Annotated in this window: 115 protein-coding genes, 28 tRNA genes, 2 rRNA genes, 1 pseudogene and 1 riboswitch (1 of these 147 running past the window's edge); of the genes and pseudogenes, 121 read left to right on the top strand and 25 right to left on the bottom strand. The window is 38.1% G+C overall.

Going from position 1 to position 115,343, the window contains the following annotated elements; all coding sequences use genetic code 11:
• The 39 genes from J3U69_RS00005 to J3U69_RS00195 all read left to right on the top strand — a co-directional run.
• A 23S ribosomal RNA gene (locus J3U69_RS00005) occupies positions 1-84 on the top strand; the annotation flags it as partial.
• A gap of 76 nt (positions 85-160) precedes the next feature.
• Positions 161-277 (top strand): 5S ribosomal RNA (gene rrf / locus J3U69_RS00010).
• Between the two features lie 6 nt (positions 278-283).
• Positions 284-356, top strand: a tRNA-Val gene (locus J3U69_RS00015).
• A gap of 6 nt (positions 357-362) precedes the next feature.
• Positions 363-435 (top strand) — tRNA-Lys (locus tag J3U69_RS00020).
• A gap of 12 nt (positions 436-447) precedes the next feature.
• Positions 448-529, top strand: a tRNA-Leu gene (locus tag J3U69_RS00025).
• A 34-nt stretch (positions 530-563) separates the two neighbouring features.
• A tRNA-Thr gene (locus tag J3U69_RS00030) sits at positions 564-636 on the top strand.
• 12 nt (positions 637-648) lie between these two features.
• Positions 649-720: transfer RNA gene (locus J3U69_RS00035), tRNA-Gly, on the top strand.
• 10 nt (positions 721-730) lie between these two features.
• Positions 731-816: transfer RNA gene (locus tag J3U69_RS00040), tRNA-Leu, on the top strand.
• Between the two features lie 8 nt (positions 817-824).
• Positions 825-898 (top strand) — tRNA-Arg (locus J3U69_RS00045).
• 5 nt (positions 899-903) lie between these two features.
• Positions 904-977, top strand: a tRNA-Pro gene (locus J3U69_RS00050).
• 32 nt (positions 978-1,009) lie between these two features.
• A tRNA-Met gene (locus J3U69_RS00055) sits at positions 1,010-1,083 on the top strand.
• Between the two features lie 13 nt (positions 1,084-1,096).
• Positions 1,097-1,170 (top strand) — tRNA-Ile (locus J3U69_RS00060).
• Positions 1,171-1,205: 35 nt separating this feature from the next.
• Positions 1,206-1,279: transfer RNA gene (locus J3U69_RS00065), tRNA-Met, on the top strand.
• A gap of 3 nt (positions 1,280-1,282) precedes the next feature.
• Positions 1,283-1,356: transfer RNA gene (locus tag J3U69_RS00070), tRNA-Asp, on the top strand.
• Between the two features lie 6 nt (positions 1,357-1,362).
• Positions 1,363-1,435, top strand: a tRNA-Phe gene (locus J3U69_RS00075).
• A 20-nt stretch (positions 1,436-1,455) separates the two neighbouring features.
• A tRNA-Gly gene (locus J3U69_RS00080) sits at positions 1,456-1,526 on the top strand.
• A gap of 4 nt (positions 1,527-1,530) precedes the next feature.
• Positions 1,531-1,604: transfer RNA gene (locus J3U69_RS00085), tRNA-Ile, on the top strand.
• Positions 1,605-1,609: 5 nt separating this feature from the next.
• Positions 1,610-1,699: transfer RNA gene (locus J3U69_RS00090), tRNA-Ser, on the top strand.
• A gap of 72 nt (positions 1,700-1,771) precedes the next feature.
• Positions 1,772-2,521: a hypothetical protein gene (locus J3U69_RS00095; protein ID WP_267412648.1), complete on the top strand. Its 750-nt coding sequence runs from the start codon at positions 1,772-1,774 to the stop codon at positions 2,519-2,521.
• 247 nt (positions 2,522-2,768) lie between these two features.
• A tRNA-Glu gene (locus J3U69_RS00100) sits at positions 2,769-2,840 on the top strand.
• Between the two features lie 30 nt (positions 2,841-2,870).
• Positions 2,871-2,957 (top strand) — tRNA-Ser (locus tag J3U69_RS00105).
• Between the two features lie 9 nt (positions 2,958-2,966).
• Positions 2,967-3,040: transfer RNA gene (locus tag J3U69_RS00110), tRNA-Met, on the top strand.
• A 3-nt stretch (positions 3,041-3,043) separates the two neighbouring features.
• Positions 3,044-3,117: transfer RNA gene (locus J3U69_RS00115), tRNA-Asp, on the top strand.
• A 6-nt stretch (positions 3,118-3,123) separates the two neighbouring features.
• Positions 3,124-3,196: transfer RNA gene (locus J3U69_RS00120), tRNA-Phe, on the top strand.
• 7 nt (positions 3,197-3,203) lie between these two features.
• Positions 3,204-3,285: transfer RNA gene (locus J3U69_RS00125), tRNA-Tyr, on the top strand.
• 4 nt (positions 3,286-3,289) lie between these two features.
• Positions 3,290-3,360, top strand: a tRNA-Trp gene (locus J3U69_RS00130).
• Positions 3,361-3,371: 11 nt separating this feature from the next.
• Positions 3,372-3,444: transfer RNA gene (locus J3U69_RS00135), tRNA-His, on the top strand.
• A 7-nt stretch (positions 3,445-3,451) separates the two neighbouring features.
• Positions 3,452-3,523, top strand: a tRNA-Gln gene (locus tag J3U69_RS00140).
• A 21-nt stretch (positions 3,524-3,544) separates the two neighbouring features.
• Positions 3,545-3,615 (top strand) — tRNA-Cys (locus tag J3U69_RS00145).
• Between the two features lie 33 nt (positions 3,616-3,648).
• A tRNA-Leu gene (locus tag J3U69_RS00150) sits at positions 3,649-3,733 on the top strand.
• 121 nt (positions 3,734-3,854) lie between these two features.
• Entirely contained in the window at positions 3,855-5,033 is a 1,179-nt protein-coding gene (locus tag J3U69_RS00155; RefSeq protein ID WP_220232815.1) for a glycosyltransferase family 4 protein, read from the top strand.
• Positions 5,020-6,063, top strand: a complete 1,044-nt coding sequence (locus J3U69_RS00160; protein ID WP_267412649.1) for a glycosyltransferase family 4 protein — start codon at positions 5,020-5,022, stop codon at positions 6,061-6,063. The genes J3U69_RS00155 and J3U69_RS00160 overlap by 14 nt, the downstream gene beginning before the upstream one ends.
• Positions 6,063-7,088 carry a lysylphosphatidylglycerol synthase transmembrane domain-containing protein gene (locus tag J3U69_RS00165; RefSeq protein WP_267412650.1) on the top strand — a complete coding sequence of 342 codons (1,026 nt, stop codon included), beginning with the start codon at positions 6,063-6,065 and terminating at the stop codon, positions 7,086-7,088. Before J3U69_RS00160 ends, J3U69_RS00165 begins: the two co-directional genes overlap by 1 nt.
• Before the next feature lie 69 nt (positions 7,089-7,157).
• Positions 7,158-9,221, top strand: coding sequence for an LTA synthase family protein (locus J3U69_RS00170; RefSeq protein WP_267412651.1), 2,064 nt, complete (start codon positions 7,158-7,160; stop codon positions 9,219-9,221).
• 70 nt (positions 9,222-9,291) lie between these two features.
• Positions 9,292-9,525, top strand: a complete 234-nt coding sequence (gene secG / locus J3U69_RS00175; RefSeq protein ID WP_103751948.1) for a preprotein translocase subunit SecG — start codon at positions 9,292-9,294, stop codon at positions 9,523-9,525.
• A 73-nt stretch (positions 9,526-9,598) separates the two neighbouring features.
• The gene (gene rnr / locus J3U69_RS00180) at positions 9,599-11,929 is read left to right on the top strand and encodes a ribonuclease R (RefSeq protein ID WP_267412652.1); all 2,331 of its coding nucleotides are present in this window, start codon (positions 9,599-9,601) and stop codon (positions 11,927-11,929) included.
• Between the two features lie 9 nt (positions 11,930-11,938).
• A complete protein-coding gene (smpB, locus tag J3U69_RS00185; RefSeq protein ID WP_103751950.1) occupies positions 11,939-12,397 on the top strand; it encodes an SsrA-binding protein SmpB in 459 nt (152 codons plus the stop codon).
• Positions 12,398-12,872: 475 nt separating this feature from the next.
• A complete protein-coding gene (locus J3U69_RS00190; RefSeq protein ID WP_220232819.1) occupies positions 12,873-13,529 on the top strand; it encodes a nitroreductase in 657 nt (218 codons plus the stop codon).
• A 77-nt stretch (positions 13,530-13,606) separates the two neighbouring features.
• Complete coding sequence (locus tag J3U69_RS00195) at positions 13,607-14,959, top strand: hemolysin family protein (protein WP_103751951.1); 1,353 nt, start codon at positions 13,607-13,609, stop codon at positions 14,957-14,959.
• Positions 14,960-15,000: 41 nt separating this feature from the next.
• Here J3U69_RS00195 and hpt read toward each other — a convergent pair whose 3' ends face one another.
• A complete protein-coding gene (hpt, locus tag J3U69_RS00200) occupies positions 15,001-15,570 on the bottom strand; it encodes a hypoxanthine phosphoribosyltransferase (protein ID WP_103751952.1) in 570 nt (189 codons plus the stop codon).
• 227 nt (positions 15,571-15,797) lie between these two features.
• On the opposite strand from hpt, the gene J3U69_RS00205 reads away from it, so the two are divergent.
• The 4 genes from J3U69_RS00205 (at position 15,798) to J3U69_RS00220 (ending at position 19,106) form a co-directional block, all read left to right on the top strand.
• Positions 15,798-16,880 carry a M42 family metallopeptidase gene (locus J3U69_RS00205; RefSeq protein ID WP_267412653.1) on the top strand — a complete coding sequence of 361 codons (1,083 nt, stop codon included), beginning with the start codon at positions 15,798-15,800 and terminating at the stop codon, positions 16,878-16,880.
• Positions 16,881-16,950: 70 nt separating this feature from the next.
• Positions 16,951-17,042: riboswitch (TPP riboswitch) on the top strand.
• Positions 17,043-17,086: 44 nt separating this feature from the next.
• On the top strand, positions 17,087-17,665 hold the full coding sequence (locus tag J3U69_RS00210) for an ECF transporter S component (RefSeq protein ID WP_103751954.1): 579 nt from the start codon (positions 17,087-17,089) through the stop codon (positions 17,663-17,665).
• A 163-nt stretch (positions 17,666-17,828) separates the two neighbouring features.
• Entirely contained in the window at positions 17,829-18,575 is a 747-nt protein-coding gene (locus tag J3U69_RS00215; protein ID WP_267412654.1) for a tyrosine-protein phosphatase, read from the top strand.
• Positions 18,576-18,617: 42 nt separating this feature from the next.
• Positions 18,618-19,106 (top strand): cupin domain-containing protein, encoded by a 489-nt coding sequence (locus tag J3U69_RS00220; RefSeq protein ID WP_267412656.1) that lies wholly within the window; start codon positions 18,618-18,620, stop codon positions 19,104-19,106.
• Between the two features lie 74 nt (positions 19,107-19,180).
• Here J3U69_RS00220 and udk read toward each other — a convergent pair whose 3' ends face one another.
• On the bottom strand, positions 19,181-19,822 hold the full coding sequence (gene udk / locus J3U69_RS00225; RefSeq protein ID WP_103751957.1) for a uridine kinase: 642 nt from the start codon (positions 19,820-19,822) through the stop codon (positions 19,181-19,183).
• A gap of 181 nt (positions 19,823-20,003) precedes the next feature.
• On the opposite strand from udk, the gene J3U69_RS00230 reads away from it, so the two are divergent.
• From J3U69_RS00230 to J3U69_RS00325, 20 genes are all read left to right on the top strand, one after another.
• The gene (locus J3U69_RS00230) at positions 20,004-20,879 is read left to right on the top strand and encodes a LysR family transcriptional regulator (RefSeq protein WP_267412657.1); all 876 of its coding nucleotides are present in this window, start codon (positions 20,004-20,006) and stop codon (positions 20,877-20,879) included.
• 94 nt (positions 20,880-20,973) lie between these two features.
• Positions 20,974-22,458 carry an FAD-binding protein gene (locus J3U69_RS00235; protein ID WP_267412658.1) on the top strand — a complete coding sequence of 495 codons (1,485 nt, stop codon included), beginning with the start codon at positions 20,974-20,976 and terminating at the stop codon, positions 22,456-22,458.
• Between the two features lie 13 nt (positions 22,459-22,471).
• Positions 22,472-23,206, top strand: coding sequence for an SDR family NAD(P)-dependent oxidoreductase (locus J3U69_RS00240; protein WP_220220819.1), 735 nt, complete (start codon positions 22,472-22,474; stop codon positions 23,204-23,206).
• Positions 23,207-23,219: 13 nt separating this feature from the next.
• Entirely contained in the window at positions 23,220-24,677 is a 1,458-nt protein-coding gene (locus J3U69_RS00245) for an FAD-dependent oxidoreductase (protein WP_267412659.1), read from the top strand.
• Complete coding sequence (locus J3U69_RS00250; protein ID WP_267412660.1) at positions 24,670-25,851, top strand: MFS transporter; 1,182 nt, start codon at positions 24,670-24,672, stop codon at positions 25,849-25,851. The genes J3U69_RS00245 and J3U69_RS00250 overlap by 8 nt, the downstream gene beginning before the upstream one ends.
• 178 nt (positions 25,852-26,029) lie before the next feature.
• Entirely contained in the window at positions 26,030-26,500 is a 471-nt protein-coding gene (locus tag J3U69_RS00255; RefSeq protein WP_267412662.1) for a hypothetical protein, read from the top strand.
• Between the two features lie 3 nt (positions 26,501-26,503).
• Positions 26,504-27,232 carry a GntR family transcriptional regulator gene (locus J3U69_RS00260; RefSeq protein WP_267412663.1) on the top strand — a complete coding sequence of 243 codons (729 nt, stop codon included), beginning with the start codon at positions 26,504-26,506 and terminating at the stop codon, positions 27,230-27,232.
• A 121-nt stretch (positions 27,233-27,353) separates the two neighbouring features.
• On the top strand, positions 27,354-27,776 hold the full coding sequence (locus J3U69_RS00265; RefSeq protein WP_220232828.1) for a PTS sugar transporter subunit IIA: 423 nt from the start codon (positions 27,354-27,356) through the stop codon (positions 27,774-27,776).
• An 18-nt stretch (positions 27,777-27,794) separates the two neighbouring features.
• The gene (locus J3U69_RS00270; RefSeq protein ID WP_267412664.1) at positions 27,795-28,268 is read left to right on the top strand and encodes a PTS sugar transporter subunit IIB; all 474 of its coding nucleotides are present in this window, start codon (positions 27,795-27,797) and stop codon (positions 28,266-28,268) included.
• Between the two features lie 15 nt (positions 28,269-28,283).
• Positions 28,284-29,069, top strand: a complete 786-nt coding sequence (locus tag J3U69_RS00275) for a PTS mannose/fructose/sorbose/N-acetylgalactosamine transporter subunit IIC (RefSeq protein WP_220232830.1) — start codon at positions 28,284-28,286, stop codon at positions 29,067-29,069.
• Positions 29,059-29,901, top strand: a complete 843-nt coding sequence (locus J3U69_RS00280) for a PTS system mannose/fructose/sorbose family transporter subunit IID (RefSeq protein ID WP_267412665.1) — start codon at positions 29,059-29,061, stop codon at positions 29,899-29,901. The genes J3U69_RS00275 and J3U69_RS00280 overlap by 11 nt, the downstream gene beginning before the upstream one ends.
• Positions 29,902-29,920: 19 nt before the next feature.
• The gene (locus J3U69_RS00285; protein WP_267412666.1) at positions 29,921-30,925 is read left to right on the top strand and encodes an SIS domain-containing protein; all 1,005 of its coding nucleotides are present in this window, start codon (positions 29,921-29,923) and stop codon (positions 30,923-30,925) included.
• Between the two features lie 285 nt (positions 30,926-31,210).
• Positions 31,211-31,936 (top strand): GntR family transcriptional regulator, encoded by a 726-nt coding sequence (locus J3U69_RS00290; protein WP_267412668.1) that lies wholly within the window; start codon positions 31,211-31,213, stop codon positions 31,934-31,936.
• Positions 31,936-32,625: a GntR family transcriptional regulator gene (locus J3U69_RS00295; RefSeq protein ID WP_244986842.1), complete on the top strand. Its 690-nt coding sequence runs from the start codon at positions 31,936-31,938 to the stop codon at positions 32,623-32,625. Before J3U69_RS00290 ends, J3U69_RS00295 begins: the two co-directional genes overlap by 1 nt.
• A 14-nt stretch (positions 32,626-32,639) precedes the next feature.
• A complete protein-coding gene (locus J3U69_RS00300; protein WP_103751960.1) occupies positions 32,640-33,107 on the top strand; it encodes a PTS sugar transporter subunit IIB in 468 nt (155 codons plus the stop codon).
• A 17-nt stretch (positions 33,108-33,124) separates the two neighbouring features.
• On the top strand, positions 33,125-33,952 hold the full coding sequence (locus tag J3U69_RS00305; protein ID WP_103751961.1) for a PTS mannose/fructose/sorbose/N-acetylgalactosamine transporter subunit IIC: 828 nt from the start codon (positions 33,125-33,127) through the stop codon (positions 33,950-33,952).
• Entirely contained in the window at positions 33,933-34,754 is an 822-nt protein-coding gene (locus tag J3U69_RS00310; protein WP_103751962.1) for a PTS system mannose/fructose/sorbose family transporter subunit IID, read from the top strand. The genes J3U69_RS00305 and J3U69_RS00310 overlap by 20 nt, the downstream gene beginning before the upstream one ends.
• Positions 34,755-34,775: 21 nt before the next feature.
• On the top strand, positions 34,776-35,846 hold the full coding sequence (locus J3U69_RS00315; RefSeq protein WP_267412671.1) for an SIS domain-containing protein: 1,071 nt from the start codon (positions 34,776-34,778) through the stop codon (positions 35,844-35,846).
• 31 nt (positions 35,847-35,877) lie between these two features.
• Positions 35,878-36,873 carry an SIS domain-containing protein gene (locus tag J3U69_RS00320; RefSeq protein ID WP_103751964.1) on the top strand — a complete coding sequence of 332 codons (996 nt, stop codon included), beginning with the start codon at positions 35,878-35,880 and terminating at the stop codon, positions 36,871-36,873.
• Between the two features lie 16 nt (positions 36,874-36,889).
• On the top strand, positions 36,890-37,303 hold the full coding sequence (locus tag J3U69_RS00325) for a PTS sugar transporter subunit IIA (protein WP_267412672.1): 414 nt from the start codon (positions 36,890-36,892) through the stop codon (positions 37,301-37,303).
• Positions 37,304-37,580: 277 nt separating this feature from the next.
• Here the strand turns inward: J3U69_RS00325 and J3U69_RS00330 are convergent, their stop codons facing one another.
• On the bottom strand, positions 37,581-39,485 hold the full coding sequence (locus tag J3U69_RS00330) for an alpha/beta hydrolase family protein (RefSeq protein ID WP_267412673.1): 1,905 nt from the start codon (positions 39,483-39,485) through the stop codon (positions 37,581-37,583).
• A 326-nt stretch (positions 39,486-39,811) separates the two neighbouring features.
• Between J3U69_RS00330 and J3U69_RS00335 the strand changes: the two genes are divergently transcribed.
• The 4 genes from J3U69_RS00335 to J3U69_RS00350 all read left to right on the top strand — a co-directional run bounded on the left by J3U69_RS00335 (position 39,812) and on the right by J3U69_RS00350 (position 41,242).
• Positions 39,812-40,027 (top strand): hypothetical protein, encoded by a 216-nt coding sequence (locus J3U69_RS00335; RefSeq protein ID WP_103751967.1) that lies wholly within the window; start codon positions 39,812-39,814, stop codon positions 40,025-40,027.
• A 119-nt stretch (positions 40,028-40,146) separates the two neighbouring features.
• Complete coding sequence (locus J3U69_RS00340; RefSeq protein ID WP_220220833.1) at positions 40,147-40,383, top strand: hypothetical protein; 237 nt, start codon at positions 40,147-40,149, stop codon at positions 40,381-40,383.
• Between the two features lie 149 nt (positions 40,384-40,532).
• The gene (locus J3U69_RS00345) at positions 40,533-40,868 is read left to right on the top strand and encodes a PTS sugar transporter subunit IIB (RefSeq protein WP_103751969.1); all 336 of its coding nucleotides are present in this window, start codon (positions 40,533-40,535) and stop codon (positions 40,866-40,868) included.
• Positions 40,869-40,882: 14 nt separating this feature from the next.
• A complete protein-coding gene (locus J3U69_RS00350) occupies positions 40,883-41,242 on the top strand; it encodes a PTS lactose/cellobiose transporter subunit IIA (RefSeq protein ID WP_103751970.1) in 360 nt (119 codons plus the stop codon).
• Positions 41,243-41,327: 85 nt separating this feature from the next.
• Here the strand turns inward: J3U69_RS00350 and J3U69_RS00355 are convergent, their stop codons facing one another.
• Positions 41,328-42,773, bottom strand: coding sequence for a 6-phospho-beta-glucosidase (locus J3U69_RS00355; protein ID WP_103751971.1), 1,446 nt, complete (start codon positions 42,771-42,773; stop codon positions 41,328-41,330).
• A gap of 154 nt (positions 42,774-42,927) precedes the next feature.
• Between J3U69_RS00355 and J3U69_RS00360 the strand changes: the two genes are divergently transcribed.
• The 15 genes from J3U69_RS00360 to J3U69_RS00430 all read left to right on the top strand — a co-directional run bounded on the left by J3U69_RS00360 (position 42,928) and on the right by J3U69_RS00430 (position 56,197).
• Positions 42,928-43,428, top strand: a complete 501-nt coding sequence (locus J3U69_RS00360; protein WP_103751972.1) for a PTS cellobiose transporter subunit IIA — start codon at positions 42,928-42,930, stop codon at positions 43,426-43,428.
• Between the two features lie 92 nt (positions 43,429-43,520).
• On the top strand, positions 43,521-44,876 hold the full coding sequence (gene celB, locus J3U69_RS00365; RefSeq protein WP_103751973.1) for a PTS cellobiose transporter subunit IIC: 1,356 nt from the start codon (positions 43,521-43,523) through the stop codon (positions 44,874-44,876).
• Between the two features lie 153 nt (positions 44,877-45,029).
• Entirely contained in the window at positions 45,030-45,617 is a 588-nt protein-coding gene (locus J3U69_RS00370; protein WP_267412674.1) for a hypothetical protein, read from the top strand.
• Between the two features lie 102 nt (positions 45,618-45,719).
• Positions 45,720-46,190 carry a Dps family protein gene (locus J3U69_RS00375; RefSeq protein ID WP_267412675.1) on the top strand — a complete coding sequence of 157 codons (471 nt, stop codon included), beginning with the start codon at positions 45,720-45,722 and terminating at the stop codon, positions 46,188-46,190.
• A gap of 126 nt (positions 46,191-46,316) precedes the next feature.
• Positions 46,317-47,009: a ribose-5-phosphate isomerase RpiA gene (gene rpiA / locus J3U69_RS00380; RefSeq protein WP_267412676.1), complete on the top strand. Its 693-nt coding sequence runs from the start codon at positions 46,317-46,319 to the stop codon at positions 47,007-47,009.
• Between the two features lie 145 nt (positions 47,010-47,154).
• Positions 47,155-48,075, top strand: coding sequence for a nucleoside hydrolase (locus tag J3U69_RS00385; protein ID WP_220235201.1), 921 nt, complete (start codon positions 47,155-47,157; stop codon positions 48,073-48,075).
• Between the two features lie 12 nt (positions 48,076-48,087).
• Positions 48,088-48,813, top strand: coding sequence for a GntR family transcriptional regulator (locus J3U69_RS00390; protein ID WP_220220837.1), 726 nt, complete (start codon positions 48,088-48,090; stop codon positions 48,811-48,813).
• An 81-nt stretch (positions 48,814-48,894) separates the two neighbouring features.
• Positions 48,895-50,886, top strand: coding sequence for a BglG family transcription antiterminator (locus tag J3U69_RS00395; protein WP_267412677.1), 1,992 nt, complete (start codon positions 48,895-48,897; stop codon positions 50,884-50,886).
• Entirely contained in the window at positions 50,879-51,340 is a 462-nt protein-coding gene (locus tag J3U69_RS00400) for a PTS sugar transporter subunit IIA (protein ID WP_267412678.1), read from the top strand. The genes J3U69_RS00395 and J3U69_RS00400 overlap by 8 nt, the downstream gene beginning before the upstream one ends.
• 8 nt (positions 51,341-51,348) lie before the next feature.
• Positions 51,349-51,663 (top strand): PTS fructose transporter subunit IIB, encoded by a 315-nt coding sequence (locus tag J3U69_RS00405; protein WP_267412679.1) that lies wholly within the window; start codon positions 51,349-51,351, stop codon positions 51,661-51,663.
• A 24-nt stretch (positions 51,664-51,687) separates the two neighbouring features.
• Complete coding sequence (locus tag J3U69_RS00410) at positions 51,688-52,737, top strand: PTS fructose transporter subunit IIC (protein WP_220220841.1); 1,050 nt, start codon at positions 51,688-51,690, stop codon at positions 52,735-52,737.
• A gap of 13 nt (positions 52,738-52,750) precedes the next feature.
• Positions 52,751-54,145, top strand: a complete 1,395-nt coding sequence (locus tag J3U69_RS00415) for a glycosyl hydrolase family 32 (protein ID WP_267412680.1) — start codon at positions 52,751-52,753, stop codon at positions 54,143-54,145.
• Positions 54,146-54,151: 6 nt separating this feature from the next.
• Positions 54,152-54,925 carry a Cof-type HAD-IIB family hydrolase gene (locus tag J3U69_RS00420; RefSeq protein WP_267412681.1) on the top strand — a complete coding sequence of 258 codons (774 nt, stop codon included), beginning with the start codon at positions 54,152-54,154 and terminating at the stop codon, positions 54,923-54,925.
• Between the two features lie 13 nt (positions 54,926-54,938).
• Complete coding sequence (locus tag J3U69_RS00425) at positions 54,939-55,319, top strand: VOC family protein (RefSeq protein ID WP_220220844.1); 381 nt, start codon at positions 54,939-54,941, stop codon at positions 55,317-55,319.
• A 5-nt stretch (positions 55,320-55,324) separates the two neighbouring features.
• Positions 55,325-56,197 (top strand): ROK family protein, encoded by an 873-nt coding sequence (locus J3U69_RS00430; protein ID WP_267412682.1) that lies wholly within the window; start codon positions 55,325-55,327, stop codon positions 56,195-56,197.
• Between the two features lie 224 nt (positions 56,198-56,421).
• Here J3U69_RS00430 and J3U69_RS00435 read toward each other — a convergent pair whose 3' ends face one another.
• Both J3U69_RS00435 and J3U69_RS00440 read right to left on the bottom strand, forming a co-directional pair.
• Positions 56,422-56,793 carry a bacteriocin immunity protein gene (locus J3U69_RS00435; protein ID WP_103751979.1) on the bottom strand — a complete coding sequence of 124 codons (372 nt, stop codon included), beginning with the start codon at positions 56,791-56,793 and terminating at the stop codon, positions 56,422-56,424.
• A 4-nt stretch (positions 56,794-56,797) separates the two neighbouring features.
• Positions 56,798-57,562, bottom strand: coding sequence for a DeoR/GlpR family DNA-binding transcription regulator (locus tag J3U69_RS00440; protein ID WP_220220847.1), 765 nt, complete (start codon positions 57,560-57,562; stop codon positions 56,798-56,800).
• Positions 57,563-57,850: 288 nt separating this feature from the next.
• Between J3U69_RS00440 and J3U69_RS00445 the strand changes: the two genes are divergently transcribed.
• Complete coding sequence (locus tag J3U69_RS00445; RefSeq protein ID WP_267412683.1) at positions 57,851-60,250, top strand: phosphoketolase family protein; 2,400 nt, start codon at positions 57,851-57,853, stop codon at positions 60,248-60,250.
• Between the two features lie 73 nt (positions 60,251-60,323).
• Here J3U69_RS00445 and J3U69_RS00450 read toward each other — a convergent pair whose 3' ends face one another.
• Positions 60,324-61,688, bottom strand: coding sequence for a PTS transporter subunit EIIC (locus J3U69_RS00450; RefSeq protein WP_267412684.1), 1,365 nt, complete (start codon positions 61,686-61,688; stop codon positions 60,324-60,326).
• Between the two features lie 414 nt (positions 61,689-62,102).
• Between J3U69_RS00450 and J3U69_RS00455 the strand changes: the two genes are divergently transcribed.
• From J3U69_RS00455 to J3U69_RS00465, 3 genes are all read left to right on the top strand, one after another.
• A complete protein-coding gene (locus J3U69_RS00455) occupies positions 62,103-63,296 on the top strand; it encodes a bifunctional metallophosphatase/5'-nucleotidase (RefSeq protein ID WP_267412685.1) in 1,194 nt (397 codons plus the stop codon).
• Positions 63,297-63,306: 10 nt separating this feature from the next.
• On the top strand, positions 63,307-64,479 hold the full coding sequence (locus tag J3U69_RS00460; RefSeq protein ID WP_267412686.1) for a nucleoside transporter C-terminal domain-containing protein: 1,173 nt from the start codon (positions 63,307-63,309) through the stop codon (positions 64,477-64,479).
• A gap of 179 nt (positions 64,480-64,658) precedes the next feature.
• A complete protein-coding gene (locus J3U69_RS00465; protein WP_267412687.1) occupies positions 64,659-67,328 on the top strand; it encodes a calcium-translocating P-type ATPase, PMCA-type in 2,670 nt (889 codons plus the stop codon).
• Between the two features lie 122 nt (positions 67,329-67,450).
• On the opposite strand, the gene J3U69_RS00470 is transcribed toward J3U69_RS00465, so the two are convergent.
• On the bottom strand, positions 67,451-67,900 hold the full coding sequence (locus J3U69_RS00470; protein WP_103751986.1) for a GAF domain-containing protein: 450 nt from the start codon (positions 67,898-67,900) through the stop codon (positions 67,451-67,453).
• Positions 67,901-68,218: 318 nt separating this feature from the next.
• Between J3U69_RS00470 and J3U69_RS00475 the strand changes: the two genes are divergently transcribed.
• From J3U69_RS00475 to J3U69_RS00535, 13 genes are all read left to right on the top strand, one after another.
• Positions 68,219-68,956, top strand: coding sequence for an amino acid ABC transporter ATP-binding protein (locus J3U69_RS00475; RefSeq protein ID WP_103751987.1), 738 nt, complete (start codon positions 68,219-68,221; stop codon positions 68,954-68,956).
• Positions 68,957-68,967: 11 nt separating this feature from the next.
• A complete protein-coding gene (locus J3U69_RS00480; RefSeq protein ID WP_103751988.1) occupies positions 68,968-69,783 on the top strand; it encodes a transporter substrate-binding domain-containing protein in 816 nt (271 codons plus the stop codon).
• Positions 69,780-70,418, top strand: coding sequence for an amino acid ABC transporter permease (locus tag J3U69_RS00485; protein ID WP_103751989.1), 639 nt, complete (start codon positions 69,780-69,782; stop codon positions 70,416-70,418). Before J3U69_RS00480 ends, J3U69_RS00485 begins: the two co-directional genes overlap by 4 nt.
• Positions 70,419-70,434: 16 nt before the next feature.
• On the top strand, positions 70,435-71,088 hold the full coding sequence (locus tag J3U69_RS00490) for an amino acid ABC transporter permease (protein WP_220232849.1): 654 nt from the start codon (positions 70,435-70,437) through the stop codon (positions 71,086-71,088).
• Positions 71,089-71,313: 225 nt separating this feature from the next.
• On the top strand, positions 71,314-72,291 hold the full coding sequence (locus J3U69_RS00495; protein ID WP_220232850.1) for an SIS domain-containing protein: 978 nt from the start codon (positions 71,314-71,316) through the stop codon (positions 72,289-72,291).
• 13 nt (positions 72,292-72,304) lie between these two features.
• Positions 72,305-73,120 carry a PfkB family carbohydrate kinase gene (locus tag J3U69_RS00500; RefSeq protein WP_267412688.1) on the top strand — a complete coding sequence of 272 codons (816 nt, stop codon included), beginning with the start codon at positions 72,305-72,307 and terminating at the stop codon, positions 73,118-73,120.
• A gap of 15 nt (positions 73,121-73,135) precedes the next feature.
• On the top strand, positions 73,136-74,755 hold the full coding sequence (locus J3U69_RS00505; RefSeq protein ID WP_267385761.1) for a peptide ABC transporter substrate-binding protein: 1,620 nt from the start codon (positions 73,136-73,138) through the stop codon (positions 74,753-74,755).
• A 229-nt stretch (positions 74,756-74,984) separates the two neighbouring features.
• Complete coding sequence (locus tag J3U69_RS00510) at positions 74,985-76,607, top strand: peptide ABC transporter substrate-binding protein (RefSeq protein WP_103751994.1); 1,623 nt, start codon at positions 74,985-74,987, stop codon at positions 76,605-76,607.
• Between the two features lie 83 nt (positions 76,608-76,690).
• Positions 76,691-77,623 carry an ABC transporter permease gene (locus tag J3U69_RS00515; RefSeq protein ID WP_103751995.1) on the top strand — a complete coding sequence of 311 codons (933 nt, stop codon included), beginning with the start codon at positions 76,691-76,693 and terminating at the stop codon, positions 77,621-77,623.
• A 1-nt stretch (position 77,624) separates the two neighbouring features.
• On the top strand, positions 77,625-78,533 hold the full coding sequence (locus J3U69_RS00520; protein WP_164715361.1) for an ABC transporter permease: 909 nt from the start codon (positions 77,625-77,627) through the stop codon (positions 78,531-78,533).
• A 10-nt stretch (positions 78,534-78,543) separates the two neighbouring features.
• Positions 78,544-79,623, top strand: coding sequence for an ABC transporter ATP-binding protein (locus tag J3U69_RS00525; RefSeq protein WP_267412690.1), 1,080 nt, complete (start codon positions 78,544-78,546; stop codon positions 79,621-79,623).
• Positions 79,613-80,512 (top strand): ATP-binding cassette domain-containing protein, encoded by a 900-nt coding sequence (locus J3U69_RS00530; protein WP_267412691.1) that lies wholly within the window; start codon positions 79,613-79,615, stop codon positions 80,510-80,512. Before J3U69_RS00525 ends, J3U69_RS00530 begins: the two co-directional genes overlap by 11 nt.
• Before the next feature lie 164 nt (positions 80,513-80,676).
• Positions 80,677-81,213, top strand: a complete 537-nt coding sequence (locus J3U69_RS00535) for a ClbS/DfsB family four-helix bundle protein (RefSeq protein ID WP_267412692.1) — start codon at positions 80,677-80,679, stop codon at positions 81,211-81,213.
• A 36-nt stretch (positions 81,214-81,249) separates the two neighbouring features.
• Here J3U69_RS00535 and J3U69_RS00540 read toward each other — a convergent pair whose 3' ends face one another.
• From J3U69_RS00540 to J3U69_RS00550, 3 genes are read right to left on the bottom strand one after another with little or no spacing between them, the layout of a single operon-like run.
• Positions 81,250-81,870 (bottom strand): TetR/AcrR family transcriptional regulator, encoded by a 621-nt coding sequence (locus J3U69_RS00540; protein ID WP_103752000.1) that lies wholly within the window; start codon positions 81,868-81,870, stop codon positions 81,250-81,252.
• 21 nt (positions 81,871-81,891) lie between these two features.
• Positions 81,892-83,031, bottom strand: a complete 1,140-nt coding sequence (locus J3U69_RS00545; RefSeq protein ID WP_267412693.1) for an ABC transporter permease — start codon at positions 83,029-83,031, stop codon at positions 81,892-81,894.
• The gene (locus J3U69_RS00550) at positions 83,028-83,756 is read right to left on the bottom strand and encodes an ABC transporter ATP-binding protein (protein WP_267412694.1); all 729 of its coding nucleotides are present in this window, start codon (positions 83,754-83,756) and stop codon (positions 83,028-83,030) included. The genes J3U69_RS00545 and J3U69_RS00550 overlap by 4 nt, the downstream gene beginning before the upstream one ends.
• 189 nt (positions 83,757-83,945) lie before the next feature.
• Between J3U69_RS00550 and J3U69_RS00555 the strand changes: the two genes are divergently transcribed.
• Positions 83,946-84,725 carry a GntR family transcriptional regulator gene (locus tag J3U69_RS00555; RefSeq protein WP_103752003.1) on the top strand — a complete coding sequence of 260 codons (780 nt, stop codon included), beginning with the start codon at positions 83,946-83,948 and terminating at the stop codon, positions 84,723-84,725.
• A gap of 113 nt (positions 84,726-84,838) precedes the next feature.
• Here J3U69_RS00555 and J3U69_RS00560 read toward each other — a convergent pair whose 3' ends face one another.
• Entirely contained in the window at positions 84,839-85,579 is a 741-nt protein-coding gene (locus J3U69_RS00560; protein ID WP_103752004.1) for a CPBP family intramembrane glutamic endopeptidase, read from the bottom strand.
• A gap of 219 nt (positions 85,580-85,798) precedes the next feature.
• Here J3U69_RS00560 and J3U69_RS00565 point away from each other — a divergent pair, with 219 nt between their 5' ends.
• Positions 85,799-86,647 (top strand): aldo/keto reductase, encoded by an 849-nt coding sequence (locus tag J3U69_RS00565; protein ID WP_267385347.1) that lies wholly within the window; start codon positions 85,799-85,801, stop codon positions 86,645-86,647.
• Between the two features lie 55 nt (positions 86,648-86,702).
• Here J3U69_RS00565 and J3U69_RS00570 read toward each other — a convergent pair whose 3' ends face one another.
• A complete protein-coding gene (locus J3U69_RS00570) occupies positions 86,703-87,362 on the bottom strand; it encodes a CPBP family intramembrane glutamic endopeptidase (RefSeq protein ID WP_267412695.1) in 660 nt (219 codons plus the stop codon).
• 239 nt (positions 87,363-87,601) lie between these two features.
• On the opposite strand from J3U69_RS00570, the gene J3U69_RS00575 reads away from it, so the two are divergent.
• From J3U69_RS00575 to J3U69_RS00665, 19 genes are all read left to right on the top strand, one after another.
• On the top strand, positions 87,602-88,744 hold the full coding sequence (locus tag J3U69_RS00575) for a CDP-glycerol glycerophosphotransferase family protein (protein ID WP_267412696.1): 1,143 nt from the start codon (positions 87,602-87,604) through the stop codon (positions 88,742-88,744).
• Between the two features lie 10 nt (positions 88,745-88,754).
• Positions 88,755-90,185 (top strand): oligosaccharide flippase family protein, encoded by a 1,431-nt coding sequence (locus tag J3U69_RS00580; RefSeq protein ID WP_267412697.1) that lies wholly within the window; start codon positions 88,755-88,757, stop codon positions 90,183-90,185.
• A 2-nt stretch (positions 90,186-90,187) separates the two neighbouring features.
• On the top strand, positions 90,188-90,886 hold the full coding sequence (locus tag J3U69_RS00585) for a glycosyltransferase family 32 protein (protein ID WP_220220867.1): 699 nt from the start codon (positions 90,188-90,190) through the stop codon (positions 90,884-90,886).
• Complete coding sequence (locus J3U69_RS00590) at positions 90,886-91,347, top strand: SprT family protein (RefSeq protein ID WP_220232860.1); 462 nt, start codon at positions 90,886-90,888, stop codon at positions 91,345-91,347. Before J3U69_RS00585 ends, J3U69_RS00590 begins: the two co-directional genes overlap by 1 nt.
• Before the next feature lie 113 nt (positions 91,348-91,460).
• Entirely contained in the window at positions 91,461-92,153 is a 693-nt protein-coding gene (locus J3U69_RS00595; RefSeq protein WP_267412698.1) for a MarR family winged helix-turn-helix transcriptional regulator, read from the top strand.
• A gap of 76 nt (positions 92,154-92,229) precedes the next feature.
• Positions 92,230-93,981 (top strand): ABC transporter ATP-binding protein, encoded by a 1,752-nt coding sequence (locus tag J3U69_RS00600; protein WP_267385081.1) that lies wholly within the window; start codon positions 92,230-92,232, stop codon positions 93,979-93,981.
• Between the two features lie 188 nt (positions 93,982-94,169).
• Positions 94,170-94,595 carry a hypothetical protein gene (locus tag J3U69_RS00605; protein WP_267412699.1) on the top strand — a complete coding sequence of 142 codons (426 nt, stop codon included), beginning with the start codon at positions 94,170-94,172 and terminating at the stop codon, positions 94,593-94,595.
• Entirely contained in the window at positions 94,588-95,037 is a 450-nt protein-coding gene (locus J3U69_RS00610) for a MarR family winged helix-turn-helix transcriptional regulator (RefSeq protein WP_267412701.1), read from the top strand. Before J3U69_RS00605 ends, J3U69_RS00610 begins: the two co-directional genes overlap by 8 nt.
• Before the next feature lie 179 nt (positions 95,038-95,216).
• Positions 95,217-95,303 (top strand) — tRNA-Leu (locus tag J3U69_RS00615).
• Between the two features lie 163 nt (positions 95,304-95,466).
• Positions 95,467-96,114, top strand: a complete 648-nt coding sequence (locus J3U69_RS00620; RefSeq protein WP_103752014.1) for a glycoside hydrolase family 73 protein — start codon at positions 95,467-95,469, stop codon at positions 96,112-96,114.
• A gap of 80 nt (positions 96,115-96,194) precedes the next feature.
• Positions 96,195-98,438 (top strand): DNA helicase PcrA, encoded by a 2,244-nt coding sequence (gene pcrA / locus J3U69_RS00625; protein ID WP_267412702.1) that lies wholly within the window; start codon positions 96,195-96,197, stop codon positions 98,436-98,438.
• A gap of 47 nt (positions 98,439-98,485) precedes the next feature.
• Positions 98,486-100,498, top strand: coding sequence for an NAD-dependent DNA ligase LigA (gene ligA, locus J3U69_RS00630; RefSeq protein ID WP_267412703.1), 2,013 nt, complete (start codon positions 98,486-98,488; stop codon positions 100,496-100,498).
• Between the two features lie 14 nt (positions 100,499-100,512).
• Positions 100,513-101,652, top strand: coding sequence for a CamS family sex pheromone protein (locus tag J3U69_RS00635; RefSeq protein ID WP_267412704.1), 1,140 nt, complete (start codon positions 100,513-100,515; stop codon positions 101,650-101,652).
• 12 nt (positions 101,653-101,664) lie between these two features.
• Entirely contained in the window at positions 101,665-101,967 is a 303-nt protein-coding gene (gatC, locus tag J3U69_RS00640) for an Asp-tRNA(Asn)/Glu-tRNA(Gln) amidotransferase subunit GatC (protein ID WP_103752018.1), read from the top strand.
• On the top strand, positions 101,967-103,406 hold the full coding sequence (gene gatA / locus J3U69_RS00645; protein WP_267412705.1) for an Asp-tRNA(Asn)/Glu-tRNA(Gln) amidotransferase subunit GatA: 1,440 nt from the start codon (positions 101,967-101,969) through the stop codon (positions 103,404-103,406). The genes gatC and gatA overlap by 1 nt, the downstream gene beginning before the upstream one ends.
• A gap of 3 nt (positions 103,407-103,409) precedes the next feature.
• Entirely contained in the window at positions 103,410-104,840 is a 1,431-nt protein-coding gene (gene gatB / locus J3U69_RS00650) for an Asp-tRNA(Asn)/Glu-tRNA(Gln) amidotransferase subunit GatB (RefSeq protein ID WP_103752020.1), read from the top strand.
• A gap of 31 nt (positions 104,841-104,871) precedes the next feature.
• Entirely contained in the window at positions 104,872-105,792 is a 921-nt protein-coding gene (locus tag J3U69_RS00655) for a diacylglycerol kinase family lipid kinase (protein ID WP_220232870.1), read from the top strand.
• A 284-nt stretch (positions 105,793-106,076) separates the two neighbouring features.
• Complete coding sequence (locus tag J3U69_RS00660) at positions 106,077-106,457, top strand: YbgA family protein (RefSeq protein ID WP_267412706.1); 381 nt, start codon at positions 106,077-106,079, stop codon at positions 106,455-106,457.
• A complete protein-coding gene (locus J3U69_RS00665; RefSeq protein ID WP_267412707.1) occupies positions 106,454-106,819 on the top strand; it encodes a TIGR02328 family protein in 366 nt (121 codons plus the stop codon). Before J3U69_RS00660 ends, J3U69_RS00665 begins: the two co-directional genes overlap by 4 nt.
• A 205-nt stretch (positions 106,820-107,024) precedes the next feature.
• Here J3U69_RS00665 and J3U69_RS00670 read toward each other — a convergent pair whose 3' ends face one another.
• A complete protein-coding gene (locus tag J3U69_RS00670) occupies positions 107,025-108,023 on the bottom strand; it encodes a choloylglycine hydrolase family protein (protein ID WP_220220881.1) in 999 nt (332 codons plus the stop codon).
• Between the two features lie 264 nt (positions 108,024-108,287).
• A complete protein-coding gene (locus J3U69_RS00675; protein WP_267412708.1) occupies positions 108,288-108,998 on the bottom strand; it encodes a Bax inhibitor-1 family protein in 711 nt (236 codons plus the stop codon).
• A 175-nt stretch (positions 108,999-109,173) separates the two neighbouring features.
• Here J3U69_RS00675 and rlmD point away from each other — a divergent pair, with 175 nt between their 5' ends.
• Positions 109,174-110,526, top strand: coding sequence for a 23S rRNA (uracil(1939)-C(5))-methyltransferase RlmD (gene rlmD, locus J3U69_RS00680; RefSeq protein ID WP_267412709.1), 1,353 nt, complete (start codon positions 109,174-109,176; stop codon positions 110,524-110,526).
• A 180-nt stretch (positions 110,527-110,706) separates the two neighbouring features.
• Here rlmD and J3U69_RS00685 read toward each other — a convergent pair whose 3' ends face one another.
• The 10 genes and pseudogenes from J3U69_RS00685 to J3U69_RS10425 form a co-directional block, all read right to left on the bottom strand.
• On the bottom strand, positions 110,707-111,102 hold the full coding sequence (locus J3U69_RS00685) for a DDE-type integrase/transposase/recombinase (protein ID WP_323848315.1): 396 nt from the start codon (positions 111,100-111,102) through the stop codon (positions 110,707-110,709).
• Between the two features lie 9 nt (positions 111,103-111,111).
• Positions 111,112-111,261, bottom strand: a complete 150-nt coding sequence (locus J3U69_RS00690) for a hypothetical protein (RefSeq protein WP_267412710.1) — start codon at positions 111,259-111,261, stop codon at positions 111,112-111,114.
• Positions 111,262-111,368: 107 nt separating this feature from the next.
• Positions 111,369-111,647, bottom strand: a complete 279-nt coding sequence (locus tag J3U69_RS00695) for a type II toxin-antitoxin system RelE family toxin (protein WP_267412711.1) — start codon at positions 111,645-111,647, stop codon at positions 111,369-111,371.
• Positions 111,648-111,649: 2 nt separating this feature from the next.
• The gene (relB, locus tag J3U69_RS00700; RefSeq protein WP_220269304.1) at positions 111,650-111,877 is read right to left on the bottom strand and encodes a type II toxin-antitoxin system RelB family antitoxin; all 228 of its coding nucleotides are present in this window, start codon (positions 111,875-111,877) and stop codon (positions 111,650-111,652) included.
• Between the two features lie 707 nt (positions 111,878-112,584).
• Positions 112,585-112,937: pseudogene (locus tag J3U69_RS00705) on the bottom strand (IS30 family transposase); the annotation flags it as partial.
• 289 nt (positions 112,938-113,226) lie between these two features.
• On the bottom strand, positions 113,227-113,628 hold the full coding sequence (locus tag J3U69_RS00710; protein ID WP_267412712.1) for a type II toxin-antitoxin system death-on-curing family toxin: 402 nt from the start codon (positions 113,626-113,628) through the stop codon (positions 113,227-113,229).
• A complete protein-coding gene (locus tag J3U69_RS00715; protein WP_267412713.1) occupies positions 113,625-113,870 on the bottom strand; it encodes a hypothetical protein in 246 nt (81 codons plus the stop codon). The genes J3U69_RS00710 and J3U69_RS00715 overlap by 4 nt, the downstream gene beginning before the upstream one ends.
• A gap of 76 nt (positions 113,871-113,946) precedes the next feature.
• Positions 113,947-114,168, bottom strand: coding sequence for a hypothetical protein (locus tag J3U69_RS00720; RefSeq protein WP_267412714.1), 222 nt, complete (start codon positions 114,166-114,168; stop codon positions 113,947-113,949).
• 618 nt (positions 114,169-114,786) lie between these two features.
• Positions 114,787-114,984 carry a DUF3021 family protein gene (locus tag J3U69_RS10420; protein ID WP_416381931.1) on the bottom strand — a complete coding sequence of 66 codons (198 nt, stop codon included), beginning with the start codon at positions 114,982-114,984 and terminating at the stop codon, positions 114,787-114,789.
• Positions 114,968-115,343: the 3' portion of a phage holin family protein gene (locus tag J3U69_RS10425; RefSeq protein ID WP_416381928.1), read on the bottom strand. The gene runs 14 nt beyond the window's last position; 376 of the gene's 390 nt are visible here — the last part of the coding sequence; its start codon lies off the right edge, out of view — the gene reads right to left on this strand; it ends in the stop codon at positions 114,968-114,970. The genes J3U69_RS10420 and J3U69_RS10425 overlap by 17 nt, the downstream gene beginning before the upstream one ends.

Raw genomic sequence — 115,343 nt, forward strand, 5'->3', positions numbered from 1 at the left:
AAGACTAAGAGGTAGATAGGCTAGGAGTGGAAGAGCCGTGAGGCTTGGAGCGGACTAGTACTAATCAGTCGAGGACTTGACCACATGCTCAAGCAATCTGGTAAGGTTTTTTTAGCGGATTATATTTAGTTTTGAGTGTAAGAACTCAAGCAAAGAAAAGTACGGTGGCAATAGCAAGAAGGAAACACCTGTAACCATGCCGAACACAGCAGTTAAGCTTCTTCACGCCGAGAGTAGTTGGTGGGAGACTGCCTGCGAGGGTAGGAAGCTGCCGTGCTTTGATGGAGGATTAGCTCAGCTGGGAGAGCATCTGCCTTACAAGCAGGAGGTCACAGGTTCGAGCCCTGTATCCTCCATTTACCGAGTCGTTAGCTCAGTCGGTAGAGCATCTGACTTTTAATCAGAGGGTCGACGGTTCAAGCCCGTCACGACTCATGGCCCCATTTTGCGGGTGTGGCGGAATTGGCAGACGCGCTAGATTTAGGTTCTAGTGTTTTCGGACGTGTGGGTTCAAGTCCCACCACCCGTATTCGCCATAATAATATATACCATATTTACATCTTGCCGATTTAGCTCAGTTGGTAGAGCATCTGTCTTGTAAACAGGGGGTCGTACGTTCAAATCGTATAATCGGCATTTCATATTAATGCGGAAGTAGTTCAGTGGTAGAACATCACCTTGCCATGGTGGGGGTCGCGGGTTCGAATCCCGTCTTCCGCTTTCATTACATGCCGGGGTGGCGGAATTGGCAGACGCACGGGACTTAAAATCCCGCGGTTGGTTTCAACCGTACCGGTTCGACTCCGGTCCTCGGCATTAATGATGCGCCCTTAGCGCAACTGGATAGAGTGTCTGACTACGAATCAGAAGGTTGAAGGTTCAAATCCTTCAGGGCGCATATCCCGGGAAGTGGCTCAGTTTGGTAGAGCACCTGGTTTGGGACCAGGGGGTCGCAGGTTCGAATCCTGTCTTCCCGATTGTAATTTGTTAATTAACGGTTACATTTGTTGGCGGTGTAGCTCAGCTGGCTAGAGCGTCCGGTTCATACCCGGGAGGTCGAGGGTTCGATCCCCCCCGCCGCTATTTGCTAGAGCTTGGACCTTTAGCTCAGTTGGTTAGAGCAGACGGCTCATAACCGTCCTGTCGTAGGTTCGAGTCCTACAAGGTCCATTAAACATGGGTTTTGTACTTTTATATTTTAACATCGCGGGATGGAGCAGTATGGTAGCTCGTCGGGCTCATAACCCGAAGGTCGGTGGTTCAAATCCACCTCCCGCAATATGGTCCATTGGAGCAGTGGTTTATCTCGTCTCCCTGTCACGGAGAAGATCATCAGTTCAAATCTGATATGGACCGTAGAATGGCTCGGTAGCTCAGTCGGTAGAGCAAAGGATTGAAGCTCCTTGTGTCGGCGGTTCGATTCCGTCCCGCGCCATTTTTTATTAGTTTGTTTTTGCGGGTATGGTTTAGTGGTAAAACGAAAGCCTTCCAAGCTTTAGTCGCGAGTCCGATTCTCGTTACCCGCTTTTGGGGCCTATAGCTCAGCTGGTTAGAGCGCACGCCTGATAAGCGTGAGGTCGATGGTTCAAGTCCATTTAGGCCCATTAATGGAGACTTACTCAAGTGGCTGAAGAGGCGCCCCTGCTAAGGGTGTAGATCGGGTTATTCCGGTGCGAGAGTTCAAATCTCTCAGTCTCCGTAATTAATAAGTTTGTGAGTGTTAAAGCTTGCAAGCTTTTTTTGTTGTTATGTATATTACCGGGTAAAAAAGATGAAAGTAAATGTTCTAAAGTCAATCGAAAACATTGCACAGATGTACGAGGATGGCGTTTTCGGATCTAAAGAATTGCCTGAAGATACCAATCCACATCTTGCTCAAGATTCTGAAGAAAATGCATTGTATTTTACTTTGCCAACAGCACTTAACTATCAGCGAAATTCATATTCTTTATGGGTGAGTGCAAAGAAGACGTATTTAGATGAATCGACTAACTTCCTCTTTAACCCCCAAAAAGTTGCTGAGAGCGATTTTGGCACTGTTCAGGCAGCTTTAACTAAATACCGCTTAGCTTTACAAGAAAACAAGCAGACGGCTATTTGGTGCCAAATATGCCAAACACTGAATGATAATTTCGCTGGCAGTGTATTAACCTTATGTCATGAAAATCATGATGACGTGGTTCAAATTAGAAAGTATCTGCAAATTGATAATAAAGCCGGATTTCCTTATCTTTCTGGCAAAAAGCTCTGCAATTACTGGTTATTTGTTTTGGATCATTATACAAGTCTTCAATTAAAAAACGTGTCTAAAATTTCTATTGCAGCTGATCGTCACGTGATAAAGGCTAGTAGAAAATTAGGTTTGATTACAGCTGAAGAAGAAAATAGTTCAAAAAAGCAGGATCTTGTTATAACTGCCTGGTTTGATTTACTGAAAGATACTAAGTACAGACCAGTTGATTTTCAAACGCCAATTTGGTTTTGGGGAAGAAGTGGCTGTCCAGCAATAATTGAGAAATAAGCCTAATTCTAAAGCTTTTGTACTAGGTTTTTGCGCCCTGATAAAAGCAAAAGTAATGCAATCATTACAAAAAATTCATCTTTTTGAATAAAACTCTTGCAAGATGACTAGGAATCCTGTATTATAAATAACGTTGTGATTGAGGAATCGCAATTGATACACGAATTAATAAAAATAAAAAGTTGTTGACATTTTAAATTAAATTCGGTATTATAATTAAGCGTCTTGTGACGTAAGAAGAGAATATGACCCGTTGGTCAAGTGGTTAAGACATCGCCCTTTCACGGCGGTAACATGGGTTCAAATCCCGTACGGGTCATTACCAACGTTTATTGGTATTTTTACATTTGGAGGATTACCCAAGTGGCTTAAGGGGACGGTTTTGAAAACCGTTAGACGGTCTTGCCGTGCGTGGGTTCAAATCCCACATCCTCCTTTATAACATCGCGGGATGGAGCAGTATGGTAGCTCGTCGGGCTCATAACCCGAAGGTCGGTGGTTCAAATCCACCTCCCGCAATATGGTCCATTGGAGCAGTGGTTTATCTCGTCTCCCTGTCACGGAGAAGATCATCAGTTCAAATCTGATATGGACCGTAGGATGGCTCGGTAGCTCAGTTGGTAGAGCAAAGGATTGAAGCTCCTTGTGTCGGCGGTTCGATTCCGTCCCGCGCCATCAGCCTGGAGGAGTAGCGAAGTGGCTAAACGCGGCGGTCTGTAAAACCGCTCTCTCTGAGTTCGGCGGTTCGAATCCACCCTCCTCCATAATAGGGATATAGTATAAAGGTAGTACATCGGTCTCCAAAACCGCTAGTGTGGGTTCAATTCCTACTATCCCTGTTTACCTCATGGCGGAATTGGTGAAGGGGTTAACACACCGGTTTGTGGATCCGGCATACATGGGTTCGAATCCCATATTCCGCCCTAGCATTGGGATATAGCCAAGCGGTAAGGCACTAGACTTTGACTCTATTATGCGCTGGTTCGAATCCAGCTATCCCAATCTATTAAATAAATATTCAATGGCGGTGTAGCCAAGTGGTAAGGCAGAGGTCTGCAAAACCTTAATCGTCGGTTCAAATCCGATCCCCGCCTTAATGGTTCACTCATTGAACTTCATAAAATTATGGCGGTGTGGCGGAATTGGCAGACGCGCCAGACTCAAAATCTGGTGTCCGTTTAGGACGTATCGGTTCGACCCCGATCACCGCTATTAGGTAACAGCTTCTATACATGAAGCTGTTTTTTGTTTATAAAATTATGCGCTTTTTCTATTATAAAAATTGCACAAGCAAAGCGGAATCTTTATAATACCTTTATACGGAGGTATTCAAATGAATATTGGTATTTTTACCGATACATATTTTCCACAAATCAGTGGTGTAGCAACGTCAATTAAGACTTTAAAAGACGCCCTTGAAGAGCAGGGACATAATGTATTTATTTTTACGACGACGGATCCGCACGTGAAAAAAGGTACTATTGAGGCTAACGTTTTTCGCTTCAGTAGTGTGCCATTTATTTCATTTACAGATCGCCGAGTAGCATTTAGAGGATTTTTTGAAGCAACTAAAGTAGCACGTGAAGTAAAACTGGATGTTGTTCATACGCAAACAGAGTTTGCTTTGGGAATGATTGGTAAATATGTCGCTCACCAATTAAAAATACCGGCAATTCATACTTACCATACGATGTATGAAGACTATTTACATTACGTGTTAAACGGGCATTTGTTGCGACCATATCACGTTAAGCAATTTACCAATGTTTACCTTAAGAACATGGATGGTGTTATTGCCCCTAGTAAGCGCGTTGAGGCTCTTTTGAAGCGCTATGGTGTATCTATACCTTTACGTGTAATTCCGACTGGTGTGGATGTTAAGAGCTTGAATAAGCCCGCAACCCATGATGTGCGTCATGAACTAGGAATTGCTCCCGATGTCCCCGTTTTGTTAACCTTGAGCCGAATAGCTGGGGAGAAGAAAATTAATCGGATTTTAAATGTTATGCCAGAAATTGTCGATGAATTTCCTAACGTACAGCTTGTGATAGCGGGAGATGGCCCAGACGTCGAGATCTTGCAAGAGCAAGTTGAGCGACTGACTTTAGAGGATAACGTTCAGTTTGTTGGCGATGTTCCTCACGATGATGTTGGGGCATTTTACAAGATGGCCAATTTGTTTGTTTCAGCAAGTGATACTGAAACGCAAGGTCTTACCTATATTGAGGCACTCGCTGCGGGCACAAAGTGTGTTGTTTATGATACCGAATATACGGAAAATGTCTTCGATAACCCTTGCTTTGGCAAAGTTTTCACTCGGCCTAGCGAAATGCGTGACGCAATTTTATCTTATTTAAGAGAAAATCAAACTGAAATTCCGCCAGATAAGTTGAAAGCTAAAATGAAGCAAATTTCGGCTGAGCGTTTTGCTAGCGAAGTACATCAGTTTTATGAAGAAGTAATCGAAAATTACCAGGAAGAGCGCGAAGAGGATAGCAATGATAAGAATTAATATGTTCTCACAAGCTGATTCAGTTAAGGGCCAGGGTGTTGGCTCTGCTTATAACGAACTGATCAACTTATTAAGAACCCACTTAGTTAATGAATTTTATGTAACGAATAATAAATATGGTGCCAGCGATTTAACCCACTATCACACCATAAATCCTACTTATTTTGTTAACAGTTTTTCCCCAGCGCGTGGACGTAAAATTGGTTATGTTCATTTTTTACCGGAGACTTTAGAAGGCTCGGTCAAACTGCCGAATTATGCCAAAAAGGTCTTTTATAAATATGTCATCGACTTTTATCAAAGAATGGATCAAATTGTTGTGGTTAACCCTATTTTTATTGATAAATTGGTTAATTACGGTATCAAACGGGAAAGGGTTAAGTACATTCCTAACTTTGTGGCAAAAGATGAATTCTATCCTGAACGGCAGGAAAAAAAGAATGCCTTTCGGCATCAATTAGGTATTCCTCTTGATAAATTTGTAGTCTTTGGTGATGGGCAAGTTCAGGCTCGTAAGGGAGTCGATGATTTTGCAAAACTAGCACAGGCCAACCCAGAGATGCAGTTTATTTGGGCAGGTGGTTTTTCTTTTGGCAAAATTACTGACGGCTACGATCACTTTAAAGAATTAGTGGCCAATCCGCCAAAGAACTTAACATTCACCGGTATCATTGATCGGAAACAATTAGTTGATTATTTAAACATCGCAGATCTATTTGTTTTGCCATCATTTGATGAGCTTTTTCCAATGTCTGTTTTGGAAGCATTTAGTTGTGGGACACCGGTTTTATTGCGCGATCTTGCTTTATATGACGCCATTATCAAAGGTTACTATCTAAAAGGGAAAAACTTTGATGAACTGAATGCGCAGTTGCGCCAAGTGGCGAATGATCAGGCACTTTTGCATAAATACAGTAATCTATCTAATATGGCTAGTGAAAAATATTCAGAAGATAATTTAGCCAAAATTTGGTGTGATTTTTATCACGAGCAATATGAACTTGGCAGGGAGTTAGGACAGATCCGCTAATGAATAAAAAGCACTTTTGGGGAATTGCGGTTGTTTTACTCATCAGCCTTGGCGTTTTGTATGTTGATTTAAAAGATACACCAGTATCGCAACTGCGGCAGGCAATGAATAATGTCAATGTTGGTGCACTGCTATTAGTTTTCTTGTTAATGCTGCTATCATATGTTTTTGAAGCTAGCATTTTAGCCGTTCTTGCACAACGTCCTGGTGAGCCTAAACGATCAAAGTGGTCATTTTTACGAATTCCAATTATTCAGGCACTCTTTAATGCAATTACCCCTATGTCAACTGGTGGTCAGCCGTCTCAGCTGGCTGCAATGGTACAGATGGGAATTGAAGGCGGCCGTGCTACTTCACTTTTGTTGATGAAATTTATCATTTATCAGATTGTTGTTTTCTTGGCATATGTTGTTACCATTATTACTGGTTTTCATATGGTTGCGACTAAATTTGCAGGTCTTGCCTTTTTTATTGCAATTGGTTTTTTAATTCACGTTAGCTCAATCATTTTTTTATTAGCAATTTTGTTTGCCTACAACTGGACTAAAAAAGCAGCTAATCGGTTAATGAATTGGCTAGCTAAAATAATTAATCCCCAGCGTGTAGAGGGCTGGCGGACCGCAACGATGGCAAAGATTGACACTTTTTATACCGAAAGTCAGAAGCTAAAGCGTGAAAAAAAGAAATTAGTGCTTAGCGCCGTGTTAACAGTGCTGCAGCTGCTTTGCTTTTATTCAATTCCGTTTATGATTCTGGTAACTTTATGCGTTCCGGCTGATTGGGTCAGTGTCACGCAAATGAACATTATGATTATCATGTTTATGGCAATTATTCCCATTCCAGGAGCTTCAGGCGGGGCAGAATATAGTTTTCAAACGCTCTTTGCCAGTTTCATTTCTTCTAAAGGTGCGCTTGTTTTTGGGATGTTTTTGTGGCGCTTTGTAACCTACTTTTTCGGGATGATTTTAGGTATTTTTGGCTGGATTTTCAAACCGAAAAAAGTTACTAGCTCAGCAAAAGATTAATTTTTACTAAAATCACTATGTTTAATTGAGCTTAAGGGTAAGATATTAGCATAGTGAGAGGAGAATAGAATGACACGGACCAAGTCTTTCTTGCAATGGTTAACATCAACCAAATTAGGTTTTTTTACCATTGTGTTAATAACTTTTTGGCTAAAAACGTACGTAATTTATTTGACCAAGTTTAATTTAGGTGCTGTCGGTGCGATGCAAAATTTTCTTTTGTTTATCAATCCGTTGCCAACGGCTTTGTTGCTGCTGGGAATAGGCCTATTTTTTAAGGGACGTAAATCCTATTGGATTATCATTGTTATTGATTTAGTTCTTAGCACATGGCTTTTTGCTAATATTTTGTATTACCGCGAATTTTCCAATTTTTTATCCTTATCAATCATTAAAACATCTGGTTCAACGGCTGATAATTTAGGAAAAAGTATTGTCGGGATAACGCGGGTAACTGATTTTTTAACTTTCATTGATGTTTTGGCAATTATTGCTTTAATGGTTGGCAAAGTGATTAAGTACGATTTGCGCCCATTAAAATTAAAGTTCAATCTTTTACTTGAAGGGTTGGCAGTTGTGCTAATTGGCGTTAACCTGATGATGGCGCAAAAAGATCGTTCAGGACTTTTAACCAGAACTTTCGATAACAGCTATATCGTTAAGTACTTGGGAATGAACCAATATGCTGTTTACGATAGCTTTAAAACCGCTCAAACTAGCGAGCAAATGGCTAAGGCCAATGTCTCTGATTTAAGTTCTGTCAAAAAGTACTTAAAGGCCAATTATGTTAAGCCTAATCCCGAATATACCGGCGTTGCTAAAGGAAAAAACGTCATGGTTATTCACCTTGAGAGTTTCCAGCAGTTTTTAATTGGTTATAAGTGGAAGGGCAAAGAAGTTACCCCCAACTTAAATAAACTTTACCGGTCGAAAAATACATTAAGTTTTGCTAATTTTTATAACCAAGTTGGTCAAGGTAAGACTTCTGATGCGGAAATGATGCTGGAAAATTCCTTATATGGTTTACAATCTGGCTCGGCAATGTCTAGTTATGGGACTTCCAATACTTTTGAGAGTGCCCCAGCGATTTTAAATCAACAAGGTGGCTATACTACTGCCGTAATGCACGGTGGAGCCGGCTCATTTTGGAATCGTAATAATGCTTATAAGCAATTTGGTTATCACTATTTTATGCCGTTGTCTTATTATGAAAATAAGCCTAAATATTATATCGGCTATGGTTTAAAGGATAAGATCTTTTTTGACCAATCAATTAAGTATATTGAGCGCTTGCCGCAGCCATTTTACTTAAAATTGATAACTGTTACCAATCACTATCCTTATGATTTAGATAAGAAAAATCAGTCGATTGATCCAACCGATACCGGGGATGAAACGGTTGATGGCTATGTTCAGACGGCACACTATCTAGATCAGGCAATTGGTGAATTAATGCGCTGGATGAAGAAAACTGGATTGGATAAAAATACCATGCTGGTGCTCTATGGCGATCATTATGGGATATCCGGTAATCACCATAAGGCTAGTGCAGAACTACTTAACCAAGATGAATTTACCAATTTTGATAACCTGAAGTTTCAGCGAGTACCCCTGATGTTCCATATGCCCGGATTAAAGGGTGGAATCAAAAAGACTTATGGGGGAGAAATCGATGTTTTACCGACGCTATTAAATCTTTTAGGAATTAATGATCGCAAAACAATTCAATTCGGTCATGATTTATTAAGTAGTAAAGCACCACAAATTGTCGCCCAGCGTAACGGTGATTTTATTACGCCTAAATATGCTAAGGTCGGAAGTACTTATTACGACACTAAGACCGGTGAAGAAATTGAGGATCCTGATGAGAAGCTAAAAGCAAAACTTGTGGCGATTTCGAATAAGGTCACTACCCAATTGTCTTTATCGGATCGGGTAATTGCCGGCAACTTGTTACGCTTTTACCATCCGAAATGGTTTAAAAAGGTCAATCCGCATGATTATAACTATAACGAGGAAAAGGCACTGAAAAATCTGTATTCTTCACATAACAAAACTTCGCTTTGGTATCATAATCATAAAAAATCGACGCAAAATAAATTTAAGACGGATGCGCCTGAACTTGAAAAATAAAAACTCGAAAAAAAACACATTTTGTGCTAAAATTTATCAGTAATCGTATGTGTATATTGGAGGCAGCGTATTGTATAATTTATTTATGACGCTACTAATTATTGTTTCAATTTTAATCGTTGTTGCAACAATGATGCAGCCACAAAAGCAACAAGATGCTTTGAATGCCTTATCTGGTGGTGCAGTATTTAGTGGTCAAACGAAGAAACGTGGTTTTGAAGCATTTATGGAAAAAGTGACTTCAGTTTTACTGGTTCTCTTTTTCGTTTTTGCTATTGTATTAGCTTATTTGTCTTCAAAATAGTATTGGTTCCTCCCGATCAAAACGATGGGAGGACTTTTTTTATCTTTTTAAGTAGGAAACGGAGATTAAGTGCATGGCACAAAACGAGAAAATCTTAGCTAATGTTTTAGAGATCTTTCGCCACAATCCCAAAAAGCAATATCAGGTTGAACAAATTGAGCGCATGCTCAGACGCGACCGACTTGGTAATTTTTCTGATCTCGTAAAAGCATTATCTTTTTTAGAACAAGAGAAAAAGATAATCACTGACGGCAATGGTCACTATCAACTGGCTCAAGAAAATATCGTTGTCGAGGGAATGTTTAAAGCCAATAGTAAGGGCTTTGGTTTTGTTAAAGTTGAAGATGAAGAAACCGACGATATTTTTATCGCCAAGGATTATACTGCATATGCAGTTGATGGTGATGAAGTTCGCGTTAAAATAACTGCTGGTGGAAATCCGTGGAACGGTAAGGGACCAGAAGGCCAGGTTCAGGAGATTATCTCTCGTGGAGTTAGCTCCTTAGTGGGAGAATTTCATCCACTGACTGATGAGCAAACTAAAGTTAGTCATTTTGTCGGCTATGTGTTGAGCACTAATAAAAAGTTAGCTAATTATCGGGTTTATGTTAGTGAAAATGGCTTGCGTCCGCAAAAAGGTGACATGGTCAAGGTTTCAATTAGCAATTATCCTGATAAGGATAATCCTGACTCAATGGTTGGTGTTGTTACCAAAATTATTGGTAATAAAAATCTCCCGGGCGTTGATATTATGGCAATTGTTTCTGCTCATGATGTTAAGACAGAATGGGCTCAGGATGCACTTGATCAATCCAATGCTATCCCGGATCATGTGTTGCCCGAAGAAATGGCCGATCGTGAGGACATTAGGGAGCAGCCAGCAGTCACAATTGATGGCGATGATTCAAAGGACTTTGATGATGCTGTAGTATTGTGGCAATTACCTAATGGCAATTATCATCTAGGTGTTCACATTGCTGATGTTGCTCATTATGTTAAAGAAAATTCGCCCCTTGACAAAGAGGCGTTTACTCGGGGCAACAGTACTTATTTGGTTGACCGGGTAATTCCGATGCTGCCATTTAGATTATCAAACGGTATCTGTTCTTTAAATGAGGGCGTAGACCGCTTAGTTCTTTCATGTGACATGGAAATTACGCCAGAAGGTGAGCGGGTAAATTACCGGATTCACCCCTCTGTAATGCGTTCACACGGCCGAATGACCTACAACAATGTCAATAAGGTCCTAGATCCAAATAATGAAGAGCCGCTGGAAGAAAAATATGTTAAATTAGCACCAATGCTAAAAGAAATGGCCGAGTTGCACAATGCTTTGTATCAAAAGCGCCACCAACGCGGAGCAATTGACTTTGAAGAGCCAGAAGCTAAAATTATTGTTAACGATCAGGGTAAGCCAACTGATATCGTCTTGCATAATCGGGGTACAGCCGAAAAGATGATTGAATCGTTTATGTTGATGGCTAATGAAACCGTTGCTGAAGACTTTTACAAAAAGCATGTACCATTCTTGTACCGTGTACATGAAACGCCAGATGGCGAAAGAATTAAGAGCTTCTTTGAATTTTGCAGTGCATTTGGCTTGAATATTACGGCTGATCCTAATCATGTTAAGCCGATTGACTTGCAAAAAGTCGTAGCCAAGACAACCGGAACACCTGAGGAAGCCGTTGTTCAAATGATGATGCTGCGAAGCTTAAAGCAGGCACATTATTCAGAAGAACCCCTCGGACACTTCGGCCTAGCTGCCAAGTTTTACACCCACTTTACCTCGCCAATTCGCCGTTATTCCGATTTAATGGTCCACCGCATGATCCATGCATATAGCGAGGAAGGAACTGATAAAAAAGTTCAGGATCATTTTGCTAATTCCTTACCCGAGGTGGCAGATCAGACTTCTACGCAAGAACGTGTTTCAATTGATACTGAGCGTGAGACCAACGATTTGAAGATGACTGAATACATGGCAGACCAAGTTGGTGAGCATTTTGATGCTGTGGTATCCTCAGTAACTAGTTTTGGGATGTTTATCCAGTTACCTAATACGGTTGAAGGATTAATCCATATTTCTAATTTAACAGATGATTTCTACAGCTTTAATGAAAAGAGCATGACGCTTACTGGTCGTGGTACCCATAAACAATATCATGTGGGGATGCCGATAAAGGTGACGTTGACTAATGCAAACGTTGAGCAGCATCAACTAGATTTTGAAATTTATGACCCCAATGCTCCTAAAAAGGAACATAATAACCGTGGCAATAATAACCGTCGGCGTGGAAATCGGGGATTTCGCAACGATCACGGTCACCGCGGAGCTACGAATGGCCGCAATAATTTTCATAAAAATGGCAATCACCCACATTTTAGCAAGTATAAGCATTAGGACGGGAAATTGAAGAAACAAAATAATGAGAACTTAATTGCTCAGAATAAAAAAGCACATCATGATTATTTTATTAAGGACACTTATGAAGCAGGAATTGCACTTACAGGAACCGAAATTAAATCAGTACGTGCAAGAAGAATTAATCTGCGCGATGGCTATGTTCAAATTATTAATGGTTCCGCTTATCTCGAAAATGTTCACATTAGTGAATACAAGCAGGGCAACCGCTATAACCATGAGCCCCTGCGCCAACGTCAGCTGCTATTACATAAAAAAGAAATTGCTCGTTTAGCTAAAGAGCAGGAGCAAAGGGGGATCGCCATTATTCCCCTCAAAGTTTACCTTAAACATGGCTTTGCCAAAGTATTGATTGGCGTGGGTCAAGGTAAGAAAAAATATGATAAGCGCGAAACGATTAAGAAAAGAGATCAGGAGCGTGAATTACGCCGCCAATATAAAGTATAAAATGACAGTTTGATTAGCTCGCTAATTGAACTGTTTTTTATTTATCCTAACGTTGACTAAAAGTGATTAGGCCATTTTTCATTTTAAAATAGGACTAGTAATGCTTGGGTGATTTTGGTAATATAATTATTAGGATACATGAATAGCTTTGTTTAACCAAATCAGAAAAAGTCTATGAATAAATTAAACAAAATGTGAACAAAATGTGAACAAATTCTTTGGCGGTCTTTTTCTAATGGCATTGCAATATTGTCGATTATTTATTAAGATTATTAGTATATATATAACTGGCTTTTGCAAATAGTATATTCAGATTTAAGCTTCAAAAAGTCAAACAGATGTTATAAGTTATGCATTAGTTTGTCTCAGCCATGACTTAATTCCGTTTTCGGAATACTATTTTGCCGAAAGTAAAGTATAAATAAGTAAAGTATTATTGTTATGCCAAGTTTAGTTTGTAAGGATTTGAATGGTAATGGAATTTAATGATGTCTATAATCAAGAACGAGTAACACGCAAATTTACTAATAGGAAAGTTAATGAAAAGTTATTAGCCAAAATAATTGAAAGAGCCCAGCAATCACCATCATTACTGAATTCTCAACCTTGGAAGGTTTATATCTTAGCTGGAGAAGCACTTGCTGGATTAAAAAAAGAAGTAAAAAAGCAAATTGATACTGGTGTTGATCCCCATGAAGATTTCGCAAAAATGTTATCGCTTAACTGGGAATCATTTCCGAGCCAAAATTTAGCTGCTGTCGGAGCATCGCAACCGTATTTCTTCCATAATAAAATGGATCTTTTTGAAGACTCAAATAATACGATGTTTAATGCCCAAGATGTAGTCTTCTTAACAATTCCCAAGGCATCGCCTGCCTGGTCTGTTTATGATTTGGGGATTTTTTCACAGAGTATAATGCTTCTGGCGATTAATGAAGGAATTGCTGTTATGCCGGCTCATTCAATGGTGTCATATCCAGAATTAGTCAGGAAATATGCGAAAATTCCTAATGATGAATTAGTCGGAATGGCAATCGGTTTAGGCTATAAAGATAAGTCTGCCGAAGTTAATGATCCTAAGTATATTCCTGCAAGATTGCCGTTCAAGAAAATCTATAAATTAATTAAATAAGAAAACATTTTTATCAAGATAAAGCGCTATTAATGTTAAAATATATCAAATGATTTTTACAAAAGGTGATATAAATTTTGAATACAGCTCAAATAATTACTAATTTAATAGCAACTTTAGTGATTTTTGTTTTTGCAGCCTTCTTTGTTGCTGCCGAATTTGCATTAGTCCAAACAAGATCAAGTCAGCTAGAAGATATGCTAGCAGATAATACTGGTAATAGCAGGAAGGTTAAGCGTGCTTTACATATGACGCATAACCTGAATGAGTATTTATCGACAACGCAAGTCGGCACAACTTTAGTTGGCGTTGTTTTAGGTTGGTTTTCTGCCGATACGTTTGCAGCGATTTTTGCAAATTTATTTAAACTAACTCAACTTAATCATTCTGTAGTGCGTTCCGTTAGTGCTCTTTTAGGGGTAATTTTATTGACTTACCTAGAAGTAGTTGTGACGGAGATTGTTCCGAAAAATATTGCAATTGACATGCCAGTCAAAATATTGCTGGGAATTGTTACGCCATTGCAATTATTTCATACTTTGGTTTATCCTTTTGTCTGGCTTTTAAATACCAGTTCCAATGGTTTGCTTAAAATTATGGGCTTTGAGCCAGCAGATGAGGAAAATCAGGTTTATTCGCAGTCTGAGATTATTAAATTATCCCGGAAGGCTGTTCATGGTGGGTCTCTTGATAAAAACGACCTGACATACATGCAGCGTGCTTTTGAACTCAATGATAAAGTCGCAAAGGATATTATGACGGACAGAACTAGGCTAGTCGTGATTAATTCAACAGATACGATCAAGCAAGCACTAAAAATGTATCTTGATGAAGGCTCAAGTCGTATTCCTGTGGTCCGCGATAATAATAAAGATGATATTGTAGGCTATATTTATGCTTTCGATGTGGTTCAACAAAATGAAATAGATGATCAGGTCCCTGTAACCCGCATCATTAGAACAATGATCACCGTCCCGGAATCAATGCCAATTCAGGATATTTTGCATTTAATGATAAAAAAGCACACGCCGATTGTTTTAGTCGTAGATGAATATGGTGGAACTAGCGGAATTGTGACTGATAAGGATATTTACGAAGAGCTCTTTGGTACGGTTAAAGATGAAATTGATGATGTTTCAGATGACTATATTATCAAAGATAAAAAGGGCAATATTCATGTTTCGGGTAAAACGACCTTATATGATTTTGCCAGATATTTCCGCAAAGACCTTAAGAGTTTCCAAAATAGTGATATTATCACTATTGGTGGCTATATGATGGAACATTATCCAGAATTAAAGAAGAATCAAACGGTTGAGCTCGAAAATTTTGAATTTAAACTTGAAAATATTGAGCAGGGCTTTATGCGGTGGTTTATTGTCAAACCGTTAGCACCAAAAGCTAATAAAACAACAACCGAAGAAAACTAACTGATAAATAAAAAAGGAGCTATTTGAATAGCTCCTTTTTATTATTTATTATTAGCTAGCTTGATGACTTCAGGCTTGAGAACGCCAATGTAACGCAAGTTACGGTAGAAGTTCATAAAATCCAGACCATAGCCTACAACAAACTCGTTTCCGACTTGTGAACCGTAATATTCAACCTCAACGTCAACTTTTCGATTAGCTTCCTTATTCAGTAAAACGCAGCACTTAACGCTTTTAGCACCACGCTTTTGGAGCAAATCCTTCATATATTTCAAGGTTAATCCGGTATCAACGATATCTTCAACGATTAAAACATCACGATCTTTGACATCTGTTGCCAAGTCAGAAATGATTTTTACTTCGCCAGAAGATTCAAAACTATCGCCGTAACTAGAAACGTCCATAAAATCAATTTCTTCTTTGACGTTCATTTCACGCACTAGGTCAGTTAAAAAGAAAATTGCTCCTTTTAACGCACCTATAACTAACGGCTTTTTACCAGCATAATCTTCAGTTAATTGCTTACCCAATTTGACACACATTTGGTGAATATCATCTTCGGTAAACAATTTATGATCAATAATATTATCAATATTGTCGTTTTTCGGCATTTATTTACCCTTCACTTAAAACTCAAAATTCCTAATAAAATCGATTATATCATTTTTAATATGAAAAAGTAGCTCGTTTTAAACTTTTTTAGCAGTTTTGTACCCAAATTACGGACAAAATTGTTAATTTTGCTAAAAGCAGTAGGATTATTTCAGAAATAGCTTAAATTACTGCTTTTTGCTACAATGAAACATAAGGTTTAATAAGCGAAAGGTCAATTACAACGATGGAAAAAGAACAAGAAATAAAAATGCTCAAAGCTTTTTCGGATGCTAATTCAACTTCCGGCTTTGAAGGTGAATTCGTTAAGCTTTTTACTGATACAGTAAAGGATATTGCTGATGTAAAAGTTGATGGGATGCTCAACGTTTACGCTGCTAAAAAAGAAAATCAGGCTGGCCGGCCAATCATTCAGCTTGATGCCCACTCTGATGCCGTAGGTTTTATAACTCAGGCAGTCAGACCAAACGGAATGATCAAGTTTGTTCCGCTTGGCGGCTGGGTTAAATATAATATTCCAGCTTTACGGGTAAAGATTAGAAACCGTGACGGTGAATATGTTCCTGGCGTAGTGGCAACTAAGCCACCACACTTCATGACTGAAGAAGAACGAGACAATGTACCAGAAGTAGAAGATATGTCAGTTGATGTTGGTTCTAGTTCTCGTGAAGAAACAATTAATGACTATAAAATTGATACGGGTTGTCCCATTTTTGTTGACGTCAAGTGCGAATACAATGAAAAAACTGGTCTTTTCTTCGGTAAGGATTTTGATGACCGGTTTGGTGCAGCTGCAATGGCTGATGTTTTGGCTAATCTTAACGGCGAAAAGACTGACTTTAACGTTGTAGCCGCACTTTCAAGTCAAGAAGAAGTCGGCTTACGGGGAGCGTATGTAACAGCTAGAAGTATTAAGCCAGATCTAGGGATTGTGCTTGAATCATGTCCAGCAGATGATACATTTACTCCAAAATGGCTTTCTCAAACAGGCTTAAAGCGCGGGCCAATGCTGCGTGATATGGACACTTCATTTTTGCCTAATCCAAAATTCCAACAATACGCATGTGAAATAGCGGATAAAAACAATATTCCATATACTCGTTCGGTTCGGACCGGTGGCGGACAAGATGGTGCGGCAATTTACTATGAAAATGGTGCGCCAACAATTGTTATCGGAATTCCAGTGCGTTACGAGCATTCGGCCTACTGCTTTAGCGCATATCAAGACTTTAAGGCCTCAGTTGACTTAACTTGTGCAATTATCCGTGATTTGACTAAAGAAAAGTTGGCTAGTTTTAGTCAATTTTAATTAAATTGCTAGTTAATTGAATAACTTAAAATGTCTGCTTGATATTGTGTTATAATAGGCAAAAAGATAAGAAAGTCACTAGGGGTGCCACATTTAGCTGAGAAATACCCTCCGAACCTGAACAGGACAATACCTGCGCTAGGGAAGTGTTATTAAGTATATTAGAGTACTCCTACTGACTTAGAATGTTAGTTAGGAGTATTTTTATGTTTACAAGATCATCAAAATGGAACGTTAAAGCAATTATCCTGATTGCTTTAATTGGAATTATTATGGGAGTAATCTACACTTATGGATTTAATTGGGCTTACAATTTAATTAAGTTATTACTGCTTCCGACCGGCTTTGCTCCGGTAACAGATACTGTTTTTTCTGGATTATGGCTAATGGCAGCTCCCTTAGCGATGTATTTCGTGCCAACGGTTGGTTCAGGAACAATTGGTGAAACATTGGCAGCAGTTGTTGAAATGGCTATTGGCGGCCAATGGGGCGCAGTAACAATTTTGTCTGGTGTGATTCAAGGTGCAACTAATGAAATTGGCTTTTTCCCGCAAAAAAGTCGGTATCAAGCATTTTCTTGGCAAAGCGTACTAACAGGGGCCTTTTTTGCCGGCCTTGGTAGTTTTATTCCAACATATTTTTTGTACGGCTGGAGTAAGTATAGCATCCAACTGCAAGTTATCATGTTTATTACTTGTATACTCTCTGCGCTTGTCTTTGACGGCGTTTTGGTAAAATTGATTACTAACTTATTTGATCAGGCATTAAAGCCCAAAATTGCTTAAATTAAAATTAGCACCGCAAAATATTTTTTGCGGTTTTTTTATAAAAAAGCCTAAGAAACACAAATTAGTTTGCGAAAATCATGGACGTAGAATTCAATAAAAATTATAATATTCCTTTATGAAAACCAAAAAGTTTTAATAAATAATAAGTTTAAGGAGAATTATGACTACAGAGATAACAAATTGGCGTTCATTAGGTGGCTATGTTAGTTCGGATGGAAGAAAGGTTAAAGAAGGGCTACTTTTTCGTTGTGGTCAACTATTTGATTTAACCGACGAACAAAAAGATCGTGTTCAGAACTACTACAAAATAAAGCGACTGGTTGATTTTCGCGGTGATGAGGAGAGACAAGAATATCCAGACTATCTTTGGTCAGAATTAGATTATGAAATAATTGATGTGCTAAAAGATACTGGCACAAATCAGGCTAGTGTTGATGAAATCGTTTCGGCCAACAGCCATGTTGAACAGGACATGCTGAAAACCTATGAAGAATTAGCATTGGCAGAATCTGCTAAGCAAGGCTATCACGACTTTTTGCTAACGTTAATGACTGATCCAGTTCCAGTTGCCTTTCATTGCTTTGCCGGTAAGGACCGAACAGGGGTAGCTGCAGCCTTAATTTTAAAGAGCTTGGATGTTAGTGAGGAGCAGATTTTTACTGACTACTTAAAAACAATTTCTGCTCGTAAAAAAGCTAACGACGAAATATTAGAATACTTAAAAGATAAGATGGATCCTAATAACCTTAACGATGTAGCAATTGCGTTAACTGTTGAACGCCAATACCTGGAAAGATACTTTTCAACCGTTAAAAAGCATTACGGTGATTTTGATCACTACTTTACTGACGGCTTGAAACTGCCACAAGATTTTAAAGAGCAAATGCAAAAGAATTACTTGGTTTAACTTAATGAAGTTGACTAATTGAGCGTGGAGAGAGCAAAAATTATGAACCGAGAAGATTATATTAAAAGTTTGAACCTTGAGCCTCACCAAGAAGGAGGCTGGTTCCGTCAAATATATACTAGTGATGAGCAGTTCTTTAGTCAGGATAGTCAAGCAGATAGATTTTACTACACTTCAATTTATTTCTTACTTGATGATCAGAGCTGTTCCCATTTTCACCGCTTAAACCATGATGAACTATGGTATTATCATGACGGCACGGCGATTACAATCCACTGTATTGCTCCAGATGGTCATTATTATGCAGTTAAATTAGGTAAAAGAATTGATCAAGGAGAAGTCTTGCAATTTAAGGTGCCAAAAAACACCATCTTTGCCTCAGAAGTCACGGAGCCAGATAGTTTTTGTCTGGTTAGCTGCATGGTTTCTCCCGGCTTTGACTATCATGATTTTGAAATGCCCCACAAACAAGATTTGTTAAAACAATATCCAGATTATGCTGAAGTAATTAAGCGGCTGGCAAATGATTAAAATGAATAAGAAAACGCCAAATTCTAAAGCTAGAATTTGGCGTTTTTTTGATGCTAATTTGGTTTATCAGTTTTTTATCTAATATTTTCGCTTAAAACAGAGTGTACCTTAGTGGTAAGCATGTCGATGGCAACATTATTTTCGCCGCCTTCAGGGATGATAATGTCTGCATAGCGTTTGGTTGGTTCAATAAATTGGTGATACATTGGCTTAACTGTATCTAAATATTGTTCAATGACCGAATCAATCGATCTACCCCGTTCCTTAATGTCACGCTCTAATCGTCTGATAAAACGAATATCATCATCCGTATCAACGTAAACTTTAATATCCATTAAATTACGAATCTCTTCACTTGCCAGTACTAATATTCCTTCAAGAATAATAATATCGGCAGGCTCGATATGGATAGTTTCTTTGCTTCTTGTGTGTTCTTTGAAGTCGTAAACGGGCATTTCAATTGGCTCGTATTGTAATAACCGATTTAATTGCTCCTCTAAAAGTGGAATATCAAAAGCATCAGGGTGGTCATAATTGATATTCTGTCTGATGTTCATCGGAATACCAGTATTATCTTTGTAATATGAATCTTGCGTCATAATTAAGACGTGTTCATTTTCCTGCATTTGGTCAACAATTTTGTGAGCGATGGTAGTTTTACCGCTGCCTGAACCACCGGTAATTCCTATCACAACGGGTTTTTCAAGTTTAGACATTGAGACACTCCTTTTTATCAAATAACATTTTACTTTACTTTTCCTTGAATTACCAACGGTTAAGGTAAAAAACATCTTTTTCTTCATAAAAAAACCAAAATTTATGGTTTAATCTGTCATTTTTTTCTCTATGATGAAGATGTGAAGAAAATAACTTGGTTGAATTAAATAGGTGAGCAAAATGAATTATAACTTGATGCCGGTCAAATACTTTATTGATGTGGTGCAGACTAACGGGTTTATTTCAGCGGCTAAAAGAAATTATGTTTCTGAAACTGCCGTTAGTTCAGCAATTAAAAAACTTGAAAGTGAATTAGGCCAAAAGTTGTTGAATCGGTCTGCAGGAGAATTATCGTTAACCCCGGTGGGAAAGGAATTTTACCACAGAGCGGTTGAAATTGTTGATTTGTATACAGAAATTTGGCGTCATCCCGATCCTCATCCTGACCAATTATTGCGGATTCATTTCTTTCAGGGATTAGAAAACGAAACCGCTAAGTTTGCTGCTAAATTGCCATCGTCTTATGAAATTAGTTTTGATGAAGAAAGTTTATCTACAGGGATAAAGCGATTAATCAACGGTAACTTTGATTTGCTAGTTGGCTTCCAACTGGCTTTTGTTGGTAATACTAAAATCTTAAGTTGGCCCTTTGAAAAAGTTAGCTTCGATTTATTGTTTAACAAGCAAGAATGCGAACAATTTCACGGAGAAATAAAAGATTTAGCGCAAAATTGCACGCTTTATATGCAAAATTGGAAGACAACTGGAATAATGGATATTCAAACGGCGATGTTAGATGCCTATAATCGTGATGACTGGGGGCACGGAACAGTTGCGGAAGTCAATAGCTTTGCTGCCGCTTGCTTGAAAGTAAATTTTGGTGGCGGGATGACTATGGTTCCACACTCATTTACTTTGCCGAAGTATTGCGACAATATTAATCGGATTGCACCGCGGCACTTAAAGCAGGCGTTTAACGTGGTGATTGCTCTTAGTCCAGCAATCTCTGACGATGTTAAAAAAATGGTGCAAAAGGTAACAACTTTAAGTTATTGATGATAATTTTTTGATGTTAGCGCCTTCAAATAAAAAGACTTAGAATTCAATTGTAACCAAAATCACAATTACTAGAGAAAGGGTGAAGTTACAATTGGATTCTTTTTCAACTAAAGTTGTTGTTGTCGGCTCTGGTTCATCTGGTTCATCTGGCATCTCAGCTTGCTTTGAACTTTATCAACGAAAAGTACCTTTTATTTTATTAGAAAAGGGCGATAAAGTTGGGGGTGCCGGAAAGTTTGGTGCCCATGGTGTTTTTGCCATTAATTCACAGGAGCAAAATAAGCGACACGTAAAATATGGCTATCGCGATGCCTTTAACGGTCTGACCAATTATAATCACTATTTTGTTAACGGCGAATTACTCAGTCGCTTTTTACAAAAGTCGGGGGCAAATATTGACCGTCTAAGCGAGATGGGGTTGCCAGTAACCGTTGAGCAAAGTGAGCAAAAGGCGCATCTGGATGATCCGCTTGTGTACCATAAATTTAATAATTTTAACGAAAAAATGGCCAATTGGGATAAGTTGCCCGCATTGTTCACCGCAGCTGGAAACAAGGTTTTACTTGAGACGGCAGCTGTTGATGTTGAATATGATAACGGCTTAACGGCAGTCATTGCGCAAACTAAAGACGGGCAAAAAATTACCATTAAAACTGAAAAAGTTATTTTTGCGGATGGTGGTTACTGCGGTAACCAAATGATGCTTGAGCAAAAATATTCCGATGCAGCCGAATTTCTGAATTTAGGTGAGCGCAAGTCGGACGGAACGGGAATCAGAATTGCGCAAGCACTTGGTGCAGACACGCGCCATAATCCGGTGCTGTTTGCTCATGGTTGTGCGCCTAGTCGAACAATCAATCCGATGAGACGGGAAAGTTCTGTCGAGGCATTGACCAACTTGCCTTTGTTATGGCTTGATCAGACAGCTAACCGGTTTGTAAACGAAGATGTTGTTTACGATTTTGCTATGTGGGGAAATGCTGCCCATAATGTGAATGGCAAATATTACGTTATTGTTGATCAAGCAACAATTGATACCTTTAAAAAGACTACAGTAGGACTGGAAGATACATTCGAACGCCAATTTTGTGATGTTGGTCAAACGCCAAAAACAACTGTTGGGCCTTTGCCAAATATTCAGCAAGACTTTGACAATGCTGTCAAAACGGGCGAAGTGGTGAAGGCAGGCACGTTAGAAGAGTTAGCTCAAAAACTGGGCTTGCCGCAAAAAGCGCTTGATAAGAGTATTGCAAAATATAACGACGCAGTTGAGCAAAAGCAGGATAAGACCTTTTTAAAACCAGCTGCAGAACTGTTATTCACGGTTACTCAAGGCCCGTTTTATGCTATTTGTGAGCATTGTGCCATTCTGGGAACTTTAGATGGTGTAAATGTGGACCGTAATTGTCAACCGGTGAGAGAAGATGGTTCGCCAATTAGAGACATTTACGTCGTTGGTAATAATGCGAATGGATTATATTCGGATGGTTATCCAAGTTATGAAGGAATTGCAAATGGTTTTGCATTCGTTTCGGGGTGGATTGCCGCACAAGAAGCAATCAAAAGTTTGAATTAGGAGGTTTTTTACGATGTTAGAAGGAAAAGTTGCTGTTGTTACTGGTGCTGCGCAAGGAATTGGTTTTGCGATTAGTGAAGAATTTGCTAAGCAAAAAAGCGATGTTGTGTTGACCGACTACAATCCAGAGGTAACTAAAGTTGCTGCTAAACTCAACGAACAGTACGCCGGTAAAATTAAGGGCTTGGTTTTAAATGTTATGGACACAGCTAGTATCAAACAGGGTCTGCAAGAAATTATTACCGACTACGGTAAGATTGATTATGTGATGAACAATGCCGGCGGTGGCGTGCTAAAACCATTTGCTGAATTGACAGATGAAGATTTTGACAAAACTGTGAACTTAGATTTGCGCGGAACCTTTTTATGCATGCGTGAAGAAATTAAATTGTTTTTGAAACAAGGCTATGGCTCAATTGTTAACACCAGTGCACTCGGAAGTGTTTATAACCCGGGTGGAATGGGCGCGTATAATGCTGCTAAAAACGGCATCATTGGTATGACGCAAGCAGCGGCAATTGATTATGCGGATAAGAATATTCGGGTAAACAGTGTAGCACCGGGCTTAACCAAAACACCACTAAATGAAGGTGGCTTTTTGGATAAAATTCTACCAACTGTTCCAATGAAAAGGGCAGAAACTGCTGCAGAAGTTGCCAAAGTCTTCGTTTTCGTTGCTAGTCAAGCAACCTTTATGACAGGCCAAACCATTTTAAGTGATGGCGGTGTTTCTGTCGGCTTGAAGTAAGGAGGCGTTAGTAATGTTTCCTAAAAAAACAAACTATGATTTGGTCATTGTGGGAGGCGGTCTTGCGGGACTCGCTGCTGCCGTTAGTGCCGGAGAAAGTAATTTGACAACGTTGGTGCTCGAAAAAGGGCGAACACTTGGCGGCGATGGTAATTACGTTGAAGGTGCAATGGGTATCGATAGTTATTTGCAAAAAGAGCAAAACATCGCGATTGATGCTGGTGAGTTGCTACAAGACGAATTGAATTATTCTCATTATGAGGCCAATGCCCTACATTTACGCAAATATCTTTCAGCTAGTGGCAAAATTATTGATTGGCTGCATTCTTTAGGAGTTAACTTTAGCAAGGTGGGTCCGCAGGGTAAAAGCTGGCCAACTATTCATACTTTTGCCGGCGGTGGGCACGCGGTAGTTGAAATTTTACAGCAAAAAGCCACCTCATATGGGGTCGAAATTGTTAACAGTATCAGTGCCCAGCGAGTTATACAACGCAATGGTCACGTGACCGGCTTGCTTTTAAAAAATGAGGCAACCGGGCAGTACAGAGAAGTTGCAACCTCAAACGTTATTTTAGCTACGGGTGGTTATGTTGATAATCCGGAATTAGTTAAAAAAAGGATCCCTAACACTACACGCTTGCTTTCAGTTAGTGATGGTAAATCCACTGGGGATGGACTTCGCTTGGCTTGGCAAGCTGGCGCGGATCACTATCAAATGGGTGCAATCCAGTATGGTGGTGGTGCTATTTTAGATAAAACACGTCCCGCCTATGTTCATATGCCAGCACAACTAGCTGCCGCTGCAACCCAGGAAGCCATCTTATGGGTAAATGAACAGGGGAACCGATTTATTAATGAGGATGTTAACGACAATATGTGTCACGCCGGAAGTGCCCTTTTGACCCAATCACGGACGTTTTCAATTTTAGACCAAATGGCAATTGATCATTTGACTAATGTGGGTCTTTATAAGGAAGTTGGTAATTCGCCTGTTTCTCCAGCTAAATTTGCTAACCTAACTAGTGAAATCGAACGAGACTTAGCAAATCACGAAAAGTATTTGACTAAGGCAGCCTCGATTACGGAACTAGGACAAAAGCTCAACTTACCATGTTTAGCCCAAACAATTGCCCACTATAATGAATTGACGACTCAAGGCCGCGATACGGATTTTGGCAAGGCTAAAGAGTACCTGACGCCAATTACAGCTGGGCCATTTTATGCCGTAGAACTAGGAATTGGTATGGCCTGTGCAATTGGCGGAATCCGTGTTGATAACGACAGCGCTGTCCTTAATAGTTATGGTTATCCTTTGCCCGGATTATATGCTGCAGGTAATGACGCCGCTGGCATGCTGGTGGGTGACACATATGCGGTTACGCTTCCTGGCAGCACTGCTGGTTATGCAGTCTTTTCCGGACGAAATGCGGTTATGAGCACTATTGCAAAAAGCAGGCTGACTAATGGATAAGCAAGAAAAAGTCTCCGTTTCAAAAACAAGAATTGGTGTATTAGCTGTTAGTATGATGGGGATGGCTGCCTTAGCAATTACGCCATCGTATGCCGCAATTGCGCGAACTTTTTCTCTAACTAATACTGGTGTGCAAATGCTAACTTCACTGCCGAATTTATTTATGATGTTGGCCGGAATTATCATTGGCAAATTGACTGCCAGCAGGTTTAACCTGAAAAACCTAACGCTTTTAGCGATATTATTAGTAACTATCGGCGGTTTGCTACCACTAGCATTTCATACTAACTTTGCTTTTTTGGTCTTTTGTTCTTGCTTAGTCGGATTAGGTCAAGGTGCCTGTACAAACTTAACGCAAGTCCTAATCTCACAAATTTTGCCTAAAAAAGAACGCGAGTCAACAATGGGATTATCGACCACTTTTATCAATATCGGCGGTGTTGTCTTTATTATGGGAGGTGGCCAGCTTGCCTCAATGAATAGTTGGGTCAATAATTATTGGATTTACCTATTTTCATTATTGATTCTGTTAGTTGTTTTAGTATTACTTCCGTTTAGACCTAAAGTGCTTGAGCAAAATCAAGCTGATGGGCTAAGCACCAAAATCGTGCTTAACAAATATGTTTTTTACAGTGCTTTATGGGCCTTTTTAACCATGCTGCTTAATAATGTCCTCAATAATAATATTTCATTATTTGTTGTTCATGAACATCTCGGCGCCACTACGCAAGCTGCTTTTACTTCAACCATTTCCCTGATTGGTGGCATGTTATGCGGCTTAATTGGCAAAAGGTTTAAATACTCTTCAATTGCACTTTCCTTTTTTATCTATGGGTTGGCGTATTTACTGATCGGCGTCTTTCATTCTTTGTTAATTGTCTTTGTTGGCAGCTTTTTGGTAGGAGCTGCTATGAGCATTGCAATGGGACAATTTCCCTATTTGATTTCAATCTCTGTTGCTGATAATAGTGTTTCAATGGCGTTAGGAATCTATGTGGCGATTTATTCTGTCGGAGGCGTAATCAGTCCGTTTGTAATTAATCCGTTGACAAGTTTAGTTAAAAATATGGGGTTAAATGTTTTTTCAGTTAGTGGAATTTTAGCCCTTGTTATTGGGTGTGTTTGCTTACTAGCTAAATATCAAAAAAATTTGGTTAATAATGCGCAAGCCTAAAATTAATTTTAAAAAATCTTCTGTTGCATCAAGTATTTTGTAACGGGAGATTTTTTTATTTCTAAAAAGTTAACCCTTAAAATAAGCATTGGTACTGGGGCTAAATGGTGGTAAACTGCATTTTGAATTAAATTTTTAACTGTGTAATAAGTGGTTTTTAATTGATGGGAGAAAAGAATTGGAAATAATTGATTTAAAAAAATATTTAACACCCGTTGAAAACCAGAATAAAAATAAGCAATTGGAAGTTGTGCTTTTTTCTGATCAAGTGCTAGCAGGTTCGAATTTTTATAATACAATTTTTCAGAAAAATGTTCCGCAATTGCGTAAACGAATTTTTACTGTTGCCAAAAATGAAAAAGTAATTGAAATAATTACGTCACTAATTCCCCAGACAGGAGTTTTCCCACCTCAACTTCATGATGTTGAAGCCTGGATAGACCAAAAGCAGCAGGTAGATAAAGTTGATAATGATATTATGCTAACTTGGCCTAGTAATGATGAAAAGAAACTACTTATGCATCATCATAAAGAGCCAGAACAACAAGTCTTGCTGCGAAAGGCATTTTTTAAAAGCAAAGACCAAGAAATAATTAGATATGAAGAAAATGCCATGCTACCCGGCTATTTTAAATTACAAAAGAGATAAAAGATGAGCTCATTTTTATACCAAGATGCTAAAAAACAAATTTTAAATTTAATTTCTACTGGTCAATTTAAGCCTAATGCCAAGATTTGGAATGAACGAATCTTAGCTGAAGAACTTGGCTATACCAGGGCGACGATAAAAAATGCTATTAACTCTTTAGTTGAGGATAATATTCTAGAAAAGCGCCGTGGTGACGGCACTTATTTGGTTAAGGGGGCACTTAATAACGCTTTTGAAATTGGGGACGATTCACCGAATTCATTTACCCAGATTATGAAAATAAATCAGCGTCAGGCCGTTAACCGGGTAGAGTCTTTTAAATTAATTTATGATGATCCAGAACTGGCGCAGGTATTTGCCAACCAAGACAGTGCTTTTTATGAATTATGTCGAACTAGGTCAGTTAATAGCACCGTTATTGCCGTGCAGAAATCGTATATTCCGTTTCGTCTTTTTGAAGATGCTCATCGCTATGATTTCAGTAAAATGTCCCTCTATGATTACATGGACTATCAAAATCACAAGCCAGTCAATTTTCAGACTGAAATAGAAACGCGCCCACTAGATGATAACGAATTTGTTGTCGAAAATATTCATTTAGACCAAGCCAAATATGCGTATTTGCTATTTTTGGAATACCGTGGTTTTACAGCCAAAAATGAAATGGTTGAATATACGAAGTCATGGTACAACCCAGACTTTATAAGCTATAAAATCAACGTCAAACGGTAAATGGTCGCAATATTGGTCGCAAAAAAGGAATTACTTTAGAAAGCGGTTCCTTTTTATATTGCCTAAAAAAGTTTCGGGGATTAAATTAAGTTTTGTAGACAACAGAAAGGGAGGAAAAGTTATGGAAGTAGTCTTGGCAAGTCATTCCAACTTGGCCAAAGGAATGTATGAAACAGTTTCACTCATTATGGGGAAGCAGGAAAAGCTGCATTATCTTACCGCCTATGTAAATGGTGAAGATGATTTTAGCGACCAATTTGAAAAAGTAGTTGCACCAATTGCTGAACAGCAAATAATTTTTGTAACTGATTTACTTGGGGGATCAGTTAATAGTCAATTAATGCGAAAAGCAGAAAAGAATCCTAATTACTTGCTTGTTGCAGGGATGAATTTACCTTTCGTAATTGAGCTAGTTAATTTTATTGCTAATCAAAAAGTTGAACTTGCAACAGTGCGCAAAAAATTACCCGCTTTAATTGCGGTTGGTCAAAAAGGATTGCAGGTAGTTGAATTTTCTGACACTGCGGAAGAGGACGAATTTTAATGAAAGGGAGATTGAAAAATGATAACTATGACGAGAATTGATTACCGCTTACTTCATGGTCAAGTTGCATTTGCTTGGACAAACAACTTATCAGCCAATGCCATTTTGATTGCTAATGACGAAGTAGCAAATGACGTCTTTCGGAAGAAAACATTTCAACTGGCAAAGCCCGACAATGCTAAGTTGATTTTCAAAACAATTGAAGACTCAGCCAAAGCGATAGCTAGTGGAGTAACCGATAAATACCGTGTCTTCATCGTGGTTGAAACAATTGCGGATGCCTATCGGCTAGCAATGCAGGTCCCAGAGATTAAGGTAGTTGACCTAGGCTTGGCAAATGACAAAGACGGGGCAATTAATATTGCTAAGTCTGTTTACGTTACTAAAAAAGAGATTAAGCAACTAACTGAACTCGAAGATAAGGGCGTGCAAGTGCTAGTTAAACAGGCACCAGGCGATTCGGATATTGAATTTTCATCATTAATTAAATAGTTGGAGGCAATAAGTATGGCTTTACAAATTATTGGAATATTTTTGGTCGCTTTAATTGCTAACATGCAAGATTTTTTAGGTTCATCGTTTATTGGGCGACCAATTGTAACTTGTTTATTTATTGGCCTAATTTTTAATAACGTCCAACAAGGCCTGATTATCGGCGCTACTTTAGAATTAGCGTTTCTAGGTTTGATGGGTGTTGGGGCAACGGTTCCTCCTGATGAAATTATTGGAGGCATTTTGGCAACGGCGCTAGCTTTAAAAAATGGCTATGGAGTCAGTGTGGCCTTAACCTTGGTTTTACCGATTGCTACCTTAGGCTTACTCATTAAAAACCTGCTATATGTTGTGATTTTTCCGGCAATGGCGCATAAAGCTGATGATTATGCCGACAAAGGTGAAGTTTCAAAAGCTGGTAATATGCATTTGTGGGCCTCGTTTACGCGAATTATTATGATGGCCTTAGTAACAACAATTTCTTTTGCCTTAGGTAGTAATCTGGTCGGTGCATTTGTCAAACTAATTCCCAAGTTTTTGATTGATGGGATTACCGTGGCCACTGAGATCTTACCAGCCGTGGGTTTTGCCATGTTAATTAATATGACTTTTTCTAAAAAAGTTGCACCATTTTTCTTTATTGGTTTCGTCTGTGCGGCATATTTGAAACTTGATATGATTGCCGCCTCAATTATAGGTGCGATTTTTGCTGGCATGATGTATCTAATCCTTGAAGAGATTCATCAAAATAATGGTGCGAGTGCTGCTAAGGAGACAGAGGTGCAAGAAGATGACTTTTAATAATACCAATTCAATCAAAAAGGAAGAAAAGAAACTAACTAAAAAGGACTTAAATGGTATTTTTTGGCGAAGCATGCCAATGGAGGCCTCTTTTAACTATGAGCGAATGATGAGTATGGGCTTTGCATACACAATGACTGGCATTATCAATAAGCTCTATGACAAAAAGGAAGACCGCAAAAATGCAATTAAGCGCCATCTGGAATTTTTTAATTGTACCTCGGCCACCTCGCCGTTTATTGCTGGTGTACTCGCCTCAATGGAAGAAAAAAATGCCAATGATCCCGAATTTGATCCCAGCTCAATTAATACGATGAAAACTGGCTTAATGGGACCTTTATCCGGTATTGGCGATTCGATTTTCTGGGGCAGCTTGAGAATTATCGCCAGTGGAATCGGAGTTTCACTGGCACAGAAAGGCAGTATTTTAGGACCAATATTATTTATTCTCATTTATAATCTGCCCAACTTACTGGTCCGTTATTACGGCACAATGTGGGGCTATAAATTGGGGACCAATTTTGTTGATAAAATGGCTTCAGGTTTAATGAATTCAATTACCTACGCTATTAATATCTTGGGCAATACGGTAATTGGAGCAATGGTTGCCTCAATGGTCGTAATAAATCTGCCGGTTCAATTGAGTGGTGGCAAAAATCCGGCAACAATTCAATCGCTGTTAAATTCAATCATGCCGGATTTACTACCGCTAGCGGTTACCTTTTTCATTGCTTGGCTGTTAAAGAAAAAGCATGCCAAAATGATGTGGCTATTATTAGCAATTCTAGCAATTAGTATTTTAGGAACATTTTGTGGCTTCTTAAAACCATAAAAAATGAAAGGATAAATAAATGTACTTTGATCAAACAGATTTTTTAAATAATTATCAGGCTGCAGTGGATGAGTTGGATCACGTTGATCAAATTCTATCTGAATTAAGACAGAAAAAATTTAAAAATATTTTCTTTACTGGTTGTGGGGGCTCATACACCAAGTTTGTCGATTTACGCCCAATGATGTTTAAGAAATTACCAATTCCCTTTATGATTGCTGCGCCAGACGAACTGGTAAAGATGTATGCCGCTGAAGTAACGGAAGATAGTTTAATTGTGGCTGGTACTAAAACCGGGGAAACAACAGAATTAGTTGCTGCCCTTGAGCAAATTAAAAAAGAAAAACCGCAATGTACCATTATCAGTTTTATTGGCGATGAAAATAGTCACCTGGAAAAAACCAGGGTCGTTGATTATCGGATTAAGTCAATTGATACAGATGCTAATCTTCTTGAATTAGGTTGGTTTATCAGTAATTTTACGCAAGAAGCCAGCTTGAACCAGCTAAAAATGCAAAAGTCACAGCTAGCAGAAATGGGTGCAAAAGTTGCTGCTGGGATTGCGGACCTGGTTCCTGCAACATTAAATCATGTTAACAATACTGATATCACCAAAATGCAGATGTGGGTCGGTTCTGGAACCGTTTGGGGAGAAGTGTGCTGTTTTGCCAATTATTTACTCGAAGAGATTCAACATATTAAGGCCCAAGCAATTAATTCCGGTGAGTTTTTCCATGGTCCTTTTGAATTAATTGATAATAACCAGCCTGTAAGTGTTGTAGTTAATAGCAATGCAAATCGAAAAGAAGATTTGCGGGTGGTGGACTTTGTTACTAAGTTTGCAAAAGATCCGTTAATAGTTGATGTCAAAGAGTTTGACTTAGCGGAATTTGATGAAGATCTTAGGACATATGTTGAAGCATATGCTTTAAATCACTACTTTGATACAATGTTTAAGATGTATGCGGTAAAAACAGGAAAATCGGCCAAAACTAGGCGTTACTACCGTTTATTAGATTATTAAGTTTAAAATATTTCAGTAGTTAAAGTGGCTAGTTAAAAAATTGAACAGAGCATTATTTGCGTTATCACGCGTAAATAATGCTTTTTTGTTTCCTTTTAGATAAATTAGCTAATTTTGTTTTAATAAAGTATTGACTCTATTAATGAAAGCGATTACTATTACTTTGGTACCGAAAAATGATGATTTATCATTTAATTTTAGAAAAAGGCCGGCTTTAATGCATTTTTTGACCATATTTCTTTTCAAAAAAATACATTTATTTTAAAAAGAGAACCAAAAAGCAAAATGGAATATAAAGAAAGAACTGCTGCTACACAAGCACAAGAATATTTACAGGACTTAATTCAATTTAAATTAGAAAAACCAACTTTACCGGCGCAAAGAGAGGTAGCAGACAACTTAAACGTTAGTCGCAACGCCGTTTTGCACGCGCTGGATAGACTGAAAAGTGAAGATCAGGTTGTAGTAAAGGAACGAGCTGGGGTGGTTGCTAACGCGAAGATAGACATTAACATGCTAGGAATGGAGTCAATGACTGCGGAGTTAAAAGACCAGTCTGTTGCAATCAAACATGTGGCAACGCAAATTATTGCCACACCTAGGAGATTACAGGCTTTCTTTGGCACCTCAGTTAAGCAGGTAATTAAAATTAGCCGAATAAGGCTCAAGTCTGGTATTCCGTTGACCTATGAAATTGTTTACCTTGCTGCCGAAAAGTTTGCTGACCTTGCAAAAGTTGATTTTACCAATAAGCCTTTGTATGAATTCTTACAGAAGCGTTATCAGCTCAAACCGGCATACGGAAGAGAGAATATCAGCTGCTTTTTAGCTGATGAAAATATTAGTGAAGTCTTAAAGATCGCACAAGATACGCCATTATACTGTGTCAATAGTTTTAATTATTTAGAAAGTGATGAACCACTGGAAGCAACCACCCAATATTTGATTGGTAGCAGTTTTAAATATCATTTTATTGCTAACAATATTTATGATTACCGCGAGGAAGAATAGTGCTTTTTAAAGAAATTTATACTGACTTGGATGCAAAAATTGCTGCTGGTATTTATGCTCCAGGAAGCAGTTTGCCAACCGAAGCCGAATTGCAGCAATTCTACCAAGTAAGCCGAACCACGATTAGGAAGGCTGTTGATCAGTTAGTGGCGGCCAAAAAAGTGGTTCGCAAAAAGGGTAGTGGATTATTCGTTGCACCAACCATTTCAAAGCAGAATATCTTGGAAATGACTGGTGTTATTAAACCACCATATTTAGACTCATCAGATATGATAAAATTTAAAGATAGTTATTTAAGATTAGTTGGTCCGTATTATGCCGACATTTTTAAGATTAGTTCTAATGAACTTTTATACTATATTTCATTTATTACCCTGATTAAGAATCAGTTGGCTTGGGAAAAGCTGCTACTTCCGTTAGCATTATTTCCTGATTTTGATCCCAGTTGCTTAAAAGTAACCTCAATTATTGAAGCTGTTGCTGCAGGCAAAGAGCGACCGGAAAACCTGTTTCAGGATTTTCAGTTAATTAAAGCAACCGATGAGGTCAGCAAGCAGCTGGGGATTAACAAACAAGGTCCTGTTTTTAAGACGACCAATCTTTTTTCAACTAATGATAGCAAAATTGTAGCTGTTGAGTACCGGCTGCAAGATGCTTTAACAACTAAGTACTCAATCGATTTTAATTAATGGAGGAATAGAAAATGATTAAGCTTGTAAGGGTAGATCACCGGCTGGTTCATGGTCAAGTCGCTGTTTCCTGGTTTAATAGTTTGGACGTTAATACCATTTTTGTCGTAAATGATGATGTGGCGCATGATGATTTTCGTAAATCAGCGATTAGACTGGCAAAACCGGAAAATTCAAAGTTGGTCATGAAATCAGTGGATGACAGTATTAAAGCAATTAATTCTGGTGTAACTGATAAATATAAAATGCTGATCGTAGTGGAATCAGTTGCAGATGCTTTTAAATTGATTAAAGGCACTGGAGATAAGATCACCGGCTTAAACCTTGGTGGCACCAAGCCTAGAACAGATACTAAAAATTATTCCAAAACCATCAACTTGACTTCGGAAGAAGCCGATGAGCTGACGGAATTACAAAATGATGGTGTTGAGGTTTGGATCCAGCAGGTTCCAAGCGATGATAAACAAGAATTTCATAAATAAAGTGTGGGAGCTAAGTTATGAATGTATATTTGACTGCAATTATTTTGGCATTAATTGCAATGTTGGGAAATGGTGAGTATTTCTTAGGCTCATCAATGCTATCTAGGCCACTGGTTACATGTACGTTGACCGGTTTAGTGCTGGGAAACCTGCACCAAGGAATAATAATGGGGGCTACTCTTGAGCTGGCTTTTGTTGGTTCCTTTTCTATTGGCGCTGCGATTCCACCAGAAATAATCTCCGGGAGTGTTTTAGGAACGGCATTTGCCATTGAAGCTGGTAAGAGTACGGCAGTTGCTTTGACACTGGGGATTCCAATCGCCTCATTAGTTTTAGTAATTAAGAATTTATGCTTTATCTTTATTTTGCCGTACTTCGTTCACCGTGCTGATAAATATGCCGAGCAAAGTGACGGTAGCGGAGTGAGTCGGATGAATGTCCTCGGCGGCTTTTTCTCCGTTAACTTGCCAATCGGGCTTGTTGTTGGCATTTCCTATGTGTTGGGTAGTCCAGTAATTAAAGGGATCTTAGCAGTAATACCGCAATTTATTATTAATGGGTTAGGAATTGCCACAGGTTTGCTGCCAGCATATGGTTTTGCCTTGTTAATGAAGATGATGATTAACAAGAAAAATGCCACTTTCTTTATTATTGGCTTTGCTTTAGCAGTTTACCTTAAGATTTCCGTTACTGGCGTTGCCATCTTCGGTGCTTGCTTAGCCCTTATTTTAACCGGCTATTCAGCTTTTAAGGGTGAGCCAATGGTTAATGCAGCGACAAGTTCAAATAGTGGAAAAGAAAATACTGATGATGGAGGCATTGATTATGAAGATGAAGAATTCTAAGCTGCTCACCAGAAAGGACTTAATGAAAACCTTCTGGCGCTCGTTTACGATGGAATGGGCTTGGAATTATGAGCGTCAAATGAACTTAGGTTACGCTTATTCAATGGTTCCAGCCTTGCGTAAGATTTACGGTAAAAACAAGGAAAAATTAAAGGCAGCTTATCAACGGCACCTTGAATTTTATAATGTAACACCTTGGCTCAGCACTTTTCCATTAGGAATTTCGATTGCCATGGAAGAGCAAAATGAACTTGACCCTGACTTTGATGCCGCTTCGATCAACAACATTAAAGTTGCATTGATGGGGCCATTAAGTGGAATCGGAGATTCCTTCTTTTGGGGCACATTGCGTGTTATTGCAACGGGAATCGGAACTTCGCTAGCCTTGCAAGGAAATATTCTTGGTCCAATTCTCTTTTTACTGATATTCAATATCCCCGCTTTATTAGCACGTTACTATGGCCTATTTGTTGGCTACAATGTTGGTTCATCGTTTATCGATAAGGTTCAAAAAACCGGTTTAATGGATAAACTGACCTATGGTGCTTCGGTCTTAGGCTTAGCGGTTGTCGGCGCGATGGTGGCGACAATGGTCACACTCAAAATGCCGTTAAAGATTGGTAGTGGTGCAGAGGCAACAACCGTTCAAAAGATTTGTGATGGAATTGTTCCTGGTATTCTGCCATTACTCTTTACCTTCTTTATCTTCTGGTTAGATCGTAAAGGTTGGAAATCACAGTATATTTTGCTGTTGATTGCTGCCATTGGTATTTTTGGTGCTTGGTCAGGACTATTAGGCTAAGTTGATTAGGGAGTTATTTAAGTGAAAAGTATTGAAGATTATGTGCACTTAGAACCTGCGTATTATCAAGATGTGTTAGCTAATTATCAACAACTGTTTGGTAAGTATTTTACAGCTTCAGAAATAGCACAAATTGATAGTGTCACAATCTATGCTACCGGCTCAAGCTCGAATGCGGCATATGGCGCTTTGCCTTTTATGAGTAAGGTGTTAGGAATGCCGGTGCAAATTGAGGAGCCGTCAATTGCAGAAAACTATTTGTTGAATGTTAAGCAAGGCACGCTTTGCATCGCAATTTCTCAAGGTGGGCACAGTTACTCAGTAGTTAAGCTGGTTCAGCGATTGCAAGAGTTAAACCAGCGGGTTTATACCCTTACTAGTGAAGCTGATAGCCCGGTGGCACAAGTGAGCCAAAATCTCTTAATGATGGGGATGCCGGTTGAAGAAATGCCATATGTTAGTGCCGGCTACAGTGTGGAAATTCTGGATCTAATGTTAATTTCGCTGACGATTGCTAAAAACAAAGGAAGAATTTCGGCTGATCAATTTGACCAGATTTTTACCCAGATTAACAATGTAATCCACCAGCTGCCCGAGGTTATTAAGCGTTCTTCAGCTTGGGTTGGTAAAAACTTACCTCAATTTAATAAGGCAAAGAGATTGCAATTTATTGGTTATGGCTCCGCATATGGTGTTAGTCGTGAAGGTGAAACAAAGACGACCGAAGCTGTTCGGATTAGCTCTTGGGGTAAGGAGCTAGAAGAATACATGCATGGTCCGTATTTAGGACTAATGCGTGAGGATTTTATTATCTTTCTAGAGCCTAATGGTAAATTACAGGAACGCGAAGAGCGGTTGAAAAAATTCTTACGCCAGCACGTAGACCATGTTTATACCATCTATGCCAATGAAGCGGCTAATGAACAAGAAAATGACTTGGATCTGAAAGTGAAAACGGATGAATTGCTAACGGCATTATTTATGACTGTGCCTGTTCATCTGCTAGCATATCGGCTATCACAGGAAAAGGGTAATGACTTAGAACATTCGGCTTATCCTGATTTTGATCAGATTACAGCGTCAAAAATATAAGTAAAACAACAATAATAGTGAGGAATAAAAAATGCGTAAATTTGATAAACAAAAATTAATTACTAGTATGAATGGAGCACTCGAATTAAGAGGCAAGATTAATGAAATCATTGATCCATTATTTAAAAAAGGAATTACAAACATCTGCTGGTTAGGTATTGGTGGTACTTATGCTTCAGGGATGCAAGCTAACATTCATATGAAAGAAAAAAGTGCTCTTGAAACTTTTTACCAAAATGCCGCTGAATATATCGTGACTGGCAATAAGCGCATTACCGATAAAACGCTAGTTGTTATTTCTTCAGTAACGGGTAATACTAAGGAAATGGTTGACGCAGTTAAGAAATTAAACGAGGTAGGCGCCACAATTTTAGGCTTTATGGATGATCCTAAGGCTAAATTGGCAGCAGATCTAACTTATTGCATTTCTTATCCAGAAAACGAGCAATTGAAGTTCTTTATGGTTGGGGATCGTCTAATGTACTTGAACGGTGAATTTCCGGACTATGATGAATTTTATGAAGAAATGGATAAACATTTTGCTGAGGATATTGCCGAAATTGGAGTTAAAGCAGACGACTTTGCTAAGGACTTTGCTTTAAAGCATCACGATGATGAGATTCATTACTTCGTTGGTGCGGGTAATCAATGGGGCGCAACATACTCATACGCAATGTGCTATTGGGAAGAGCAACATTGGCTTAGAACACGTGCCGTTGAAGCAGCCGAATTCTTCCATGGCATGTTCGAAATAGTTGATCGTGATACACCAGTTACCGTTTATGTTGGAGAAGATTCTCAAAGACCACTCAGTGAACGGGTTGCTAAGTTTTTACCAGAGATTTGTGGTAATTACACTATTATCGATGCTAAAGATTATGACCTCCCTGGCTTTTCAGAGAAATATCGTGGGACTCTGTCACCATTTGTTTTCCATGCAATTAATAATCGGATTGATGTCCACATTGAACACATTAACCGGCACCCAATGGACATTAGACGTTATTATCGTGCGTTAGACTATTAGGAGCGGAAAAATACTAATGGTTGGAGTTTTAATTTGTACACATGGCAGTGCTGGACAGGAATTGCTGAAATCGGCAGAAATGATTTGTGGCCAGCAAAAAAATTGCCAAACAGTCAAGTTTACAGACGGTGAGTCGCTTGATCAACTAGAGCAAGAATTGGAGCAAAAAATCACTGCTCTTTCTGGTAAAGTTATTTGCTTAACTGACTTAAAAGGTGGAACACCATTTAATACGTTAGTTCGAATACTGGAAAAAAATCCGGCAATTGAAATTGTTACCGGAGTTAATATCCCAATGCTGTTAGAATTATTGCTTAATCGTGATCAGCTGCCGCTTGATGACCTGATAAAAATGATTCTAGAAGCCGGTAAAAGCGGTATTTATCATTTTCAGCCTACACCGGCTAAGGATGAAGATGAGGAATTTTAACTAAAGAATAAGGTAGATTGATACGACCCCGAAGTTAAGGTAAATTTGGGGTCGTATTTTGATGGCAAAATTATCTAAGCAAGACATGGTTTTGGAAATTGCTACAAGGTATTGTGTTTAACCAAATTTTAGCAATTACAGGCAAATGCTGAAAAAGCGATTTTATCATCAAGTTCATTTAGTTGGCAGCAAATAATAGCAAAGAAAAATGCGTCCCTTAAGGATTATTTTTTATCCTTAGAGATGCATTTTTTATAACACTAAATATGCAAAATTTTTACTTTAGATATTTATCAAACCAGTTCAACGTTTCTTCTAATCTCTTAATCCGTCTGTTAGGAGCACCTTTCCTTGATAAGTCATGATTAGAACCTTGAAAGACCACTAATTTAGTTGGGACATTACGTAATTTCAATGCTTGGAACATTTGATAAGCATCAGGAATTGGACAGCGAAAATCATGATCTGAATGTAAGAATAACGTAGGAGTAGTCACATTATTGACATAGCGAAGAGGCGAGTGGAACCAAAGCTTATCAATATCGTCAGAATGTAAATCATCTGTGGCCATTTGATCGTTTACGAATTCAGGACCAATATCTGAGATGTACATTGCTGTCCAAGAAGCAATGCTGCGCATGCTGACGGCAGCACTAAAGCGGTGAGTATGACCAATAACCCAATTAGTCATAAACCCACCATAACTGCCGCCTGCTAATCCAAGCTTTTCTTCGTTTATCTCTGGAACTTGCTTTAAGACTTCATCGGTAAATAACATTAAATCATCATAGTCCACAGTGCCATATTTACCGCGCACGTCACCATATTCATCTCCCCAACCTTCAGAACCGATGATATTGGTAAAGAAGACAAAATAACCAGCACTAGCCAGCATTTGCATTTCATGGAAAAAGCCATCGCCATAAGTAGCGCGGGGACCACCATGAACTTCTAGAATAGCCGGATATTTGTTACCTTCTTGGTAATTCAGCGGATAAAGTACCCAGCCATAACGCCAATCGCCATTATGATCCTTATAATCAATTTGCTTTGGCTTTGCCACATATCTGTCTTTCAAAAATTCGTTAAAATGACTAAGTTGTTTGACCTGTCCATCTTTTTCCAATTGGTAGAGTTGCTGCGGACTTTGTGGACTATTTGCGATAAATTGTAAATGATCGCCTTGAAAGGCTAAGGAAGTAATTGAGCCATTCCACTTGCCAACTAGTTCTGTTTTTTCACCGTCAAACGTATAAATTTCATTATGAGTCGCAATTGTAGCAACAAAATAAAGTTTGTTATCGTGGACAAAAGTGGTTTTGCCTGGTACTACTTCCATGTCATGGATGACAATATTGGATAAGTTATGATCCCATTCTTGCACGAGCTGCATTTCATGAGTATCTTTAAGCAAATGATAAAAATTAGGGTTCTCTTCAATGCCATATTTTTTATTATCGGTGGCTGCTAGATATAATTCATCATTTAATAACGCCACTGCACTTATAGACCAAGTTTCAGGCTTAAGCAATTCTTGCAGCTTTTTTTCAGTAAAATCATATTCATAGAGACCTTTTTGAAATGGTTGATGATTTTGATATTGCGCACCGCTCAAGAACAGGTGGCCATCTTGGTACCAAAAATTGCTGACTTCAAAATCTTTTGGTACTAATGAATGCAACTCTTTGCTTTTTAAATCAAAAATAAAAAGTTGGTGTCGTTTACCATTTACATTTCCCTCAGCGTTGGTCCAATAAGGTACTTCAGTTACTTCGTGCCAGGGTAAATCACCATCAGTTTCTGTTAAAAATGTCGTACCTGATAAGAGTAATTGCTTTTCTTGTATTACTTCTTGAACTGCCAAACTTCGCTTTTCAAATTCATGAACCAAGGTCAAATCTCGGGTATCAGTGTTTAATTTAAATAATTGCGTCTTTTGCTTATCATTTACCGTTGTAAAATACACGTTCGGTTCTTGATCAAAGACAAAAGCCGGATAAGTGTCGGTAGTTAAAATAGTAGATAAGCCGTCTTTACCATTTTGCTTAACAAGTGACCACTGATATTTATCCAAATCATCAAAATTAGGATCAGCAGTTTGGAAAATACTATTATTGCCTTGTGTCTTCAAACCTCCTGCATTTGTTAAGTTTAATAAGTCTTTTGCTGTTAATCCTTGCATGTTAGACCTCCATTTTAGTTAAAAAGCAAGATTAATAATTTATTAAATTCTAATTTTTGAAGTTTGATTTGTCAATTTTATTTTTAAATAATGTTTAGTAATGTTAGCGTACTATTTCAAATTCGGTTTACTAGCAGAAAAGTTACGTTAAAGGTAATTAGGTGTAATTTTACGTATCATATTGTGAAAAACTACCATTCTTGGCTTGCCCTAAAGAAAAAGCTGATTTTTCCCAGAATTTTTTGCTATTTGTTCTATTTTGGGGAAATCGTGCTATTATATTCGCATAAGAATATTTTGTTATTTGATTTGTTTGAGGCAAAAAAATGAGTCTAATTAATCCAGTAATTGATCGTGTTGTTTGTATTGCCGTCATTGTTTTGGGTGTAATCGAATTAATTTACAGTGTTAAATACGCCAAAACAATCTTTACTAAGGGAACTAACAATGCATTTTCATTGATTGCAGTTGTATTTGCCTTTTTCTTTGGCTTTGCCCTTTTGGGAACAGGAGTGTCAGGCTTTTTTCAATTATTTTTCTGAAATAACCGCAGCTACTAAAAATTCATTTATTTTTCATTGTAATTTATGTTAAAGCTAAAAGAAAGTGCTATCATAAACGTTAGGAAGACTATAATTTTTTACGATTGTGAGGTATAAAGATGTTATTGACTGAAAATTTATCCACGCTACTTAAAGGAAATTATGTTGTGATGATAGCAGGAATTATTCTTTTGGTTTTAGGTGTCGTTGAACTTTTGTTAAGTATTAAAAATATGAGAAATCTTAAGAAACCGAAGGGGCAAGTTGGGTTTGCACCAATTTCGATGGTAGCTGCTTTATTCATCGGTGTTTTCTTAGTTCTTGTTGGACTTATGTTTTTAGTTGCCAGTTTATAAGTTTAAAGGCCAATTTGAGACGCAATTTACTTTTAAAATAAAAGACGGAAAATATTTTAAATAATCTTTAGTTTTAAATCGAAAGCGCTAACTTAAAAGTGCTATAATAGAATAAATCTTATGGATACATTTAGGAGGAACATACTATTATGGCAGAACAAACAATTATGTTAAATTGTAGCGCTGGAATGAGTACTTCATTGTTAGTAACGAAAATGCAGCAAGCAGCGAAGGACCAGGGCATTGATGCTAATATCTTTGCTTGTCCAGCTTCTGAGGCACAACAACATATTGAACAGGATCATCCAGATTGCGTTTTGCTTGGACCACAAGTTCGTTATATGGAAAGTGACTTTAAGAACAAGGTCAAGGGCCAAGGTAAAGACGGCAAGGATATTCCACTTGCTGTAATCGATATGCGTGCATATGGCATGATGGACGGTGTTCAGGTTTTGAAACAAGCTGAAGACTTAATTAACGGTTAACATAGGGGATAATAATGGCAGAAAACAAAACTACTGAACAAGAAGAACAAGCAACTTTAGAATCAGCTATGGGCTTAATTGCCAATGGTGGTAATGCTAAGAGTTTAGCTTTTGAAGCAATTCGGTTAGCTAAAAAGGGTGACATCGATGGTGCCCGGGCTAAGTTGAAAGAATCTGACGACTCATTAACTGAAGCACATAATTCGCAAACCGGAATGCTTACTAAAGAAGCTCAAGGTGAACATACTAAAGTTACTTTGTTAGTAGTTCACTCACAAGATCATTTAATGAATGCAATTACTTTTAGAGATTTAGCAGGCGAAATGGTCGATTTATATGAAAAATTATACGAAACTGGTACTTTAAAGAAATAAGCAATCAGTTACGCGATAATGATCGAAACAAAAAAACGAAGTTGTTAGTAACTTCGTTTTTTTGTTAGTTTTAATTAGCTCTAATTTAAGCTAAATCTGCACCATTTGAATTGATGACTTTCTTGTACCAGTCAAATGAGTCCTTGCGTGAACGTTTCAATGTTCCTTCACCAGCATCATTTTTATCAACATAGATAAAACCATACCGTTTATCCATTTGGCCTGTTCCAGCGGATACAAGATCAATTGGTCCCCAAGGAAGGTAGCCCATTAAATCTACGCCATCAAGTTCAACTGCTTTTTCCATTTCTGAAATGTGCTTTCTCATGTAGTCGACACGATAATCATCATGAATTGAGCCATCTTTTTCGACCTTATCATAAGCACCCAAACCATTTTCAACAATAAATAGTGGTACATGATAGCGGTCGGTCAAATGATTCAAAGAAATTCGTAAACCTTCAGGATCGATTTCCCAACCCCAATCACTGCGTTCTAGCGTCGGGTTTTTAGCAATAGCCTTGGATAAGTCATTTAATTCATCAGGCTTAACTTTTTCGGCAGAAACAGTGGTTGATTGGTAATAACTAAAACCAACGTAATCAACTGTTCCTTCTTTTAGAACTACACGATCTTCATCAGTAATATCGGGTCTGTAGCCATTACGCTCGATGTATGCCTCAACTTCTTTTGGATATTCACCAAAAACGTGAACATCTGAGAACCAATCACGTCTTTGCTCAAATTTGTCGGCCAGCAGAACATCATCTGAAGACGGGGTAAGCGGACGAACTGGTGAGTAATTGATCATACAACCGATTTGGAAGTCAGGATTAATTTTATGACCAATTTTGACTGCCAAGGCTGAAGCAACTAGTTCGTAGTGTGCAGCTTGGTACATAGCAGCTTCTTTTTCTTTATCTGTTAACCCGTTGAGAATAATGCCGGAGTTAGTGGCCATTAAGAAGTCTTCAGTGTATGCTGCTTGATTGTCGATTTCGTTAAAAGTCATCCAGTATTTGACACTGTCCTTATAGCGCTTAAAACAAACAGTCGCAAACCGGACAAAGAAGTCAATCAGTTTACGGTTAGTAAACCCATGATATTTTTTGACTAAATTAAATGGGATTTCAAAGTGCGACAAAGTAATTACTGGTTCGATGCCATAATGATGACAGGTAGCAAATAAATCATCGTAGAATTTCAAACCCGCTTCATTTGGCTGTTCGTCATCGCCGTTAGGAAAAATTCTCGTCCAGGCAATTGAGGTTCTAAATGCCTTAAAGCCCATTTCAGCCATTAATTTAATATCTTCTTTGTAGTGATGATAAAAATCAATTGCACTGTGGTTAGGATAGTTTTTCCCTTCAATGACACCGTCAGTAATTTCACGTGGTTTAGTGGCTGAACCGACAGTCATGACATCGGCAACTGACATGCCTTTTCCGTCAACATTCCAAGCTCCTTCTAACTGGTGGGCAGCAACTGCACCACCCCATAAAAAGCCGTCTGGCATTTTTGCTGAGTACATTGTTATCTCCTTTTTATTGTATTATGCTGATAGCGCTAACAGATCTATTTTATACCAAATAAGTTTAGTCAAGCAAGTTAATCTCGGCTAGCTTTAATTAAGATATTAGGGATATAATGAAATAATATATGCATAAGTGTTAGGGGAATAAAGAATGTTGAATAAATTTCAATCAAAGAGCGTTGCCGAAAAGAAAAAAGCAGACAGTATTAAATACTTGTATTTTAGTCGCTATTTAATGCTCCGTTATATCGTGATAATTTTTTTATTTACTAACCTTTTCTGGTTATTAGTTTTAACTCAATACCAGAGGTGGCTAGGAATTATTATTTCAGGAATAATGACAATCTTAGCAGCAATTGCCGCTATCGAGCAGCTAACTAAAATGCACAATCGGAAGCGGGATGTTCCTGCTACCAGGTATTATTTTTGGCTTCAAATCGGGGTCAATGCCGGTTTAGTCTGCTGTGCATTTTCACCGCTAAAAGACCAATTATTCCCTTTTTTATCTAATATGAGTTCTGTGTATTTAATTTGTGCATTTTTATTAATTGGTATTCTTTTATGCTATCTTTGCGAGCGGCGAATTCGGAATATTAGAGTAGGCAAAGATAAATATCAAAAACTAATAGCTACTTTCAAAAAAAATAATTGAAAAATTATTGCTTTTATAATGAAAATGCTTACAATAAATATATAACTAATTCAACAATATGAATTAATTATAGAAGGGAGTTTTTTAATATTATGGCTGATACTACAAAAAAGCCGTTAAAAGATAAGATTGGTGAAATAGCCGGTAAGTTTGCCGCAACACGTTTTGTTAGGGCAATCATGGATGCGGGCTACAGCGTTATTTCATTTTCAATTGTCGGAGCATTTTTCTTAATCCTGACTGTATTGTCTCAGGTTATTAAAATACCTGCTTTTATGAGTTTTTATGCAAATACAATAGGCCGCTTTTCAGTATTATTTAGTTCTGTTTATAATGCCACGATGGGAATTATCGCCCTGGTATTTTCAGGGACCTTTGCCTATTCGTACACTAAAATTTATCACGATGAGGAACACATTAATCTAATTCCAATGAACGGATTGATGATGTTCTTAATGGGCTTTTTCATTACCGTAGCTGAATTGGTCTGGAAGAATGGCCAAATGCAATTTGTTCAGGTTTTTACCAAAACCAAAATGGTTGCTAGTGGATATGAGGCCTCTGCTAGTGGTATTTACCGGATTGGTGCTGTCGGTATTTTCATTGGCTTGGTTATTGCCTGGCTGACTGTTCAAATCTATCGTTACACCATTAAGCATAACTGGCAAATAAAGATGCCGGCTTCAGTGCCATCGGGAGTATCCAATTCCTTTAGTGCCTTGATTCCGTCATTTTGTGTTGCAGTCGTAGTTGCTGCTTTAAACGGGGCATTAGTTATTGCAGGCACGGATATGTTCAACTTACTGTTCATTCCGTTCTCCTTTATCAGTGATATTGCCGACACCTGGTGGGGCTTCTTGATCATTATCTTCCTGATTCACTTTTTATGGTGGTTCGGGATCCACGGAGCAACGATTATCAGTTCTTTCTATATGCCAATTATTCTTGCCAATATGGCAGATAATGCTCAAAGAGGAGGCCATCACTTTTTTGCCGGCGATCCGACCAATGCATTTATTACGATCGGTGGTTCAGGCGCGATGCTTGGTGTGGCCATTTGGTTAGCCTTTCGGGCTCGCTCGGCACAATTAAAAGAATTGGGGAAAGTGGAAATTATTCCGGCAATCTTTAATATTAACGAACCGTTAATTTTTGGCTTACCAATTGTTTACAACGTAGATTTGTTTATTCCGTTTGTTTGTGCACCGCTTGCTTCGGGGATTATTGCATATTTAGGCATTGTTTCAAAATTGGTCCCAGTAATCAGAGTCCAACAACCTTGGCCGACACCAGTTGGTTTGAGTGGCTTCATTGCTACAACCAGTTGGCAGGGCGGCGTTCTTTCAATCGTCTGTGCAATTGTTGCTTTTCTTGTTTGGTACCCATTTATCAAACACTATGACAACACTTTATTAAAACAAGAACAAGAAACAGCAGCTGCTGAATAAACTTTAACTTAGATAAAAATTCTGTCTGAAGAGAAGTTAAACTAGTAAATGATGGTTTAACCTAAACTCTCAGGCAGTTTTTTATTTTATTTTTGGTAGCGCTTTACTATTAGCTGAAAGGTGCTAAAATAACTTTAATTTTAGCAAGAAAGTGTGAATGAAATGATTACTTTTGGCAAGAAAATGAATTTTCGCCCTTTAGTGATATCGTTAGCTTATTTTTTATTGGCTAGTTTGATTGCTTGGGATATTTTAGCAATAGTTAATTCTCAAAATAAAAATTGGGCTTGGGTAATTGGCCTTATTTTCTTCGCTTTGGTAGCCTTTGGTTACTATCCAAATGTTTTACCTATTGAGTTTAATTATTGCGAGATTTCAGCTAAAAAAATTCGCTATTATGATCATGGCAGTTACTGGAATCGCATTAAGATGATCTTTCTTGGCAAGGCAAGTCCACTGAAAGAGATTGCGACTAGTGAAGTTGTTGATGCGAAATTTTTAGGTAAAAAAAGCTTGGTTAAGATGGCACCAACAATCTTTTATCCGATGATTTTGATTTATTTTGTTGGAATTATTTCAAGTGTAAATAACTTATGTGGTTTTCAATTGAAACTTGCAGACGGGCAAGAAATCACCTTGTCACTATCACGTGATAAGATTTATGAACCAGAGAAAACCATTAACCAGTCGGAAAAGGCTCTTGAGTTAATTAATCAAGGTTATACTTTGAGCAAATCATAAAACTGCTTGTTTTTAATTTGATAATCAATATTTTAGTAATTAATGCGCTTACTGGATATAATAAAAGTGTAACAATATTATATATTTGGGAGGCATTTTTAGATGAAATATCCTAAGACAAAAGAAATATTAAACCAACTTGTTGCTGACTTAACGCAATTACATATGGTAGTTCACCAACACCACTGGTATATGCGGGGCAATCGGTTTATAAAGCTGCACCCATATTTAGATAAAGTAATGGATGAATTAGCTAATCAGCTAGATGAAGTTTCAGAGCGGCTGATTACACTGGATGGCTCACCAGTTTCTACTCTGAGTGAAATTGCCGAGAAGACCAATATTAAAGATGAAAAAGGTAATTGGGACGAGACAATTGATGAGCGCTATGCCAAGATTATTGAGGGGTACCACTATCTTGATGACTTATATCGCGAAGGCATTAAGGCCAGCGATGAAGAGGGCGATTATGCCACTAATGATTTGCTTACCGGCTTTTTAGCTGAAGTAGAGAAACGGATTTGGATGATGTCTGGTGAAATTAATAAAGCACCAGAAATTGATCCTGAATAAGCTATGAAAATACTAAAAAAGGCAGTTTAATTAAATTGCCTTTTTTTGTGTCTTCTTTTAGGTTGATCTTTGCTATAATGAGATTAAATTGTAGTGTTAGTAACGATTGTGAAGAAAGCAAGAGCAATGGATAAGAAACAGCAGGATGAACTAAAAAGTAAAGCAGCAATTAGGGCAGCAGAATTAGTAGAGCCAGGGATGAAATTAGGTGTTGGCACTGGCTCAACAATTGCCTTTTTCATTGATGCATTAGGGAAACGAAAAAAAGAAGAGGGACTTGACTTAGAAGCTATTGTTACTACATCAAGCAGAAGTAAAAAACAGCTTGAAAAGTGGGGCTTTACGGTTAATGAATTAGCAGAAGTGGATCAGTTAGACTTGACAATCGATGGGGCTGATCGAGTTGACGTTAACTTTGACGGTATTAAAGGTGGCGGTGGCGCCTTAACAATGGAAAAAAATGTCGCCGCTAATTCGGAAAAAGTGCTGTGGATTGTTGATGAGTCGAAGTTAGTCGATCGTTTAAGCGGCTTTCCGTTACCGGTAGAAATTTTACCGATTTCCTGTGAACAAAATTTTCGGCGTTTTAGAAATGATGGCTTGAATCCGTCTTGGCGAATGGATGGCAATAAACGGTTTGTCACGCATTATGGCAATTATATTGTTGATTTAAACGTTGATCCAATTCCGATTCCGCGTGGATTAGATGATTACCTAGACAAAGTGGTTGGTGTTGTTGAAACTGGCCTATTCCTTGATATGTGTGATGAAGTAATTATTGCTCGTTCAGATGGCGAAATCGAAGATCGCGAAAAATAAAAAAGTAACATGGTAAATTGATTAGTATGAATCCGTCAAACGTAATCTGTTTTGACTGATTCATATTATTTTTTCAAGGTAAAAAGACAATCGTTAAATAGATTTGGTATGATGGTCTTATATCTTTCAAGGAAGAGGAATTTCGATGACTAAAAAACCTTTGATTATCAGTACTGACCCCGGCATTGATGACGTAGTAGCAATTACTATTTCATTATTTGCAAACGATCTTGATGTTAAATTGATTGCTGCAACTTGGGGCAATGTTCCTTTGGCTAAAACATTACTCAATGCTTTAAAATTGGAAACCTTCTTGGGAACAAAAGTGCCAGTTGTTTCTGGAGCTAGTCGTCCGTTATTGCGTGAAGCAATTGATGCATCGGACGTCCACGGTAAAAGTGGTTTGGCTGGCTATGACTTCCCAAAGCCAGATAAGTCATTACTTAAACCAGGAATTGCTGCAGATGCAATCCATGAAGTTGTAACTAACAGCCCAGAAAAAGTAACTTTAATGCAAATTGGTCCAGCGACTGATTTTGCTCTTTATTTTAGACAGTACCCGGAAGATATGGCTAAGATTGAGCAGTTAGTAATTATGGGCGGTGCGATTGGTCGCGGTAATTGGGGCCCATACAGTGAATACAACGTAGCTGGTGATCCCGAAGCAGCCCAGATTGTTTTTTCTAGCGGTATTAAGATCTTGCTTGCTCCACTTGAATTGGGACATGAAGCTTATGTGACCCAAAATACCCTTCAGGAAGTCAAAAAATTGGGCAAAACCGGTGACATGCTTTATCATATTCTAACTAATTTACATGATAAGACCGCAAATGATGGTCGTGAAATTTACGATGCTTTAGCTGCGGGAATGTTAATTAACCCGGATATGTATACCTTCAAGCCGGCCCATGTTGTTGTTGATACCAAGAGCCCATATGCCTATGGTGCTTCGCTGATTGATTTTGATAATTTCTTTGACAAGCCAGTTAATGCAGAAGTAGGGGTAGAGATAAATCAGGCTACATTTGCCCATTGGTTTATTGAGGCAATCAAAAAAGCAGAATAATTGAGGAGAAAAATGGCAGATTTCGTTTATCGGACTGTGATGCACGATATAAAACAGAATATTTTAGATAATAAGTATGATGGGATGCGCCTTCCTGATGAGCGAAGTCTTGCAGAACACTACCAAGTGAGCCGCTCTTCAATGAAGCGGGCAATGGAACTTTTATCTCAGCAAGGGATAGTTTTTAAAAAGCGTGGTAGCGGGACATTTATTAACCCTCTTTATCTGAAAAACCAGTCACTATTTCGCTATGAAGGGTCAAATTTAGGTTTAACAGATAGCTTAAAAGTTCCAGGTAAAAAACAAGGAATTAAATTGTTAGACTTCAATGTAGTTAAAGCATCGGAATCGATTAGGCAGGATTTATTTTTAAATGAAGATGATTTTGTTTATGAATTTCGGCGCCTCCGCTACCTTGATGCGCAGCCGTTTTTGATAGAAACCGGCTATGTTCCTATTAAAATTGTGCCGGAATTAAAGCCGGAAAATTTACAGAAATCTTTGTTTAACTATTTGGAAGATACTCAAAATAAGGTGGTAACCAAAGCATTTCTCAATATTACGGTTGAGCCTTCGAGTAAGGAAGACCAGGAACGGATGACATTAAAGACAACCGAGCCGGTGGGTGTTATAGAAGGTATTTTCTTTCTTGATGACGGCACGCCGTTTGAGGTTTCAACAATGCGAATTCATTATCAATACATGAGATTCAACACATTTGTAAATTTGAATAAATAAAAAAGGTTAAAGGTAAGAAAAATTATTCTTACCTTTTTATTTACTCAAAATTAACTTAGGTAACACAAAAGTATACTTTTGATGTTTTACTTTGCACCGTATCTAAAGCTAATTCTTTATCTTATAATTGTAAGCGTATTCAAGAGAGAAGGTGATCGTATTAATGAAAATGAGATAAAAATTATCAAGCAAATTTTAGATGAGGGCATAACTCATTACAAAAATATTGAACATAATATTGGCATGTCAAGGAAGACTATTAATAAGTATTTAAATGAAATTGCAAGTGAAGTTAAAGCATATCAGATTAAACTTGTTAGAAAACCAAGTGTCGGTATTTATTTTTCTGGCGATACTACTCACATACGCTTATCTCTTCAGAATGGCGAATTAATTGCTAACAGACAAAGTCCGCAAGAGATAAAGCTAGCTATTTTGTCTTTTTTATTAACGTCAAAAGAACATATTACTATTCAAAATCTTTCTGATAAATATTATGTGAGCAGGACAACTATAGAAAGTTATCTAAAGCAACTTAAAGATTGGCTAAAAAAGAAGGGTGCCAAATTAGTAAGTGATGAAAAAGGTATCTGTCTAGATGCATCGGAAAATGTCAGAAGACGATTAATGACTATACTTCTTGATTTTTATTGGGGAAATAATCTCGAAATTAAAAATAATGCTGATTTAAAATTAGCGGTTAATATTCCTAAAGAATTAAAAAGCATTTTTAATCCGGAAATTTTTTATAAAGTAGTCAGAACCCTGAATCAGTTTCAGAAAAATAATTCTATCAGATTAAATGATTATCAGTTTCAATCGTTAGCGGTCCATTTAGTGATAGCAATCCAAAGAATAAAAAACAAGGAAATTATTATTGCTAATGAGGAATTGACTAATCATCCGTTATCACCTAAGACAGTCATTCTTTCTAAATTACTTGAGAAAAATCTAGAATTAACTATTCCAGTAGAAGAACAGGCATATATTAATATCCATATTCTTGCTGCTGAATCGAATTCAGGCGTTCACTTAAGTCTTAAACATGACAAAAAGTTGTTTAGAAAAAGTGAGTTAGTTCAATTTTTAAAAGTTAATCTGACTAACTATGATAAGGCATTGATTAGTAATTTGACATTGCACTTGGTACCGGCATTGCACCGCCTTAGTTTGGGATTAAGCATAAAAAATCCGTATAAAAATAGTATTAAAGGTAACTTTCCTTATGCCTATAACCAGGCTGTAGATTTAAGTATTGAAATAGGTAAGCATTTCTTGGTCAATGTGAATGATGATGAAATTGCTTATATTGCCCTACATATTGAGAGCTTTTTAGAAAGAAGGGAAGAAAAAAAGATAAAAACCGTAATTGTTTGTAGTACCGGTCTTGGGACTGCAAGACTGTTAGAACAGAGAATAAAAAAATATTTCGCAGATGAAATTGAAATTAATCGGGTGGTCTCTGTATCTGAATTAATGTCTGCTCCAATTACGGAAGATTTAATAATAAGTACTGTAGATATTGATCTTCAAAATAAAAATGTTGTGGTTGTACCACCATTTCTTGATTATCAGTCAAAGGGAAGATTACAAGCAGTAATTAATAAATTTAAGCAATTTCAAGAAAATTCTGGTGAATTTATGAAATTAGTCGAACCTGATTTGATTATCGTTGATAACAAAAGAACTACCCGCAATCAGGCAATACGTACAGTTTGTGAATTACTATGTTCAAAACAATATGCTCTTTCTGGTATAGCAGATGCTGCAATTAAAAGAGAAAAAATGGCAAGTACAGAGATGGATTTTGTTGCCATCCCTCATGCACCTATTCAATATGTGAAGAGGGCTCGTATAGCTCTTTATATCAATTCAGAAGGTGTTGATTGGGAGAAGGGAAGAGTCAATTTAGTATTTTTTATGGCAATGAATGAAAGTGTCAAGACTTCTATTGATCAAATTTATAATTACTTCAATACAATTCTTGAAGATAAAAAGTTGTTAAAGACTCTATGCAGATTAACCTCAAAAACAGAAATAATTAAGCTTTTAGGAAGTGAAGAATTTGAATAAGAAGATTGATTTTATTTCAAAGAATAATATAGTCATTGGCTTAAAGGCGTCTTCTAAAGAAGATGCTATAAATCAGTTGGCACAAATTATGGAACGAAACAAAATTGTTAATGATGCTGATAAGTTTAGTCAAGATGTTTTAAAACGCGAAAGCCAAACCACGACTGGAATCGGTAATAATATAGCAATTCCACATGGTAAAAGTTCAGCGGTAAATTTTGCGTCTTTAATTTTTGCCAAAACTACTGAGCCCTTAGAATGGAATTCTCTGGATAATAGCAAAGTATCAATCATTTTTTTAATGGCGGCTAAAGAAAAAGATACTGGTAAAGAACACTTAAAGATGTTGGCAACGATAGCTGGTAAGTTGATGGATGATAATTTTGTAAAAGAAATTAAAGCAGAAAATGATCCAAATAGATTAGTTGAAATTTTTAGAAAGATAGAAGACTAGGGAGAAAAATGAGTAAATTAGTAGCAGTAACAGCATGTATAGCAGGTGTGGCACATACTTATATGGCTGCCCAAAATTTAAAGAAATATGCTAAGAAGAATGGCGACCAAATTAAAGTTGAAACACAGGGAGCAATGGGATTTGAAAACAAGTTAAGTGCTAAAGACATTGCAGACGCTGATGCAGTGATATTCGCAGTAGATACAAATGTACGTGAAAAAGAGCGCTTTAAAGGCAAAAAGATTGTCAAAATGGGAACTTCAGAGGTTGTAAAGGATGGTAGCAAAGCAATAACAAAAGTTCATGAAGTTATTGATGGTTAATAAAAATAAAAAGGAGGCTTTTTTATGGATAGTATAAAAAAGTTTTTTAAGGAACTAGTTGATCATTTTCAAACTGGAGTTTCATACATGATTCCATTAGTTTCAGCATCAGGACTGATGGTATCAATTGCCGTTATTGGTGGGGGAAATGGCGTTTGGAACCAGACCAATAATATTTGGGGAATTTTGAGAATGATTGGGCAGCAAGGGCTTGGGTTTATTCCAGTGATGATTGCTGCTTATATCTCATACTCAATTGCAGATCGCCCCGGGTTAGCGCCAGCATTTATTGTAGGATTAGTCGCCAATAAGCTCGGTATGGGTTTTATTGGAGGAATGGTAGTTGGTGTTTTAGTCGGTTACTTAGTGTATTGGCTAAAAAAGATCCCGATGCCAATAAGTTTAATTTCACTAAAGTCCATCTTTATTATTCCATTAGCATCTGTACTAATTAGTGGCTTAATTATCTTTTATGTATTTAGTAATCCTGTTAGAGGGATGCAAAGTGGATTAACATCTTGGCTTGCCAGCATTAGTGGGTCGAACAAGGTTTTAGTTGCCGCCATTATCGGGGCAATGATGGCTACGGATATGGGTGGTCCCATTAATAAAGTGGCGTATACATTTAGTATGGCCTCCTATACTTCTGGTGGCTATGCAATAAGTACAGCTTGCTTTATTGCAATTGGAATTCCGCCATTAATTATGGCTTTAGCGAGTTTTATTGGTAAAAAATATTATAGTCAAGATGAAAAGGAAAATTCTACTACTGCTTTAATTATGGGAATCATTGCAACAACTGAAGGAGCAATCCCATTTGCTGTTTCTGATCCTTTGGCAGTGATCCCTAGTTGTATGGTCGGGTCAGGCCTAGCCAGTGCACTAAATGCTTTTTTCGGTACTACACAAAAAACGGCACTGTCTACATTTATGGCTGCACCATTTGATTCAAATATTTTACTTTATTGTGTATCAATAGTTATCGGTGTAGTCGTAGGAGCTTTAATGTGCAATCTACTTAAAAAATTAATGCATCGTGACCGTAAGATAGCGACAGAAGCAGTTACAGAATAAAAGGAGGAATTGTATGTATAAAGTTTTTTATAAGCCAACAAAAGACAAATGGATGGGGGACATTATGCCTTTTGGCAAAAACGGCAAGTTTTACTTATATCATCAACGTGATCCTAGGAAGCCTGGTCCGCTGACAGATAATGATGAACCATTTGGATGGTCACTAGCAACCACAGAAGACTTTGTAAATTATGAAGATCATGGGGATGCTATTCCTGCTGGTGATAAAAATGATCCAGCACAATGGATATATGCTGGTTCAGTTTTTGAAGCAGGAGGGAAAATCCATGCTTTTTACACTGGCTATAATAAAAAAGCTGAACAAGAAGGTAAGGCTTCGCAAGTGTTACTTCATGGCGTTAGTCATGATTATGAGCATTTTCAAAAAAACGTTGATAAGTTATTATTACCAGCGCAAAAAGGTTATGACAAAACCGACTGGCGTGATCCCTGGGTAATTTGGAACCAGGATAAAAATGAATACCTTTTAATCTTGGGAACTAGGTTAGCTGGTCCAAAATCTAAACTTACTGGTCGAATAGTGTCTTTTACTTCTAAGGATCTAAAAAACTGGTCATTTAAGGGAGACTTTTTTGCTCCTAACCTATATACAGGGCTTGAAATGCCTGATCTCTTTAAAATGGGTGATTGGTGGTATTTGCTCTATACCGAATATAGTGAACAAAGCAAAACTAGATACCGCATGAGTAAAAAGATTGATGGCCCGTGGCTAAAGCCTCGAGATGATGCATTTGACGGTCGAGCATATTATGCTGCTAGAACCGCTTTTGATGGCAAGCGAAGAGTATTATTTGGCTGGGTACCAACTAGAGAAAACGGCAAAGGTGATAAGGTAAATTGGGAATGGGGTGGTACATACGTTCCTTTCGAACTGATTCAAAGAAAGGACGGGACGCTGGCTACAAAACTACCAGACGAATTAACCGAACAATTTACTACTAAAATTAAAATTAATGACATTACAATTACTAATGAAACGGGACGAACGGAAAAAGTAATTGCACAAAATACTGGTCGACATTTTGTATTAGATATGGATGTTAGTTGTAATGAAGACATTAGTAATATTGCCCTAAGAATCTTTAAAAATGTCAAGACCGATGAGTCATATCAATATCTTCTTTCGGCTGATGACCAAAGAATTATTTTTAATAAAAGTCCAGAATGGCCATGGTTTCAAGTAATGAATAAGGGACTAGATCGTCCCCTTCCTAAAGTTAACTTTAAGAAGATGCATATTAAGTTAGTAGTTGATAAAGATATCTTTGTAATATTGGTAAATGGTATTAGTTTGGTTACACGTGTTTATCACAAATTTGGTAATGATTTAGCAATTGCTGTGGCAAATGGTAAAGCTAAATTTTCGAATATTACGTTAAGAAAATAAAGACTCATGAACAAGCAAATCAAGTCTTTAGTCTTCTTTGATTTAGATGGCACCCTTTTATCAAGTAAGTCTCGAGTATTGCCGGAAGTAAGTAAGGCTATCAAGCAGTTAAAGGCTAATGGAAATATTCCGATAATTTGTACAGGACGAGCAGCATTTGAAGTTCGATCAATCATGACAGAATGTCAGATTGATTCAGTTATTGCAACGAATGGTCAATATGTAGAATTTAACAACAATATTGAATTTAATTTCACGATTCCTAAATCTTTATGCCAAAAGGTTTTGAAATATGCCAAGAGTAGAGGGGATATTATCGGTTTTTATAATTCTAGGCAAATTGCAATATCTGAAGATCAGCCTCTTTCACGGCACTTTTATCAAAATATATCTGCACCATTACCAAAAATTGATTCTAATTTTTATCGGGCAAATTCTGTAAATCAAATGCTGGTGATTACACATCATGCAGACGATAAATATAGTGAGCAATTTTCTGAGTTAAATTTTATGATAACTGGGCCACATTCAATTGATACTGTTTTGCGTGGAAATTCAAAGGGACAGGCAATTATTAATTTGATAAATGCTGAACATCTAAGAGTACCTACATATGCTTTTGGCGATGGAAATAATGATTTAACCATGTTTGAAGTTGTGGATTATGGGATTGCAATGGCTAACGGCAATGAGGCAATTAAAGATGCGTCCTCATATGTGACTGATACAAATGATAATTTGGGTATCGTTAAAGGATTAAAAAAATTTCATTTAATTTAACAAGGAGCTGAATATGAATATTTTAAAAGGAATTTCTCACATTGGTATTCCAACAGATAATTTTGCAAAAAGTGTTCATGATTACGAAAAGATTGGTTTTAAATTAGTCAATCAAGAAGATAATCAGGGCAGTGCCACTGGCTTTTTTCAATTAGGCAATTTAGAGCTAGAAGTTTGGGAAACAAAAGTTAATTCTGTCAATGGTGCAATCAATCACTATGCAATTGATACAGATGAAATTGATCAAGCTTTTGAGTTAATAAAGGGCATGGGATTTAAGCTAATTAATCAGAAGATTATGCATCTACCGTTTTGGGATCATGGTATTAGTTACTTTAATTTTTATGGTCCAAATAATGAAATTATTGAAATTTGTCAAAGAAATAAGAAGTAATCAAGATGCTATTAGGTTCAATTGAAGCAGGTGGAACAAAGTTTATTTGTGCTGTTGGTGATGAAAATTACAGAATAAAAAAAGCAATTAAAATTGTAACTACAACACCGCAAGAGACACTTCAAAAGGTAGTTGATTTTCTGGCTAATTATCCCGTGAGAGCTATTAGTATAGCCTCTTTTGGCCCTATAGAAATTCGAAAAACATCAAGTAGTTATGGGTATATAACAAATACGCCTAAAAAGGGTTGGAAAAACACTAATTTTGTTGGTTACATAAAAAATAAGGTTAATGTTCCGATATTTATTACAACAGATGTCAATGGTTCAGCATATGGTGAGTATGTGATGTCATTACTTTCAAATGAAGATGTTGATTCATTAGTTTATTATACTATTGGTACAGGTGTAGGTGGTGGAGCCTTAATAAATGGTCATTTACTTGGCAGTCAAGGGCATCCTGAAATGGGTCATGTTTTGTTGAAACGGCATCCTAAAGATAAAGGTTTTATTGGAACATGTCCGTTTCACCATGATTGCTTAGAAGGACTCGTATCGGGACCAACATTTGAAGCCAGATTAGGAAAAGCTGGGTCAAAAGTTCCCTTAAGTAATCCGGTTTGGGAAATAATGGGCTACTATGTTGCACAAGCGGCTTTACAAGTTACGTTAATTTTACGCCCTGATAAAATCGTTTTTGGTGGAGGAGTAGTTAGTGAAAAATTTTTAGAAAAAGTTAGATTTTATTTTAGGCAGATGTTAAACAATTACATCAAAGTACCACCGCTTGAGCAATACATAACAATGCCAGCTGTAGAAAATAATGGCTCTGCAACCATTGGAAATTTAGCACTAGCTAAAAATTTATTAAAACAATAAAGCTAACAAAATGTCCGAATAATTTAAATCGATTATCTATATTCTCATTCTTATAGGAAGAAAACTGATTAGGAAAGTAACCTGAAAATTTTATTCCAATCAAAGCATGTATAAGGCGAAGAAGTTATAGTTATGACACAAAAATTTTTTGATGATAAAAAGCAAAAGAAAAACGACAAGCTTAAGCTTGCCGTTTTTTGGATACATTTTATCTAAAAAAGAAACTAACTATTTTTAAATTGGCGTAAATCCGTAATGGGCCCAGAATAGACAAAGTTCAAATTGATCTTCTTTGTATTTGTACCCAAAAGCTGCAATAAATTTTGTTGCTCACAAGTTAAATGCAAATGCTCTAAAGCAATCGTTGCTTGAATGTACATCACTAATTTTCCTGTATATGCCAGCGGGTGATCATGACAGTCGAATTTGCGCATTACCAGGCCAATTGCATCACGTATTTTGCGGTATTTACCAATATTTAGCTCATTATAGATATTGTTGAAAAAACTATTATAAAACTGTTCTAATTCTTGATAAACCTCTTTATCTAACTGTTTATTCTGAATAGCAGAATGGTTAGTAAAAAAGATTTGCATGACCTCACTTCCTTAGCACCGGAATAATTTGCGTACTCGGTGAAAAACAACTTTGCATTTCTTGTGACAAAGGTGTGTCTGTGATCAACACGTCAATTTGTTCAAGGGGAATAGACATAAAAGGAGAAGTGTTTTGACTGTTAAACTTGTATTGCTCTGCAACCACAACGACTTGCTTTGCTCTAGAGGCAGCGAGTCTGGTCAACTCAGAATCACTCATTCTATTCGAATATATGCCATCTTTTTTAACATTTGAAGTTCCAATAAAAGCGGTGTTAAAACTCATTCGTTCCAGCGTTTTTAATGAAGTCACAGAATAACTAAAGCGATGTTCTTTATCAATTTTTCCACCTAATAACCGTACAGCAGGCATTCTTGATTGCATCAGTTCTAGGGAGTTATCAATTGAATTGGTGACAATCTGGATATCGATACCATTAATGAGTTCGCATAGTTTTTTTAGGGTAGTGGAAGGACCAATAAAGTCGCATTGGTTAGGGTGAACAAAACGTTGGGCCATCTGAGCCATTTTAGTTTTAATGGGTGAATCAATTTGGTTTCTTGTTAAAAAGTTGGGCACGTTCTCCTGATTATTTGCCAGCAGGCCACCATGAACACGGATAGCTTGTCCTGTTGAGGTTAAGCGCAACACATCACGACGAGCGGTATCAAATGAAACATTAAAATAATTAGCTAAATCTCTAGTAACTAAATGGTGTTTCTGATTCAATAACTGCCTAATTTCATGAATTCGTTCTTCTTGTGTCATTGCCATTTCTCCTAAAAATAATCTAGCATTCTTTTAAATGGTAATTAATGAAATATTCAGTATATAGTTCTTATTTTAAGTACTTATCAGTATTTGAGCAACTAAATACTTAAAAGCTGCTTATTCTAAAGCCGATTAAAATTACCTTTTGACAATTTAGGAATTAAGTAAATGCGAATTTGATAATTGGAACGAACCAATTTCTAGAATGGTTGAACTTTTTGAGAAAATTGGTATAATGTTCGTATAAAGTTAATTGAAGTTAATAACAGCTATAGGAGACACAATATGGCAGTAGATTATGATTCAAAAGAATTTTTAAAGAGTGTTGATGCACACTGGCGTGCAGCCAATTATTTATCGGTAGGTCAACTTTTCTTAATGAGCAATCCATTATTAAAGCATGACTTAGAGGCAAAAGAAGTAAAACCTAAACCAATCGGTCACTGGGGTACTATTTCACCGCAAAACTTTATTTATGCGCACTTAAACCGGGTAATTAAAAAGTATAACTTGGATATGTTTTACATTGAAGGTTCAGGTCATGGTGGTCAAGTTATGGTTTCAAACTCATATCTTGATGGTTCATATAGTGAACTTTACCCGGAGATTCAGCAAAATGAAGAAGGAATGACTAAGCTATTTAAACGGTTTAGTTTTCCTGGTGGTTCTGCTTCTCACGCTGCTCCTGAAACGCCAGGATCAATGCATGAAGGTGGAGAATTAGGCTATTCGATTTCTCACGGTACTGGTGCAATTTTAGATAATCCTGATGTCATTGCAGCAGTTGAAGTTGGTGACGGTGAAGCTGAAACCGGCCCACTTGCAGCTAGTTGGTTTAGCGATAAGTTCATTAATCCAATTAAAGATGGTGCTGTTTTACCTATTTTACAAATTAATGGTTTCAAGATTTCTAACCCAACAATTGTTTCACGAATGAGCGATGAAGAGTTAACCAAGTATTTCGAAGGTATGGGTTGGCACCCGTATATTATTTCCGCCTATAATGGTGGCGAATTTGATGGTTACAAAGATCATATGCAAGTTCACGAAGAAATGGCCAAATTGATGGACACAGTTATTGAGGAAATCAAGGCTATTCAAAAGAATGCACGTGAAAATAATGATACTACTTTGCCTCATTGGCCAATGATTATTTTCCGTGTACCTAAGGGTTGGACCGGTCCTAAATTTGATGTTGATGGCAATCCAGTTGAAAACTCATTTAGAGCACACCAGATTCCAATTCCCGTAGCTCAAGACTCAATGGAACACAAGGATATGTTAATTGATTGGCTGAAGAGCTACCATCCTGAAGACTTATTTGATGAAAATGGTGCACCTACTGATTTAGTCTTGGCTGACAATGTTGACGGCGACAGTCGAATGGCAATGAATCCGATTACTAATGGTGGTAAGGATGCCAAGCGCTTAAGTCTTCCTGACTACCGGAAGTTTGCCCTTAAGTTTGACCAACCTGGTTCAGTTGAAGCAGAAGATATGACGGAATGGGCTAAATACTTAAACGCAATTGCAGAACTTAATCCAGACAACTTCCGCGGCTTTGGTCCTGACGAAACTAAGTCTAACCGGCTATTTAAGTTTATTGATGAACAAAAGCGGCAATGGGAAAGTTCTGTTCATACACCAAATGATGAAAACTTGGCTCCAAGTGGTCGGTTAATTGATTCGCAGTTGTCTGAGCACCAAGATGAAGGTTGGCTTGAAGGCTATGTTTTATCTGGACGTCATGGGTTCTTCGCTACTTACGAATCATTTGGTCGTGTCGTTGATTCAATGCTGACGCAACACATGAAGTGGTTGAGAAAGGCAAAGGAACAATATTGGCGTAAGGATTACCCTTCACTTAACTTTGTTGCTACATCAACTGTATTCCAACAAGATCACAATGGTTACACCCACCAAGATCCAGGTATTTTGACTCATATGTATGAGAAGAATCGGCCAGATTTAGTTCACGAATATCTGCCAGCAGATACTAACTCATTATTAGCCGTTTCTGCCAAAGCATTTAGTGACCGTGAATGTATCAATATTCTGGTAACTTCTAAACAAGTTCGGCCACAATGGTTCTCAGTAGAAGAGGCAGCACGGTTAGCTGATCATGGCTTATCATATATTGATTGGGCATCAACAGATGGTCACGACAAACCTGACGTTGTCTTTGCTTCAACTGAAACTGAACCAACAATTGAATCCTTGGCCGCAATTGATTTATTGCATAAGAATTTCCCAGACTTGAAGATTCGCTACATTAATGTAGTTGATGTGATGAAGTTGATGAATCCAGCAGACAATCCAAATGCAATTTCAACTGAAGAATTCGATCAATTATTCCCAAGTGATGTGCCGGTAATCTTTGCATGGCACGGTTACAAAGCAATGATGCAATCAATTTGGTTTGGTCGTGGACGTAGTAACGTTCATATTCACTGCTATGAAGAAAATGGTGATATTACTACGCCATTTGACATGCGTGTTGTTAACGAGCTTGATCGTTTCCACCTAGCAAAAGATGCCATTTTGAGCATTCCTCAGTATGCCGAAAAGAGTTCAGCTTTTGTTGATGAGATGGATCGCTTGCTTAATAAGCATCACCAATACATTCGTGATAATGGTAAAGATATGCCAGAAGTTACTGAATGGCAATGGACTGGGTTAAAGTAAATTGTTAAATTAACTAAAATAAATCGTTAAAAAAGACTAACATCGCGTTAGTCTTTTTTTGGTAAATTGATTTTTATTTTTGTTTTTGTGATTCGAATCCCCAGAAATAAGTTAGGACTGCCGCAGTAATTAAAGCAATTCCTGAACCCAGAATCATAAAGCCAATTGGTTTATACATCATCATAATAATGGAAAAGATATTATCAATAAGGAAGGACTTAACCATCACATGCAATGAAGCATTAATGGCACCGCCAATCCCACCAGCAATTGCGGTAATAATAATGAGGCGCTTGGAAGGCATAATCAAACCGTATAATATTGGTTCGGTAACTCCTGCAAAAATACCCGTAATCGTAATTGAGCCTGACAGACCCTTTAATTTTGCATCCTTGTTTTTAAATAAGCTATATAAAAATGTTCCTAAAGCTACGCCAATCTGCGCCCAAACAGCACACACACCAACTCCGCCAATTACATCACCACCGTACATTTTCAAGTTTTGCAAAGTGATTGGCACTAGTCCCCAGTGTAGACCCAGCACGGTCAGAAATGAATAAGCCGCTCCTAAAACTAACCCGGCAACTAGTCGGCTCTTACTGAATAACCACATGATAATCGTAGAAATCCAATTGCCGACAGTGTTACCAAAGGGACCAAAGATTAATACCGTTGCTGGTACCAAAATGATCAGTGAGATCATTGAGTTTAAAAATATCTGTAATTGTTGTGGAATAATTTTTTTCAACAACCGGTCTAATAGGATATATGCACCAATAATGATAAAAATGGGAAAAACAGTAGTGGAATAATCGATTGGGTCTAGTGGCATTCCAAATAAATTAAGTCCGTGTTTGCCAATTAAACCGGTAAAACTTGGCTCTAAAAGGGCTGCGCCAAGTGCTCCACCAACGAATGGATCTGCTTTAAACTCTTTGGCCAAAGTTATCCCCACGAAAATTGGTAGAAAATAAAAAATCGCATTGCCAGCCGCTGATAATACTAAATATGGCGTACTAGTAGTTGAAAGTAAATGCGTACTTGCCAAAACCGTCAGTAATGCTTTGACCATACTAGCTCCTGCCATGACTGAAAGCAGGGGCATAAATGCACCAGAAATAACCTTGGTTAGAGAAAAAGTTGAATGCTTGGAATACTTGGCGGTTTTTGGTTTAGCCGTGGTTCGCTGATTAGCTAATAATTGCTGAATAACATCGTAGTAATCGGCCACTTTGGTACCAATGACGACTTGTTCTTGTCCACCACTATTTACCACGCTGATAACGCAGGGCAAAGCCAATAATTTATCTTTTGCTACTTTTTGATTGTCTTTTAACTCGAACCGTAGTCTGGTAACGCAGTGTACCAGGCCATTGACATTATCTGGCCCGCCAACATAGTTTAAGATGGCTTGCGCATCATCGCTTATTTTACTCATATTGTCTCCTGTATAATTATAAATAAGTTTGATTAAAAGTAACTTATTTTTATCATATTTTTTTAAAAATTAAGCAACATTATAAGTTAGATAATTACCGATGTCAATGCCGCTAATTAAGAAGTACTGATACGAAAAAGCAACAAGAAAAGCTTTTTTAGATTAGCTAGGTGTTTTAACTAAAAATTAAATATGCGTTAATAGCAGTGGCTAAAGCCGTCGGAAAAACTTAACTGCTTTTTGCTGGGTAAAATTTACTACTAATGCTTTTGACTAAATTTGGTGAATGTTTGGCGAGTACTTGTCGGCTTATCTCGACCCGCTTGCGATCAAATTTATATTGCCATGGGCATTCGAGATATTATAAAATCAATTGATAGTATAAATTGCTAACTAATGAGTAAAGGAAAGAAAATGACTAAGCAAATTAATGTTTTAACTACAACGGATCTTCACGGGTTTATTGCAAATGATAAGCCGCAGCCCGCATTAGCATTACAGGGCTTAAAAGATAAATATCCCAATAGCCTGTTAATGGATAGCGGCGATTTTTTTGTTGGCAACCCGTTAACAACTTATTTTTGTGATCAATATGAAGTTTCGCCTTTGGTAAAATATGCCAATCGCGTGGGCTTTGATGTTATGGTGCCGGGCAACCATGATTTTGACCATGGCATTACCTATTTAAAAAAGCAAGTTGAAAATTTGGCTGCTGCGTATGTTTGTTGCAATGTTTTTTCCGAGCAAAATGAACTTATTTTTCCACCTTATGCCATTAAAGAGGTAGCAGGAATTAAAATCGGGGTTATTGGCCTTTTAACAAGCAGAATGTCGATGATTAGCGACTTCGATGTTACTAGTGGGGTAATCGTCAAGGATGCACTACCAGAGTTGCAAAAGCAAGTTGCAGCGTTACGGGATAAAGTAGATCTTGTTTTAGTCGGCTACCACGGCGGAATTGAGCGTGATTTAGCTACTCATAACGAAATAAACTACGCTACGGGAGAAGACGAGACCTTTAAGTTGGTTTCACAAACGCCTGGAATTGACGGCTTTAGTTGTGGCCACCAGCACCGCGTTAATCAAGGGAAAATTAAGCAGACGTTAGTCGTTCAAGGTGGTTATCAAGGTAATTATTACGGTCATTTAACTTTTAGCTTTGATGATCAAGATAAGCTTGTGTCTCGTGATGAAGAGATTATCAAAACTAGTACTCTGCGAGCACAATCTGGTGATTTTTATCCGGAAGAAGATTATCAAGCTTGGCTGCAAGAAAAGCTGGACCTCAGTCATTTAACGGAATTTCTACAAGAAAAGTTTGCCCGCAGACATTTAGGAATCTTTATGAGTTTGAAGGGACAAAGTAGAAAAGAAGTAATCGATTCTTTTACTATTCCATACGGTGTAAGAATTTACCATTTAACTCAAAGTGAGTACCAGGCTTTTACTAAGCAGGACTGGGCCATTAAAGTCGAAGATTATCCTGCTGGTGCATGCGACTTTACGGTTTTAACCAATTCATATGAGATACCAGAGTACCGGTTAACAGACCAGTTCGTTGACAATATCTTTGATGAATATTCTTACTATTTAAAGCAACACGCATAAGGAGAGCATAATGGGAGTAATTGGAATAATTTTAGTGTTGGCACTACTTTATTGGGTTAGTTTTGATCGCAAACAAATTGACTATAAATCAATTTTGTATTTGTTTATTACAGAACTTGTCTTTTTGTTTTTAATTTTAAAAACAACTATCGGCAACTGGATTATTAACGGACTATCTGGCAGTCTCAATATTATTAGTGCTTCGAGTAGCAAAGGGGTAAATTTCGTTTTTGGTGATTTGAAAAATCCACAAGCGGCTTCACAGTTCTTTCTTGATGTGCTTTTGCCGTTAATTTTTATTTGTGCTTTGATTGAGTTACTGCAATACTTGCGTATTTTGCCTTTTATTATTAAATATGTAGGTAAAGTACTGAAAAAGCTTTTTCACATCGATGAAATTAATGCATTTACAATTTTAAGCTATCCTTTTGTAAGTAATGGGGTTTTTGTTCCATTTAAAGATCAAATGAAAGACATGGCCCCGAACCAGTTATTTACTCTATCAATTTATACTTTGTCGAATACAACGGTAACAATGATTGCATCATACATGCATATTATTAAGTCCGAATTTATCATTGTTGCATTGGTACTTAACTTATTTACTTCAATTATCGTTGCCAAGATTGTTGCACCATATGATATTTCACAGGTAAATTATGAAATAACAACCAAAAGTACTAATAAGAAATCGCTGATTACGCGCCTGATTGATAGTATGAATCTCGGCTTTAAACTGGCAATCAACATTTCAATTTCGATTATTGGTTTTGTATCACTAATTACTTTTGTCAATATTATTTTTAAGTCTGCTTGTGGTAAAACCTTGACGGCCTTGATTGGTTACATTTGTGCCCCTGTTGCTTTTCTGATGGGAATAGATCCTCAATCAATGGTCAGTGCAGGTACAGTATTGGCTACAAAAGCTTTTACTAATATTTTTGTGGCAATTAACCAGATTAATATGAATACTGTTCCGCTTAAAACCCAGGCAATTGTGAGTGTCTTTTTAATTTCCTTTGCCAATTTACCTAACTTGGGAACAACTTTGGGAATTATGCATACAATGGTTGATGAAGAACACGGTGAAGCAATTGCTAGCCATGCATTGCGCTTATTCCTCGTTGCAACAGCGGTCAGCATCATTAATGGTGCGTTAGCCGGACTGTTTTATTCATTTTAAATTGCATTGACCTTGTTAAAAATGCCAATTTTATTTATAATAAAATCATCATAAGGGAGTAACAGCAATACCTGCGATAAGCCCAACAACCGAAGAGATACTTCTGGACTTATCTTAATTAGTGAGACTTGTGTGTGGAGAAGCATATAAGTCTCTTTTTTATTATTTAGGAGGTCAAAATGCCCCAGAGTTTTTATAATCAGTCAGTAGAAAGTGTTGAAAAAGAACTGTCAACAACTTGCAAACTGGGTTTGAGCCCAGAACAAGTAAAGCAATTGCAAGAAAAAGACGGTCCGAATAGTTTGGCAAGTAAGAAGAAAACGAGCCTGTTTCAACGATTCATCGCCCAGTTTAAGGACTTTATGATTATCGTTTTGATTGTAGCAGCATTACTATCTGGTTTTGTTGCACAAGAATGGACAGACGCAGCAATTATTATGATTGTTGTGATTTTGAATGCAGTCTTGGGCGTGTTCCAAGAAGCTCGTTCGGAAGAGGCCATTAATGCCTTAAAGAAAATGGCTACACCTAATGCGCATGTGCGGCGTAATGGGCAAGTAGTTGAAATCCCAAGTACGCAGCTAGTGCAAGGTGATATTGTCTTGCTTGAAGCTGGTGATGTTGTTCCAGCGGATTTACGCTTAACGGTCACTAAAAGCTTAAAGATTGAAGAGTCGGCTTTAACCGGTGAATCTGTTCCAGTTGATAAAGAAAATGGAATAATTGCTGAAGATAAGGTGGCCCTTGCTGATCTAGACAACATGGCTTTTGCCAACACCAATGTTACTTATGGTCGTGGAGAAGGAATTGTCACCCAAATTGGGATGAACACCGAAGTCGGTAAGATTGCCACAATGCTTAACAATACCGATGAAACAGATACGCCATTGAAGCGTAACCTTAATCAATTGGGTAAGACGCTGACAATCATGATTTTAATCATTTGCGCAGTTGTCTTTGTGGTCGGCTTTTTCACCAAGCAAGGAACCGAACCAACACAAAAATTAGCAATCGATATGTTCTTAGTTGCTGTTTCACTTGCGGTTGCGGCCATTCCTGAAGGCTTGCCCGCAATTGTAACCATTATTTTGGCTCTAGGAACCCAAGTAATGGCTAAACACAATTCAATTGTGCGTAAATTGCCAGCAGTTGAAACACTGGGCGCTACTGATATTATTTGTTCTGATAAAACGGGAACTTTAACTCAAAATAAAATGACAGTTGAGCAAGTTTACTATGATAATCAGGATCACAAAGCTGCCCAGCCAATTGCTGCTAATACTCCAGCATTGATGGCAATGGTCTTAGCAAATGATTCTAAATTAGATGATAATGATCGTTTGCTCGGTGATCCAACTGAAACAGCCCTTATTCAATATGCGCTAGATCAAAAGATTCCGGTTCACCAAATGTTAACCGATTATCAACGACTGCAGGAAGTTCCGTTTGATTCAGAGCGGAAGTTAATGAGTACGGTTAATCGAGACGGTGCGCAATACTTTGTTGCTGTAAAGGGTGCTCCTGATCAATTGCTCAAACGGGTAACCAAAATTGAGCAGAACGGTCAGATCACTGCAATTTCAGCGCAGCAGAAAGAAGCAATTTTAGAAGCTAACCAGAAAATGGCCAAAAATGCTTTGCGTGTCTTAGGATTAGCCTATAAAAATATTGACCAGTTATATGATGAGCCAACAACGGATAATGTTGAACAGGATCTAGTTTTTGCTGGCTTAGTTGGAATGATTGACCCTGAACGTCCGGAAGCAAAGAAGGCAATCGTTGAAGCCCACGAAGCTGGAATCAGAACGGTAATGATTACCGGTGACTTCCAAGTTACTGCTCAAGCAATTGCTGAGCGTTTAGGAATCTTGAAGCCAGGCCAAGATGAACGAGTTGTAACAGGTGCACAACTTGATGAAATCAGTGATGACTACTTGCAAGAACATGTTCCAGACTACAGTGTTTATGCCCGTGTATCACCTGAGCATAAGGTTCGTATTGTTAAAGCTTGGCAAGCTCGTGGCAAAATCGTAGCTATGACTGGCGATGGTGTTAATGATGCGCCGAGTTTAAAACAGGCTGATATTGGTATTGGCATGGGAATCACTGGAACTGAAGTTTCAAAAGGTGCTAGTGACATGATTTTGGCTGACGATAATTTTGCCACAATCGTCGAAGCCGTTAAGCAAGGTCGTAAAGTTTTCAGCAATATTCAAAAAGCAATTCTATACCTAATGAGCTGTAATGTTGGTGAGGTCTTGACCGTCTTCATGATGACAATGCTTGGTTGGGATATTCTGGCACCCGTACAGCTGCTTTGGATTAACTTAGTTACCGATACATTACCAGCGATTGCTCTTGGCCTTGAGCCAGTCGAACAAGGCATAATGAAACGGGCACCGCGTGGACGAAAATCCAACTTCTTTAGTGGCGGCGTTTCTAGTTCGATTGTTTACCAGGGAATTCTGGAAGGACTGCTAGTTTTGACAACTTACCAGTTAGGGTTAAACTTTGGCCCGCATATGGATAATGCCAATTTGCAACATGCAGATGCGTTAACGATGGCGTTTTTGACCCTGGGACTAATTCAACTGTTCCATGCCTTTAATTCAAAATATATTCACCAGTCAATCTTTTCTAAACATACTTTTAGTAATAAGTGGTTTAACTGGGCAATTGTTATTTCGGCGGTGGTAATGGCTGCTGTTGAATTGCCATTTATGACGAAATTCTTTGATGTTACGGAATTAAATGGTTTACAATGGCTCATTGTTCTTGCAGCTGGTATTTGCATGATTATCATTGTTGAAATTGTTAAATTCTGCCAGCGCCAAGCAGGGCAAAAGTAATTTTCAACGTTTAAAATAAAAAAGCTGATCAATCTGTTTTGATTTGTGTTTCCGCAATTTTATTGAAAAAATGGCGGTCACTTCAAGTAGATGATCAGCTTTTTTATTGCTTTTAATAATTGTTAATTGATGATACAAGCGCCTATTTGGGCTAAATAAGTGGCATCGGTTTTGTCGAAACGATTGAACTTTTTACTATCAAGGTCTAAAACCGCAATTAGCTTCTGGTCCTGCATAATCGGCAAGACAATTTCTGAATTGGTGGCTGAATCACAGGCAATATGTCCTGAAAATTGATGCACATCAGGAACTATTTGAATTTCATGGCTAGCAGCCGCTGTTCCGCAAACACCTTTACCTAGCGCAATATGCATACAGGCAATTGGCCCCTGGAATGGTCCTAACAACAATTCGTCATTTTGGTAACGGTAAAAACCGGCATAACTGACATCAGGTAAATTATTGTAGAGCAGGGCACTAAGATTACTCATATTGGCAATTAGGTCGTGTTCGTCTTTAAGCAAACTCTGAGCCTGCTTAAGTAACATCTGATAATTATTTGCTTTATCCATCTTTTTTCTCCTTTCATGCTAGTTTAAACTAACGCTTTTAGTTTTGAAAGTGCTAACAGAGTTTTTACATTTTTACCGGAAGTGTATAATATTGAGCAAGTCGTTTTTGATTAGCAAAAAGAATTAAGCATAAAAGCAAGCGATTATTGTCAATATAAACTATATATTCTCTTTAAGTTTAGTAAGATTTATATTACAGTTTTGTATAAATTTTCATTAAAAATAGTGCTTAACTTTTAAAAATCTTAACGGCTATAGTAAAATAGAGTCAATGACTTATATATTTTTATTGCAATGACTATGAAAGGGGCGATGACAATGTCGATGATAGAGTTCCATGACGTGCAAAAATATTATGGCCATTTTCATGCACTGCACGACATTAATTTAGAGATTGATGAAGGAGAAACGGTGGTTCTAATTGGGCCTTCTGGCTCAGGTAAGAGTACTTTAGTTCGAACCGTAAACGGCCTAGAATCAATTCAAGAAGGTAAATTGATCGTAAACGGACACGATTTATCTGATCCCAAGACTAACTTAAATATTTTACGTAGAGATGTTGGCATGGTTTTCCAGCATTTTAACTTATACAAAAATAAAGATGTTCTTGAAAATATTATGTTAGCTCCACGGATTGTCAGTCACATTCCAGAAGAAGAGAACAAAAAACAAGCAATGGAATTGCTTGAAATGGTCGGTCTGGAAAAGTGGGCACACAATATGCCATCACAAATTTCTGGTGGTCAAAAGCAACGTGTTGCAATTGCGCGAACACTAGCAATGAAGCCTAAACTTATTTTATATGATGAACCAACAAGTGCACTTGATCCTGAAATGATCGATGACGTTCTACAAGTTATTAAAAAGGTAACTAATGAGAGCGGAATGACTTCCCTGATCGTTACTCATGAGATGGGTTTTGCTAAAGAAGTTGCTAACCGGGTTATCTTTATGGATAAAGGTCAAATTGTTGAAGACGATGATACTACAAGCTTTTTCAAACAACCTAAGACGGTTCGAGCACAACAATTTTTGAGTAAAATTATCTCTCACTAAGGAGGCCAATTATGAAAAAAAAGTTTTGGCTGTTTCCTTTATTAGCGTGTATCTTGATGTTGACCGGCTGTGGCAAAAGTTTGAGCGATCAATCTGTTTTAGATAATGTCAAGCAGTCGAATACGATCACCTGGGGTGTAAAGGGTGATGTTAGATTATTTGGCTTGATTGATGTCCGCGATGGTCAACAAAAAGGCTTTGACGTTGATATGGCTAAGGCTATCACTAAGCATATTCTCGGTCCGAAGGGACGTGCTGAATTTGTTACAACCACTTCACAATCGAGAGTTCCGCTATTAAAAAATGGCAATATTGATGCGGTGATTGCGACGATGTCGATTACGCCTGAGCGGAAAAAAGTAATTTCATTTTCGAAGTCTTACTTTGATGCTGGGCAATCACTACTTGTTCCCAAGAGTTCAAAAATAAGAAGCACTAAGGATTTAAATGGTAAGACCGTTATCGGGGTAGTCGGTTCTAATTCAGTTGATAACATTAAAAAGGCTGCGCCGAAAGCGAAAGTAATCGAACTGCAAGATTATGCTCAGGCAATGAACGCATTGAAATCAGGTCAGGGTGACGCTTTGACAACTGATAATGGTATTTTGTTTGGTTTGGCAGTTCAAAACCCAGGATATGAAGTTCGAGGTGGTACGTTTACTGTTGAACCTTATGGTGTTGCAGTTGATAAGGGACAAACCGGATTCACTAAGGCTGTTGATAAGGCAGTTCTTGAAATGCAGCATAGTGGTGAATACAATCGCTTGATTAAAAAGTGGTTCGGCGACGTTCCAGGATTTAATTATAAGGAGCTGTATCGCCGATGATTAACATTTTTACAAAATTTAGTGGCCAACTGCTCGTTGGATTAGGCTGGACCGTATTTTCCAGTGTGATTGCGTTGTTTTTCAGTTTAATAATTGGAACAATTTTTGCAATTATGGAAGTAGTTCCGAGTAAAGTAGCACGCGTTATTGGACGTGCGTATGTTGAAATTTTACGTAATATTCCGCTATTAGTTATTACCATGTTCTTTTATTTGGTTATTCCAATGTACGTGGTTAAGATTAATGGTTTTACAGCGGGAACAATTGGCTTAACGCTTTACACTTCCGCATTTATTGCTGAAACTATTCGTTCAGGAATTCAATCTGTCTCTGGCGGACAGATGGAGGGTGCACGTTCTACCGGTATGACTTACTGGCAGGCAATGCGTTATATTATTTTGCCGCAAGCATTTAAAATTGTAATTCCACCATTAGGAAATCAGTTTGTTAACTTGGTTAAAAATTCGTCGGTTCTGGCATTTGTGGCTGGATTTGATTTGATGTACCAAGCAAACTCAATTGCTTCAACAACTTTTGATACTATCAACAGCTATCTAGTAGTTGGAGTTTTATATTTAATTATCACGTTGCCGCTTAGTTACTACATGCAGCATTTAGAGAAGAAATTAGCCTAAGGGGAGGGACAGTGAAATGCAAAATTGGATTAACGCCTTTTCGTGGCTAAACATGCGCTTTTTATTGATGGGCCTCTGGGTAACGATTTATATTTCAGTAATTTCGGTTATTTTGAGTTTCATCTTTGGGTCAATTCTGGGTATTATTAGATATTCGAAAATTAAGTACGTTTCAAAGATTGTCGGTTTCATTATCGATATTATCCGTAATGTACCCTTGCTTTTAATCATCTTCTTTACCTACTTTGGATTGCCCAATTTTGGCTTCAGACCGGAAACAATTCCTGCTGCCATTATTGCGATGACAGTTTTTGAATCAAGTATGCTAGCAGAAATTGTTAGGTCAGGGATTCAATCAGTCTCAAGTGGTCAAATGGAAGGTGCTAGATCGACTGGAATGTCCTTTGTTCAAGCACTCTGGCACGTTGTTTTACCACAAGCTTATAAAAACATGGTACCAACAATTATTAGTCAGTTTGTTTCACTGATTAAGGACACATCACTTGCCACAATCATTGTGGTGCCAGAAATGATGCAACATGCACAAGTTATTTATGGTCAAAATGCCAACTATATTCTACCGATGTTTGCGGCTTTAGCAGTACTTTACTTTATCGTCTGCTTTACCCTGTCAATCATTGGTAACGTAATCGGAAAGCATTTGACTTAAGCTGAAAATAAAATTAATTAACTTAAAAAGATTTCACATTTTGTGAAATCTTTTTTTGTTGTAATCCTTTTCATAACTACTAAGATGACCAATAACACCTTTAGCATCGGCATGTTTTATCATTCACTGTTATTAAAATATCTTTAAAAAATGCTTGACATCGAAACTCATTCAACTTATCTTATTATATAACATCATATAACAGCAAAAGATGAGAGGTAAAAAATGAAAAAAGAATATCAGCAAGAAATAAAAGATGCAGTTGCAGCTTGTCAAAAGGTTGCAGGCATTAATCATATTTATTTTGCCGCCTGTGGTGGTTCCATGGCTTTCATGCAACCCGCAGAATATATCATTAACAGAGAATGTGATATTCCGGCAACTATTTTACCAGCACGCGAATTTACCAGTCGCAATCCTCATGCTTTAAATGAGCATAGTATCGTTGTGACTTGTTCACATTCTGGTAGTACGCCCGAAACCAATGAAGCTGCCAAATTTGCTAAGAAAAAAGGTGCTTTAACAATTGGCATTGCCTTTACCCCTGATTCAGCTTTAGAAAAAAATTCTGATTATACTTTGCACTACAGCTGGGGCAAAGGAACGGATGCTGCGGATTTAAACACAGGCGTCTTGTATGGTTTTATTTTTAGCTTTTTAAAAGCAATCACTGGTGATGCAAAATACGCCAAAGCAATAGCTGCACTTGATGACTTAGAAAAGATGGCTGAAAGAACGCGGCAACAGTTTGGTGAAACGGCTAAGAAATGGACTAGTGAGTTGAAGCGGGAGAAGTTGATTTATGCCGTTGGTTCCGGAATTAATGCCGGAGAAACTTATTCGTTTGCTGCATGTTGGCTGCAAGAAATGCAGTGGATAAACAGTAGCTACATTAATTCTGCAGAATATTTCCACGGACCATTTGAAATTACTGACTTCGATGTTCCATTTATCATTTGTGAGGGCATGGGCGTGACAAGACAAATGGACGCGCGCGTAGTAGATTTTGCCCAAAAGCATAGTGATAAAGTTTACGTGATTGATAATGCTAAATACGACATGCATGAAGTTGATGACGAATTTAAAGAGTACTATTCACAAATCTTGTCTGGGGTTGTTTTCCGAATGTTGGCAGAAGGCTTTTCATACGAAAGAGGACATTCATTAGAATCACGTCGCTATATGTGGCATTTAGACTATTAAGGGAATTTGACCCATGAAAATAATATCGATTGGTGATAACGTTGCCGATACTTATGTTAAGCAGCGAGTTTATTTTCCCGGAGGTAATTGTGTTAATGTCGCGGTTGATGCTAAAAGAGCAGGGGCAGAAACTTCTGCGTATTTGGGCATTTTAGGTGATGATGATCGTGCTGAACACATTGAAAAAGCGCTTCAACAAGAAAAAGTTGAGCTGGTTAATTGTCGTAAGGCATACGCTCCCACAGCTCAACCACGAGTAATTCTCACTGACGAAGGCGACCGTACTTTTGTTGCAGGACCACAAAATTCAGCTCTGCACTTATTGGCTCTAAGGCTCACACAAGCCGATTTTGCCACAATTGATCAATTTGATGTTGTTCACGCTGGGATTGATTCAGGAATTGACGAATATTTACCTGAATTACATCAACGAGTTAAAGTTTCCTTTGATTTTTCTATTTCTCGGGATAAGGACTACTTTAAAAAGACCTTGCCACAAGTTGATTATGCTTTCTTTTCAGGCGAAGAGATGTCTGATAGCGAAGTCGTAGAATTCGCTCAGAAGTACTTAACTTTAGGTCCTGAGGTCATTGTGATTACCAGAGGTGCCAAGCCGGCTTTTCTGCTAACTTCACAAGAATCTTATTATCAAGAACCGCAACCAATTAAGGTTGTTGACACAATGGGAGCCGGTGACAGTTTTATCGCCGGATTCCTAGTTAGTTACTTAAATAAAAATAATTTACATGAAGCGGCAGAAGCGGCAAGCAAGAATGCAGCTGCGACCTGCCAATTATCTGGTGGTTTTGGTCATCAGAAATCTTTTTAGGAAAGAGTGATAAAGATGAAAAAAGGCGCAATTATCGCTACAGCAGCGGCGTGTTTCAGCATGCTCTTGACGGGCTGTCAAAATAAAGCTACTTCAAATGCGAATAACCAATCAAAAATTACCATTGTCCAAAATGCTCCCGTTGATTCGTTAGATCCAATCTTGGCTTACCAAAATACGTCATCGATTGTTGTTGCAAATACAACCGAAGGTCTGTACACGATTGATGCTAATGACAAGCCACGCTTGGGTTTGGCATCTAAAGTTGAAACAAGTAATCATGGTCTTACCAAGACTTTTACAATTCGTGACGATGCCAAATGGTCAAACGGCACGCCAATTACTGCCAATGACTTTGTCTTTGCATGGCGCCGTTTATCTAATCCTAAAAATGCTTCAGCTTTTAATTTTCAACCTGGTGCAGCCGGAATTAAAAATGCCGATGATATCGTAGCTGGGAAAAAGCCGGTTAGTTCGTTAGGAGTTAAGGCAAAAGGATCGAAAACATTAGTTGTCGAACTAGACCATGTTGTTCCGTATATGAATAAGTTGTTGGCTTTCAGTGACTTTGCTCCGGTTAATCAAAAGTACTTTGACCAAACCGGTAAAAAGTTTGCTCAAGATGCTAATCACCTAATTTCTTCTGGACCGTACAAGCTTAAGGATTGGAAATTGGGTGATAATACAATTCAACTGGTCAAGAATAATAAATACTGGGATGCTAAAAATGTGAAGGTCAATAACGTTAAGATTGATGTAATTGCCGATCCAGAAAAAGCAGCAATTGCCTTTGAAAACGGTAGTGCAGATTATGTTCATTTAAGTGGCCAATTGGTTGCCAAATACCGTAAGGATAAGAATTTTGTTAATGACGTTGGTAATTTTACGCAGTACCTAATGTTTAACATGAAAAAGCCAGGTCTAAATAATGAAAACTTGCGTAAAGCTATCTCTACCAGTATTAACCGTAAGGAAATTACTTCGCACATTTTAAAGGACGGTTCTATTCCAGCGCACTCCATGGTTATGAAGGACTTAGTCCAAAATCCTGCTAACGGGAAAGATTTTGCGGATGAATCGACCACTAATTTATCTGCTTATGATCCAGCTGCCGCAAAACAATATTGGAACAAGGCTAAAAGCAAGACTGATTTAAGATCGTTCACTTTACTTTATGATGATAGTGATCCTGCTTACGCCAATGTTGCTGCTTATGTAAAAGCACAAGTCGAGAAGAATTTACCAGGAATGAAAGTTAACTTGCAGCAAGTTTCTAAGAAAACTCGTCTTGATAAAATGGCCAAAGAAACCTATGACGTAACGCTTACACGGTGGGGGCCAGACTATGCTGATCCAACGGCTATTTTGAGCATGTATCAATCAAAAAACGACAGTAATTACGGCAAGTGGTCTAATTCAGAGTTTGATCAGTTATTAGCACAAGCAAATAAGACTACCGACAAGTCTAAGAGATACCAACTTTTGCTTAAGGCCAACAATATCTTAATTGACAGTGCTTCGTGTCCACCGCTGTATCAAATTGGCGCTCCTGTTTTAAAGAGAGCTAATATTAAGAACTTACCGATGCACATTGCTGGTGTACCATTCTTCTTTAAGTACGCAGTAATAAAGTAAATGAGACAGAAGTTTAGCTAAAAATAAAATATTTAATTAAGATATTTTTAACTAATATTAAATTTTATTAAGAAATTGCCTTGACATATTATAAAATTACAATTATCTTATCATATAAACCCTAAAAAGTTGGAGCCAGCTAATTTACGAAGCAAACAAATAATTACAATATGTTTAGCAATACCAAGTAAAGCTGACGTCCAAAAAATGATAAGGAAGAGTGATATTTATGAAAAAAGCAGCAGTGCTTGCTACCGCCGCCATCTCTTGTTTTGGCATGTTGCTAACAGGCTGCCAAAAGAAGTCAAATTCAACAGCTAGTAATCAGGATAAAATTACCGTTGTGCAAAATGTACCGGTCGATTCGCTTGATCCGACAATTGCTTATCAAGTCACATCATGTTTAACAGTGGCTAACACAACCGAGGGATTGTATACGATTGACGCAAATGAGAAACCGCAACTCGGATTGGCCGAAAAAGTTGAGACTAGTAATAATGGTCTAACTAAGACCTTCACAATTCGTAAGGATGCGAAGTGGTCTAACGGTGATCCGGTTAAAGCAAACGATTTTGTCTTTAGCTGGCGCAGGTTTGCTAGTCCAAAGGTAGGCTCTCCTTATAATTTTGAAATAATTGCATCAGGAATTAAAAATGCTAGTGCAGTTGTTGCTGGGAAAAAGCCACTTAGTGCACTTGGTGTTAAGGCTAAGAATGATAAGACTTTAGTAGTTGAATTGGAACATCCTGTACCATTTTTAAGCAAATTGTTGTCTTTTAGTTCCTTTGCCCCGATTAACCAAAAATACTTCGATGAAAATGGTAAAAAGTATGCACAGGATTCAGATCATTTGCTTGCTACCGGTCCGTATAAGGTAACAAATTGGAAATTGGGCGATAATACCGTTCAATTAGTGAAAAACCCTAAGTACTGGGATGCCAAAAATGTTAAGGTCAAGGAAGTTAAAATCGATGTGATTACGGATCCGGAAAAAGCAGCAATTGCCTTTGAAAATGGCAGTGCCGATTACGTTCATTTAAGCGGTCAGCTTGTTTCGAAATACCGCAAGGACAAGAACTTCCAAGAAGAAGTAAGCAACTTCATTCACTACTTAATGTTCAACCTGAAAAAGCCAGGATTTGATAATCCGGATGTGAGAAAAGCAATCTCTTATAGTATTGATCGCAAAGAAATCACAACTCATATCCTAAAGGATGGCTCTGTGCCAGTTCATTCAATGATTATGAAGGGCTTAGCAAAGGATCCAGCTACTGGTAAAGACTTTGCGGATGAATCAACCACTAATTTTTCGCAATACTCTCCTAGTGAAGCGAAAAAATACTGGAATAAGGCTAAAAGTAAGACTAAGTTACGTTCATTCACTCTGCTTTATGATGACAGTGATCCCGTTTATTCCAACCTTGCCGCTTATATCAAGGCGCAAGTTGAAAAGAATCTTCCGGGAATGAAGGTTAACTTACAGCAAGTTGCGAAGAAAACAAGATTAGATAAGATGGCTAAGTCAACTTTTGATGTTGCAATTACTCGTTGGGCTCCTGATTACGCTGATCCGACCGCCGTTTTAGGTATGTATACAACGGGCAATGCCAGCAACTATGGTAAATGGTCTGACCCAGCATTTGATAAGTTAGTTAACCAAGCAGGCGGTATGGCAAATCAAACTAAGAGATTCCAAACCTTGCTTAAGGCAAATGATCTTCTAATTGATAGTGCTGCTTGTCCGCCACTATACCAATCTGGTGCTCCAGTTCTGAAACGAGCAGATATAAAGAATATGCCAATGCATATTGCGGGTGTACCATACTTCTTTAAGTATGTATCCATTAAATAATTTGGCAAAAAATGAATTAAAAATGGGGCTGAGCATTTGTCTCGGTCCTATTTGTTTCTAACAGGAAGTAAGGAGGGATGAACTTGAAAAAATATATATTAAAAAGAATTTTGATTGCAGTTGTGACCCTGTTCTTGATTACCTTAATTTTATTTGTAATGGAAAAAGCAATGCCAGGTTCACCGTTTAATGATGAAAAGATGTCGCACGCTCAAGTAGCGGCTTTGTACCGAAAATATGGCTTGGATGGACCAATACCAATTCAGTTCTTTAATTATTTAAAAAATATGATCACCGGTGATTTTGGCGTGTCATATACCGTTCAGGTAAATACGCCTGTCACAACAATGATTTTCCAACACTTTACCATTTCATTGCAGATTGGTTTGCAAGCTACTGTTTTGGGTTCTATTTTGGGCTTTTTCATGGGTGTATTGGCAGCCATTAAGCAGGGCAGCATTTGGGATAACTTAATGACCGGGATTTCAGTGTTAGGAATAAGTTTACCTAACTTTGTTGTCGCTTTGATTGTTTCGTTATTATTCTCCTACAAGCTAATGGTATTTCCTGGAACTTACCAACAAACACAGCCTTTTGCTTCAACCATTTTGCCAACGATTGCCCTAAGTACTTTTACCATGGCAAGTATTGAACGGTATGTCCGCAATGACATGATTACAATTATGGATTCTGACTACTACCGATTGGCAGATTCAAAGGGAATTAAAAAGTACCAGTTAATTTTGCACCACGTGATTCGAAATACATTAATTTCGGTTATTACAGTTTTGGCGCCATTAATGATTGATTTGATTGCCGGTAGTATGGTTATTGAAAAGGCCTTTGCGATTCCCGGATTAGGGACTTTGTATATCAGTGCGATTCAAGCCAATGATTATAACGTTGTTTTAGGAATTACCTTCTTTTACGCAGTTTTGTTCATTGGCATAATGCTAGTAGTGGATATCCTTTACGGCCTAATTGATCCACGAATTAGATTAGATGAGGGTGAATAAAATGACTGAAATTAAAGACACCGATTTTGAATTTGCCCAAAATCCAGAAGTTGAAGATCATTATTCTGGCAAATCATATTCATATGGGCAGCTAATTTGGCATAGATTTTTACGGAATAAAGGAGCAGTAATTAGTGTTATCGTGCTGGTTATCATCGCTTTAATCGCTTTTTTAGCTCCGCATATTAGTCAATTTTCGCCAACCACGCCATATCCCAACCAATCTAATCTTGCCCCTGGGACAAATGGTCATTGGTTTGGAACAGATAATTTGGGACGAGACATTTTTGTTAGAGTAGCAGCTGGAACTTCGGTTTCGCTCCGAGTTGCCCTCGTAGCCATGGTTATTGACCTTGTGATTGGAACCAGTTATGGTCTGATTTCAGGTTATTTTGGGGGTAAAATCGATTTATTTATGCAGCGGATTACCGAAATTCTGAGTACAATTCCGATGATTATTATTGTTACTCTCCTTGTGCTGGTAATGAAGCCGGGACTAGTCAGCATTATTACCGCAATGATGATTGTTGGCTGGATTAATATGAGCCGGATTGTGCGGGCACAAGTTTTAGAATTAAAATCACGTGAATATGTTTTATCCGCCAGAACCATGGGAGAATCAAACTTTAAAATTATTTTTTCCCAGATTTTACCCAATACCTTAGGGCAAATTATCACGACATTTATGTTATCAATTCCTAACGCAATTTTCCTTGAAGCATTTTTAGCATTTATTGGATTGGGAGTTCCTGCGCCATTGGCATCGCTGGGGACTATGATCAATGATGGTTATACTCAGGCCATTGTTTATCCTTATATGGTCTTTTTCCCAGTTTTATTTCTCGCCTTAATTATGCTTAGTTTCAATATTATTGCCGATGGTTTGCGTGATGCAATTGAAGGAAGCTAGGTGAAGCGGCATGTCTGAAACAATTTTAGAAATAAAAAATTTACAAGTTGAATATCACACTGAGCATGGCGATGTCCAAGCAGTTCGTGGAATTGATTACCAGGTTAAAAAGGGTGAAACGGTAGCACTTGTTGGTGAATCTGGCTGTGGCAAATCTGCTAGCGTCAAGACCATTATGGGTGAAAAAGAAGCTAACCAAGTTATTAAGGCTGGCGAAATCAACTTTACTTACCAGTCTAAAGGACAGGAACGGACAATTGATTTACTGAAAATAAGCCCGAAAGAAATGCAAAGTCAAATTAAGGGTAAAGAAATCGCAATGGTTTTTCAGGATCCAATGACTTCCCTTGATCCTACTATGAAAATAGCTAAACAGATTGCGGAGGCAATTAAAGCATCTAATCCGCAGATGAATAAGGAGCAAATTAACAAGCGCGTTATTGAACTGATTGAAACTGTCGGTATTCAAAATGCCAAGGTTGTCATGGAACAGTATCCACACCAACTTTCCGGGGGAATGCGACAGAGAATTGTGATTGCAATTGCTTTATCTGGGAATCCCAGCTTACTTATCTGTGATGAGCCGACGACGGGACTTGATGTTACAATCCAGGCAAAAATCCTTGACTTGATCAAGTCTATTCAGAAAAGTCGCAAGCTTTCTGTTATTTTCATTACCCACAATCTGGGCGTTGTAGCTAATATTGCCACTAACGTTAACGTGATGTATGCTGGCAAAATTGTCGAAACGGGCACAAGTGAAGATATTTTCTTTGATCCGCGACATCCGTATACGTGGGGATTACTTGAGTCGGTACCAGATGTTAATGAAAATGTTAAAAAACTGCCGACGATTGCGGGGACAATTCCGGATCTGACGCAACCAATTGTTGGGGATGCTTTTGCACCGCGCAATAAATATGCGTTAAAGATTGATTTTAAAAAGCAGCCACCAATGTTTAAGGTTAATGATCATCATTATGCTGCCACCTGGCTGCTTGACAAGCGCGCACCCAAAGTTGAAGTTCCCGCAATTCTCCAAAAAAGAATTGCAAAAATGAAGAAAGAAGCTGAAGTCAATGGCGAATAATATTCTTGAAGTACACCATTTAAAACAATACTTTCCAATTGGAAAGAAAAAGATCGTTAAAGCTGTTGATGATATTTCTTTTAATATTGCCAGTGGCGAAACTTTTGGCTTAGTTGGTGAATCAGGTAGTGGTAAAACAACAATTGGTCGCTCAATTATCCGCTTATATAAACCCACCTTTGGTGAAGTACTGTTTGAGGGCGAACAAATTGGCGGCAGTATGGATAAGAAACGGACAGCTAAGCTGCGCAAGGACATGCAGATGATCTTTCAAGATCCTATGTCTTCGTTAAATCCGCGTAAGAAAGTGGGCGACATCGTCAAGTTAGGTTTAGATATTCATTATCCGGAATTAAGTAAAGACGAGAAAATGGCTCGCGTGATTAAAATGCTGAAAGTCGTTGGCCTTGATAGTTCCTTTGTTAACCGCTATCCCCAAGAGTTATCTGGTGGTCAGCGTCAAAGAGTAGGAATTGCCCGCGTAGTGATTATGAATCCTAGACTAATTATTGCTGATGAAGCAATCTCTGCTTTAGACGTTTCGGTGCAAGCCCAAGTAGTTAACCTGCTCCAAGAAGTTCAAGAAAAAACAGGTAGTGCAATGCTGTTTATTGCCCATGATTTAGCAATGGTCAAGCACATTTCCAGTCACATTGGGGTCATCCATCTCGGTCATATCGTTGAGACGGGACCAACTGAAGCAATTTTTGCTAATCCCGTTCATCCGTATACTAAGAGCTTACTAACTGCAATTCCAATTACTGATCCAATTGCCGAACAAAAAAAGCAATTGTCTGATTACCACGCTTTTCGTAATCAATATGTTAACAAGGCAATGAAAGACTTAGGTGATGGTCACCTGGTTTTAGATGATGGTTCGTGGTCATAATTTTTCTCAAGCAGCTTTTGCTGATTTAGTTTTAATAAATAACAGCTTGCAAAAAAGTTTTTTTATTGGTATCTTTAGTCTGTATTTTTAGTATTTACAGAAAGCTATGTAAAAAAGTTAATTAACTTAGGTATGCAGCTCTGTATGTTAATAGGAGAAAAATAATGGCTAGACCAACTAGTAAAGCTGATTTGATTGAGGCAAGCAATACTGCTTACGAGAAAATAGTTGACCTCATTGATTCTTTACCCGAGAAGGCACAGACTGGCAACTTTGCTTTTGAAACTGATAAATTAAAGGGTGAACATTGGAAGCGGGATCGCAATATCCGCGATGTGCTGATTCACTTATACGAGTGGCAAAAACTGCTATTGGAATGGATTGAAAATAATCAGGCAGGAAAAACACAGGACTTTTTACCAGATGGCTATAATTGGCGTAATTATGGTGAAATGAATCAGCAAATATGGCAGAAACACCAGAAAACCAGTTTAAAAGAAGCTGAAGAATTACTGGCTAAAAGTCACCAGCAGGTAATGAAATTACTTGCGACTTTTTCTAATGATCAACTATTTACCAAGAATGTTTTTTCTTGGACCGGAAATAATACTTTAGGAACCTATTTTATTTCGAATACTTCCAGCCATTATGAATGGGCATTAAAGAAGTTACGTAAGTACAAAAGGTCTTTAAAACAATAATAAAAACCGTTGGCAATCTTGCCAGCGGTTTTTAAGTTACGCAGTTAATCCGAGGTAAATTTGTTTTTTGATTAAAGCTAAATCAGCATTTTTATCTTGAGAGTTAATGCCAAATACCTTAACTTGAACTACATACGTAAAAATGGGACTAATAAAAATTCGTAAGAGTTGAATTGAAGTTAGGTCAGAATTGATTTCACCAAAACGCTTTTTTAAATCGTCAAAATAGGCGAAAACTCCATTTTTACCTGTAACCTCAGTTTTAATCAGGTCAATAATCTTATTGTCCGTTAATAATTCTTGGATAAATAATTTTAGAAAATCAAAATTAATTAGTAAAAATTGTATCCGATCCTCAACTAAAAATGAGATTAACTTTGTTAAATCATGATAATCATCCAGTTGCACAAAGAAATTATCTTTAATTTCAGTTAACATCGGGCTTAATAACTTGGCCAGTAAATCATCCTTAGATTTAAAGTATTTGTAAATTGTTCCTTCGCTGACGCCAGCTTCGTGAGCTATTTCTGCCGTTGTAGTCGCATGGAAGCCTTTTTTTGAAAATAATTTCAGCCCCGCTAATAATACTTTCTTTTTACCAGAAGGAATCTCTTGGTTTGCAATTTCTTCTTGATAACTTGCCAAAACTTTAACCATATCTTATCTCCCAAGTGGTTTTTATACTTTACGATATCTCTTTAAACCTACTACATTCAGGCATACCAATATTACCAGAAAAATGAGCAAAGCTAAAATATCACCAGTTATGCTGCTTAACCCCTTACCATAGAGCATAATTTTGGTTAGGGCATCGCCCGTGTAGGTTAATGGTAGCACTTTACCGATATATTGAACCCAATTGACCATTGTATCAAGTGGAATTATTCCGGAAAAGAATACTTGAGGAACGATAACAATTGGAATCAGCTGCATCATTTGAAATTCGGACCCGGCCAAAGTAGATAGCAAAAGACCGAAAGCCAAAGCTACGAGGGCAAGTAGGAAGCTGACTAAAATAACATTGAAAATGTTACCGACGACTTCGATTTTTAATAGCCAAATGGTTGCCAAAACAATGACGGTAGCTTGAGCTATCGAAATTATGCCGTAACCAAACATGTAACCAAAAACAATCTCGCTTCGTCTGACCGGAGTTGCCAGCAAGCGATCGAGTGTGCCACTGGTTCGTTCTTTTAATAAAGCCATTCCTGAAATGAGAAAAACAAATAGGAAAACGAAGAAGCCTAGTAAAATTGGGACCATTTTGGTAAAAAAGCCAGTATCCTTATTGCCGTATTGGTAATGATTGACAATTTTAACATTACTTGTCTTTTTATTCTTAGGTGCTCGAGGTAATGTTTTGGCAAGTAAGGGATTAGCTTTCATAAGTTTCGCTTGCATTTTTTGCGTCTTTTTAAGTTTAGAAGTCAAAATTTGAAAACTATCCTTAGTCAATGCAGCGTTTAGTGCCTGTTTAGTCAGAACTGTTTTACCAGAATCCGTATTTGCATGCGTAACGTCATATTTGTTGTCATGATAGTAGATAACGGCATCAACCTTGTGACTTTTCAGTTCTTTAGCAGCAACTTTTTGATCCTGGTACTTAACCGTATCAATGCCATCAATTTTTCTTAATTTCCGTGTGATTGACTGGTTAACATCTACCGTGGCAATTGTTGCTTCGGATTTAGAGTTAGCTGAAAACATTACGTTCATCAGCCACATTACTAAAATTGGTGCAAGAAACATTAACGCTAATGATCTTTTGTCACGGAATAATTCTATTAGAACCTTTTTGGTAATTGCTAAAGTTCTCATTCTGCTGCTTCCTCACTTTCTGCCTTTAAGAAGACGTCTTCAATTGAGTCAACCTGATACTGTTCTTCTAATTTCTTTGGTTTCGCAAAAGCAATGATTTTACCATTTAAAAGTAGGGCCACGCGATCAGTCAGCTCTGCTTCGTCCATTACGTGCGTCGTAATTAGCACGCTTCGACCTTGGTCACGGATTAACTTAAGTTCGTGCCAAATTTTGCGGCGCAACGATGGGTCAATTCCGACCGTCGGTTCATCAAGCACTAGTAATTCTGGTTGGCCTAAAAGGGCGATAGCGAGTGATAACCGCCGCTTCATACCGCCAGAATAATTGGCTACTCGTTTATTTAAATCAGCGGTTAATTCAACCACATCTGCTGTATAGGCAATTTCTTGTTCCAATTCAGTCCCCGACACGCCTTTCATCTTGCCAAAAAATTGAAGGTTTTCTTTAGCGCTTAGAGTTTCGTACAGGGCATCAGATTGTGCCATATAGCCAATTTGACTTAAAATCTGGCGGTTAGGCATTTGTGTACCTAACACAAGCGTTTCTCCACTGTCGACTTTTTCCATCCCAAGCATGGTCTTAATCGTAGTTGACTTTCCCGCTCCGGAAGGGCCGATTAGACCAACGATTTCTTTCGGCATGACATTGAGGTTAATATCATGTAAAACGGTTTGCTTACCATAGGATTTTTGTAAATGAGTTAAATTAATAAGATAAGCCATAATTTCCTCCTTTAATAAGTGAATGTTCACTCACTGATAGACAGTATTGTAGTAAGTACTTACTCACTTGTCAACTAAAAGTGATAATTTTCTTAACCAAAACTCTTAAAAATGGTGTTTAAATTAAACTTAGAGTTTGTGATTTTGTTCTTTATTTAGTAAGATTGAATAAAATAAAGGAGTATAGTAATGAGTTCTGATAAACCAATTGAAGCTGTTATGCCGCTTTATAAGAAAATCTACCTAGATATTAAACAACAAATTCAAGCAAATAAATTACAGTCTGGACAGAAGTTACCAAGTGAACAATTTTTGTGCAAAAAATATCAAGTAAGTCGAATAACTGTCCGTAAGGCTCTGAAGTTACTAACTGATGAGAGACTGATTGTGACGGTTCAAGGAAAGGGATCCTACGTCAATATTAAAAAGATGATAGGTAAATTGGATCAGATTCAAGGCTTTTCAGAATTCGCTGGGTCACGTGATCAACCAAGCAAACCCAAAATTTTAAAGCGTGAAATTTTAAAAAATGCAGCAATAGCTAAAGAGTTATTGCTGGCTGAAAAAGCAGATCTAGTATATATCAAACGCCTTTTCGAAATTGCGGATGTTCCAATTGCAATTGATGAAGCGTGGTTGCCGGCTGAGCGCTTCCCAGATTTATTAGTTAAAATTGAGGCCGATTCTTCGCTTTATGATTACCTAGAGCGCAAGTACCACGAAATTCCCACCAATTCGTACCGTGAGATTAGCACAGTTTTGCCCAATGCTAAACAAACAGAAATTTTAAAACTGAACAAAGTTGTGCCACTCTTTGATGTTAATAAAACGGTCTATAACCAATTTGAACAGCCTTTAGAGTTTTCTCATTACGTGGTTAGAGGTGATGAAATGACCTATACAGTTGATTCATCCGCTGATAGTGAATTTCATTTGAATAATAAGAATAAAGAGCAGGAAAAAAATTAACCGCACCTTGTCATGTTTACAATGAATTGTTTTATTAAGCCAAAATAAATGCTTCTCTTGATCAATCAGGAGAAGCATTTTTGCACGTTAATGTTTAATAATAAAAGAATGACCTACTTAGTTGCTAATAACAGAACTAAAAAGGCAAGCGTATCGAATAAGAAGTGAACCAGAAAACTAACCCACATATTGTGCGTTTTGATAAATGCTAGGTTTAACACGATGCGGGTAAAAGCCAGCCCCAAAATGACGTAGCCCAGATTATAGTCGTATGTAGACAAATGAAGTAGGGCAAATACAAGTGCTGAGCCAATGTTACCCCACCAGATAGGGGCAGGTAAATGCAGACTAGTTGCCAATTGCGTAAGAGCTAGCAAGGGCATGATTGCTAAAAATTCCTCGCCCATAATTTGGATAGCACTGCTAAAGCGCTGGTAAAAGAAGATTGTCCAGACATGCGGAGACTTTAGGGTTAATCCAGCAGCAGCGTTTCCTGAAACGGAACCAAAAATGTTCTGTGAAATTATTCCCGTTACTACTGAAGTTACGTAAGCAACAATAAAGAAAGCAGCAATCAATAACCATTCTTTAGCGTGAGGGAAATGAAATAGTTGCCGCCACCTGTTGTTGGTAGCGATTTGAGCACCAATAATTTGGATAGCAAGAAAAACAGTAACGACAATTAGTTGGAAAATAGCTGCCACGATACTAGGGTGGTTTTCATCAAAGGCTAAAAAGTCTGGTATTTGAATCCCGGGCATGATTAAACAACAATATGCAAGCAAGTTGGAAAAGATAATAATTAACCATTGTTTACCTGATAATTTAAATGAATTTGTAAATGATTCTTCCATTAAAGTAGCCCTCCTATATTGTTTATTGTAGAGTGGTGCCAACCAAATAACAATTTTGGGGCTCACCGGGGCAATGATTTTGCTATTGCAACCGTTATCCTATTATTGGCAAGATTATAAACTGCTGTTGCGCTAAATTGCTCTTTTAGCTAATGATATAGTATGCTTAAGTTAGCAAGATAATATTGAAAATATATTCTAATAGAAAGGAACTTAATGATGAAAACAGTGACGATTAATCAGCAAAAATTGCCGGCCTTAGGTATTGGTACATGGGAAATGGGTAATTCGGCTGCGGCAGAAAAAGAAGAGATTAAGGCAATTCAAGCTGGTCTTGATGCTGGTTTACGCGTGATTGACACGGCAGAAATGTATGGCAATGGTCGCTCGGAAAGTTTAGTTGGACAGGCTATCAAGCCATATCAAAGATCAGATTTATTTTTAATTTCTAAAGTTTTACCTCAAAATGCCTCTGCTGCTAAAATGCAACAAAGTGTTGAGAATAGTTTAAAGCGTCTGCAAACAGATTACCTTGACTTATATTTATATCATTGGCGAGGAATGGTTCCACTTGAAGAAACGGTTGAAACACTTCAAAGCTTGCAAGAAAAAGGCTATTTTCGGGCTTGGGGCGTTTCCAATTTTGATATCGCTGATATGGAAGAATTATGGCAATTGCCTAGTGGTAAAAATGTGGCTGCCAATGAGGATCTATATAACCTAGAGACACGTGGAATTGAATACAGTCTCTTGCCTTGGCAAAGAAAGCATCATCTTCCTTTAATTGCCTATAGTCCACTGGGAAGAGGACCAAAAATGGGCAGTACGATGACCCAAGATCCGGCTGTGATGGCCGTTGCACAAAATCATGGTGCTACTCCTTTTCAAATTCTACTAGCTTGGGTAATGCAACAGCCTGATGTTCTTGCTATTCCAAAAAGCAGCAGTTCCAAGCATTTGCTCTCGAATTTAAAGGCATTAGAAATCGACCTGACTCCCGATGACTTAGCAATTTTGGCAAAAGCATACCCGAAACCAACTAAAAAAGAACCATTAGCAATTTATTAACTAATGGTTCATAACTGTTTTGATGTGATTAATTTTAAGAGTGGGAATTAAGTGATTAAAGCAAGAAAACGGTTAAGATTAAATCCCAGAACATATGAAAGATGATGGGCACAAAAATATTTTTGCTTTTGATAAATAGTAGACCAAATAAAATTCCCAGAATGATTACTGTAAATTCAGCCCCAGAAGCGAAGTTGCTTAAAAAAGTTCCGGTTCGATACCAGATTGGAAAATGAATAACCAAAAATAAAATACTATCGATTAACAGAGCAACCCATGTTTTAAATTTGGGTAATAATGCATTTAAAATCCAGCCACGAAAAACTAGTTCTTCAGTAATGCCAACAATTAAAAAGCTGCCAATTAAATCTGTTGGGTGCCAACTAGGATTTATCCGGATTGTTCCACTAGTAAAATAAACGATAGCAAACAGGTAAATAAGCATAAGGATAAATAATCCTAGGTATGGCCAGAAGCGAAAATGATTTTTAAACATAGTGGAATACCCAATTGCCAGCCGATCAGAATATTTTTTGATTAAGAAATAGGCCGGAATGCTCCAAGTGGCAAATTTTACTAAAGCACTGATTGATTCTTGCAAAAGCGGGATACTAGAATATTGCCAGTTGCATATTTCTTCTACCGCCCACCATAAATAAAAAATAAGAAGGTAAATGATCAGAAGTTTGTTAGAAACAGTTTGCTTATTTGCCATTATTTTTCCTCAGGTATTCTACAATTTTAATCATAAATGAACTAAATTTAGTCTAGCAATAAGCTAATTTCTGTGCAAGCTGGCAATTATCAACAACTTTAGAATGCAATTGCGTAAACGCTGGCTACTGGCAAAAGCGGTGTAAATAGTTAAAAAACTAAAAAATAAAGTAAAAAAGCTTGAGTTTGCTCAAGCTTTTTCTGTACCCTTATACTAAGTAAGAATTGGGAAGTTAAAGAATGAAAAATTGGTTATTTCGAATTTACATGTACCTGATGAAAATTGGTGCACGATTTACGAAAATTAGGGAAAACAAAATAGTAGTTTTAAATGGGGCCGGCAGATCGGGGTCAAACGGTTATCTTTTTGCTAAATATATGAGGAAAAATCATCCTGAATATGAAATCACTGTGGTTGAGCCGTGGCCCTCGTCACACTTGCCGCTAGCGACTTGGCGCGAAATTGGAGCTGCCAAGTTTATTTTAACCACGCATCAACCATTTAAAATTCACGCTAAGCAGGTTAATATTCAATTTTGGCATGGCATTCCACTTAAGCGAATGGGAATTATGGCTAATAATACTAAACGCAAAACCGACATGCGCAATGCTAAACTTTGGCAAAAAAATGCGGATGTAGTGTGTTCGAGCTCAGATTTGTATGAAACACTTATGAGTGCTTGCTGTGCCATTGAGACTACCAAATACCAAAAAGTGGGCTTCCCGCGCTTGGACGCATTAAAGCATCCTGCATTGTCAAAGGCGCAGCTATTGACCGCTTTATTTAAGGTTCAAGATGAGCAAGCTCAAATTGCGATCTATATGCCGACATTTCGCTATGAAATGGAAGATGAACAAATCATGGCCCAGATTAAGGCCGGCAACTTTTTTGCCTTGCCGGATTTTGATGCTGAATCGTTAAATGAGGCTTTAAAAGCAAAACACCAGTACTTAATTGTTAAACTGCACCCATACGAAATGCAGCTTTTAGGAACGCAGACCAGTCACTATTCTAATATTGCTTACCTTAATAATGACTATTTATTTGCGCATGATTATGATTTATATGAGCTCTTGGGCAATACCGATATGCTTATTACTGACTATTCATCAATTTATTTTGATTATTTAACTTTAGACAAGCCAATTATTTTTGTAACTAATTACCTGAGGCAGTATGAGCAAAAACGGGGACTTTTGCTTGGTCCCTATGAAGAAGTAGTTCCTGGTATTTGTGTTAAAACACAAGCAGAATTGCTTGCTGGGCTTAGTGCACCTGACCGAAAACAACAGAAACGGCAATATTGGCTGCACCTAACTAATCAATTGCAAGATGAATCAGCGTGTGCGGCGATTTATGCCTTAATGGCAAATCAGTATTAGAGGAAAAATTGTGAAGAAAACATTTTTAAATATTTTATATAATGCGGTTTATCAAATTTTTCTCGTTTTGGTACCGTTAATTACGGTACCGTATCTGTCCCGCATCTTGGGACCAAAAACTTACGGTATCTATAGTAATGTCAACAATATTGTGCAATTCCTGATGATTTTTTGTACTTTGTCAGTTTCTTACATTGGGATGAGAACCATTTCGCAAACGCGTGCTTTCGGTAATCAGCAAGAATTAACGGATGCTTTTTGGGGATTATGGTATTTTCAAGCGTTAGCTGGTCTGGTTACGATTATTTTGGTGGTTGCTGTCACCAGTTTTTGTCATCTTAAATACGGCAATTATCTATTATTGATGGTGCCATACTTAATCTCGGCACAAGTTGATATTTCCTGGTTTTTCCAAGGATTGGCAGCCTTTGGCCGGGTGGTTTTAAAAAATACGGCAGTAAAGCTTGTTTCAGTTGTGCTAATTTTATTATGGGTTAAACAGCCAGGGGATTTATGGAAATACATGTTAATCATGTCAGTTTCCACAATGCTGGGTTCATTTGTTTTTTGGTTTGATATTCACCGCTATGTTGGTGGACCAGTTAAGCACTTTTATAAGTACCAAACAACAATTAAAGCAATTATCACCCTGCTTATTCCCCAAATTGCGACCCAAATCTATACGTCGCTTGATAAGCCAATTTTAGGGCTTTTTCAAAATTCCACCCAGGTGGCCTACTACGATAATTCACAACGTATTTCGAACATGGTGCTGGGAATTGTGACTAGTATTTCACTTGTAATTATGCCCAAAATGGCTGGTGAGGGTAAAAAGGAACAACGAGTTATTTTAAAAAAATCACTTGAAGCAACGGTGATGCTGGGAACGATGTTTGCCGTGATTATCATGGCAAATACGAAAGAATTTGTCCCGTTTTTCTTTGGTCATAAATTTATTCCAATGACACCACTGATGTTCTTTTTTGCACTAACAATTGTCATGATTCCAACCGGTGGCGTTTTTGCCAACCAATTTGCCTTAGCCAATCACCGCGACCGTGATTATGCATTACCAGTAATTATTGGTGCCTTTCTTGAAGTGATCTTGAGTTACTTTCTTGACCGCCTTTATGGTGCAACCGGGGCGATGGTGGCAATCTTAATAACCGAATTTATTGTTTTGCTTTTGCGCTTGTGGATTGTGCGTGACGGCTATGACTTTAAGTATTCCTTTAAAGAAATTCCCAAGTACCTGCTTATTTCCGTTATTGTCCTAGCAGTGGGGATGATTTTGCCACCAATAGTTTCATCAGCCTTTTTCAATATGGTAATAAAGTCAATAATCATGTTCCTTCTATATGTAGGATTAATGTTTTTGATGAAACTTGATTTTAACCAAGATATTATTATGTTACTAAAACGATTTTTTATACGAGGATAGAAATGATTCCTAAAATTATTCATTATGTTTGGGTCGGGGGTAATCCTAAACCTAAAAATATTCAGCGGTGCATGAAAACGTGGCAAAAGCACTTGCAGGACTACCAGATTATCGAATGGAACGAAGATAATTTTGATATTCATGAAAATAAGTACGTCGAACAGGCCTATAAGGCTAAAAAATGGGCGTTTGTTTCTGACTATATTCGGGCCAAAGCAGTGTACGAAATGGGCGGAATCTATTTGGATACGGATGTCTTGGTGTTAGATAACCTTGAATCCCTTCTTAATAATCGTGCCTTTGTTGGTTTTGAAAATCCGGCTAACCCGTTTACCGCCGTTTTTGGTGCTGAGAAGCATCATCCACTGCTGAAGGATATGCTGGCCTATTATGATGACCGCAACTTTTCATTTGATCATAATGATCAATTGGCGGGAGTTAATACGGTCTCAGTTTCCGATATTTTAAAAACCAAGTATCAAGCGCAGCCGAATAATAAGGAGCAAGTGTTAAGTAGTGGGATTCATGTTTATCCCGACGGTATTTTATGCAATCCATCGCCAAAGTCAAAAACGATTCACGTTTTTACCGGCACTTGGATGGAAGGCGCTAAACCACTAAAACGCAAATTAGTAACTGCTCTAAAAGTGCGCATTAAGACCCAAAAAGAAGCTGCACTTTATGCTAAGATTTTTCGCTAATGACGCAAGAAGAACTGCAAAAGCTGGTGGAAGAGGTTTCGCTGAAGTATTTTGGTAAGCCTTTTTGTCATGATGTCAAAATTAATTCCCGTATGACAACAACAGGGGGACGCTACCACTTAGCCGATCATCATCTCGAAATTAACGCTCATTTTTTAGCACCGCAGTACCGAGACGCCTTAATTGGCATCATTAAACACGAATTGGTGCATTATCATTTGCATCTTGCTAGCAAAGGCTATCGGCACCGTGATGCTGACTTTAAAGTATTATTAGCGAAGGTGGGTGGCAGTCGTTATGCCCCTGATATCGGGTTAAAACGCAGCCGCAGAGTTAACTACATTTACCGCTGCCAAAGATGCGGTCAAACCTACCACCGCGTGCGCCGGATTAATGTTCGCCGGTATGCTTGCGGCAAGTGTGGCGGAAAGCTGCGACTTGATGGGACACCGCACGAATGATATGAAAATTACTCAATTTTGTTTGACAGTTGATTAGGTACCAAACTATAATTTAAGTATAAACATTAGGTACCTAACTAAAATTAAAAAATAAATATTAAGGAGATTTAATCATGAGTCAAACAAGTGATAATTTAATGAAGCAATTACATTTCATTATGCGTGCAAGCCGTTATTTCATGTTTGAAAATAAACTGCCGATTTCGGGTCAAAAACGGGTTTTGGCGGTACTTAAGCTTGAAGATGGTCTAACACAAAACTATTTAGCAGAAATTTTAGCCTTAAAGCCTGGTTCACTAGCAGAATTGTTAAAAAAGATGGAAGCTAAGGGGATCATTAGACGTGAAACTGATGAAAAAGATAAACGAGTAAAGCGGGTCTACTTGACTGAAGAAGGTCGTGAAGAGGCTAATAAGCTAGACGCACTGAAAAAGAAGCAAGACACCACTGCCTTTTTTGCCGGATTAAGTGAAGATGAACAGACCAATTTTAGTCATTACTTGGAGAAGATCGCTGACGGCTGGGATGCTGACTTTAAACACGAAGCACAAAAGTTTGTTGATCCCGCTTTTCGGATGCAAGCTTATTCAAAGTGGCACAAGTATGCTGAAAGCCACGACTTTTCTAAAGAAGAAATGCGCCAAATGTGTCACCAGATGCATAACCGGCACCATTACCATGATGAATACTGCCGCGATTTCAAACGACCAGATTTTAAGCATAAATATTGTGATTTTGATAAAAAATGGGAATATGACCGCGACTTTTGGCGAAAATTTTGGCATAATGAAGATGAAGAAATATAATTAGAATAAAGTAAAAAAAGTTTTTCAGTTAATGAAAAACTTTTTGTTTAGACAAATTTAGAAAGCCGGTATTTTAATGGCGTTCAAGTCACGTAAAGGTAAGACTAAGCAAGTTAAGCTAAGCGATTTCTTTCATTTATTAAATCAATTGGACTTAAAGAAATCTCTGTTTGTTATGGGCTTAACTTTTAGTCTAGTTACTAGCGCGGCTAATCTAGTTTTACCACTATTAACTCGTGACCTAGTTGATACAAGTAAATGGGACAAGTTTAACTATCATAGTATGGTAATTATTATTGTTATTTTCGTTGTTCAGCTGGTGTTAGGAACTCTGGGCGGCTACATTTTACGCTACTTCGGTGAAAGTGTTGTTAAGAGTTTGAGAGAGAAGTTATGGAACCACTTATTATCATTGCCAATTTCTTATTTTGACGAAAATAAAGCTGGCGAAAGCAGTTCGCGGTTGGTTAATGATACGGGAGTCATTAAAGACTTAATTGCTTCGCAATTTCCCAACTTTATTACTGGGGCGATTCAACTCTTCTTTTCGCTGATTATCCTGTTTGTGATGGATTGGCAGATGGCTTTATTGATGTTCACGATTGTCCCAATTGTGGTACTCGTTTTATTACCTGTTGGTCGAATCATGGCCAGGCTGGGACGAAAATTGCAGAGCGCCACGGCAGAATTTAACGGTGACGTTAGTGAAAAGCTGTCTGAAGTGCGGCTAATTAAAGCCAGCAATGGTGAAAATTTTGAACAAAAGCACGGGCAGCGAATGATTCAAAAAATATTTAAGATTGGTGTAGTGGATGCCCGCGTGGAAGCTATTTTGCAACCAATCATGACTACTTTAATGATGGCTGCCTTTGCCGGTATCTTAGCTTTTGGCTTAATTCGTGTTGGCCAAGGCAGTTTATCTAGTGGATCCCTAGTTGCTTTTCTACTTTATTTATTTAATGTAATTGCTCCAGTGGCCAATTTTGCAACTTTCTTTTCTCAAATTCAAAAAGCGCTGGGATCGACTGAACGGATTCAAGCGATTTTAGCAATCAAACCAGAGAAGGACAAAACTAGTCCGAAGACGGATTTAGCTAATAAGACATTAACGGCTGAAAATTTAAGTTTCAGTTATGAACCAGGGGAGCCAGTTTTAGAATCGGTCTCATTCACCTCTAAGCCTAATTCGGTAATCGCCTTTGCTGGCCCAAGTGGTGGCGGGAAATCAACCATTTTTGCCCTAATTGAACGTTTTTACCAACCTGATAGCGGCAAAATTATGATCGATGAGCAAAATATTGCTGAGATTGATTTGGAAAATTGGCGCTCGCAGATCGGCTATGTTTCGCAAAATAGTGCCATTTTTTCTGGTACGATTCGTGACAATCTGACTTACGGCTTGCCTGGCAGTTTATCTGATGCTGAACTGTGGCGCGGATTGGCGCTTGCCTACGCGGACAAATTTGTCAAAGATTTTCCTAAACAAATGGACACTGAGATTGGTGAACGCGGAATTAAGCTTTCTGGCGGACAAAAGCAGCGCCTGGCAATTGCACGTGCCTTTTTACGCGATCCCAAAATTTTGATGCTTGATGAAGCAACGGCTAGTTTAGATTCTGAATCTGAAAGCAAAGTACAACAAGCATTAGATAAGTTAATGGTGAATCGAACCACTTTGGTCATTGCTCACCGACTCGCCACGATTGTTAACGCTGACCAAATTTACTTTATTGAGCATGGTCAAGTAACTGGTCACGGTACACATCACGAATTAATGAAAACTCATCCGCTATATGCACGATATGTTAACGAACAGATGGTAGACTAACATTACTGGCAGATAGTGGCAGTCTTGATTTAAAAATTTAACAATACTTCTAATAATCATCCATTGTTGCTTTAAACTTGGATGATTTTTATTTGCCTCAAAAATTTTTTACTAAAAAGGATATATGATTTACAGCTAAAATAATAAGTGTTAATATTATATAAGTACTTATTATAAGGAGAACAAAAATGAAATTTAGTTACGAACAAGAAACGGACTTAACCGCAGCAGGTATTTGGCAATATTATGCCAATATCGACAATTGGTTTGCTTGGGAAGGAGATTTAGAAAAGGTCACTTTAGACGGGGACTTCATTCAAGGCACTAAAGGCCAGATGAAATTAGAAGGTCAGCCAGCAATGGATTTTGTTTTAGAATCAGTCACCGAAAATGAGGAGTTTACGGATCGGACACCAATCCCGGGAATGGGAGATGTCTATTTCACTCATCAGATTGGGAAAAAAGGTGCTAAGACGACCATCACTCATTCGGTTGAATTTGTTCCGCAGAATAGAGAAACTAATTCTGCGGACTTAAAATTTGTTGCAGAAATATTTGCAGATGTACCAGAGTCCATTTTTGCCTTAGAAAAGGCGGCAAGAAAGAATGACTGAGTTTTCATCAAAGTATCGTGATGATTCAGCTGCATCTTTAGGTTTATCGTTTGCTAAAGTCTATAATAAATGGCATAAGCAAATTAAGGATGCACTTCAGGCAATTGAACTTACCCACCCGCAGTTTATTGTACTTGCATCTCTAGCATATCTTAGCCAAGATGAGGTCGAAGTTAATCAAGTTGCGCTCTCAAGACAAAGCGGGATTGATGTTATGACAGTTTCAACGATTTTAAAAAATCTCGAGAAAAACAATTTAGTCAAACGGGAAGTCTCTTTAACAGATACGCGGGCTAAGGCAATCAAGATGACTGCCACGGGTATGGAAAAAGTCAATGAGGCAACGCCAATCATTGAAAAGATTGATCAGAAATTTTTTGCTGTCCTAGGGGACAAGCAGGCTGAGTTAAATCAAATTTTGCAAAAATTAGTCAACCAATAATAGCGTAAAAAGCATTGGGCAGACATAAAGCATTAATCTGAAGATTAGGACAACTAATTGGAAGTGTTTGTTTTATGCCAGCATCTTTGCTTTTTTGTCTTAAATAGCAAGCTAAAGCAATTTATTTTTAAAAAGCTCTTGTACTAGAATTAATTTTGGGTTATAGTATTGTATGTGTTGCGGGCATGGCGGAATTGGCAGACGCGCAAGACTAAGGATCTTGTGATCGCTTTTAGATCGTGGAAGTTCGAGTCTTCTTGCCCGCACTAAAGATAAATGGAGCTTTGGCTCCATTTTTTTGTATAGTTTAATTAAGGCACCACTAACTTTAAGGTGCTTTTTTTATTTTAAAAATTAATTACATTGCATGACTTAAGCTAAGAAGAGTTTATACTTATAGATAATGATTAAGAAGTAAGGGTAAATTTCATGGCGAAAAGACGTAAGGGAAAAAAGCAGTCTAATTTTGTAATTATACTTCGCACGTTTATTATTTTGTTTGTGTTGATAATTGCATTTGTGGCATTTAGATATTATCGCCGGCAAGCAATTCAGTCAGAACAAATCAGGCAGGAACAGCTAGCACGTGAAGAGGCAAGACAAAAAATTATTCGGCAGCATAAGGCTTTTATTAAGGAAATTGGTCCGATTGCTAAAGAAGTTGACCGCGAGTTTGAGCTTCTCCCGAGTATTACAATTGCTCAAGCTTGTCTTGAAAGTGACTATGGTCAAAGCAGTCTATCGCAAAAATATAATAATTTGTTTGGTGTAAAAGGCACTAATCCTAATACTTCAGCAGTTTTAACTACGAAAGAATACGTTAAGGGCAAATGGATTGTGGTCAAGGCGCGCTTTCAAATTTATGATTCTTACGAGGCATCAATTAGGGCACATGCTAGGCTTTTTCAAAAGGGAACCACTTGGAATAAGCAACAATATAAACACGTTTTAACCGCCAAAGATTACCGCAAGCAGGCTCACGCACTTGTTCAAGATGGGTACGCCACTGATCCGAATTATGCTGATAAATTGATTAAACTAATTGAACAATATCATCTTGATCGGTTTGATAAATAAAAGGCAATCTATCCTAAAAGATGCCTTCTTTTTTGGTACAATAATATAGTTACAAAATTTGGTTTGTGAAGGGAATTAGCATGAGCGAAGAAGCAATTTTAACAGGATTAAACGAGCAACAGCAAAAAGCTGTCCAGATTACTGAGGGGCCATTATTGGTTGTTGCCGGTGCGGGATCAGGCAAGACCTCTGTTTTAACCAGACGAATCGCCTATCTCGTCGAAGAAAAGCAGGTTCTGCCGTGGAATATTTTGGCAATTACTTTTACTAATAAGGCTGCTACTGAAATGCGCGAACGGGAACAAAAATTGCTCGGGCCGCAAGCAAATGACATTTGGATGTCGACTTTTCACGCTCTTTGTGTTCGGATTTTACGGCGTGATGCTGACAAAATCGGTTATGGCAGTAATTTCTCAATTGCTGATTCATCTGAACAATTAACACTAATTAAGCACATTGAAAAAGAGCAGAATCTTAATCCTAAGGTGTATGAACCACGGCGCGTATTATCCGCTATTTCTAATGCTAAAAATGATTTATTAACTCCTGATGCCTTTGCCACTAGCAGCTCGACCCCATTTGACAAGGTTGCTGCACAAGTATATCGAGAATACCAACGGCGGTTAAAGCATGATCAGATTATGGACTTTGATGATTTGATTATGCAGACTTTAGTTTTATTTAAAACGGATCAGGCAGTTTTACACTATTATCAAAATAAATTTCGCTATTTGCTTGTAGATGAGTATCAGGATACTAATCAAGCGCAGTATGAACTCTGTCATGAATTAGCTGCCCAGTATAAAAATATTTGCGTTGTCGGTGATGCCGATCAGTCCATTTATGGCTGGCGCGGAGCAAATATGGAAAACATCATGAACTTCGAAAATGACTACAAGGATGCTGGTGTCCAAACAGTTAAGCTAGAGCAAAATTACCGCTCAACTGGTCATATTCTTTCAGCCGCTAATGCCGTGATTGAGAACAATCATAACCGAAAAGCCAAGAAATTATGGACAGACCAAGGAGACGGGGATAAGGTTACCTATTACCGTGCCCAAAGTGGTGACGATGAGGCTCATTTCATCATTTCAAAGATTCAAGAAGAGGTTAATGAGCATAATCGCTCTTACCACGATTTTGCTGTTTTGTACCGGACAAATGCTCAATCGCGAACAGTCGAAGAAGCCTTTGTTAAGTCTAATGTTCCTTACCAAATTGTCGGCGGCCATAAATTCTACGATCGCAAAGAAATTATGGATATTATGGCATATCTTAAATTAGTGGCTAATCCGAGTGATTCGATGAGTTTTAACCGGATTATTAATACACCAAAAAGGGGCATCGGCAATGTCAGTGTGGAAAAGTTTACGACTTTTGCTCGTGACAATAATTTGTCACTTCTTGATGCATTTAGCCACTTGACAATGACCGGCTTAACCGCTAGAGCAGCCAATAAATTAAGTGATTTTGGTGCAAAACTGCGTGATGCCATTGAGTATGCTAAAGATCACAGCGTGACCGGGTTAACGGAAAAGATTTTGCAGGATTTTGGTTATACCGATGCGCTAAAGGCTGAAAAAACGATTGAAGCCGAAACAAGACTTGAAAACTTGGATGAATTTCTTTCTGTAACTAAGCGTTTCGATGATCAATATGAGCCAGAAGATGATGAGTCAAGCGCACTGAGTGATTTTTTGGCTGAAGTTTCGCTGTTAAGCGATCAGGATGACCTGGCTAACAATGATGATCAAGTGGCATTAATGACACTTCATGCGGCTAAGGGACTGGAATTTCCTGTTGTCTTCTTGGTAGGAATGGAAGACGGACTGTTCCCACTTTCACGTGCACTTTTAGAAGATGATCAGCTAGAAGAAGAACGCAGACTGGCTTATGTCGGCATTACCCGTGCTAAGCGGAAACTATATCTAACTAATGCTTACTCTAGAATGATGTATGGCAGAATGCAGAACAATCCACCATCAAGATTTTTGGATGAGATCGACCTAGCTGATTTAGAAACAGAAAATGCGGCTGCTCCAAGTATGGCTGATAGCAATTTTCAAGTTCAAACTGCTCCGTTTGCAAATATTGATGAGCGTGCCCGTGCGCAAGTTTATACCCCAAAGGTTAAGCCTGCAGGTGCTGTGGGGGCTGAGAAAAAAGGTTGGAATGTTGGCGATCAAGTTGAACATAAGGCTTGGGGACGCGGAGTCGTTGCCAAGGTTAATGGTACTGGTGAAGACATGGAGCTTGATATTGCATTTCCAAATATTGGAATCAAGCGCCTTCTAGCAGCATTTGCCCCAATTAAAAAGGTATAATGAAATCGGTAAGATCAAAATAATATTTTTTAATCAGGAGGAACAAAATGGCAGATTTAACTCTTGATGAAGCCAGAAAAGAAGTTGCTTCGCTTAGAGATAAGCTCGATCAGTGGGCTGATGCATACTATTCAAAAGATGCGCCAGAAGTTGAAGATAATGTTTATGACCAAAACTATCAGCGGTTAGTTGAATTGGAACAACAATTTCCGCAACTGGTTACGCAAGATTCAATTACGCAACGTGTTGGTGGTCAACTTGACAGTGAATTAACGAAGGTTACCCACCAGGTGCCAATGCTTTCAATGGGGGATGTATTTTCCAAAGAGGAGCTGCGTGCCTTTGATGAGCGGGTGCAAAAGCAAATCGGTCACGAAGTTGCCTATAACGTCGAACTAAAAATTGACGGCTTATCAATTAATTTGGAATATACGGATGGCAAGCTTACACGGGCGTCAACGCGTGGAAATGGTTTAGTCGGTGAAGACGTAACGCCGAATGCCCGCTTTATTTCAGATATTCCACAAACCTTGCCGGAAAAATTGACCATGGAGGTACGTGGCGAGTGTTATATGGGTAAGGAAGCTTTTGCCAAGTTAAATAGTGAACGTGATGAAAATGGTGAGACCGTTTTTGCTAATCCGCGAAATGCTGCTGCCGGATCATTGCGCCAGCTAGATGCTAGTATTACCAAGCACCGTAATTTAAGTACCTTCATTTATACTTGGGTTAATCCTCCTGAGGAAATCAAGAGTCAGCATCAAGCAATTGAGAAGATGACAAGTTTAGGTTTCCACACTAATCAAACAGGTAAACGACTGGCTAAGATGGATGAAATCTTTGCGTTTATTGATGAATACACCGCTAAACGTGATTCACTGCAATACGGCATTGATGGCATTGTACTTAAGGTCGATGACTTGAATTTGCAAAATGAACTGGGCAATACGGTTAAAATTCCGCGGTGGGAAATCGCCTATAAGTTTCCACCAGAAGAGCAAGCAACAGTTGTTCACGAGATTAAATGGACGGTTGGCCGTACCGGTGTTGTAACGCCAACCGCAATCATGGATCCGGTACAGCTGGCTGGGACAACCGTCTCACACGCTGTTTTGCATAACGCCGATTTGCTCAAGCAAAAAGACGTCCGGATTGGTGATACCGTGATGCTGCATAAAGCTGGCGATATTATTCCAGAAATTTCAGAAGTGGTCATGGCTAAACGTCCTAAGGATAGTGAACCTTATCCGATTCCAACAGAATGTCCTTCATGTGGTGAAAAATTAATTCACTTAAAAGATGAAGTTGCATTGCGGTGTGTTAATCCTTCATGTCCTGCTCAGATTGAAGAGGGCATTACCCACTTTGCTTCGCGGCCAGCAATGAATATCGATGGCCTAGGGCCGAAAATTGTTCGACAATTAATTACAAACGATTTAGTTCACAACGTAGCTGACTTATACCATTTACAAGCCAGCGATTTAGCTAAGCTTGATCATTTTAAGGATAAGTCAATTAATAATTTATTGACTGCAATTAACAATTCGAAGAGAAATTCGGTTGAATTACTGTTAACTGGTCTTGGAATTGATCATGTTGGTGCTAAAGCTGCGCGTTTAATTTCCCAAAAGTTTAAAAATATGACAAAGATTATGGAAGCAGACGTGCAAGAAGTAGCTGCAATCGATACAATAGGCATGACAATTGCAGAAGCATTGACGACTTATTTTGCGCAAGATGAAGTGGTCGAACTAGTCAAAAAACTGCAGGCTAGTGGTCTTAATATGGATTACTTGGGCGAAACCGAGGAACAAGTAGAAGAAATTCCTGATAATTATTTCAAAAATAAGACGGTAGTTTTAACCGGAACGCTTTCCCACTTTACTCGTAGTGAATTTACCCAAAAGTTGCAAGCCCTGGGTGCCAAGGTAACTGGGTCTGTTTCTGGTAAAACTGACTATGTCATTTATGGTAAAGATGCTGGTTCAAAATACACTAAGGCGCAAAAGCTTGGTGTGCCGTTATTGACTGAGGAAGAAGCAATTGCTCAGGTTAAATAAAGGAAACAAGTAAAGTGAAAAAATATCTGCAGATAATCGCAATTTTAGGAGCAGCAGTTAGCTTAACAGCTTGTGGTAATTTAAAAAATTCCAATCTGGCTAATAATGCTAAAACGTCATCTAGTTCAAGGACTAAAACTTATCAGACTACAGAAACCGGTAATAACGGTTATACGGTTTTATTAAAAAATGGTCACTATGTTACTAGTCCGATCGCTGGTTTAACAGCAACCGATAATGATAATTCAGTTGACACGCGTGAACTTGAACGTGGGCTTATTCAAATTTCTAAAGAGGCATTTTCAACTAACTCATTTGTTTTTCAAGAAGGGCAATACATTACATCAACGGTTGCCAATGACTGGTTAGGTCGAAAATCAAAATCTAATCCTTTAGGACTTAATCCCGAATTAGGAACGAAGAAAAAGTACAATCCGTATTATTTGGAAGAAATCATGGAGCAGGACTTTTTAACTGGCTCGGGGTCAAATTATCGCATAGGCGGGATGAGTATTGGCTTAGCCATTAATTCGATTGATTATTATCAAAAGAAAAAGGGTGGGCCAGAATATCAAATGACAATTCCGCGTTCTGCCCAAAAAAAATATGGCCAGCAGACTGCTGAACAAATAGTGGCGCGATTACGGAAGAAAAAAACGTTAAAGAATATTCCGATTACGGTTGGCCTTTTTGCTAAAGAAAGTAAAGATTCGTTAGTTAGCGGAAGTTACTTTTTGAGCGGGACAGCGGCTGCTAATAGTAGTAAAATAACTAAATGGAAAACTATTAACACCCAAACAGAGGTATTGCCAACTATTGGTAATAAAAAAGCAATCAACAGTAGTAACGCTTCAAGCTTCAACAGTTTTAAGGAATCAATTCAAAATTATTTCCCTAATATTAGTGGCGTTACTGCTACGCTGCGCTATGAAAATGGCAAACTAGCACAAGAAAATATCTCGATTACAACACAGTTTTACGGCTATGAGCAAATTCAAAGCTTTACTAGGCTTGTTTTGTCAACTGCGAAGAAATATTTGGCTAGTGATGTGCCGATTGAAATAAAAATTGGTTCGGTAAACGATATTCAAGCGTTGGTTGCTAAGGAAACAGGAGATAGTAGTTATCAAGTCCATATTTATGGCGGTGAATAAGGAGGTATATGCGTGGAAATCACAGAAGAAACAATTAAGCACGTTGCGACTTTGTCGCGGCTTGAGATTAATGATAAAGATATTGAAAAAGTGACTGAGCAAATGAGCTCAATCATCAATATGGCTGATCAGTTATCAGAAGTTGACACTGATGGTGTTGACGAAACGGTACAAGTAGTTGACCGTGATACTGTATTTAGAGAAGACAAACCTGAACACTGGCAAGACCGTGATGAATTAATGAAAAATGTTCCTGAACAAGCTAATGGCTTTATCAAGGTTCCTGTAATTATTAATAAGGATGAGGACGAGTAATGAATTATTTAAATGAAGATATTGACTCATTAAACGAAAAGCTTGCCCAAGGAACATTGTCCGCAGACAAATTGGCGCAAGATACAGTCGCAAACATTAAAAAGACGGATGACAAGCTAAACGCGTGGATTACGGTTCAAGAAGATGCTAAGCCAGCAGAAAACTTGGATTTTGCTAAGAATAAATTAGCTGGTATCCCAATTGCTATTAAAGACAACATCATTACTAAAGATGTTAAGACAACAGCCGCTAGCCATATTTTGGACAATTATATTCCAGTTTATGATGCAACGGTAATTGAGCGCTTAAAGAAGGCACAAGCAACTTTTGTCGGTAAAACTAATATGGATGAATTTGCGATGGGGTCATCAACTGAGCACTCATACTTTGGCGCAACCCATAATCCGTGGAATTTGGATAAGGTACCTGGTGGTTCATCTGGTGGTTCTGCTGCAGCTGTTGCCTCTGGTCAAGTAGTTGCAGCTTTGGGTTCCGACACCGGTGGTTCGATTCGTCAACCGTCTGCTTTTAACGGTATTTTTGGTATTAAACCAACTTATGGTCGTGTATCTCGTTGGGGCTTAATTGCTTTTGCTTCCTCACTTGATGAAATCGGGGTAATGAGTAAGCGTGCTAAAACTTCGGCACAAGTGCTTAACGTTATTGCCGGTGCTGATGACCATGATTCTACTCTTTCAACTAGAGAAGTGCCTGATTTCACTAAGTACATCGGTAAAGATGTTAAGGGAGTGCGGGTAGCAGTTGTTAAGGAATACATGGATGCCGTTGATGGCGAAGTGCATGATATCATTCAACAACAAATTGATACTTTAAAGGATGCTGGCGCAATTATTAATGAAGTATCGCTTCCATTAACTAAGTATGCCGTTCCTGATTACTACATCATCGCATCAAGTGAAGCATCATCTAACTTACAAAGATTTGATGGTATTCGTTATGGTTACCGCTCAAAAGATGCTAAAAACTTACTTGATGTTTACGTTAAATCACGTTCAGAAGGCTTTGGTGAAGAAGTACAGCGTCGAATCTTGCTTGGTTCATTTGCTTTGTCTGCTGGCTCATATGATCGTTTCTTTAGACAAGCTTCCAAAGTAAGAACGTTGATTTGCCAAGACTTTGACCAAATTTTTGCTGAAAATGATGTTATTGTTGGACCGACAACCACAACACCAGCATTTGGAATTGGCAGTGAAATTTCTGATCCAATTAAAATGTATAATAACGATATTTTAACGATTTCTGCTAATTTGGCTGGAATTCCTTCTGCTAGTGTACCTGCTGGCTTGGTTGAGGGAATGCCAGTTGGCTTCCAAATTATGGCTAAGCGCTTTGACGAAGGCAGTATTTTCCAAGTTGCCGACTTTATTGAACGTAGTAATCATTTTTATGAAAAAACACCAGCTGGAATGGAGGATTAATTGATGAATTTTAAATCAACGATTGGGTTCGAGGTTCACTTCGAACTAAAAACTAAGAGTAAGATTTTCTCACCTTCACCAGTTAGCTATGGTGCAAAGCCAAACACGGAAACAAATGTCATTGACTGGGGAATGCCTGGTGTCTTACCTTACGTTAACAAGGATGTTTACCGTTTGGGAATTATGGTTGCGCTAGCAACACACTCACATATTTTGCCAACCACCCACTTTGACCGGAAGAACTACTACTACCCAGACAGTCCTAAGGCTTATCAGATTACGCAATTCTTCCAACCGCTTGCTCGTGATGGTTATGTTGAAATTGAATCTCATGGTAAAAAGAAGCGGATTGGTATTCATGAAATGCATATCGAAGAAGATGCCGGTAAGAACACGCACGGAACTAACGGCTTTTCTTACGTTGACTTGAACCGTCAAGGTGTTCCGTTACTGGAAGTTGTTTCTGAACCAGAAATTGCCGATCCAGATGAAGGTTATGCATACCTTGAAAAACTACGGAAGATTGTTCAATTTACCGGTGCTTCCGATGTTAAGATGGAAGAGGGTTCAATGCGTGTTGATACTAACATTTCAATTCGTCCTGCAGGCCAAAAAGAACTTGGCACTAAGGTTGAAATGAAGAACTTGAACTCGTTTGAACATGTTCGTAAGTCATTAGCTTATGAAGAAAAGCGGCAAGCACAAGTTTTGCTTTCAGGTGGCCGGGTTCAGCTGTCAACTCGTCGTTTTGATGAAGCAACGGGTAAGACAGTTCTTGAACGGGTTAAGGAAGGCGATGCTGATTACCGTTACTTCCCAGAACCTGACATTGCGCCAGATCACATTAGCCAAAAATGGATTGATGAAATTGAATCCACCTTGCCGCGTTCAGCTGAAGAGCGGTACAATCAATATGTAGGCGAGTTTGGCTTAAAAGATTATGATGCACAAGTTCTTTTGCAAACGAAAGAAAGTTCAGACTTCTTTGATAAGACAGTGGCAGCTGGTGCTGATCCACAACTTGCAGCTAACTGGATGAATACACAAGTTAATGGTTACTTAAATGATAACCGGGTTGAACTAACAGATATTAAGTTGACACCTGAACATTTAGCTGCAATGATTAAGCTAATTAAAGACGGAACAATTTCTTCTAAGATTGCCAAGAAAGTTTTTGCTGAAACAATTGCTAACGGCACTGATCCGAAGAAATACGTTGAAGATAAGGGCATGGTGCAATTATCTGATACTAGTGTATTAGAGCCAATGGTTAAAGAAGTGGTTGACAATAACCCACAATCAGTTGAAGACTTTAAGAACGGTAAAGACCGTGCGATTGGATACTTAGTTGGTCAAATCATGAAACAAACTCGTGGTAAGGCTAACCCGAAGGTAATCAACCAACTTCTAAACCAAGAATTACAAAAGCGGTAAAAGTAAATTTTAAGTAATAAGGTAGTTAACTATGACTAAAAAAGCAAGATTGATTTATAATCCTGTATCTGGTCACGAACAGATGCCTAAGAATGTCGCAGACATTTTAGACGTCTTAGAGCGAGCTGGTTATGAAGCCAGTGCTTTTAGGACTACGCCAGAAAAGCAGAGTGCGCAAAAAGAGGCTACTCGTGCTGCCAACGATGGTTTTGATCTCATTGTCGCAGCTGGTGGCGATGGCACAATCAATGAAGTAGTCAATGGAATAGCATTTTTAGAGCAAAGACCAAAGATGGCGATTATTCCAGCGGGAACGACTAACGATTATGCCCGTGCTCTGCATATCCCCCGTGATAGTATTAAGGCAGCCAGTAAGGTAATTCTTAATAATAAGACCCGCAAGATGGATATTGGCCAAGCAACCTTTGCCAAGGATACGCAATACTTTGTTAATATTGCGGCTTGTGGCTCTTTAACTGAGTTAACCTATGGCGTTCCTTCAGAAGTAAAATCTGCGTTAGGTTATGCTGCTTATCTCATTAAGGGGGCAGAAATGTTGCCGCACTTGACTGAAAATGAGATGCGCTTAACCTATGATGCAGGCGTTTACGAAGGAAAGCTATCGATGCTTCTACTGGGAATGACAAACTCGATTGGTGGCTTTGAACAGATTATGCCTGATGCCCAACTTAGCGATGGCTTATTCCAATTAATTATCGTTAAGCCGGCGGATCCAGTTAAGTTATTGAAGCTGATGGCTTTGGCCCTAAATGGTAAGCACGTGGATGACCCAGACATTATTTACACTAAGACTCATAGTTTAAAGATTGAACTGATGGGAAAGAGTGTTGGCCGCAAATTACCAGTTAATCTTGATGGGGAAATCGGTGATTACTGCCCTGTTACTTTTAAAAACTTACAGCAACGCATTGAATTTTTTGTTGGTGAATAATAAAAATTATAAAAAGGAGCAATTACTTTTACGAGTAATTACTCCTTTTTTGCTAGTCGCTATTATAATTGTTTTTTCTGACCGGTGGTCTCCAGCAAGCATTACTCATGAGACTTACTGCAACAATGTTTTGGGAAGCAAGAATATGGACTTTTGGACCAATTTTTTCTTGGGCAAAATTGGCTAGGTTAAGGTAAATTATTTGTTTGAAAATGGTACTTAGTAATAAAATGCAATTAAAGTTAGTTTCTTACTAAAAAATATCAAAAGCCGAGGCAAGAAAAATGGATAAATGGCAAGAAAAATGGGCTTATAACAAGTACTGGGTAATGGCTCATTCGCAAGCATATTACGAGCGGATTAGATTGCTAGCCAAAAATAACGATTGGTCAGATGCAAAAAATGCTGAATTTGAGCACTTACTGGCAAAAGCGGCCAGTGAGCAGCCAACAGTTAAAACGTTAACTAATGCTTACCAGCATGTTTGGGGTTACTTTAAGAAAATTGCGACGACTGAAGAAAAACAAACTTATTTACGGCTACTGCAAGAATTATCACCGCAAACTGATAAATTAGGACCGTTTTTAAGCCGCTTAACTGAAAAGTATCAAGTTGCTTATTTACTAAACTCGCGTTTAATGCAGGAGTGGAATGAGGAATCATGAGATTATGGCACCAAGATTTAATTTGGCAATTACCGCGCCAACAATTATTAGGACAGCATCGTGAAATTGCCGCTTTACGTGGACGCGGCTGGGGCAAATCTCATGCCACCGTTAATTATGTTTTTCAATATTCGCCGTATAAATTGTATCAATTTCATTTACTGGTGCTAGCCGAAATGGAACGCCGCCATTATCACCCAAATAATAACTGGTTCGACCCATACTACCGCGGGCAATATTGTTCTAAGTATGAAAACTTGCCGGCTGTCCCTTGGACTGATCCAATTTATCCTGAGCACGATGATGCCTATTTACAGAGTTGCTTGGAAAATTTAGCCCATAAGGGAATTGAGTTAAATTAAGGTAGGGTTTATTAAAATGCGGATATAGCTATGCAGTCTTATGGGCAGGTTTTAAAATAAATAGCCAAACAAAAAAGATGAGCACTTAAAAATAAATGCTCATCTTTTTATTTATCAATAAATTCAGTCATCACGCTTGGTGGTAAAAGCAACTGCCCGATAGCTGAACATGATTGTAATCAGCCATACCTTTATGCGACTCAAATTAGTTTAGTCGTTCAATATCTTCTTTAGGATTTACCTTAAATTCACGGTAATCTGTTTCAGCTTCGAGTTCTGGGGTTAATTGAACACACCTAATCCGTTGGTTGCCGTAAGTAGAATAATAATAGGTCTTTGATTCTGCACAAATATAAGCAGCATAGCAGGTAAAATCAAATGTTTGGTCAGGAGTTACTACAATGCCGCGCGGGATGCTGACAGATTCGAGAATGTGATGAGCCAAAGTCACTGCACCAATTTCATCTTTTGGCTGCTCAACATTATTTTTCATAAAGGCTGTTCGAACAAAGCGTGAAGTTGGCGTAAAGTCGCCGGGCAAGCCAAATGTACCTGATCCTTGGCTAAATGGCTTCAAGGTTTTGCCCAAGAATGCAACGTCATCATGTTGCTTAGGTGTGACCGCTAAATAGTTGCGCAAATTAGTCTCATGCCAGTGATAGTCAGGACTGTTAGTCATCACGCCAATCGAGTCTTCAATAAGGTGAATGCCATCTTGTTGGGGTTCCACAATTAAGCTTGCACCTGAAGTGTCGGAGAAAATGTAGTGAAGAGGGGGGACAACTTTTAAAGTTGGATTCCCCTCGTCAACAATGGTAATCTGCTTTTTAAATAGGTCTTTAACTTCTGCCAAAGAAGCTGCTTGCGCTAAAATTACCGAAATGATTTTGTCAGGAGAAACTGCCCAGGTACCAGGAGCCGCTTGTTCTTGATATGAAGCATACCCGGGGAAATAAAGGACGGCGCCAGTAACACCAGCATCATTAACCCCGTCACAAGTAATCGGACCATCATCAAGGCTGCCCATACCGATAAAAGCGTGTTTACTAGTAATCTCTTGTCTAGCTTCGTAAGAAACAGCGAAAGTCTTTTGTTTTGGTACAAAAACCACTTGTTCTGCCATTTCCATCATAAAATCCATTGTTCGCGATAAAAAGTGCTTCTTATCCTTAGTTTCCATTGTGAAACTGCTGCAGCCAATCATATTGCTACCTCCATATGTATAATAATGTCATTAATTTTTTTAATATGAAGAAAAGTATAAGAGTAATAGTAATATAATTCAAGCTATTTCTAATAAAAATATTAAAGAATAGCTACTAGTTAAAATGGATTTATAGTTAGCCACAATTGTTGCAGCCTAAATGCTAAAGAGCCCATATATTGAAGCAAAGAAAAACCCTCTCCAGAAAAGAACAATACATTCTAATCCGGAGGGGGTAACTTCATTATAACTAACTGCAGCTAATTAGTTGTTATTGCTGCCTGTTCCGCCAAAGATTTCAAGTAAAAACATGAAAATATTGACAAAGTCGAGGTACAACTGCAGGGCACCAAGGACAGCTAAGCCAGTTTCTGCGACCTGATCACCATAATTGTTATAAATGATTTTCATTTTATTAGCATCACTAGCGGTTAGACCGGTAAAAATAATAACACCAATGAATGAAAAGATATAAGTAATGGCTGGATTATGCAAAAACATGTTGACAATCCAAGCTACTAAAAAGCCAATGAGTGCAGCACTTAGATAAGAATTCCAGTTAGATAAATCTTTTTTGGTAATAGTGCCAAACACGGCCATTGCAATAAAAACCGCTGCTGATGAAATAAAGGCAGTGGTAATTTGCGTACCGGTGTAAAAACCAGCAATTAGTGCAAACTCGAAACCATAAATTACCGCTAAAACGCCTAACATTACCAGACTAGCTACCGGGTTGCGGTCGGCCTTAAAGCTGATTCCCATTGACAGAGCAAAGGGAACCAGTAGGATTAGCCACATAATTGATACTGGCATGTTCATGACGGCAGTTCGAAAAACGGTCATGGTTAAGTAAGCAGCTAAGGCGGAAATTAACACAGCTCCAGCCATAAAACCATACATTTTGGTTAAAAAGCCGTTCGTCTCGCTTATAGTGTGGATTTGGCGCCGATCTGAATTTGTTTCAAAATTATTCATAAAAACGTCCTTTCTAGTTGAAATGATTAGTAATAAAACTAACACATTTTTAGATGTGAGTGAAGAGCTATTAGTTAAATTAAATCAAAGTTAAGAATGACCTGGAATGTTACTTTTTCCGCTTTTTCTAGTAAAATAGAGAAGTTAACTAATTGTTTGTAAAAAAGGACAAAAAATGGAAAAAAATCAAATTATTGAATTAGAAATTACTGACTTATCATACGAGGCCATGGGTGTGGCGCATTACGAAGGGATGACCGTTTTTGTCACTAACGCTTTACCAGGTGAAACGGTCAATGCCAAAATCTTAAAGGTCAAAAAGAACTTTGCCTTTGCCAAAATCGAAAAAATTATTAAGGAAAGTCCCGACCGTGTGAACATTAAGCTTAATCAATGGGTACAAACTGGTCTAGCTTCGCTTGCTCATATCAACTATGACAAGCAACTAGAATTCAAACGGAATCAAGTGGTTAATTTATTGCAAAAAGCGCACTTAGACAATGTGGAAGTCGGTCAAACGCTGCCGAGCCCTGAAGAAACAGGTTACCGTAATAAGGCGCAAGTACCCGTGCGTGAAGTTGGCGGTCAACTTGAAATTGGCTTTTTCCGGCGTCATTCACACGATCTGGTGCCGCTAACCAATTTCTTTACAACTGATCCAGAAATTGACCGCGTCTTAGTTGCTGTTCGCGATGTTTTACGTCAGTACCGCGTTCCGGCATATGACGAAATTCATAATGAAGGTGAAGTAAGGTACCTCGATGTTCGTCGCAGTAAAGCTACTGGCGAGATTATGGTCATCTTGGTTTGTTTACATAAGGATTTCCCACAATTGCCAAAAGTTGCGGAAGCGATTAAGGAAATCGAAGGCGTGACCAGCCTTGTGTTAAATTACAATCCGAAGAAAACTAATGTAATTTTGGGCAAAGTCGACTACTTGATTTTTGGTAAGCCGCAAATTACTGATCAAATCGGCGACGTGAAGTTCAGAATTTCACCGGAAAGTTTCTTCCAAATCAACTCACTGCAAACGCCGCGATTGTATGACTTGGCAATTAAAAAGGCCGAGCTTACGCCAGATGATGTTGTCGTTGATGCCTATTCAGGTATTGGGACAATTGGGTTGACGGTCGCCAAGCACGTTAAATCCGTTCGCGGAATCGAAAGCGTGCGTGATGCGGTCAAGGATGCTAATAACAATGCTGAAATAAACGATCTGCACAATGCCAAATATGTGACCGGTAAAGCCGAAGAGGTAATGCCGAAGTGGGCAGCTAAAGGGATGAAGACTGATGTCATTTTTGTTGATCCGCCAAGAAGGGGCTTGACGCCGGAATTTATCGATGCGGCTGTTAAAACCGGTCCCAAGAAGATTGTTTATATTTCCTGTAATCCAGCTACCATGGTGCGTGATTTACAAGAATTCCAAAAATTGGGTTATGATTTTAACCGCATTGACCCAGTTGATATGTTCCCACAAACGCCACATGTTGAGGCGGTAACGGTGCTGGAACGGACTAAAAAATAGGCGATAAATCGCGGACTGGTTGCATTTATCGGTAATTAAAAGTGTACTTTTTCCTCTTTGCACGAGTGGAATTAGTACACTTTTTGCTTTTGACGGTTGAGTATACAATTGGTCTAGTTTTTGAAAAAGGTCGCTCTGTATTGTTCAACCTTCATGATGTGAAAGAGACTCTCGCAGGCCCTATTGTCTGTCGTGGCAGGCCACCCGCCGCGACACGCTTTGAAAAACGTGGTGCTGCTTTAGGGTCTGGCAATATGCTTTGGACTGGTATTGGATACCCTGGTCGCTGTGAATCGTCATGCGGTAAGGTAGTTTAGGCCGGATGGCCAAAACCTGCTTGAGTCCTTCCAGAACATACTTGATTTGCGGCCGCTGACTAATGATGTAGCTGATGATTTCACCACTGTAAAGATCTTTAAAAGGTGAAAAGTATAGCCGTTCGCTCATGCTCTTTTTGCCATAGCGAAACTCGCTGATATCAGTGACTAGCTCTTGATAGGTCTTGTCATGTTCTTTTCTCCAGTTTAAGACTTGGAGCTTGAATTGAGCACGATAATTTTGCAGTGTGTGCCGAATTTCTAAGCCCTACACCCCAAAATGCCGGTATTGCGGATCCCAAGTATCAATTGTTTGATGTGATCCAGCGCCAATTATTTGCTCCAGGGAGCAGCTGTTGCAAACTTCTTTAAGCAAATTAAGAGCTTGTAATTTTTGCTCAACCGTAAATTTAACCATAGTAAAACCCTCCAGATAGATTTTGGTCCAATCTAGAGGGTTAACTTCCAAGCCTATGCTCTTCTTATATTTTATTTTTAAGGCCTATAGGGCGGATAAAAGTTAGCTTACCTTTTTCGTTTGTAGACGTCATTTCTTTTACCTGCCTTTACGACAATAACGGTAAAAACTTCGTCTTGAATATCAGCAATGATGCGATAACTACCAACCCGGTAACGCCATAAAGTACCAAGTTCACCTTCTAGGGGCTTACCCCAAATGCGTGGATTATCTGACCCTTCAACATGTTTGTCGAGCCAATTAATAATTCGCCGCTGAACAGGCTTATCAAGACTTTTCTTGAAATCTTTCAGCGCTTTTTGATTGAATGACCACGTGTATCGCATAATCAAAGACCTAATTGCTTCTTAACATCATCACGAGATACAGTTTGGCCGTGAGATTCGCGGATGTTTTTGACTGCATCTTGGTAGTCAAGACTATCCGCGAGCTTTTCTAGAACAGCATTACGCATAAATTCGGTAGAAGTTTGGCCATCAAGATTTGCTTGTCTATGAATCAGGTTTAAAACGTCTTCATCAAAACGAATGGTAGTAGATTTAGTAGCATTTGCCATGTTTAGACCTCCTCAGATATGTTAATGATATTATACCATAATAGAATGCAGATGCGTTCTACTATGCTTTTTAAAGCATCAATATTCCTCGACCTTCATAAATGAGGTACTTGCCATTTATCCCTAAAACGGGCCAATATTTGAAATTGTGAAATCAAGTTAACAAATACAATGCTTTATATTGAGCAAAAGTAATTGTCCAACTTAGTTAGCGGCACGTGGAGGCGGAAACGGTGCTGGAACGGACTGAAAAATAGGTGGTAAATTGCGGTCTGGCTGCATTTAACAATGATTAAAAGTGTACCTTTTCCGATTTTGATGATGGGAAAGGGTACATTTTTGGCATTTTATAACTTGAAAGTTGTGCTTTGTGGAAAGCTGAAATTGATAATTATGAATATTTATTTATTCACTTAATATGTGCATACCAAAAGTGGCATCACTGATTTCATAAGCTATTTTTTCATATATAATCGAACTAATTTTAAAATTCTTGTAACATCTGGTTTAGTGACTGTTTATATCTTTTCTGAAAATGTCGATAGCAAGCGATTAAAGCAAAATAATGGGTGTGATCATATAGCATGTTCTCTTCTTTAGATAATCTAATAAGCATAAAAAGTTCTCCAATGAAGAGAGCTATAAAAATATTACTAATTTACTTGTTAAAAATAAAAATCGAAAATTGCAATTTTAAGTAGAACACCTTATTTGATTTGGTAAATGTAATCTAATCTTCTTTCATATAATTCATCGGGGGTGTGGTAGGCTAAAATCTTGCCCGGCAGGTTATTGCACCATTCTTCAATGTCATAGATTTGCATTAAGTCATAATCCTTGACATATTTGCCTTTGGGGATAAAGCCTCTAATTAACCGGTTATGTCGCTCAATCCCGCCTTTATCACAAGAAGAGTGTGAGAGTGCGCATAGTAAACCAGTGTCTGTGTTATTTGTTCTAACTGGGCTAGATTCGCAAATTCAAAACCATTATCGGTGGTAATGGCTTTGAAGACCTCGTTTCCGTGTTCTTGATATTGGCTGCGCAAGGTTTTAAAGGCTGGTCTAAAATAGCTAGGTCGTGATGTTTAATGAGGGCAAGCAAATACATAATGTTAGCAGGATTAATGCCATAACGTCAACCCAATCCTTTAGGCCCAAGTTGATAATTCCGCCCAAAATTGAAGATTTCAATTTTATCTTGCTTAGATAATTTAGCCATAATAAAAACCTCGAAGTTGTCCTAAGTTCGGGGTTCATATCATAGACTATGCATTTTTTGTTTGGCTGCTTATACTTCTCGTAAAAATCAAGTGCAAAATAAAAACACCAAATATATAAAATGTGGTGCTAATTATTAGTTTTAGTACTGTGCAATTTAAGGACCTCAGATATTTTCATCATTTCGTCTTCAGAATCATTAGCAAGCGTAACTTGCATTATTAGTGCTTCGCCTTCGTCAGCTGTTAAGTGTGTTTCATAGCCGTTCTTTTTGAGAAATAATAGTGTTGCCAAAAAAGCTGTTCGTTTATTACCGTCAACAAAAATATGTTTTTTAGTAATTTTTTGCATAATGTAAGCTGCCTTTAACCAAATAGTTGGGTAAAGTGTATGCCCAAAAACAACCATTTGCGGTTGTTCAATGACTAAAGAAAGGCCTTCAGGGTATTGGATGCCTTGGTAACTTTGACCAACTCCTTCAAGAACATATTTATTAATAGCAATAATTTCCGCTGTGGTTAAGTAAATCATTCTTCTTTCAGGCGCTCCATTAATTCTTTATTTTCATTAAATAATTGTTTAATCATATTCTGAGTGTTGGAGCTTACTGTTTGTTTCTTACGGAAGGTAATTGTCTGTCCGTCTGGTGAAATTGTTTTTTCAAATTCATCACCAGGCTTAGCCTGCAGAATTTCTTGATCACTTTTTGTTAACCTAAGACCAAATGAATTACCTGCTTTAAAAAATTTAGAGTTTCCTGTTAGTTTTAACATCATATCACCTCGTAACTACATATTAGCATATGGTGATTACGACAGCTACTAATGATTCTTAATTTAAAAAATTTGATCAGTCGGCTGCTGCAATTATCTGCTTTTTCTTATAAATTTTTAGCATAAGAGCCAAGGTAACGGCGAAGGCCGTTAAAATTACATATAAGGAATGGTTAACCTTTGTGGCACTAGTAATACTTAAAAAATAGCCGAAGTCGGGCGAGCCGTCAATTACTAAAATGGCATTTAAAATACCCATTGATGAGACTAAAACATTTCGGACGACTGCTAAAATCAAGTTTCAGCTACTATTGTCGGTAACAAGCAGCAAAAAGGCAATCATGTAAAGGACAAAGATCAAGACCAAAATTATCTGGTCAAAGTTAAAGCGGGTATGCAGAATTTCTACTTGCTGGGGATGCCCGAATATGGCAAAGAGGTAGAAAAAGAGCTGGAAAAGTATCAATGACTTACAGTCGGCACTTGCCGAGTTTAAGCAAACAACAAAAAAGTTGAACATCCGACGAAGGAAGTTCAACTTCTTTGTTTTATAAGAGGAGGCGTTGATTTCATTAATCCAATTATCAAAGTTGATTAGGATGCCGTTTGCCTCAGTTTTACTGTTCTCAGACTACTTTAGCCTTTGGTGAAAAAATTGCTTATCCTAGCCTCATTATTAGTGGATGATAATCAAAGCCATTTTCGAGTTTATCTAACAGTGGATTATAAATAAATTCAGTAGTAGTTTTACTAGCTAAGTTGGCCTGCTCGTAAATCAGATTAAGTAGATTTTTATTGAAACGAATCGTAATAGATTTAGTAGGTACCTTAATGTAAGTTTCTTAATCTTATTAAAACTGTTTTAGCATGCCAGAACCCATGAGCAATCTACTAGGGCAATCATATTTCTTAATAATTACTGCTTTTTGATTTTTTGATTAATGCGCTTTATTTCTCGGGCAGCTTTCCAGTAATAAAAAGTCCAAATTATCAAAAAGATCACAATGAACTCAGTTGTGAAAATAATCATGTCTATCCAATTTAACGGAAACCAACCTGCCCAAGCCATTTGACCAGTATAGAAGAATACCGCTCTATCATAAAAAAAATATATAGAGCAGGTATTTTAATTTGTTACTTAGTCGATTTACTATAGGTAATCCTAGACAATTTATATTGTTGAGCAAAGAAAAAAACTGTTGAGTTGAATAAATTTGCAAAATAAAAGATCGTAAAAAAATATTCGACTTAATAATATAAGTTTCTAAAAGATGCACAGATCCAACTATGATTAAAATTGATATCTTACGAAAAATAGCAGATAAATTAATTGCCTCGATCGGCTTAGCTTTAATAATCACGCAGAAAACATTTACTAAGTAGTCTAGAAGTATGTATGTAATTAAAACATATAATTGATTATTGATATCCCCTAGAAACCAATATAACAATTTTGTTATAAAAGTAATAAAT

Source organism: Lactobacillus sp. B4026 (assembly GCF_026535825.1).
GTDB classification, from domain to species: domain Bacteria; phylum Bacillota; class Bacilli; order Lactobacillales; family Lactobacillaceae; genus Lactobacillus; species Lactobacillus panisapium.

Bases quoted from the DNA above. Each gene is read 5' to 3' on its own strand.
- J3U69_RS00290 (WP_267412668.1), top strand. From the start codon at position 31,211: ATGGAATATAAAGAAAGAACTGCTGCTACACAAGCACAAGAATATTTA.
- J3U69_RS00160 (WP_267412649.1), top strand. From the start codon at position 5,020: ATGATAAGAATTAATATGTTCTCACAAGCTGATTCAGTTAAGGGCCAG.
- J3U69_RS00320 (WP_103751964.1), top strand. From the start codon at position 35,878: ATGCGTAAATTTGATAAACAAAAATTAATTACTAGTATGAATGGAGCA.
- J3U69_RS00300 (WP_103751960.1), top strand. From the start codon at position 32,640: ATGATTAAGCTTGTAAGGGTAGATCACCGGCTGGTTCATGGTCAAGTC.
- J3U69_RS00555 (WP_103752003.1), top strand. From the start codon at position 83,946: ATGAGTTCTGATAAACCAATTGAAGCTGTTATGCCGCTTTATAAGAAA.
- gatA (WP_267412705.1), top strand. From the start codon at position 101,967: ATGAATTATTTAAATGAAGATATTGACTCATTAAACGAAAAGCTTGCC.
- J3U69_RS00420 (WP_267412681.1), top strand. From the start codon at position 54,152: ATGAACAAGCAAATCAAGTCTTTAGTCTTCTTTGATTTAGATGGCACC.
- J3U69_RS00095 (WP_267412648.1), top strand. From the start codon at position 1,772: ATGAAAGTAAATGTTCTAAAGTCAATCGAAAACATTGCACAGATGTAC.
- J3U69_RS00360 (WP_103751972.1), top strand. From the start codon at position 42,928: ATGTTGAATAAATTTCAATCAAAGAGCGTTGCCGAAAAGAAAAAAGCA.
- udk (WP_103751957.1), bottom strand. From the start codon at position 19,822: ATGTCTAAACTTGAAAAACCCGTTGTGATAGGAATTACCGGTGGTTCA.
- J3U69_RS00230 (WP_267412657.1), top strand. From the start codon at position 20,004: ATGAATTATAACTTGATGCCGGTCAAATACTTTATTGATGTGGTGCAG.
- J3U69_RS00210 (WP_103751954.1), top strand. From the start codon at position 17,087: ATGTTTACAAGATCATCAAAATGGAACGTTAAAGCAATTATCCTGATT.
- J3U69_RS00275 (WP_220232830.1), top strand. From the start codon at position 28,284: ATGGCTTTACAAATTATTGGAATATTTTTGGTCGCTTTAATTGCTAAC.
- J3U69_RS00345 (WP_103751969.1), top strand. From the start codon at position 40,533: ATGGCAGAACAAACAATTATGTTAAATTGTAGCGCTGGAATGAGTACT.
- relB (WP_220269304.1), bottom strand. From the start codon at position 111,877: ATGGCAAATGCTACTAAATCTACTACCATTCGTTTTGATGAAGACGTT.
- J3U69_RS00590 (WP_220232860.1), top strand. From the start codon at position 90,886: ATGACGCAAGAAGAACTGCAAAAGCTGGTGGAAGAGGTTTCGCTGAAG.
- J3U69_RS00660 (WP_267412706.1), top strand. From the start codon at position 106,077: ATGGATAAATGGCAAGAAAAATGGGCTTATAACAAGTACTGGGTAATG.
- J3U69_RS00465 (WP_267412687.1), top strand. From the start codon at position 64,659: ATGCCCCAGAGTTTTTATAATCAGTCAGTAGAAAGTGTTGAAAAAGAA.
- J3U69_RS00485 (WP_103751989.1), top strand. From the start codon at position 69,780: ATGATTAACATTTTTACAAAATTTAGTGGCCAACTGCTCGTTGGATTA.
- J3U69_RS00350 (WP_103751970.1), top strand. From the start codon at position 40,883: ATGGCAGAAAACAAAACTACTGAACAAGAAGAACAAGCAACTTTAGAA.
- J3U69_RS00220 (WP_267412656.1), top strand. From the start codon at position 18,618: ATGAACCGAGAAGATTATATTAAAAGTTTGAACCTTGAGCCTCACCAA.
- J3U69_RS00285 (WP_267412666.1), top strand. From the start codon at position 29,921: ATGTACTTTGATCAAACAGATTTTTTAAATAATTATCAGGCTGCAGTG.
- J3U69_RS00570 (WP_267412695.1), bottom strand. From the start codon at position 87,362: ATGGCAAATAAGCAAACTGTTTCTAACAAACTTCTGATCATTTACCTT.
- J3U69_RS00520 (WP_164715361.1), top strand. From the start codon at position 77,625: ATGACTGAAATTAAAGACACCGATTTTGAATTTGCCCAAAATCCAGAA.
- J3U69_RS00170 (WP_267412651.1), top strand. From the start codon at position 7,158: ATGACACGGACCAAGTCTTTCTTGCAATGGTTAACATCAACCAAATTA.
- J3U69_RS00425 (WP_220220844.1), top strand. From the start codon at position 54,939: ATGAATATTTTAAAAGGAATTTCTCACATTGGTATTCCAACAGATAAT.
- J3U69_RS00415 (WP_267412680.1), top strand. From the start codon at position 52,751: ATGTATAAAGTTTTTTATAAGCCAACAAAAGACAAATGGATGGGGGAC.
- J3U69_RS00325 (WP_267412672.1), top strand. From the start codon at position 36,890: ATGGTTGGAGTTTTAATTTGTACACATGGCAGTGCTGGACAGGAATTG.
- J3U69_RS00540 (WP_103752000.1), bottom strand. From the start codon at position 81,870: ATGGTTAAAGTTTTGGCAAGTTATCAAGAAGAAATTGCAAACCAAGAG.
- J3U69_RS00675 (WP_267412708.1), bottom strand. From the start codon at position 108,998: ATGAATAATTTTGAAACAAATTCAGATCGGCGCCAAATCCACACTATA.
- J3U69_RS00340 (WP_220220833.1), top strand. From the start codon at position 40,147: ATGTTATTGACTGAAAATTTATCCACGCTACTTAAAGGAAATTATGTT.
- J3U69_RS00585 (WP_220220867.1), top strand. From the start codon at position 90,188: ATGATTCCTAAAATTATTCATTATGTTTGGGTCGGGGGTAATCCTAAA.
- J3U69_RS00265 (WP_220232828.1), top strand. From the start codon at position 27,354: ATGGAAGTAGTCTTGGCAAGTCATTCCAACTTGGCCAAAGGAATGTAT.
- J3U69_RS00440 (WP_220220847.1), bottom strand. From the start codon at position 57,562: ATGACACAAGAAGAACGAATTCATGAAATTAGGCAGTTATTGAATCAG.
- J3U69_RS00605 (WP_267412699.1), top strand. From the start codon at position 94,170: ATGAAATTTAGTTACGAACAAGAAACGGACTTAACCGCAGCAGGTATT.
- J3U69_RS00455 (WP_267412685.1), top strand. From the start codon at position 62,103: ATGACTAAGCAAATTAATGTTTTAACTACAACGGATCTTCACGGGTTT.
- J3U69_RS00525 (WP_267412690.1), top strand. From the start codon at position 78,544: ATGTCTGAAACAATTTTAGAAATAAAAAATTTACAAGTTGAATATCAC.
- J3U69_RS00575 (WP_267412696.1), top strand. From the start codon at position 87,602: ATGAAAAATTGGTTATTTCGAATTTACATGTACCTGATGAAAATTGGT.
- J3U69_RS00280 (WP_267412665.1), top strand. From the start codon at position 29,059: ATGACTTTTAATAATACCAATTCAATCAAAAAGGAAGAAAAGAAACTA.
- J3U69_RS00310 (WP_103751962.1), top strand. From the start codon at position 33,933: ATGAAGATGAAGAATTCTAAGCTGCTCACCAGAAAGGACTTAATGAAA.
- J3U69_RS00710 (WP_267412712.1), bottom strand. From the start codon at position 113,628: ATGATTTACTTAACCACAGCGGAAATTATTGCTATTAATAAATATGTT.
- J3U69_RS00215 (WP_267412654.1), top strand. From the start codon at position 17,829: ATGACTACAGAGATAACAAATTGGCGTTCATTAGGTGGCTATGTTAGT.
- J3U69_RS00550 (WP_267412694.1), bottom strand. From the start codon at position 83,756: ATGGCTTATCTTATTAATTTAACTCATTTACAAAAATCCTATGGTAAG.
- J3U69_RS00260 (WP_267412663.1), top strand. From the start codon at position 26,504: ATGAGCTCATTTTTATACCAAGATGCTAAAAAACAAATTTTAAATTTA.
- J3U69_RS00510 (WP_103751994.1), top strand. From the start codon at position 74,985: ATGAAAAAAGCAGCAGTGCTTGCTACCGCCGCCATCTCTTGTTTTGGC.
- J3U69_RS00495 (WP_220232850.1), top strand. From the start codon at position 71,314: ATGAAAAAAGAATATCAGCAAGAAATAAAAGATGCAGTTGCAGCTTGT.
- J3U69_RS00695 (WP_267412711.1), bottom strand. From the start codon at position 111,647: ATGCGATACACGTGGTCATTCAATCAAAAAGCGCTGAAAGATTTCAAG.
- J3U69_RS00165 (WP_267412650.1), top strand. From the start codon at position 6,063: ATGAATAAAAAGCACTTTTGGGGAATTGCGGTTGTTTTACTCATCAGC.
- J3U69_RS00305 (WP_103751961.1), top strand. From the start codon at position 33,125: ATGAATGTATATTTGACTGCAATTATTTTGGCATTAATTGCAATGTTG.
- J3U69_RS00670 (WP_220220881.1), bottom strand. From the start codon at position 108,023: ATGATTGGCTGCAGCAGTTTCACAATGGAAACTAAGGATAAGAAGCAC.
- hpt (WP_103751952.1), bottom strand. From the start codon at position 15,570: ATGCCGAAAAACGACAATATTGATAATATTATTGATCATAAATTGTTT.
- J3U69_RS00595 (WP_267412698.1), top strand. From the start codon at position 91,461: ATGAGTCAAACAAGTGATAATTTAATGAAGCAATTACATTTCATTATG.
- J3U69_RS00665 (WP_267412707.1), top strand. From the start codon at position 106,454: ATGAGATTATGGCACCAAGATTTAATTTGGCAATTACCGCGCCAACAA.
- J3U69_RS00405 (WP_267412679.1), top strand. From the start codon at position 51,349: ATGAGTAAATTAGTAGCAGTAACAGCATGTATAGCAGGTGTGGCACAT.
- ligA (WP_267412703.1), top strand. From the start codon at position 98,486: ATGGCAGATTTAACTCTTGATGAAGCCAGAAAAGAAGTTGCTTCGCTT.
- J3U69_RS00375 (WP_267412675.1), top strand. From the start codon at position 45,720: ATGAAATATCCTAAGACAAAAGAAATATTAAACCAACTTGTTGCTGAC.
- pcrA (WP_267412702.1), top strand. From the start codon at position 96,195: ATGAGCGAAGAAGCAATTTTAACAGGATTAAACGAGCAACAGCAAAAA.
- J3U69_RS00475 (WP_103751987.1), top strand. From the start codon at position 68,219: ATGTCGATGATAGAGTTCCATGACGTGCAAAAATATTATGGCCATTTT.
- J3U69_RS00490 (WP_220232849.1), top strand. From the start codon at position 70,435: ATGCAAAATTGGATTAACGCCTTTTCGTGGCTAAACATGCGCTTTTTA.
- J3U69_RS00335 (WP_103751967.1), top strand. From the start codon at position 39,812: ATGAGTCTAATTAATCCAGTAATTGATCGTGTTGTTTGTATTGCCGTC.
- J3U69_RS00500 (WP_267412688.1), top strand. From the start codon at position 72,305: ATGAAAATAATATCGATTGGTGATAACGTTGCCGATACTTATGTTAAG.
- J3U69_RS00330 (WP_267412673.1), bottom strand. From the start codon at position 39,485: ATGCAAGGATTAACAGCAAAAGACTTATTAAACTTAACAAATGCAGGA.
- J3U69_RS00460 (WP_267412686.1), top strand. From the start codon at position 63,307: ATGGGAGTAATTGGAATAATTTTAGTGTTGGCACTACTTTATTGGGTT.
- J3U69_RS00715 (WP_267412713.1), bottom strand. From the start codon at position 113,870: ATGTTAAAACTAACAGGAAACTCTAAATTTTTTAAAGCAGGTAATTCA.
- J3U69_RS00395 (WP_267412677.1), top strand. From the start codon at position 48,895: ATGTTTTACTTTGCACCGTATCTAAAGCTAATTCTTTATCTTATAATT.
- rnr (WP_267412652.1), top strand. From the start codon at position 9,599: ATGGCACAAAACGAGAAAATCTTAGCTAATGTTTTAGAGATCTTTCGC.
- J3U69_RS00505 (WP_267385761.1), top strand. From the start codon at position 73,136: ATGAAAAAAGGCGCAATTATCGCTACAGCAGCGGCGTGTTTCAGCATG.
- J3U69_RS00250 (WP_267412660.1), top strand. From the start codon at position 24,670: ATGGATAAGCAAGAAAAAGTCTCCGTTTCAAAAACAAGAATTGGTGTA.
- J3U69_RS00205 (WP_267412653.1), top strand. From the start codon at position 15,798: ATGGAAAAAGAACAAGAAATAAAAATGCTCAAAGCTTTTTCGGATGCT.
- J3U69_RS00690 (WP_267412710.1), bottom strand. From the start codon at position 111,261: ATGGTTAAATTTACGGTTGAGCAAAAATTACAAGCTCTTAATTTGCTT.
- J3U69_RS00410 (WP_220220841.1), top strand. From the start codon at position 51,688: ATGGATAGTATAAAAAAGTTTTTTAAGGAACTAGTTGATCATTTTCAA.
- J3U69_RS00610 (WP_267412701.1), top strand. From the start codon at position 94,588: ATGACTGAGTTTTCATCAAAGTATCGTGATGATTCAGCTGCATCTTTA.
- J3U69_RS00560 (WP_103752004.1), bottom strand. From the start codon at position 85,579: ATGGAAGAATCATTTACAAATTCATTTAAATTATCAGGTAAACAATGG.
- J3U69_RS00430 (WP_267412682.1), top strand. From the start codon at position 55,325: ATGCTATTAGGTTCAATTGAAGCAGGTGGAACAAAGTTTATTTGTGCT.
- rlmD (WP_267412709.1), top strand. From the start codon at position 109,174: ATGGAAAAAAATCAAATTATTGAATTAGAAATTACTGACTTATCATAC.
- J3U69_RS00620 (WP_103752014.1), top strand. From the start codon at position 95,467: ATGGCGAAAAGACGTAAGGGAAAAAAGCAGTCTAATTTTGTAATTATA.
- J3U69_RS00245 (WP_267412659.1), top strand. From the start codon at position 23,220: ATGTTTCCTAAAAAAACAAACTATGATTTGGTCATTGTGGGAGGCGGT.
- J3U69_RS00530 (WP_267412691.1), top strand. From the start codon at position 79,613: ATGGCGAATAATATTCTTGAAGTACACCATTTAAAACAATACTTTCCA.
- J3U69_RS00545 (WP_267412693.1), bottom strand. From the start codon at position 83,031: ATGAGAACTTTAGCAATTACCAAAAAGGTTCTAATAGAATTATTCCGT.
- J3U69_RS00155 (WP_220232815.1), top strand. From the start codon at position 3,855: ATGAATATTGGTATTTTTACCGATACATATTTTCCACAAATCAGTGGT.
- celB (WP_103751973.1), top strand. From the start codon at position 43,521: ATGGCTGATACTACAAAAAAGCCGTTAAAAGATAAGATTGGTGAAATA.
- J3U69_RS00470 (WP_103751986.1), bottom strand. From the start codon at position 67,900: ATGGATAAAGCAAATAATTATCAGATGTTACTTAAGCAGGCTCAGAGT.
- J3U69_RS00565 (WP_267385347.1), top strand. From the start codon at position 85,799: ATGAAAACAGTGACGATTAATCAGCAAAAATTGCCGGCCTTAGGTATT.
- J3U69_RS00655 (WP_220232870.1), top strand. From the start codon at position 104,872: ATGACTAAAAAAGCAAGATTGATTTATAATCCTGTATCTGGTCACGAA.
- J3U69_RS00480 (WP_103751988.1), top strand. From the start codon at position 68,968: ATGAAAAAAAAGTTTTGGCTGTTTCCTTTATTAGCGTGTATCTTGATG.
- J3U69_RS00385 (WP_220235201.1), top strand. From the start codon at position 47,155: ATGACTAAAAAACCTTTGATTATCAGTACTGACCCCGGCATTGATGAC.
- J3U69_RS00270 (WP_267412664.1), top strand. From the start codon at position 27,795: ATGATAACTATGACGAGAATTGATTACCGCTTACTTCATGGTCAAGTT.
- J3U69_RS00445 (WP_267412683.1), top strand. From the start codon at position 57,851: ATGGCAGTAGATTATGATTCAAAAGAATTTTTAAAGAGTGTTGATGCA.
- J3U69_RS00240 (WP_220220819.1), top strand. From the start codon at position 22,472: ATGTTAGAAGGAAAAGTTGCTGTTGTTACTGGTGCTGCGCAAGGAATT.
- J3U69_RS00355 (WP_103751971.1), bottom strand. From the start codon at position 42,773: ATGTACTCAGCAAAAATGCCAGACGGCTTTTTATGGGGTGGTGCAGTT.
- J3U69_RS00190 (WP_220232819.1), top strand. From the start codon at position 12,873: ATGGAATTTAATGATGTCTATAATCAAGAACGAGTAACACGCAAATTT.
- J3U69_RS00390 (WP_220220837.1), top strand. From the start codon at position 48,088: ATGGCAGATTTCGTTTATCGGACTGTGATGCACGATATAAAACAGAAT.
- J3U69_RS00600 (WP_267385081.1), top strand. From the start codon at position 92,230: ATGGCGTTCAAGTCACGTAAAGGTAAGACTAAGCAAGTTAAGCTAAGC.
- J3U69_RS00450 (WP_267412684.1), bottom strand. From the start codon at position 61,688: ATGAGTAAAATAAGCGATGATGCGCAAGCCATCTTAAACTATGTTGGC.
- rpiA (WP_267412676.1), top strand. From the start codon at position 46,317: ATGGATAAGAAACAGCAGGATGAACTAAAAAGTAAAGCAGCAATTAGG.
- J3U69_RS00435 (WP_103751979.1), bottom strand. From the start codon at position 56,793: ATGCAAATCTTTTTTACTAACCATTCTGCTATTCAGAATAAACAGTTA.
- J3U69_RS00535 (WP_267412692.1), top strand. From the start codon at position 80,677: ATGGCTAGACCAACTAGTAAAGCTGATTTGATTGAGGCAAGCAATACT.
- gatB (WP_103752020.1), top strand. From the start codon at position 103,410: ATGAATTTTAAATCAACGATTGGGTTCGAGGTTCACTTCGAACTAAAA.